Consider the following 115,343-nt stretch of genomic DNA (forward strand, 5'->3'; position numbering starts at 1 on the left):
GCTGAGGTCTAGGCCTTGTTCTTTGGCTTGGGTGATGAGGTTTTGGGCGAGTTGGTGTTCTGTTGTCATGGTGTTATTTTCTCCTGTTGGGGTTGGGAGGGTTTACACCGTTTTCCTGACAGTCCCACCCGGCGTTCATGCACTGACCGGTTTCTGAATCTATTCGCCATTCTGAGCTGCTGAAGTTTGCCTCATAGGGGTCAAGCCCGCAGCATTCCAGCTCGTCCTCATGTACTTTGCAGCTGTTAGAGGGCTGAAGGTAGATGCGCTGGAGACTATAGCCTTTATCGACAAAATTTTTCAGGCTCTTATCCCACTCCAGGTACTCCAGTTCGTGAGGTGATTCTGCCTCTTCGACTACTACGTTACCCCAGTCGTAAACGTATCCCTGCTGGCTCATGACTTGTCTTCCTTTCACTTTCTCCGGCAGATCGGCGCTACTTGGCTGGTAGCTGTCCCGTCCCTGCTGGCAGAAGAAGGCGGCAAGGGGCTAAAGACCCAAAGCTGTGCAACCCCGCAGGGGCAAGGCGGCATCGAAATTTCTGAGGAAAAAAGCGCAGCGCCGAAGAAATTTTGAATACGCCTTGGCCTTTAGGCTTGCACAGCGAAGGTCTAGCCCCTAGCCTCGAATGCCAGCAGGGCCACACAGAGGGTAAGCGGTAACTGAGGTTAGGTGGGATCCTATAAGGAGCCTGCGACGCAATGGGATCCCACCTCTAACCGATGAACTTTGAATCAAAAAAGGCGTTGATCTTAGGTGTGATGCTCTGCATCGCATCTAAGATCAACGCCGGTATCTCCTGAGAGTTATGCTGCTACAAGTTGCGCTACTCGTTGATAAGAAACGTCTAAGGCTTGACCGATTTCTTTCAGAGTCATTCCCTGTTCTTTGAGCAGTTTAGCTGCAAGTCGTGACTTTTCAGCAGCTAGTGCGTTGGACTCCTTTGCTTGTTCGAAGAGCTTATTGGCTTCTTCTCGGATAGCTGCTACATCTTCCGGTAGCTGGATGCGTAAATCAATATTCACGTTCTCCACCGCTACATCAGTGAAGATATTGGCTAGGTCTGCAACTGCATCTTTAGCTTCTGAAAGCTTACGAACCTGTGTGCCTTGGGGGAGGCCTTCAACTTCCAGATGCCAGAAAGCTCCGCTTTTTGTTGCTTGTACGGGGTAAGTTGTAGTGCTCATGATTTATTTCCACCAGTCCTTTCCTAGCTGATGAGCTGCCTGTTTATAGATTGAAAGGGTTGTCAGTTCGTTAATTTCGTTGTGGCGCGGGATGGCGATAGTTTCACCATTGAGGTCATAGACATCATGCCTACCACCTTTACGTTGCTTTTGTTTGAACTCTAGACCAGCTTCCCTTGCAGCTCTGTTGATGTTTTTGATGAGGTCGCGTTTCTTGGTCACGTTATAATTCTACCCCACACTTGAATAATATTTCAAGTGTGGGGTAGAACTTTTTAATTTTTGGATAATCTGCAAAGAAAAAGAACCATTAACAGAAGAAGGGGAGATGCCTTGGAATCCAAGACATCTCCCCGTTCTCTATACCTGCAATCGCGGCTACCACACCGCAACCAGACACACCGGGCACAAACTGCACGCTACAAAACATCAGCGCCAAAGAACGCAAAATAACGAGCAACCTGCGCCACAGCCAGCATATCAGCCACTACCGCACCATACCCTGCCCCCTCTGCACATCAGCACCACGAGAACCAACCAGCTCACGCGCCGCCCCTGCCCCTCGCACCTTCTGCGCCCGCAAAACAGGGTCAACCTGCACCCGCTCCTGCTTCGCAGCCTCAGCCTTACCCTGAACCTGCTTCAACGCACCATCAGCCTTCTCGATCCTAAGCCGCGCATCAGCCGAAACCTGCTCAAGACCAGCCTTCCTAGCCCTCACATCGGCCAATTGCTTATCCCACAAAGACAGCTCTTCATCCGTCTCCTTAGCCCACTTCATCCCCTCATAGGCCTGGGTAGCTCCGTGGTACTTACCCTGAACCTCAGCCTTCACCTGCTCCAGGGCATCACGCTTGGCAGAACGAGAGAAAAAGCCAGCCTCTTCAAGCTCCTGCTCGGCAGACCGTAGCCGCTTGAAATCACTCTGCGCCTGAGCCTCAATGACCCGTTCACGCTCCTGCATCTTCCCCAGAATCTCAGCCTCGGTATTGCCCACCTTAAAAAGCTCCCGCTCGGCCTTACCCAGCTCATCCCAAGCCTCAGTCAATTCAGCCTTGACCCCATTCATCTCATCAACCAAACGGCGGTGCTCTTGCTCAAGCTGCCGGGCCCGCTCATCAGGAGCCTGAGCCTCAACGACCTGACCCTCAGCGGCCCTCCCATCATCCACCAGCGCACCTCTCACCTTATCCTGCTCATCACCCACAGCTTCGGCTACCTGTAGCTCTTCCATTGCTTCCTTACCTTTCTCCTCCAGATTCTCCACCGAATCTGCAATCAAACTAATCTCTTCCTGCTGGCTCTCCAGCAGCATCTGCTCCCGAACCTCGTCCTTAGCGGTCTTGAACTTCTCCACCAGCTTCCTCAGACGTAACTCTTCAGCTTCGGCTACACGCACCTGCTCCAACTGGGTAAACCCAGCCTCCGCCTTGGCCTTATAGCCAGGCATCAACTCACGAGCCTGAGCCAGTTCCTTCTCCATGCCCTCAGCCTTCACGGCCACAGACGAGACCGCGTTCTCCAGGCGCGTCACCAGGCCCCTGTTGATCTGTCGCATCTCTGCATACCCGGTCTCAACCTTGACCCACGGCATACCCTCAACATGAAGCGTCACAGGGGTCTGACTGATATGACCAGGAGTAGCCGCCTGTAGAACACCCACAAAGTCCAGGCCACCGACTGAGATAACAGGCCCTAACTGCTGGGCCCGCACCCACGAGGGCGAACCGATACCATCAGCCCACTGCTTCAAGGCATCAGCAACATCAGCACGCGAGTCGAACCGCTGACCATTCATCACAGCTGCGAACTTATCCCCAGAGGTCTCAACCACCTGCCCCGCTGCCTGCCGCATGGCCGGAATCTGTGCCTCTAGCACCTTGACACGGGCAGAGAGAGCATCGTACTGGAACTGGGCAAGACGACGTCCGTTCTCAAAACCAGTCATCACATTCCGTAGCTTCTGCACCTTAGCCACAGCCTCAGAATGCTTCATGATAAAGGGGTTGCCCGTGGCAATCGCCTGAGTCTGGGCCATCGACACCTCAGCCTTACCCAGATCCTCCATCGTGCGAATAGACATATCCCCTCGCATGACCTGGGAGATAAACCGCTGCTTACGCAAGAGCGTTGACCACATCACCGCATCAAAGGTCTCAGCGGTCACAACCTGAGTAATCCGCACCTGCTGGTTCTGATTACCAGGACGCAAAATACGGCCGTCACGCTGCTTCAAGTCAGCAGGACGCCACGGGGCATCCATATGCACCAGATGTACCAGACGGTCCTGAATGTTAGTACCGGTGCCCATACGAGGGGTAGAACCAATCAGCACAGCCACTTCACCATCACGGCACTGCTGGAAGAGCTTTGCCTTTTTTACCTCAGAATCAGCATCTTGGATGAAGCGAATCTTGTCCGCGGGAATACCGGCAATCACACACTGCTTCTTCAGCTCGTTATACATATCGAAACCACGGTCTTTACCAGGAACACCGTAGTCACAGAAGACCAACTGCAAAGCACCAGGGTTAGGGTGAACCTCATCCGTACCAGGAATCAGGTAGCTACGGTTCTTATTCTTCTCATAGACGTCAGCTAGCACCTTAGCGGTTGCCTCTGCCTTGGTCGGCACTTCCCCCGAGGGGATAGCAGAGGGGTCAATCAGGCGGTAATCAGCTGCTGCCTTACGCCCATCAGAGGTAATGACCAGCGCGTTATCCTCACCCTTGGCAGCACCTCCAGGTAGTTTCTCGTACCGCTCGGCCAAATAGGTGATGTAGACAGCTTGTTCCGGTGACCGCTTCAAGGAAAGAACATGCGGTGCGGCCTCACCCTTTTCGTTAGGCTCAAGCTCAGGACGCTTCAGATAGGACAGATCATCTGCTAGCTTCACATCGGCATAGGTGTGCATCGTTCGAATGAGCTCAGGGATATTAACGAACTTCGAGAACCTGGTATTCATCTTGTAGGAATCACCACCAGCAACGGTGAGCTCTAGCTCCGTGACCGTCTTACCGTAGGTCGCTGCCCACGAATCAAAGTCCTCCAAGCCCTGCTCATGGAGGAGCTCAGGGGCAAGGTAGCGGTTCATCACATAGAGCTCTGCCATACTGTTAGCCACCGGCGTTCCTGTCGCTGCGGTAATGACCCGGTTGCCGTTCGTATCACGCAGATACTCCACCACTGAATGCAGGTTCGTTGCCTTCTTCGAGCCCCCAATAGCGGCACCACGGATAGCAGAGGGAGTCTTCAAATTCTTGAACTCGTGCATTTCATCAACACACAGGTAATCAATGCCGGTCTCTTCAAAAGAGATACCCGCAGGGGAGGGGTTAGCCAGCAACTTCTTAATATCCTGCTCCAGGGCCTCAATGCGTTCCTGTAGCTCCTTGGTAGTCTTGGTGGGCTTACCTGCCTGGGCCGCGCGTTCATTACTCTTGTAGAGAGCTTCGGTCAGCAAATCGACTTCTTTTTGCAGATAGGCCGCCTTACCCTCGTTCGATAGCTCCAGCTTGTTAAAGGCGGCGTGGGTCATAATGACGGCATCCCAGTTATTGGTGGCCACGCGCGCGATGAACTGCTTATGCTTCTCCCCGTTACCAATATCTGATGATGAGGCAGTAAGCAGACGAGCCTGGGGGTACAGTTCTAGCCACTCGCGAGAGAACTGCTCCAGCATGTGGTTAGGCACAAGAATGGCCGGCTTCTTCACCAGGCCTAAGCGCTTCAGCTCCATCGTACCGATGACCATTTCAGCGGTCTTACCGGCACCGACTTCGTGGAAGAGACCAACGCTCGGTTCATTAATCATGCGCGCAATCGCAGTTCGCTGGTGAGCATGCGGGGTAAAGGTCTTGACCAGCCCCGGTAAGGTCAGGGCCTTGCCAGCCTCAGCATAGTTCCGTAGCGCGTAGTTATTATGCCTGTCGTTGTAGGCCCTCGCCAGCATCTGGTGACGCTCGGGGTCTTCCCATACCCACTGCGCGAACCGGTCAGAAATACGTTCGGCCTGGTCATTAGCGTGGGCGGTCGCCTCCGGGTTCAGCTTCTTATCGGTGATAATCTGAATCGGCTTTTTCTCGATAACCGCCTGGAAGAGCTGGGCCGGTGTACGATAGGGCGTTCCGTAGTTATTGGGGTCAGTTCGTGAGCTATTGGTTAGCTCCCACATGCCGCCATGTACTCGGTGCAGGTTAGCCCGCTTATCACCTAGCTCTTCGCGTAGGAATTGCTCGTGTAGCTCATCAGGAATCCAGACAGCACCGGGCTGGACAGTAATATCCGCTGAAGCAATATCCTCGGGAATAACCTGCTCCAGGGCCTTAACATGCTTGGCAAAATGGGGGTTGAGCTCGGCGGCGGCCTGGGCTTCTTTCAGCTTGGCCCGCACATTTCCTGATAGGTACTCTTCGGCAGTCTGATATTGCGGTGCCTCAGCAGGGGAGTTAGGCAGGACATAGATTCGGTCTCCTAGCTCAGAGACAACAGCCTCGGGGGACTCATTCATCAGCTCACCCATGAACTGAACATCAACCTGGCCCTTAACATCAAGCGAAACTGCCAGGGCATCTAGGGCGTTATCCACGTGGGTGACAGGCTTGCGCGGCTCTAGGATACGGCGGTTAAGCAAGTCAGCAGGGGACGCCGTGTTGGTAGCCTGCGAGTAGTTCTCCAAACCAAGTACGAGAGCACCGGCAGGGTCTTTGAGGAAGATACTCATCACCGGGCGTCGGCGCACGCTGGTCTCACCGCTGGCGGTGTAGGTGATTTTGCCACCGTTCAGGGGCCCGTACTTTTCGGTGTGCTCCAGGTAGGTCTCGCGTAGCTGGGTACGTGCGGCCTCCATCGTAGCCTCAGAGACAGAATCAGTAGCTTCTGCCGATAGAAGAGCCTTCGCCTGGTCACGCAAAGACAGCAGGCCCTTTAGCTCCTGCACCTGGGTCTTGGGCACCGACAGGGGCACCTGCTCTTTATCCTGGTAGATAGTGAACGTACCGTCGCCCTGAAGACTAATATGCTGGTCAAGCAGTTGCTCACCGGGCAACAGCAGCGGCATGGCTTCTGAGACCTTAGCCGGGGTAGTAGAGTAGCCGCGTCCAGCTGCAAGAGCCACCTTAGCATCGGCTTCGATAGCTTCAGCTAGGCGCTGGGGCAGGTTCTCGCGCTCCTGAGAGGTAGCTGTAATAGCCTCGCTCATCTGACCAAAGCGATTGGTTTTCAGCACCTTTTCACCCAGCAAGTTCTGGGGATTATCCTCAAAGTAGGCGTTACGGTGGTAGCTCTGCCCGTCCTCGGCGGTGTATTCCTTACTGGTGAGCCAGGCATCAGAAAGCGGGGCCTCACCCTCTACGCGCTTACGGAAAATCAGCAGGTCGGTCATAACTGAGGTGCCCGCATTATCAAAAGCACGCTCAGGAAGACGATAAGCTCCCACTAGGTCAGCCTGGGCATACATAGCCTCACGAGCAGCAGAACCAGCAGCATCAAGGGTTCCCGTTGAGGTAATGAGCGCAACCATACCCCCTGGCTTAGTCAGGTTCAGGGACTTGATGATGAAGTGGTTGTGCATGGAATGACCCGCTGCGTTATGCCGCGGATCATGCAAAACCGTCTGAGAAAAGGGCACATTCCCGATGGCGGCATCAAAATAGCCGTTGGGGATAAAGGACTCCGCAAAGGACTCATTGCGGATGGATGCCTCGGGGTAGAGGTAGGCTGAGATGGCCGCGCTTGTCGGGTCAATCTCAATGCCGGTGACACGGGTATCAGCGGGGGCCTTACTAATAAAGTTGCCGATACCGCTACCAGGTTCTAGGACTTGGCCGCTGGTGAAGCCGTATTCTTTCAGGCCCTTCCATACCGCATTGGTGTAGGTCGGGTCAGTGTAGTGGGCGTAGTTGACCCCTCGGGCGGCTTGCCGGTAGCCCTCTTCACCTAGTAGTTCTTTGAGCTCGAACCGCTCGGGCTCGGTCTCTCGGTTGGCCTCGTTGAAAATTTCGGATAGGCCGCCTGCGCCCCAGCCGGTGTACTGGGCTAGTAGCTGCTTCTCTTCATCGGTTGCAGCCCTATCGCCCCCTTGTAGGGTCTGTAGAGTCTCTAGTGCTGCGACGTTGCGGCGGTAGCGTTCAGCAACGGTGAGAGCCCCAGCTGGGCTGCTCACCGTAGCTTGCTCTACTGATTGTTCTTCAAGGATTCGAGCATCTGCTGAAGCTCCTGCTGCCTCTCCAGATAAGGGGCTGCCTTCTCCTGGTAGGCCAGGTTCGCTGAGCGGATTTCGATGTCCTGCGGTTCCTCCGAGCTCAGGTACTGGCTGTTGATGCTGGTCTTCAAATCGCGCAGGTACTGGTCGTTCCACAGCATCTCGCTCTGAATCTCCCACTCGCTCATCGGCTGAGGCACCTCCTGCTCCCACAGCTCCTGTGGGGGAGTCAAAAGCTCCTGCCGCACTGTTTCCTCCGCCCGCTTCTTGGCCGCTTCCAAACGGCCCACCTTCTGCATGTAGCCCTCGTTCGGGGAATCCTGGCCCGCGTACTGGAACATCAGATCCTGAACCATCAGTTCGGCCTGTTCCTGAATCTGCTGAAAGTGCTCGTCCAGGTTCATTTCCTGCTGCATCTGGGCGTAGGCGCTCGGCGCTAGGGTCTGCCAGTTCTGCCTGGCTATTGTTGCGTAGTTGCTCATCTTGAACCTCCTGGGGGTTTGAGAATAGGAACTCGAAAATATCGAGCTGGCCCTCAATTAGGCCGTGTTTTTTCGCCACGATGTACTCCATGTAGATAGCTGATAGATGCCACCTACTTTAATCGTGGAAAGATATGTTTAATAGAAAGTTATTGATTTACGAAACTGGGCTGGTAGGGCTTAGTTAGTAGGTCTGCGGAACCGTGAGGTTGCCACTGAGCAGGTTGTAGATAAACAGGATGGTGGATACTGAGAAGAAAGTCAGTCCAATGTAGCCCAGCAGGATGCGGCTGTAGCGGTTCCAGCCCAGGAATGGGATGAGGATGTATATCCAGCTCAGGGCCACTGCGGTGTGGTGGAAGGCTAAGAGGAGCCAGCGGAACACGTTTCCGACCCCACGGAAGAAACCAGCTACAGGATTCTGCTTGCGCGGTGCAGGTGCCATCATGGGCTGCTGGTAGTAATACTGCTGCTGAATCGGTGCAGGCATCGGGGCCTGCGGCACCTGCTGCTGAGGGTGGTTTGGAACGGTGTAGTAAATCTGGCTCATCTTAGCCTCCTGGGTGAAAATGTGGTGCTAGCTAGCTGTCCCAGCCTGCAAGGGGCGGGCGCTGAGAATCGGGGGATGTAGGCACAGGTGTGGCAGTCCAGGCTGCCTCTTCTGGTACGCTCTGGGTCGGCTTGGGCTTGCGGTTGATGGTGATAGAGACGAACCGGTTCGAGACTGCTACCTCATCAGCAATTAGGCTCAGGGAGCGAATCGTTTCGCCGTCGCGCTTGCGTTCCTTGGTTACAAGCATGCCGGTGGCCATCACGCGGTCGCCCTTTTGTAGTTCTTCGCTGATGCGCTGAACATAATCATTCTGACGCTCGCTACCCTTGGAGCGCACTTCAACCTCCATGTAGGTGGTGACGCCAGCAACGTAGTCTTTTTCTGCCGCTGACCAGACTCGCGGGGTGTGGGCAACGGTCATGTAGACCACTGCTGCCCCTTCTTTGAAGAATCGCAGGTCGGGGTCGCGGGTGAGGTTGCCGGTGATGGTGAGAGAAATTTGATTGTTCATGGGGTTCTCCAGATATTCAGAATCATGTGACATGACATGATGTGATTACTTGATGGGGACGTCCGCACCAAACTCAAACTCGATAGCCTCAAAGAGGTAATGGCTAATCAGCTCGTTTTGGCTCATGCCCTTCTGTTTTGCCGCATATTTCAGTAGCTCGGCCTGAGACTCAGTGCCTCTGAGGGTGTAGATACCGTACTTGCGCCCTGCCGCCCGCTTTTCAAGACGGGCCTCGGGTGAATCTACGGACTTATCCGCGCCCTGCTCGGGCTCGGATATGCTGCTGCGCGGTGCCTCTGCTGCCTCAATAAAGGCATCCTCATTTTTTGAGGTGGGCCGCTGGCGAAAAGTAGATGCCATTATCGTCCTTCGGTCAGTGTGAGAATTTCTTGGGCGAGTAACTGAATCTCAGCCTTGGCCTTTGAATCAGTACCCTCGGTAACAGCCTTGCCCTCAGCTAATGCAGCCTGATACGCCTTGCGGTGATGAACCACCACATCAGCCAGGGCTGCCTGCGGTGCTGCCTGGGCCAGGTACTCCTTAGACTCCTGTGCCTCAGAGCTCATCACGTGGGTGGATGCTTGCGAAATGACGATGAAAGGAATGAGACGGGGGTTCATATCCTGGGCTTCATCGACCATCTGCATTAAGTCCACGGTTGCATCTAGGTCAGCCTGGGCTGGGCGAGTGGGGATAAGCATGAGGTCAGCAACCACCATCGCTGAACGCAATTCCTTGGAGTCCTTACCTGCGGTATCGACAAGAACCACATCGTAGCTCTCGTTCAACTCCCGCAAGGTTGCTCCCAGGCGGCCCTCTTTGCGGAGGGTCATGATGGAGCCGTGCCCAAGTTCATCCCTATCATCTGCCCAACGCGAGGCAGTGCGGATAGAGGGGTCAGCCTCGACAATGGTGATGCTCTTGCCCTGCTGCTGGAGGGCGGTGGCGAGGTTGACGGTCAGGGTGGACTTGCCCACCCCTCCTTTATGGTTTCCGATAAGTAAGATCATGCCTACAGTCTAACCCCTAACTAATATGATATGCAACCATGTGATATGAAATGATATGAATAATTTTTTTGACCAGCCCTCACCCCGCCTCGAAAAGCAGTGAAAGCACATACCGTAAAATCAGGGTAGACCTCCGACAATCTGCAAGGAAGCACCCAGTGAATATTGCATCACCAGCGTTCACCCGGTGGATAGAGGGCATCGCGCCAGATGCTACCCTCCTGGACATCTGCACCAAGGCAGACCTAAGCCTCTCTACCATCTCAGAACAGCGAAGCGGCAACCGCGTTACACCCAAGACGGTTATCGCCATCGCCAGGGCATACGGTCACAACCCGGTAGGGGAGCTGGGTCACTTTGATGGTTATGAATCACTCAACCAAAGCCAGCTCACCCTTGTTGATGCCGTACCCCTTTACTCGGCCCTGGAACTGTTGCATCAACGCTTCGTGCGAGAAGGTAAAGCACAGGCAGGGGCAGGCTTTGCCCCTCCGGAGGCACAACTCAAACGCTGGTTAGATATGAACCGACGCGCAGTAACCCAAAAAGAGCTGGCCCAGCACCTAGAGATGAAACCCTCCAACTTCTCCCAGCAGGTCAGTGACGGAACACTACCGATCTATCGCATCTTAGAACTAGCTGCTTACCTAAAAACCTCACCGCTACCTGCGCTGGTAGCAACAGGGAATCTCAACTTTGAAGAAGCCTTTGGCCTGAACCGCCAGAAATATTTAGCCGGTCGGCCTGATGTTGAGCTGGTAGACGCCATTGAACAGGCCAATCTCTTCCTGGCGTCTGATGTGAAACTCTTCGTGTCGCCCTAAAAAACTGCTTTTGACCTGGGGCTCCTCTTTTTATGTCCAAAAGTTTCGGAAAATAATAACTATCTCTCTTTCTTATATATAATTGAAGTGCTGGCGGGGTTGACCACCTGGAAAGCGGACACCCGCCAATCTCTCGCGAGAGAACCTCTAAAGGTGCGACCAGAGTGAGAGAGTCTGTGGCAATGTCCCCCACGAACGTATTGCCACAGCTCTTCACCTGGCACTCTTTCCCCCACTCACATACACCACTTTCTGGAGAGAAGCACATGAGCATCACCCACTATCTCGACATCAACACCCTGCTAGGCGACACCTTCGGCCAATGGCTTACCGCCCAGGGGGCTACCTTTGAAAACGCCCAAGACCTCACCGAGGCAACCGTCATTGCACAAGAGTGGGCCACCCCAGCCCCGTATGGCTATCAAAAACCGGTAGCCCGCCGCACCCTCACCGCCAATAACGTCACCATCGACGGTGAACTCTACCCCAGCATCACTTTCACTCTGGGGCTGATGGACTTAATCGACGCGGCTATCACCAAACAGCCTGTAGCCCCTGCATCTGGCTACCCGCTGAACTTTCACTCTGGCCAGTAAGCCCCTGATTCGGGATAACTCGGCCCCTCAATAGACCTCCGCAGTCCCTACCTAGTTCACCTACCAGTGAGCTGAGGGTATCTGTGATGGAAACACCGCCTCTCCACTAGGCGGGAAGAAACAAACAACACGCGAATCACTCGATTCACACATATCTGAAGAAAGGACACCTAAGACGTGTCACGAGCATCCTTTAAGGTAGTAGCCAGCAAGTCTGGCGCCCTGGTTGCAACCGGCCTGGTTGCATCCTCTATTTTTGCCTCCATGCCCGCATCAAACGCGGTCGATACTGGCTCATTTGGCTCAGTTATCAGCGCATCTGAAGCAGAATCCACCACCCGCGAAGTTCCTGTCGATAACTCGGCGCTGCTCGCTGCTGTTGCGGCCGCTAAGGAAGCAGGCCTGAACATCTCAGAAACCCAGGTCAAGACCATCACCACCGGCTCGACCGCTGAGGTTCAGGCGGCGCTGGATACCATCACTGCTGACTCTGAGGCCAAGATTGCTGAGATTACCGCCAAGATTGCCCAGTTCAAGGAAGACAAGGCCGCAGCTGATGCCAAGTTCGAAGCTGAACTGGCTCAGTACCAGAAAGATGATGCCGCTTATCAGGCTGCTGTAGCTGCTAAGGCTGAGGCTGAGAAGATTAACGCTGAACGCCAGGCCGCTTACGAAGCTGAACTGGCCCAGTACAAGGCAGACCTTGCCTCCTACGAGAGCGCACTGGCTCAGTTCAAGACTGACAAGGCAGCCTACGACGCCAAGGTTGCAGCTGCTAAGGCTGCTATCGAAGCTGGTGAATGTGCACCTCCGCGTGTGGCCATGACCTTTGACCTCTCCCGCTCTTTCGATGCCTCTGAGACTGCAACCATGAAAGACCAGGCCAAGCAGATGGTCGAACGTCTTTCCAAGGTTGATGGCGCTGAGGTCTCCTTCTTCACCTTTGCCCGTGACTCTGCTGTGAACTTCCAGGACACCGGCTCCGGCGAAGTTCCCGTTGGCCCCATTACCACCATCGCAGGCAACCAGCCCTCTGCTGTATTCAACGTCAGCACCGATGCTGGTAAGGCCGCTGCTTTAGCCTGGATTGACGGCATCGACAAGCACTCCAAGGACGCCCCCGCAGGCACCACCGGCGATGAATGGAACGGCGTCAACTTCCAGACCCTGGGCACCAACTGGGAAGCTGCCCTGGCCGCTATCGAAAAGCACCAGGCAGAGACCGGCGTTAAGTACGACACCGCCCTGCTGCTGACCGACGGCGCACCCAACACCTACACCGTAGACGGCCAGGTGGGTATTCACTCACCCCTGAACGCCTCCAACGGCTCAGACGAAGCATTCAACGCTGCCAAAGCCGTTGCAGACCGCCTTGAAGCATCCGGCACCGACGTCATCCCCGTGATGATTCGTGATGAGGCCGTCAACAATCCCTCTGACCCCTTCCACTTCTCATCCGATGAAGCCGGTATGCTCAACTACATCAAGGGCATCTCCGGTGTAGCCTCACCCACCGAGGGCCGCGACTACTTTGTCGGTGAGATGAACACCCTCTCAGATTCCATCTACGAAGCCGCCACCGTTGCTGCTGAAAAGTGCATCGTTGAGGACGAACCCCCGGTAGAGCCCACCAAGCCCACCGAACCTACCCCTCCGACTCTGGAAGAAGTTCCCTCAGTACCCACCAAGCCCACTGAGCCTACCCGCGAGACCGTTGAAGCGCCCTCTGTGTCCTACGGCCTGACCAAGCTCTTTGCCCCCATCCCCGTAGTAGAAAAGGTCGCTAAGGACGAGGGCAAGAAGGTCATCGCTGGCGAAACCACCACCCAGACCATCTCTTACGCCACCGGCTACCAGGCACCTGAGTCATTCATCCTGGGCGACCACATCTACTTCACCGAGGACGGCCGCATGCCTGTCTCCGTGAACATGAACGAAGTAGCTGTAACCGACGCTGAGGGTAACAACGTCACCGACCAGTTCACCATCACCTCCGAGGACGGCGTCCACAACGGCAAGGCAGGGCACCAGATTCTTGCTACCGCTAAGGATCCTGGCTCGCTGAAGCTGAACACCACCTACACCCTGCACGTGAACCAGACCAGCCTCTTTGACGGTATCGCAGATACCCTCATCGACTCCGGTTTCGCTATCGTCAATGACGAACTTCAGTTCACCGCTGATAAGACCTACTACGAGCCCAAGATTAACCCCGACAAGACCGTGGTTAACTCAGAGGGCGTAGAGGTCGATAACACCCGTGTACTGCCCGGCCAGGAACTGAACTACCAGCTGACCCTCTCAGCTGCTGACCTTGCAGATACCACCGGCGAAGTGACCAAGCTGGGCAAGTACGATAACTACGATGAGACCAAGTGGGCCCCCACTGGCGAGTTCACCGTCGTTGATTCAGAAGGCAACACCGTTTCTTCTGACCAGTTCACCGCTGAATGGAACCTGGAAACCGGCGAAGTCACCATCTTGGCCAAGAACCCTGCCGAACTGGTCGGTAAGGACTACATCATCACCCTGCATGGCCACGTGAAGAAGGACGCCACCCCCGGCGAGTTCACCAACCAGGCAACCCAGCTGACCAACGAGGATAAGACCCTCACCAAGGTTGTCCGCAACTACGTGCCCGTTATCGCCCCCTCTAAGGTTGATACCTCAGCGACCGATGGCTCCAACATCGAGGGTAAGACCGTGACCGTAGGGGATGTAATCTCCTACAAGCTGGTTGAAGATACCACCAACCTGGAAAACACCGCCGACACCATCAAGGTCTCGGGCATGGTGGATGACTTCGATGAGCGCTACGGCCAGATTGACGCCTCCCAGGTACGTGTCTACCAGGTTCCCGGCGACACCGACACCTCCACCCCCGAGGCAGTATCAGCTGCTGTAAAGCTCGCTTCTGCAAAGGACGTCACCGACTCCTACACCGTCACCAACGGTGAGGTCGAGGGCTTCACTAACGGCGGCGCTGTAGGCATCTCTTCCATGATGAAGACCGATGGCGAAGGCAAGGTTGTTCTGCCGATGGGCTACAAGTACATCCACGTACTGCCCTACACCGTGACCGCAAACGCCGATGGGGACATCCTCAACACTGCATGGCAGGTCACTAACGACCACCGCACCCAGACCGAAACCGTTGCTAACAAGCTCAAGGAAATCAACCCCACCAAGGACGTCGTTATCAACGTTGGTGACAAGGACTCGATTGACGGTACTGAAATTGCTCTGAACACCGTCTTTAACTACGAGCTGAACTCTTCAACTCTGCCTGCTGACCGCGCTGGCCTGACCGAGTCCTGGTCAATTGTTGATGACTGGGACGAGTCAAAGGACGCCTACGAGGGTAACTACAAGGTTATTTCTCAGCACTCATTCGTTGATGAGAACGGCTCCAAGGTCGATGCCGGTGAGGACATCACCCGGTACTTCACCCAGAAGGTAGAGAACGGCGTTGTCACCTACGAGGCAACCGACGCATTCCTTGCGCTGATGTCCTCAGAGGCTAACCGTGCAACTGAGCAGGGCTTTAGCGTCTACATGCAGGTTGAGCGTATCGGCACCGGCGAGGTTGAGAACACCTTTGTGGAGAACTACAACGGTGAGAAGCTGACCTCTAACACCGTGAAGACTTTCACCCCTGAGCCGGTTGTTCCTGTTATTCCTGAGAACCCCGGCACCCCTGATGTGACCACTCCTAGCACTCCTGCTGTGGTCAAGGGTGAGGGCGCTAAGACCGGTGGCCAGGCATCTGTTGCAGGTATTCCTGTTGGTGCTGCCCTGGCCGGTGGTGGTCTTCTGCTGGCTGCTGCCGGTGGCGGTGCTTGGTTCATGCTGCGTCGTAAGGCTAGCTAGCATGGCATAGATTCCCCACCGTATTAGGCGGCGTGGCCCTGGTGCCAAGGTGAGAAGATTTGTACCCTTCTTTGATTGGACTTTCTTGGTATCAGGGCTGGTGCCTCCTTGACGGTGTGGGTAGTCCCCTCGATGATGTCGTGAGTGTTAATTGAGGGGGTTGGCGTTGGCAGAGAGAGATGATGCAGACGCTAGGGCTTGGTGTATGTGCCCTGGTATCTGCGGTGGGCTTTCTCTGCCAACGTCTTGTTTTAAGGGCTATTTTTGTGGTGAAAGGGTAGTGATGATGGGCCAGGTGAAGAAGTCACGTCTTAGGGCTGTGGCGATCCTTGCGGTACTGCTTGTGGCTGTTGTGTCTTTGGTGCTGGGGGCGGTCTTATCCGGTTGGAAGGTAGCCGATGGGCAGGTGGTGGCCCCGTATCAACTGCGGCACCCGGATGCCAGCGGGGAAGTCTTTGAACAGGACGGCCAGGAATATTATGAACCTGCCTATGGGCTGATGGCTGAGCCGGTGGACGGCGTTGGTGCGCTGGCGGCTCCGCAGGTGAAGAATCTGACCCCTACCCCTGTGCAGTGTACCGGTGAGGCGCTGGGGGAGGTGAGGCCTGAGCCCGGTTCGTGGGTGGTGCCGTCCCTGTCTGATGGGGCTGGTGGTGTAGCGAGGGGGTATTTTTCGACTGGCTTGTTTTCGGCTGGTATTCCCTCTGCTCCTGGTGGGTTGCTCTCATCGTTGAGTGCGCTCCTTGGTTCTAAGGGTAAGGCGAGTGTGCTGGCTGGGCATGTGAACCTTGATTATCCTGATGACCGACTCTCTGGGTGGGGTCTGCTGCATTACATTGATAGGTGCGCGCATGTGTATATCACGGATGAGGCAGGTGTGACCCGTGAGTACCAGGTAATTGTTATTGACACTATTGAGCAGGCGCTAACTGAGACTGACCCAGGTCTGTGGGGCTCTGCTGAGGTGACGCCGGATGAGTGGGCCAAGTATGGGACGGATGAGCTGGTGTGGTTGCTGACGTGTTCGGGTGCTTTTGTGGGGGATTCTGGTGTGGGGCAGACGTTTACGTTTCCGTATACGGATAATCTGCGGGTCGGTTTGGTGCCTGTAGGTGGTTAAAAGAAAAGGGGCGTTCTAGGTGATTACTAGGACGCCCTTATGTTTCGCTGGTAGTTTACTGTAAAGTTATATATAAATTTGAAAATAATTATAGGTCATTCGCTCTGTTGGCATAGTGACCTTTTAATTTATATATTGGAGAATTTATGTCGCAAGAAATAATTATTGCTATTTTAGGGTCTTCTGTCGCCACATCAGTAATTAACTGGTTGCTTAATATTGTTAGTGCAGCGGCGAGGGGGAAGTCTCAGCGTTCATTGGATACTTTGCTTGTGCTTGAAGAAGCTGCCCAAAAAATGCAAGACGGTGCAGATGGTGATAGTCCATTAAAACGGAGTCAGGTAGGCTACCTTAATGTATTGATGGCAACAGAATTGTCTCGCCGTATGGTTCCAATTGCTTCAGCCTGGACATATTTGGGAATAGTCGTAGGTTTCTTTGCCCTGGGACTCTATTTCACATTGCTATCAAAATTTGGGGGCGGTATCTCAGGGGGATGGCTTGTTGCTATTTATATATTAATTTTATTATTGGCAATTTTCTTTTTATATTCGACTGAGTACCAGCGCGGGAAGAAGAAGCGAGAAAGGGTTGAGATGGCGCGGAAAATGGTTAAGCAACATCTTAAATCCAGCGCTCCTGGATTGGTTGCACAGGACGATGGGCCAGAGGATGAGGATTTCAAATTTAAAGTGGAAGAGATAATCCCTTACCCTGCGACCTCTACGTGGGAACTTTTAGTTGAGACTAAGCGAGACCTCTTTGTGCTCTGGGGAAATATAAAAAATAAAATCCGTCAATTCTTTACAAATAGGTCTGCTGGAAATTAATAAACATTCATGAAACTAAATGATATAGAGGCTGAATCTCTTGTTTACAGCCTCTATATCTCAGATTTTCACTAATATTTATTGCAACTTTCTTGAAGGTGAAAATAGTGATAAGTCAGGGGTAAAAGGGTATAAAGGAGTGATGCTAATACCCGGGGTGGTACTAGGAATCACCTTAGCTACAACTTCTTCACTCACTTAATGGCTCCAATCAAGAGGGGTAGTCTCGGCAATCAGGTTGTCGCTATAGCGGAACTGAAAATCCCCACCAACATCTGCAACAGACGGCCCCGAACAGGTCAAAAGTGTGATGGTGTAGGAGCCAGTCGACCGGAACACTCTTGCTTGCACCTCGCGTTGTTGCTGCAACTGGCTCTGAAGCTCCCCATTGCCTGGGGCAGCTGCCGCCTTTTGCTCCAGGGTCTCATCAAGCTGTGGGGCCGTATAGAGACTCGTAAGCTGGGAGGCCACCACGTTGCCGTTCTCATCAGCTGTAAAAACTAGGGCGCACTCAGACAGTTCATGCAACTGTCCCCAGGCCGTTAGCTCACCGCCGTCCTCGCTGATAGCTCCCGGTTCAAAATCAACATGGCCTACGAGCAACGAGACACCCTGCGAAGATCCAATTTCCTCTGAATGGCTATAGATAATGCCGTCATTGGTGGTAGCAGATGTAGGTAGCGTGGTACTGGGGATAAAGGATGCTCCGGCGTTGATAGACGGTGCCCACCAGCTCATGGGGGATAGTTGCGGTATCGGGCCTATCTCAGCAGGCGGCTGGCACGTCACGTCCATAAAACTCTGCTGAGGTGCTGGCGCTGAATGGACAGTTTCGGACGGCGCAGGGGCCGCCATCTGGCTCCCAGGCGTGGAGGTCATAAAGAGCGATGCCGCCCCTAGAGCTGAAAGAGCAGACCCAGCTGCAAGTAATCTGGTCATGGTCTTGGCCATTGGGTTCTCCTTAATAGAACTGTGGGGCCCGCACCAGGTGCAGGCCCCACAGGGCTCATGAGCTACAAGCTCAACGTGCGTTTAGGCAGACTTCTTAGCGCGACGGTACTGGAAGATAGCACCAGCCCCCAGCGCGAGAGCTAGCAAGCTGGTGAACCAGCCCGCTACAGCCTTGGTGTTGCTGGTGGTATCAGCAGGTGCCTGAGCCTGCTGCGCTGCGGTGATTGAGGCTGCGCCACCTGCCTTAAAAGTGGTCGCCGGGACGGTGCGCTCGGTAATGGTCTGCTTGCCAGTTGCCGCATCGGTGACGGTCTGGCGCACGGTAGTCTGCCCGGCTGCCGGGTTGGTGACATACTCGGTAGTTACCTGGTGGCCCTCTGCGGTGGTCTGCTGGGTAACGATGGTGGATGCGCCGGTGGTCTCGTCGGTGTTCTGCTCCGTGACGGTGCCGGTCAGTACGATGTTCTGCTCTTCATCAATCTGCGGCGGCGCTACTACCTCGGCTACCGGGGCAGGGGTCTGCTCATTGGTGGCCGGGGTGGTCGGTTCTGCTGCAGGGGTCTCGGTGGCCACCGGTGATGCAGTTTCACTGGGTTCGGGGCTTGGTGCAGGGGCTTCCGGGTTTACGGTCTCAACCGGCACAGGGGTCGGTGAGGGGGCCGGTGATTCAGTTTCGATGGGCTCAACCGGTAGTGAGGGGTCAGCAGGTTCAGCCGGGGTGGTGGGGTCTGCTGGGGCTACAGGTTCAGCCGAATCTGAGGGGGCCGGGGCGGGCTCAGGCTCAACCGGGTCGCTGGGTGGGTCAATCGGTACAACCTCAATCGGGGCGATGGGGTCATCTTCGGTCGCGTCCTCAGTCGGCACGGTCTCTACAGGAATTTCACCTGCAAGGGCAGTTTCCTCAGCGGCGGGGGATACTGAGCTGGCTGCTGCGGTAGGTTCTGCGGTGGTTTCTTCTGCCATTGCTGCGGTGGAAGATAGGCCAGTAACAGCGATTCCTGCCGCTAGTAGCGCGGTGGCGGTCTTTGTATGAGCTGACATAGGTGCCAGACTCCTTCCTATCACATGATGTGATGTGAAATGATTTAATGTCATGACATGGTAAGGAGCCTGCACAGCACTGCAAGCTCTAGCAAAATCCCCTGGGACAGATGCTCGCAGAAACTGAACAGACTCCTTACTGATATATGCACCGCACACCAGCAAACGGCGGGCTACCTACCACACAAATTCACCGAGAGAAAAGAAGAGCCCCCTGGCTACTCGCCAGAGGGCAGTTCTACCTCTTATCTACAGCAGGGCCTAGAACGGGTTCTCGTTAACCTCTGCGCCATCATCAAGAGCGGTTGTCAAACACTCCAGTAGATCCTTGGTCTCTGTATCTCGATAATCAATCCACCACCGGGCAGTGACGATAGCTCGGGCAGGCACAAGGTACTGGTCCTCGAACTCTTCCTCACTCAAGGCGGCGTCTTCACCTCTGACCAGTTCTTCAAAAGCACCCATCAGTAGCTCATCTCGCACAGTCGTAGCCCAAGGCACCTGCTTTGGGGTGCCCTCAAGCTCTGGCAATTCAAGGCGTGCCTGATTCTCCACGGCCTGCTGATAAAGCTGCTCCTTGAACTCCTGTGAGCCCTTTTTCTTGAAGCACTCTGAGCAGTCTTGGGATGCTAGCCACGAGGCAAAACCTTTACGCCTGCCAGCTGCCTTATCTGAGAGGTCTCTCTCTTCGGTATGACCGCACTTGAAGTCAATCGTAAAGACGGTAGGGATAGCCATGTTTGTTCTCCTGGTTCAATGGTTATTATCGTTGGGTCTTGCCGGTCAGCTGAGGTGCTGCCGGTAAGTCTGTAAGGGCCTGGATAGCCTGGGTGAGAGCTGCATCGTCAAGGCCGATATAGCTTTGGGTGGTCGAGATATCTGCATGGCCCAGTAGTTCCTGGACAGCTCTGATGTCTTTGCACCTGGCATAAGTGGTGGTAGCAAACCAGTGCCTGAGCTGGTGGGTAGTAAAACCCTCGCCTAGCAGGGCGCTGATACGTTTACCGATATAGTCAGGGTGCCTGTGCCCTGCGAAGCGTCCAGGGAAGTAATAGCCCTGGGTCTTCATCTCTAGGTAGGGCAGTAGCACCGGGTGAGCTGGTATCGAACGTGTCACCAGCCCTTTACCTTGTACCGTTATCCATCCTTCCCTGTAGTCCTGGGTATGGAGCTTGGCTATTTCAAAGCGTCTTAGCCCTGCATAGGCTGCTAGTAGAAGCATGAAAATATCCTCTGAACATTGGGTGTTATCCAGGCCTTGCTGAAGTGCCGCTGCCGGTATTGGTCGTGCTTTGCCTCGGGGGACTTTGACCGATAGAAGAAGCCGCGCTGGGTTCTCAGGCCGGGTTCCTGTTATTTCTAGGTAGTAGAAGAATCTTCGTACTGTTCCCAGTGCATTCTTTTTGGTGGCTGGTTTCCATCTGGGGTTTGAGAGCCATTCTTGGAGCTGCACTGTAGTGATAGTGGCAGGTGTAGCCTGTGGGTAGGCCTGGGATAGCAGACTGAGCCACCGGGTTCTGGTGTAGACCGTTGACGGTTGTCGACCGGCGGCTAGTAGCCATTGCGTGAATGCCTGGATTGTCGGTGCCCAAGAGGTTGCGTTTTCCATAGTTCTCCTAGTAGCTGTACTAAGGTGTGACTATGGTTATCTGCTTATTCTGGGCGGGTTATTCGTTTCTGAGAGTCAGGTGGTAAGTACGCTTGATCCAGGCGATAGTATTTGATGCCCAGCGCCCATCTGAGGGGGTAGAAGCGAACCTGACGGCGGGCTTATCGGGAAACTTTGGGTGAGTGGCCCGGTAATGCCCGCCTTGTTTTAACTCCACCCTAAAACCGTTGTCTTCGAGTAACCTGGCTAAATCGCGTCCGTTATTCGGCATGGGTATTTTGTGCATGAATCTACCTACGAGGGCTGTCGACAACCAGGCAGATAAGGCCGTAGAGAATGAGGGCTGCTAAGGCCCCAATCAGTAAGCCCAGAATGGCGGCGTCCGCACGGTCAACCAGCCCAGAGAAGCCGTATTTTCCACCAAAATAGGCTCCATTGACACAGCCTAAGAGAGTTAGCCAGAATATTCCGAGGTCGCGTTGCATACGGTTATACATGGTGTACCTGCCTTGCCACCAGCTGGTCAATAAGGTCAGGTCGGTAGCCGCTCCATATTTGTGGCTCTTCACCGGGGACTTCAACGATAGGGGCTTGGAGTAGGCCATGGTCTTTGAGTCGCTGGGCTATTTCTGGTTCGTTTTCCAGCTTGATGAGTCTGTAGTTGATGTTGCGGTCAGTCAGCTTGCGCTTTGTGAGCCTGCACTGATGGCAGTTGGGAGTTGTGTAGAGATTGACTGTAGTCATGAGTATTTACCTTGAAAGGGAGCTGTAAGTGATGAAGAGTAGGCCGATTATAGAGAGAGCGGCAATGGTGATGAGTAGTGCTAAAAGAAACGTGGTGTCCATATTCTAGTGCCTGACTTCTATGTCGAGTTCAGGGTAGTAAATTTCAAGATGCTCAATTTTGTCGTTGATTTCCTGCTGTTTGTTGGAGGATTGTAGGGTGATGATTGGGATTTTGGTGGTTTTTGAGAAACCGTAGATAGTGACCATCGATTATGTCCTTTTGAATGATTCGAACGTAGGCAGCTGATGAGCCTTATTGATCCTCGACTTTGAGGGCACCGATGGCGTACAATTTTTTGAGAAGAAAGGTTGTTTTCAAGACTTGGCTGTAGATTGGGTCTTGTAATCCGGAGGCCGCAGGTTCAAATCCTGCCCCCGCAACCAAGACAAAGACCCAGTTCATTAGAACTGGGTCTTTTTGCTTACCCACTTGTTGGAACCCTGAATGCTTACTCTGGTGAATAATGAGGGCGGAGCGGCGTGCTGAGGGATACTGGGCTAGTCCTTATCGTTTCCGATATTTTTCTGTAAGTAACCAAACCAGCCGAAAAAATTGAGCGCTAGTATGCAGGGTATTACATAGAGAAAGAGCCCTGTCCAGGAGAAAGTTACGTCTTCAGTGCTATTTCTGACTAAGAGATTTATGTTGAACTGGAGTCGTAGGAAGTAGATGAAAAGTCCCAGCGCTAGTCCGAAGAGATTCAAAGGAACAAGATGTTTCCATAGAGGCTTTGTATAGCGAGGTGTATCATTCATCTAAGTCTTCAGCTCCTAGCTATCTAACTGTACACTTTGAGAGTGCTGAATTTCAGCATCCTCACTCGCATTTTACCTCTAGGGAAACTCATGTCTAAATACACACCGCGCCACGCCGCGCCCAAAAATACTGGCAAACGCCGGGCAACGGCTCTTTCACTCACCGCTCTGCTAGCCCTGAGCATGGCCCCGGCCAACGCAACTGACACCGCACCCCTGACTGAAAACAGCCAGGCAGTACAAGAAGCAGAAGCACTCATTCAAGAGGCACTCACCAGTGAGGGTAGCAGCCCCGCAGCTATCTACAACGACGCCCCCGAAGCGCTCACTAGCGTAAACTTCTACGACGCTCCGGCCCAGCTACCCGCCGCTAACGGCGCCCTCATCAAGAAGGAAAACTTCACCTTCAAGGTCGACGCCAACAACGTCATCGCCCACCCCGTAGCCCAGGCCCAGCGGATTATGTATAAGTCCACCGACCACCGGGGTAACCCTGTGGCTGTCACCGGTACCGCACTCACTACCACTAAACGGTGGGCTGGCCCCGGCGAGCGTCCTATCATCGCCATGGCCCCCGGCACCCAGGGCATCGGGGACTCCTGCGCCCCCTCCAACCAGTTCGCAGCGGGAACCGAGTACGAGAGCCTGGTCGTTACCTCCTTGCTGAACGCGGGCTACAACGTCGTCATCACCGACTACATCGGCCTGGGCACTGCTGGCACCCACAGCTACCTCAACCGCGTAGACCAGGGCAATGCGGTGCTGGACGCCGCCCGCGCAGCTACTGCCGCCGACCTCGGCCTGGGTAGCGCTACCTCACCCATCGGCCTCTGGGGCTACTCCCAGGGTGGCGGCGCGGTGGCGTCCGCCGGTGAACTCCAGGCCAGCTACGCCCCCGAGCTCAACCTCAAGGGTATCTATGCCGGCGCCGTCCCGGCTAACCTGCAGGCCGTTACCAGCTTCATCGACGGCGGTCTTTACACCGGTTTCTCCCTGATGGGCGTAGTGGGCCTGGCCGATAGCTACAGCATCGACCTGAGCCACAAGCTCTCAGCCGAAGGCCAGGCAGCCCTTGAAACCGTGCGGGAGCAGTGCACCCTCGACGCCGTGGGAACCTTCGGTTTTAAGAACACCCGCACCCTGACCGCCAGTGGCCAGACCCTGGCCCGTGAAATGACCACCGACCCCCAGGTCTCACAAATCATGGCCCAGAATAACCTGGGCCAGCAGGGCCGCCACCCCCAGGTGCCCATTCTGATTGCTTCATCCTGGGGTGACGACGTGATTCCCTACCGGACCAACCGCCAGCTGGCTGCTGACTACTGCCAGCAAGGCTCCCGCGTCACCTTCTACACTCTGGCCGGTGCGACCCACGTGGCGGGTATCTTTGAGGGTATTCCCCGCGGGCTGATCTTCCTAGACCGTCAGTTTAAGGGTCTTTCCAGCATCAACTCTTGCTGGCAGTTCTAGGGTTTAACCGAGACCGTGTATCTATACCAGTAGGCCCGGGTCACCTTACGGTGGCCCGGGCCTACTGCACGTCTTTTTCGGGTGCCTCTCTCACGGGGAGAGGCTGACTCACGGTATAGGCAACTCCTTTACTCTCTGTTGACTAGATGAGATGGAAAAGAATTAGATACCTGCTGACAGATAGCTGACGACGCCCCAGGGGGAGGTTACGGTAACTCGATACTGAGTCTTAATGACTGCTCCGCTGGTGGTGGCGGTATCGCCGAAAGTAGCTGCCGGCATGCGGGTCATGAAAGACACCACGCTGGCACCGGCCTGACCGTTGGCAATGTTGCTCATGACCTCAATATCCCAGCTCCAGCCGTCGCGGCCGTCTGCGGTGGTGTAGTGGTTGCCGTAGCCCCAGGTGTGCATGGTGTTCTTCGTGACCATAGGAGCTTCTGCAAAACGCAGGTAGTTGTAGAGCTTTGCATAGGTGGTGTCTGCACCCTTGAAGTCGTCGTTGAGGCGAATCATGGGGACGTTTGCACCAACTCCGCGGGTGCCGTTGGAGCTGTAACTTGCACCGCCGTTAGTAAAAATGAAGCGGTCGCTACCGGTAGGAGTGGGGCGATAGACCACATCACCTGCAACGTTTTCGATAGTTACAGAAATGATGGTTCCCTGGCCTACACCATCGATGCCGTTCACTGAGTTGATGTCAGCATCAGGCTTACCGCCTGCCGGGTAGGTCGGAGGCCAGGTGTTGGCGGTTGCGCTTGAGCTAGCGAGGGGGTTGCCTGCCTGAGCTCTGGGTAATGAATTGTCGAAAGTGAATGCTTGCGGCCCGGTAGCGCAGCTACTGGTGGGGTAGACAGCCCACTCAAGTTCTTTAGCTACAGAACCGGTGAAGTTGCCCTGGGAAGGCCAGACATTGGACCAGGGGGCAGAAACAATTTTTCCGTAGGTGCAGTCATCTTCAACTACGGGGGCGGACGCCGCAAAAGCAGGTACAGATGTGCTGGCAAGAATGACGGGGGTTGCCCAGGCTGCTCCGCGTGCCAGGGTGCGACGCTGGATCTGAGGTGTAGTCATGGTAGTTTTCCTCTAGTGGTGGTGCAAGGTTAGGGATGATTCTGTAACAGCTGTTGAAACAACAGTATCACCAAATCATTTATTTGACACGTCCGTGTTTGAATGCTGAAAAAAAGCTTTTCTGGTGCTACACAGAAAAAGCCTAGTCATACCTTTTTTGTCTAGAAATTTTGGGCTAAAAAATTATTTTTGATATCTAGCTAACTTTGTACTTGCCTTTATGAAAGGACGCCTGTGTTTCCATCTCGAGGTGGGCGGAAAGCAAAATAAAAGGCTGGCCGCACCTGGTGGTGCGGCCAGCCTTTGTGTGTGAAGACTAGGGGAGCTTAGGCTGCGTGAGCCCAGTGGCCTGCAAGATCTGCTGCGAGCAAGGTTTGCAGGGTGGGGGTGTACTGGGCGGGGATGCGGCTGAAGCGATAGCCGTCGATGGTCAGGGTGTTGCCCAGGAAAGGAAGATTTGTCAGCTTGGCCTGGTCAAGTGATCGCAGATCAAGTGAAAGGCTGTTGCCAGCCTGGAAGGAGTTCTTGAGAATCAGAACTCGCTCGTTGGTGATAACCAGAAGGGAGTCGCCAAAGCTACCGAGCTTGCCGGTGGCTACATCGACAACTGTCTCGCCGCGCACCATGGAATCAGCCATGTGGAGAGCCTTGTGAAACTTCTTGAGCCCACCGTGGGAAGAGTGCCGCTTAATCGCAGAGCTCAGTGAGGCACTGGTGTAGGTGTCAGTGGCCCAGTTTGCAAAAATCATGGTGCTCTTCCTTTTGTGGCTGGTGAATCGTTTGTGAACTGTACCCAACTATACACATATTTGTCCCCCAAAGGGCAGTGGTACGAAAAAAATTTGTCCCCTATTTCTTGAATCACCTTAAATCACCCCTGTTTGGGCTAGTGAGGCCTTTTTCTGGGAAAATGCTGGGGGATAGTGTTTGATAAAAATTTACCCGTGAAACATCGTGCTAGCTAGAGGGAGAGCTTATGCCAGGTTTTTGGGGGACAAGTCCCTGCGGGCTCTGTCCCCAAGGGGGCATGCCACAATAGATAGCAGTACTACTTCGACCTCAAGGGCTATACACGCACATGAAACCCCTCATTATCGGTATCGCTGGTGGAACCGGCTCAGGCAAAACTACCCTGACTAACTCCCTGCTTGAAAAGTTTGACGGTCAGGTGGGTGTGATTTATCACGACAACTACTACAAGCGCAATGACCACCTCACCTACGAACAGCGCTGCCTGCTGAACTACGATGCGCCCGAAGCCTTCGATAATGATCTTCTGGTGACTCACCTTAAAGCCCTCATCGAGGGGCAGACTATCGAGACCCCTGTCTACGATTTCGCGGATCACAACCGGTCAGATGAGACTCTCATCGTTGAACCCCAGCCCATCATTATCCTCGAAGGCATCCTGATTTTTGCTGAGCCTGAAATTCGCGACCTGTGCGATATCAAGCTCTTTGTAGATACCGACGCCGATGTGCGCATCCTACGCCGCCTGCGCCGTGACGTGATTGAGCGCGGCCGCACCATTGAATCGGTTGAAGCCCAGTACCTCACCACCGTCAAGCCCATGCATGAGCTGCATGTAGAGCCCTCAAAGCGCCATGTAGATATGATTATCCCCGAAGGCGTCAACGTGGTGGCTCTCGATATGCTGTTCCACCGGATTACCGGCCAGATTGGTACCCAGGCCGGTTAGCCCTAGCCGTAAGGCGGGGGACGAACGGTTGCAAGGGGCGTCCTTGCACTTTTAGATACAGATGTGGGGCCCACCTCCTTTGGAGGTGGGCCCCACATCTGTTTAACCCTTGTAGCTGTTTTACTGTTTGCCGACCTTGAGGGCTGCTAGGCGGGCTTCGAGCTCTGACTGGCGGCCGAGTTCTTCAAGGTCGTTGAACTGGGCATCGAGGGAGGACGCCGCGAGCTCCTGCTGGCCGCGCACGCGGGCTTCTTCGCGGCGCACCTTGTCTTCGAAGCGGGAGATTTCGCTGGTGGGGTCCATGACGTCAAAGGCCTTAAGAGCGTCGTTGACCTGGGACTGGGCAGCGGCTGACTTCTGGCGGGCTACGAGTTCATCGCGCTTACGCTTGATTTCGTTCAGCTTCTCCTTCATCTGGGTCAGACCGGTCTTGAGCTGTTCAACCACGGCGGTCTGAGACTCAATCTGGGGCTTGATCGCTGAAGCTTCGTTCTCTGCCTGCATCTGGCGGCCCAGGGCGATTTTGGCCAGGTTATCGAACTTGTCGGCGTTAGCGGTGTCGCCGGCGGCGCGGAACTCGTCGGCCTTGTTGGAGGCTGCCAGGGCCTTAGCACCCCATTCGCCTGCTTCGCGCAGGTCTTCGGCGTGGTCTTCTTCGAGCATGCGCAGGTTGCCGATGGTCTGGGCGACAGCCTGTTCTGCTTCGGCGATGTTGTTGGTGTAGTCGCGCACCATCTGATCGAGCATCTTCTGGGGGTCTTCTGCGGCATCGATCAGGGCGTTGATGTTGGCCTTGGTGAGCTGGGCAATGCGGCTGAAAATGGTCTGCTTAGCCATGAGGGTACCTTTCGGTGGGTGAGGAAAGCATGAGCGGGCTTGCTGTGCCTTCTTTTATTGTGTCAAGGTTCGGGTCAGGTAGTGGCGTGCCACACCTGGTGGTTACTACGTTGTCAGCGAAAACTAAGCCTGTGCACAGGCAGGGGGCTGTGTGCGAGCAAGAGGAGAGAGGCGGACGGACGCCGGTGGGCTAGAAGTTGCCCCCGGCACCTCCGCCGTCGCCCCAGCTGCCTCCACCGCCGAAGCCTCCGCCAAAGGTGCCACCGCCCATACCGCCGCCAAAGCCGCCTGAGCCAAATCCACCTGATCCGAAGCCGCCGCCGGAGCTGTGGTTGCTGCCCCCGAGTAGGGTGCCGAGCAGGATGCCGCCCAGCATGGCTGAGTTGTAGTTACCGCCGCTGGAGTAGCCGTTGCGCTGGTTGAAGCGGTCCACATCGGAGCGGGCGATGCGCTGGGCTTCCCCTGCGAGGCGGATAGCGTCATTGGCGTGGGACAGGGCCGCGATGGGGTCGCTGTGCTGGAGCTGCTGGGCTTCGGTGAGGTGGCGTTCTGCCTCGCGGAGGCGGGTGCGGGCTTCGGCCTTTACGCCGCCTCGTCGTGCCCAGACGTATTCGCTGGCTGACGATACCTGGGCCTGGGCGGACACCAGGGTATGGCCCAGGGTTTCACGGGCGCTGCGCTCTTGTTCGTGGGTTTGGCGCACCGCATCGAGGGCAGTGTCTAGGTCTGAGCGCACCTCATGGAGGCGCTGATTGAGCAGGTAGGGGTCAATCAGGCCCGCAGCACGCTCGGCGCGGATCTGGCCAAGCACCGCCTGAACACCTGCGGCTGCGCCTGAGAGCTGGCTGCTACTGCCTGCCCCTGTGCGGGCTAGCTCCTGGGCCTGGGCAACGTCGCGGTCAGCCAAAATCAAGGCGTTATCGAGTGAGGCTGCCATCTTGCCCAGGTCGGTTTCGGCGTGGTGAATCGATTCCAGGAGGCCCTTGGCCTGGCCCAGGGCTTCTTCACCGGCGCGCAGGGCGAGAATGGCCTGGCTTCGCTGGCTGGTCAGTAACTCTTCGGCCTCAGTAGCTTCTTGGCGAGCAAAGTCGAGGCGGGCCTGGGCTTCGCTGATGTTGTCTGCCACCGCCCCGAAGGCGCTGGGGGAGTAGAGGGTACCGAGACGATCGAGGGACGCCTGGGCGGCAGGAAAGAGCGGGGCTGCTGAGGCTATGCCCTGGTTGAGGGTAGCGAGAGCCTGGGGTGCTGTTTCTTCGAGCTTGCGCAGGTTGGTGAAGTTGGCAACCTGCTCATTGAGGGCCTTCTGAGCGTCTTCGGTGCGGGCCAGAATTTCAGTCAGCCAGGCCCGCTGATCCGCTTCGGTATCGGGGATTTCATCGTCCAGCTGTTTTTGTAGCTGGAAGGAGCGCTGCATGTGGTTCTTAGCCGCCTCAATAGCAGCCAGGAAGGGTTTGACCTCGTCATCGCCGTACTGTAGCCGGGCGAACTCAACCTCCTGCTGGGAGTGGGCGATGGCGTCATCGGTGGCGACCAGCTGGGCACCTGCCCGGGTACGCAGCTCTTCGATAGAGGGCAGGGGCTGGGATGAGCTAGGTTGCCCGCTGCGGCTGCCACCGGTGTTTTTACGCGCGGACGCCCGTGAGCGGCTAAAAGCCCAGGCGCCGCCGCCAGCTACGGCAGCTATCCCAAGGAGCGTTGCGCCACCCACGAGCGGTCCCGAAGCACCTGATACCACTGAACCAGAACCGAGTTCAGACTCGATGCCGGTGACCGCAGCCAGCGCAGCGGCCTCGTAGTCGGAGTTCGCTAGCTCAGGGTAGATGTAATCCTGATAAATCTTTTCCTGCTGACTCGTAGAAAGAACAGAGGTAGAGCCAGCCATAAAGTAGGCCTGGCGGGCTTCAGTGGCAATGACCAGCACCACGTCGTTGGTGCCCATGTTGTTGAGCGTGGCAAAGTCACTGGTCCACTCTGAAGAGGAGCTCGGGCTTTCAAACTGATCGATAGTTACAACAAAGAGGTTGACCTGTTTGTCACTGGCAAGCTGGCTGATGGCGTCCTCTAGCGAGCTTGTATTCCCCAGGGCCGAGGTTGTATCGCTCACCCGAACCCCGGCGTCCAAATCATAAGGGGCTGCCGCAAGAGCGGCGGGTGCAACCCCGAGTGCCAGAGCAGCGGCAAGAAGGGTAGAAGCAACAGGTTTGCGTGACATGGGGTCTCTCTTCTAGCGGTCAGCTGTATTTGAGCTCTATTGTAGCCGCGCTCACCCTTGTTCAGGTTAGCTCCGGTGATGACGTTCACCCTCAGCTCACGGTGAGACTGCTACTTTCTGCGCCCACAGCAAACACACAGGGACGGTTCATCTTCAACACAGACCGTTAGCGCATAGTGGGAGCTAAGAAAACACTGTATGCACCTGAATCCGGTGCATACCCTCAGACCTTATAAAGAAAGCTGCTTGAGATGTCACAGAACTCATGGGAACCTACTCCCGATTCGTCGTCCGCTGATCGCACCGTTCCTATGAATCAGCAGCAGGTAGCGGCTTCTGCCACGGGAGCCTCCAGCCAGGATGATCCCACCGTCGCTTTCGCTGCCCAGCAGGCTCCTGCCGCCGGGGCCTACGCCTACGCAGGCGCTACCTCCGGTGCTGCTTACACCGGTGACTACGCTGCTCCTGCCGGCCACCCCGAACACAACAAGGGCAAGCACGCAACCCGCACCGTCCTAGCAGCAGCTGCTATCGCTGCCCTGGTCGGTGGCGGTATCGGCGGTGGGGTAGTAGCCGCAACTTCCACCGGTTCAGCCTCAAGCATCACAACCGCCAGCTCGGGCACCACCATCGTCAACAACACTGACTCCGTCAACGCTGTGACCGCAGCTGCTGCTAAGGCAACTCCCTCCACTGTGACGATTGCAGCAACCTCATCAAGCGCATCCGGCTCGGGCTCCGGCGTTATTCTCGATGCCGAGGGGCATATCCTCACCAATACCCACGTGGTGACCCTCGACGGGGCAACAGCCAGCGCTTCTATTGAGGTGCAGCTGGCCGATGGTAGCGTCCGCACCGCCACCGTGGTCGGCACCGACCCCACCAGCGACCTGGCCGTCATCAAGCTGGATGATACTAGCGGCCTGAGCCTTACCCCTGCCACTCTGGGAGATTCTGCAGCTCTCAACGTCGGCGACACCACCGTAGCCATCGGTGCACCCCTGGGTCTGTCTAACACCGTAACCACCGGTATCGTCTCCAACCTGGTACGAACCATCGAGGTAGCCTCATCGGCAGCCGATGAATCTACCACCGACTCCGGTAGCGGCACCACTGACCCCTTCGGCAGCTCTCCCTTCCAGTTTGAGATTCCTGGCCAACAGAGCCAGAGCGCCGGTGCAAGTACCACCATCTCAATTAACGTGATTCAGACAGACGCTGCCGTCAACCCGGGCAACTCGGGTGGTGCTCTCATCAACTCTAATGGTGAAGTTATTGGCATTAACGTGGCAATTGCATCCACCGAATCATCAAGCTCTTCGGCTAGTGGCAATATCGGGGTCGGCTTTGCGATTCCCATCAACTATGCCAAGCGAGTAGCCCAGGAAATCATTGCTAACGGTTCAGCCAGCCACGGCCTGCTAGGGGCGACCGTCTCCACCTCACCCGCCAACAACGACTCATCCGAAGCCTTCGGCGACGGCGCCCTGATTCAGGAGGTCACCAGCGGCGGAGCCGCCGAAGCCGCCGGCCTGAAGTCAGGCGATGTTGTCACCGCTGTTGACGGGCGCAGCATCAGCGAAGCAACCGAGCTGACCGCCGCCGTCCGCCAGGCAGCAGCCGGTGACGAAGTGACCCTCACCGTTGAGCGCAACGGCTCAACCCAGCAGGTCACCGTGACCCTGGGAGATGCCGCTAACAGCTAGAGACATCAAAGGCTCTGCAGGCTCACGCTCGCTGTCGACCCTCTTGCCTGGTTCGCTTCGCTCACGAGGCAATTCACGCCAGCCCCGGGCCAACAGCTTCGCGGTGAGTCTGCAGAGCCTACTTTTGTGACTAAATTGCTCCACCTGCAAAGCCGTGCTGGCGCCAGGCCTCAAACACTGCAATTGAGGCGCTGTTAGCCAAGTTGAGGGAGCGACGGCCCGCAACCATGGGAATCTTCACCCGCTGGGTGACATGCGGGTCATTCTGTACCTGCTCGGGTAGGCCTACCGACTCGGGGCCAAACATGAGCACGTCCCCCTCCTGGTAGTCAATATCAGCGAAGTTAGTGGTGGCCGTGGTGGTAAAAGCAAAGATGCGAGCCGGGGCTAGGGCCTCCCAAGCGTCCTCGAGGGTCTCGTGCACGGTCATAACTGCCAGGTCATGGTAGTCGAGGCCAGCCCGGCGCAGGTTAGCGTCCTCAAAGTTAAAACCTAGGGGCTTGACCAGGTGCAGCTCTGCGCCGGTGATAGCTGCAAGGCGAATCGCGTTACCGGTATTGCCGGGAATTTCAGGAGTATAAAAAAGAATCTTGAACACCCCAACAGTTTACGCGCCCGCCGCGAAATAAAAGCGCGATGGGAGCTGTTGAGAGGGTGAAGCAGTCCATAGCCTGCCCCAAGAGCGGGGGAGTATGATGGAAGGCTGAATTGTTTTGACCAATCGCCACGGAAAGGCCAGCGCCCATGCCCCGGGTCTACCTGGACCACGCCGCCACCACCCCCATGCTCCCTCAGGCTATCGACGCCGTGGTGGAGCAGATGAAAATTGGCGGCAACCCCTCGTCCCTGCATTCAGCGGGCCGCTCTGCTCGCGCTACCGTCGAGTACGCCCGCGAACGTATCGCGCGGGTTGCCGGCTGCGACGCCGCCGAGATCATCTTTACCTCCGGTGGTACCGAGGCAGATAACCTAGCGATCAAGGGGCTCTACTGGAAACGCCGCGAAGCCAACCCGGCTGCGACCCGCATTGTTGTTTCGGGCATCGAGCACCACGCCGTGGGCGATGCCGTTGAGTGGCTGCAGGCCCACGAGGGGGCCGAGGTGAGCTGGGTAGCTCCGGACGCCAGCGGTGTAGTCAGCGCCGAAGCGGTTCGGCAGGCGGTGGGCGAGAGCCCTGAGACGGTTGCCCTGGTGACCGTCATGTGGGCCAACAACGAGGTGGGCACCGTGCAGCCCGTCGCAGAAATCGCCGCGGTAGCTGCTGAACTCGGCATTCCCTTTCACACGGATGCCGTCCAGGCCTTTGGCACCCTGCCGGTGAACTTCAAGGAATCCGGCGCCACCACCATGGCCATCTCAGCCCACAAAATTGGCGGGCCCATGGGAATAGGCGCCCTCATCGCCACCCGCAGCGCCCAGCTCATGCCCGTACTCCACGGCGGCGGGCAGGAACGCTCCGTGCGCTCAGGAACCATTGACGCCGCCTCTATCGCGGGCTTTGGCGCAGCAGCTGCCGAAGCAGGGCAAAACCTGCTTACCGAAGCCAACCGTCAGGCCGAGCTGCGGGACCGCCTGATTGAGGGCGTCCTAGCAGCTGTTCCCGAAGCCCAGCTGCGCGGGGCCGCTCCCGAAAGTGCCCAGGACCGAGTAGCCGGCACCTTCAGCCGTCTGCCCGGCAACGCCCACTTTACCTTCCCCGGCTGCGAGGGCGATTCCCTGCTCTTCCTGCTCGATATGGCAGGGGTGGAGTCATCCACCGGCTCAGCCTGTAACGCAGGGGTGCCCCGTCCCTCCCATGTCCTGCTGGCTATGGGGTTGAGCGAGGACGAGGCCCGCGGCGCCCAGCGCTTCACCCTGGGGCACACCAGCACCGAGGACGATGTCACCGCCCTCCTTACTGCCCTCCCCGGCGCCTGGGCTCAAGCCAAAAAAGCAGGTATGGCGGGCCATGCCCCGGACGCCGCTCGCTGGAACTAAACCCGGCTGGGCGAGGGCAGGGCGCGGCAGACCGACCGCTGGGAATGTCGGGTAGGACGGCGGGCCGGGCAGGCACCTGGCCGCGACCCTCTCGGGACTCGCGCGGGGCGCTCGCCCGATTCACGCCAGCCCCGAGCCAGCGGCCAGGGCTGCCTGCCCGCCCCACCGCCCATCAACGTCAACGATTACTGGATATAGGACTTAAAACATGAAAATTCTTGCTGCTATGAGCGGTGGCGTGGACTCGGCCGTTGCCGCCGCCCGCGCCGTTGAGGCTGGCCACGAGGTGGTTGGCGTGCACCTGGCGCTCTCCCGCATGCCCGGCACCCTGCGTACCGGCTCCCGCGGCTGCTGCACTATCGAGGACTCCATGGACGCCCGCCGGGTCTGCGACCAGCTGGGGATCCCCTTCTACGTCTGGGACTTCTCCGAGCGGTTCAAGGAGGATGTGGTCGATGATTTTATCTCCGAGTACGAACACGGCCGCACCCCCAACCCCTGCATGCGCTGCAACGAGAAAATCAAGTTCGCCGCTCTGCTAGAGAAGGCCGTTGCCCTGGGCTTTGACGCGGTCGTCACCGGCCACTACGCCAAGGTCATCACGGACGAAAACGGCAACCGGGAGCTGCACCGCGCTGCCACCTGGGCCAAGGACCAGTCCTATGTTCTGGGTGTGCTGACCCACGAGCAGCTCAAGCACGCCTGGTTCCCCCTGGCCGATACCCCCTCCAAGGACGAGGTGCGCGCCGAGGCCGCCGAACGCGGCTTCTCGGTGGCGAAGAAGCCCGACTCTTACGACATCTGCTTTATTCCCGAGGGCGATACCCGCGAGTGGCTCGAAGAGCACATCGACATGACCGAGGGCGATATCAAGGACACGGACGGACGCGTACTCGGCAAGCACCGCGGATCCCAGGCCTTTACAGTGGGGCAGCGCAAGGGTCTGGCCATTGGGCACCCGGCCCCCGACGGTAAGCCCCGCTTCGTGCTGGAAATCCGCCCCAAGACTAACGAGGTCATCGTGGGCGGTAAGGATCTGCTCGAGATCGACGAGATTCGCGGTATCCGCGAAACCTGGGCCGGTCTGCCTGTAGAAGAAGCTGCCGCCTTCCTGGTCCAAGAGCCCTCAGAAGGCGCCCGTTCAGCGTCCTTTGAGGTCACCGCCCAGGTACGAGCCCACGCAGACCCGGTGCCCTCAACCGCCCACCTGGAATGGGTAGCCGACGACGAAGCCGCTGAGCCCGGTGCCCTGCGCCTGGAAACCGTGGTGCGCCTGCACGAGAAACTGCGCGGTGTGGCTCCTGGCCAGACCATGGTGATTTACCAGGGCACCCGTGTGCTGGGCCAGTCCACTATCGCCCGCGCCTACAGCCTTGACCGGGCTGACATCACCGCTAACTAGGTAAGGTTGTGCAGGCTCGCGCTCGCTGCTGAACCTTTTGAAGCTTCTACACCCGGATAAGTCCACAGGGTGAAATCTGTGGGCTTGCCCCTGCAAACAGCACCTGAGGTTTTTAGACTAAACACATGAACACAACTCCGAAGGCCCACGATGTGCAGGCCCACGCTGACTTTGATACCCGCGCCACCTCGATGACGGGGGTTGACCCGGCAGTATTGGAGGAGCTGTTTACCATGCGTCAGACCATCGACAATATGGACGCAGCCCTGGTACATATTCTTGCTGAGCGGTTCCGCGCAACCCAGCGCGTTGGCCACCTCAAGGCTGAGCATTCTCTGCCGGCTGGGGACCCGGGGCGGGAAGAAGCCCAGATTAAGCGCCTGCGCTCGCTGGCTGAAGCTGCCCATCTTGACCCGGAGTTTGCCGAGAAATTCCTGAACTTCATTATTTCTGAGGTCATAAGGCATCACGAGAAAATTGCGGCTGAGGCCGAACAGAAGTCCTAGCCGCTCAATTTTCAGCCCGCAGCCTACGGCCACCGGTAGGTGGCAGAAAGAGTTCCCTATGCCTGTATCGAGGCCTACTCGCCCTGCCCTGTATTTGCCGACCGATGCCGAAATGCTGGTTGCTCGTAAGGACCTAGAGAGCCCGCTGACCTTTGAGGAGCACCTGACGGTTCGGGCTACCGGCCTGGGCGCCTGGGCAGGGGATGATGTGTTCGATGCGGTGACCCGTGTCCGCGGTGAGCTGGGGGAGCCCCATATTAGTTACCTGCCGGAGCTGGCCGACCGGGGCTACCGGGCAACCCTGCTGGCACGGTCTATCGCGGCCCTGGAAGGGTTGAGCGCGGATGGCACCGCCGCAGGTTGGCGGCTCACGGGTGGCTATGCCGCTGAGGGGGAGGCTGCCAGGTCGTTCCTGGAATCTGATATCAATATCCTGGCGGACGTCGTGGGGAAGGAAAGCGGTGCTGCCCCCGGAACCATTAAGTTGCGTCTGCTGGGGCCGTTGAGCCTAGCTGCCAGTACCTACTTAACCAGTGGCGAGCGCGTCCTCTCAGATCATGGTGCTCGGCGCGATGTTGCCGAGGCTCAGCGGGCTGGTTTTCACGGTGTGGTGAAGCTGCTGCGGCAGGCTGTGCCCGGTGCGCAGGTGCTGGTGCAGGTAGAAGAGCCTCTGCTGGTTGAGGTGGCGGCAGGTCAGTTGCTGACCTCTAGTGGCTACCGTACCCTGCGGGCTGTGCCGCGTCATGAGCTGGTGGCCCTGTTGGGGGCCCTACACGAGGAGCTAGAGGATTTGGGCGCTCAGGTAGTCACCCGTACTGATTATGTGAAGTTACACCCCGAGGTGAGGGCTACGCTTGCTAGCCCCCTGCTATCGATGGCGGGCCAGCCCACCTCAGCGTGGGAGGCACTGGCACCCCATCTAGAAGCTGAGAAGGGGCTTTACCTAGAGGTTGTTGATCCGTTGGTCCGGGTGCCTGCTGGCGATCTGGCCCGGGGGCTGTGGCGCACCTGGTCGGACCTTGGGTTGGGGAAGAAGCTTCTCAACCAGCTGGTGCTGACCGAAACCGGTAGCCTAGCTGCCACTGATCCGCAGCGGGCTACCACGGTGCTGGGGCACCTGACTGAGACAGCCCGTGCCCTGTCTGAAATCGCCCAAGACGCCTAAACCGGCTCACTGCCTAACCCCGGTACACTAGGGGGAGGCCCATTGTGAACCTCACCAGGAGACCCACCGTGAAAGAAACCATTCTTGTAGTTGACGACGACGATGCCCTGTCAGAGATGGTGGGTATCGTGCTGGCGCAAGAGGGCTACGAGACGGTCTTCTGCGACGCCGGTGACCGGGCCTTTGAGGCTTTTGCTACCCACCACCCCGACCTGATTCTGCTGGACTTCATGCTGCCGGGTATGGACGGCATTGAGGTCTGCACCCAGATTCGCGGGGAGTCGGACGTGCCCATCATCATGCTGACCGCTAAGGGCGATACCGAGGACGTGGTCAAGGGGCTAGAGGCTGGTGCCGATGACTACATGACCAAGCCCTTCAAACCCGCTGAGCTGCTGGCCCGCGTCCGCGCCCGTCTGCGCCCGCGTGAAGACCGCCATAACGAACCACTGCGTATCGGTAACCTCACCATTGACCTGGCAGGGCACACTGTGAGCCGCGAGGGTGAAACGATTCAGCTCACCCCTCTCGAATTTGAACTTCTGGCGAACCTGGCCCGCCAGCCCGGCCAGGTCATGACCCGCGAGGCTCTGCTGGGTAATGTGTGGGGCTACGAAAAGACCGTCGATTCCCGCCTGGTCAACGTGCATATTCAGCGTCTGCGCGCCAAGATTGAGCGCGACCCCGAGAACCCCGAGATCGTGCTGACCGTGCGCGGTGTGGGCTACAAGGCCGCGGCAGGCCAGCGCTAAACAGTGGCTGGTACTTCACCTCGCGCGTCCGCTCGGACTACCGCCCCCGCAGGCCCCTCCCGGGCCTACGGGCCCCTGGCCAGCGCCCGCAGGCTCTGGCAGCAGTCCCTACAGTTTCGCGCTGTGGTGGCAGCGGCCGGCCTGCTGCTGGTTGCCTTCGTCTTTGTGGGCTCTTTTATCTCCCACCAGATTGCTAACTCCCTCTTCCGGGGCAACTTAGAGCAGGCCCTCGAAGAGTCGTCGGCCGGTTTCAGTAATGTGCAGACCCTGATCAACGGCTCTGACGCGACCGGCCGCACCGAGATTCAGCGCGATGTCTCGCGTTTCTTGACCGTACTCGAGAGCAGTAGCGCCGATAGCAACCGCAACTGGGTGCTTCTCAAGGACGCGAACGCCACCACCGATGGCTTTATCGTGGAGCAGGCCCAGAGTAGCGAGGTCACGGTCAGCGACGTGCCCCAGGCGCTCGCCCAGAGCGTGAGTGAGGGCACGGGGATTTACTGGCAGTCCTCGAGTATTACCTCAGCGGACGGACGCCGCACCCCGGTTCTGGTGGTCGGCACCAGTATCTCGATACCCCAGAACCCCGACTACTCCCTGTACCTGATTTATGACCTGTCGACCTCGCAGGCGACCGTGCAGTACATCAACCTGGTGGTCTGGGTGGGCTTCGGCGTGCTTCTGGTCGTGGTGCTAACTATCGTGTGGATGATTGCCCGTTTTGTGATCCGTCCGATCAGTTCTACCGCTATCACCGCTGAGAAACTGGCAGCCGGTGACCTGGATCAGCGTGTGCTGGTACGCGGCCAGAACGAGACGGCGCGCCTGGGTATGTCTTTTAACCGTATGGCTGACTCCCTGCAAGACCAGATTTCTCGCCTTGAGAAGCTGTCAACCATGCAGCAGCGCTTTGTCTCTGACGTGTCGCACGAGCTGCGCACCCCGCTCACAACGGTGCGCATGGCAGCCGATATGCTGCACGATAACCGCGATAATATGGAGCCCCTCTACAAACGCTCCACCGAGCTGCTCTATAACCAGGTGGACCGCTTCGACTCCCTACTAGCCGACCTGCTCGAAATATCCCGCTTCGATGCCGGCTCCCAGACCCTCGATACGGTGTCGGTTGATTTTATGGCTGTGCTCGATGAGGTGCTCAAGGCTGTAGAACCCCACCTGATGCGCACCAACACCAGTTTGACCGTGCACACCGACTACACCGAGATTATGGTCGATATGGACCACCGCCGCATTGAGCGGGTGCTGCGCAACCTGCTGTTCAACGCCGTAGAGCACTCCGAGGGGCAACCGATCGACGTGTACGTTGACGCTACCGAAACCACCCTGGGCGTGGCAGTACGCGACCACGGCATTGGCCTGAGCCCCGAAGAAACCGAGCAGGTCTTCAACCGCTTCTGGCGGGCCGACACCTCCCGCAAACGCACCCTGGGCGGCACCGGCCTGGGGCTCTCCATCGCTGCCGAGGACGTCCGCCTGCACCAGGGCACCCTCGAAGCCTGGGGAATCAAGGGGCAGGGAGCCAGCTTCCGCATGACCATCCCCATCGACCAGGACGTGCCCATGGGCCCCTCCCCGGTCTTGCTGAGCGGCGAACCCCTACCCCCGCCGTCCGCTCCGGATACCGGTGCCACCCCGACCGTGAACCCCGACGCCTCAACCCCCTCGGAGCCCACCGTTGAACCCTAACCTTTCCCGCCGGTCAGCTCTCGGCCTCGCCCTCAGCTCTCTTGCGACCCTCACCGCCTGCGCCGCCATTCCCACCGACGGCGAAGTCAACCACTACGCCGACCCTCAGGCTACGGGTAGCACCTCCACCAGCGGCAGCTCACCCGAAGGTCCTGCTCCCGGGGCCCGGCCCACCGAGATCATCGAGGGCTTCTTGCACGCCGGGGTAGGGGTGAAGGACGACTACAGCGTAGCCAGGCTCTACCTGACCGAAGACCTGGCCCAGTCCTGGAAGCCGGACGGGCGCACACTGGTCTACAACTCATCCTTCACCACGGCCTCCGTCAGCGACTCAAGCTACCTGGTCACCGTGCCCACGAGCACCCTGGTTGACGATAAGGGCCTGGCTACCTCCTACACCACAGTGGCCGATACCGAGGTGGAGTTCACCCTGCGCCAGGTCGACGGGGAGTGGCGTATCTCCTCCGCTCCCGATGGAACGGTGCTGAGCAGGAATGAATTCGCGGACGTCTTCAACCCCTTCACCCTCTACTTCTACGACCCCACCTACACCTATGCTGTGCCCGATGTGCGCTGGTTCGCCGAGCGCACCACGGTAGCTACCTCCCTGGTGAGGGTACTCCTTGAAGGGCCGGCCCCCTACCTCACCGGGGCTGTCGTGACCGCTGTACCGGCCGATACCAGCCTGACCCGCAACTCCGTCCCCATCGAAAACGGGGTGGCTGACATCCAGCTCTCCGGGGGTACGTCTCTCACCGCAGCCAGCGCCCTCGAAACCGAGCGCCTACGCACCCAGCTCACCCAGACCCTCACCAACCTTGCCTCGGTCACCACGGTGCAGCTCACCATCAACGACCAGATCGTTGCGGCCCCCACCCTCGAGAACTACCGGGAACCGGCAGTTAACCCCGAAGCCGCCAGCAACATTGTGGGTATCGAAGATAACCGCCTGATTGCCCGGGCAGCCCTGGACGATACCGCCAGCCAGCAGACCATCGTAGAGACCTCGGCCCAGGCCCTCATTACCCTGCCCGCCATGAACTACACCCGTAACTACTACGCCTACACCAACACCGGGCAGAACGAGATTTGGCTGGCTAACTCCAACGGTGCCCGCTCGGTCTACCGGGGCACCCACGTTCTAGGGCCCTGCTTTGACCACCAGAACTGGCTCTGGGTGGGGGAGCAGGACGGCTCTGTTCGGGTTATCGCCGCAGGCCAGGAAGGCAGCGCCGCCCGCGAGGTCACCAGCTGGATTGAGGGGGAGCTCTTGCAGAGCATCTCTATCGCCCGCGACGGTAGCCGGGCCGTACTGGTCACCTCGGCAGCCGACGGAAGCAACTACGGGGCCTGGGTCTCGGCTATCCGCCGGTCGGCAGACGGTACCCCCACCCAGCTCCTTGACCCGGTGCGCTTGGGCGCAGAGATTAACCCGCGCGGGGCTGAATGGGTCAGTGACGTGGAGGTCTTCCTCTGGAATACCGACACCACCCAGACCGAACTGGTCTCCCTGACCGGCGAGAACACCCAGTACGATTCCCTGCAAGGCATTACCCGCATTGTCACCGGCAACGGTATTGACCAGGCAGTTGCGATGACCAAGGACGGCGGGCTGTATATCGTAGCCGGGCTGAGCTGGACCCGCATAGAAAGCAGCCTCAGCGAAATCAACTACGCCGGCTAAGAGAAATGGTCTGGACCACTTATCCCCAGCCCTGGCAGGTAGCCGCCTGACCCTGCCAGGCTGGGGGTATGACGTCCACCCACCCTCTTCTGCCCGATATGCTGACCAGCTGGCGGCAGACCACAGAACTCTTCTTCCCCAGGGTCTGCGCCAGCTGCCAGACCTACGGGCCCAGCATGCTGGCGTCCGCTGCCCTCTGCCCCCTGTGCGACCGGCTGGTGCGCCTGGCCACCCTCAACCTACAGACCATTACCCTGCCCGGCACGCAGCTGTCGGTGGTGTCTGCTGGCCGCTACGAGCACGAGCTGGGGCGCTGCGTCCTGGCCTATAAGGATGCCGGACGCACCGACCTGAGCCCCTACCTCGCCTCGGCCCTGGCCCGGGCTGTGACCTGCCTTCTAGAGCTGAGCGAGAGCGAACTGGAGCCCGACGAGCCCATCTACCTGGTGCCCCTACCCTCCAGCCGGGCCTCGGTGCGCAGGCGGGGCTATGCCCCAGCCCCGCTCCTAGCCCGCGCGGTGCTACCCCTCCTGCTCTACCCGGCACCGGTCAAGGTGGCGGACGCGCTCGCCCAGGTTCCTGCCTGGAAGCGGGGAATGCGCGGTGCCAAAGGTGCCCAAGCCCAGAAAACACTGGGCCTCGAAGAGCGCCACCGGCAGATGCAGGGAAAACTTACCCTGGGCAAGCCTGCCCTGCACCAGCTGGGGCGTTACTACCGTCTAGAGGGGGCCCGCTGTCTGTTGGTTGACGATGTGTTTACCACCGGAGCCTCCCTGAAGGAGGGCCACCGGGTGCTGACCAGCCAGGGAGCCAGAGTGCTGGGTGGGGCAACTATCGCGTATGTTCCCAAGCGGCAGCGGTATAACACAGAGTGAGGTGGCGCACCAAAAATCTTACTCTTTCCTGCGAAATGAACCGTAAAAGCCTTAAAAAAATGACTTAGACCACAAAACGGCGTAGAGTTGCGTTAAGGAATCCACAAGACAGATTCCCCAATACCCGGCAGTCACAGGGTCGGGTATTCACCCCCTGAGAATGGAGGGAATTGTGGAACTCAACATCACCGGCCGCAACGTCAAAGTAAGTGAACGTCTGCAGGAACACGTTGAAAGTAAAATCACCAAGTTCGAAGCTCTAGGTGACAACGTAACCGACATCGAAGTCAAGTTCACCAAGGAAGGCCAAAACGGCCCCGCGGCTATCCGAGTGGAAATCACCGTTATCGGCCGCGGCCCCGTGCTCCGAGCAGAAGCAACCGGTCAAGATAAGTTCGCAGTTTTCGACGAAACCTATGGCAAGCTCCTAGAACGCCTCCGCCGCGCCCGCGACCGTCGCAAAACCCGCCGCGCAGGGGGCAAGCACCCCATCTCGGTCTCAGAAGCCACCGGCTCACTGCCTGTCATCACCGACCAGGTCGCCCTCACCGAAATTCAGACCGAAGACCTACCCGTTGAAGAGGCGGCTTTCGCTGGAGAATACGACCTGCATGAAGAGGCAGATTCACCCATCGAAATCCGTCAGAAGACATTCCCCGCTGATTACCTGACCCCCGAAGAGGCAGTTGACCGCATGGAACTTGTAGGCCATGACTTCTTCCTCTACGTCGACAAGGCAACCGGATCCCCCGCAGCGGTCTACCGCCGCAAGGGCTGGTCCTACGGTGTGATTACCCTGGGAGAGGAATCCGCCTCATAAAATAACCGCAAACTACTTAGGCCCCCTGCTCTTTCTGCCAGCTTCCGGTGGAGAAGAGCAGGGGGTCTTCTTTGTACTCACCCGGTGGTGGGGAGCGTCCTCTTTTGAGGTTTTCCACTAAACGCTCTGCAGTTTCAAGCCCAGAGGTGAACGTTCCCAGCGCACCGGGGGACTAAACTAGAATAGAGTGAGCACGGTGGGCTCACCCTGCCCGCCCCCTATCAAACCAATCAAGGAGCAAACTTCAGTGGCATCTCTCTTGGAAAAGCTACTCCGCAGCGGAGACCAAAAAGTCCTCAAGCAGCTGCGTGCTTACACCGAAGCAGTGAACTCACTCGAAGACAGCTTTGTCGCTATGAGCGACGCCGAGCTACGCGCTGAAACCGACGCCTTCCGTAAGCGCGTTGAGGACGGCGAGTCACTGGACCTTCTGCTCCCCGAAGCTTTTGCTGTGGTCCGCGAAGCCTCAAAACGAACCCTGGGCAAGCGCCACTACGATGTGCAGCTCATGGGCGGCGCCGCCCTGCACCTGGGCAATATTGCCGAAATGAAAACCGGTGAGGGTAAGACCCTGGTCGCCACCGCCCCTGCCTACCTCAATGCCCTCTCCGGTAAGGGCGTGCACGTGGTCACCGTCAACGACTACCTGGCTGAGTACCAGGCTAACCTGATGGGCCGAGTCTTCCGTTTCCTGGGCATGGAATCTGGCGTCATCTTGGCTAACCAGACCCCCGAGGTCCGCCGTAAGCAGTACCAAGCGGACATCACTTACGGAACCAACAACGAATTCGGCTTTGACTATCTGCGCGATAACATGGCCTGGACCAAAGAGGAACAGGTGCAGCGCGGACACAACTTTGCCATCGTCGATGAGGTCGACTCCATCCTGATTGACGAGGCCCGTACTCCGCTGATTATTTCTGGACCCGCCATGGGCGAGGCCAACCGCTGGTACGGCGAATTTGCCCGTATCGCCCGCACTCTGGTGGCCGGTGAAGACTATGAGGTCGATGAAAAGAAGCGCACCGTGGGCGTGCTCGAATCGGGTATCGATAAGGTCGAAGACCACCTGGGCATCGATAACCTCTACGAGTCACAGAACACCCCCCTGATTGGCTTCCTCAACAACGCTATTAAGGCCAAGGAACTCTTCAAGGGCAACAAGGACTACGTCGTCATGAACGGCGAAGTCATGATTGTTGATGAGCACACCGGTCGTATTCTGGCAGGTCGCCGCTACAATGACGGCATCCACCAGGCCATTGAAGCCAAGGAAGAGGTCGAGGTCAAGCCTGAAAATCAGACCATGGCGACCGTGACCCTGCAGAACTATTTCCGCATGTACAACAAGCTCTCGGGCATGACCGGTACCGCTGAGACCGAGGCCGCTGAGTTCATGAACACCTACGAGCTGGGTGTCGTGCCGATTCCGACCAACAAGGAAAAGCAGCGTATCGACCAGCCCGATAAGGTCTACAAGAACGAGATTGCCAAGTTCAACGCGGTGGTCAAAGATATCGAAGAGCGCCACGCTACCGGCCAGCCCGTGCTGGTAGGTACCACCAGCGTTGAGAAGTCTGAGTACCTCTCTAAGCTGCTGTCGAAGGCGGGCGTCCGCCACGAAGTTCTGAACGCTAAGAATAACGCCCGTGAAGCTGCCATCGTTGCCCAGGCTGGCCGTAAGGGTGCCGTCACCGTAGCAACCAACATGGCAGGCCGCGGTACCGATATTATGCTCGGTGGCAACCCCGAGTTTGAGGCCGTTGAGACCATGAAGGCCCTGGGTCTTGACCCCAACGAGAAGCCCGAAGAGTATGAGGCTAAGTGGCCCGAGGTGCTTGCCGCAGCGGAGCAGGCCTCTGCTGCCGAGCACGAAGAGGTTAAAGACCTGGGTGGCCTGTATGTGCTGGGTACCGAGCGTCACGAATCCCGCCGCATCGATAACCAGCTGCGCGGACGTTCGGGCCGCCAGGGCGACCCCGGCGAGTCCCGCTTCTACCTGTCACTTTCTGATGACCTGATGCGTCTCTTCAACGGCCAGGCAGCTGCCCGCCTAATGGCCGGTGCCCCCGACGATACCGCCCTGGAAGCCAAGATTGTTTCCCGCGTCATTGCCAACGCCCAGGGCCAGGTTGAGGCCCGCAACGCTGAGCAGCGCAAAAACGTACTCAAGTATGACGATGTGCTCAACCGCCAGCGCGAGGCCATGTACAAGGACCGCGCCCAGATTCTGGCAGGCGATGATCTCAAGGAACAGATTGAGAAGTTCCGCACCGAGGTTATTACGTCCGCTATCGATGCCCAGGTGGGCGAGGGCCACGCCGAGGACTGGGACTTTGAGAAGCTCTGGGAGAACCTGCGCACCATCTTCCCGGTTACCATTACCCCCGAAGACCTGGCTGAAGAAGCGGGCGACAAGACCAAGGTCACCCGCGACCAGATCGTCAAGGAAGTGCTGGCTGACGCTGAGATGCAGTACACTGAGCGCGAAGAGTCCGTGGGTGAGGAAGCCATGCGCGAGATTGAGCGCCGCGTGGTGCTCTCGGTCATCGGTAAGCGCTGGCCTGAGCACCTCTACGAGATGGACTACCTTAAGGAAGGCATTGGCCTGCGCGCCATGGCCCAGCGTGACCCCCTGGTGGAGTACCAGCGTGAGGGTTATGCCCTCTACCAGAGCATGATGGGCGGTATTCGTGAGGAGACCGTGTCGATGCTCTACAGCGTGGACCTGTCGAAGCAGCGTACCCAGCAGTCGAAGATTCAGCTGAAGATTCCTGCCCAGCCTAAGTTCCTGCAGTACTCAGCTCCCTCTGAGTCCGGTAAGACCGAGGTGCATACCGAGGCAGTGAACAACCGCAGCAATGAGCAGATTTCGATTCTGAACCAGCGTAAGAAGTAGTTCAGCACAAGAAACCGCTCAGACTAAAGGCCTCGAATCCTTGATACAGGATTCGGGGCCTTTGGTCTAGGTTGAAGCGTTTAGCCCGGTCTCGTGAGACCCCGGCTTTAGAGGGTCTTGTCGGTCCCCAGATAGGAAAGGGCGGCCTCGTGCAGGTGGCCGTTGGTGGCTAGGGCGTTGCTGCCGTGGGGGCCGTCCGCTCCTGCCAGGGAGGTGAAGCGTCCGCCTGCTTCGGTCACGATGGGGACCAGGGCGGCCATATCGTAGAGGCCGAGTTCGGGTTCGGCGGCGGCGTCGACGACGCCCTCTGCAACCATCATGTAGGACCAGAAGTCGCCGTAGGCTCGGGTGCGCCAGACGGTGTCGGTCAGGTCGATGAAGTTATCGCGCAGGCCCAAATCGCGCCAGCCGGTGAGGGAAGAGTAGGAGAAGGAGGCGTCCTCGAGCTGGGCGACAGAGGAGACCGAGATACGGGTAGCCTTGGCGAGGGAGCGGCCGGTGTAGGCGCCGGTGCCTTCGGCTGCCCACCAGCGGCGTTGGAGGGCGGGGGCGGAGACGACGCCGACGACGGGCTTGCCGTGGTCAAGCAGGGCTATGAGGGTAGCCCAGACGGGCACACCGCGCACGAAGTTCTTGGTGCCGTCGATGGGGTCGATGACCCACTGGCGGGGGGAAGACCCGGTTTCCCCGAATTCTTCACCCAGCACTGAGTCACGGGTGCGGACGCGGGACAGCTGGGAACGGATGAGCTGCTCGGCTTCGCGGTCGGCGTCGGTGACGGGGGTGAGGTCGGGTTTGGTGTCGACGGCGAAATCGTGGGAGGTGAACTTGGCCAGGGTGAGGCGGTCTACCGCATCAGCCATGATGTGGGCCAGGCGCAGGTCGTCGGTGTAGTTAGTCATGGTCTCGTGTGCCTTGGTGTGTTTAGAGGTCTACGACGCCGAGTTCTTTCTCGGTGTCGCCGGTTTCTTCGTCGACGCGCAGGAGCTTGCGCAGGGAGTCGAGGCGTTCTGGACCAGCGGGGCCGGCCTGGCCCGCTTCGACGTAGGCGGTCAGGCCGCAGTCGGGGGCGGACGCCGAGTGGGTACAGCCCTTAGGGCAGTTGGCTGAGCCCGGGGCAAGGTCGGTGAAGGAGGCGACCAGGGTGTCGGGTTCGACGTGGGCTAGACCGAAGGAACGGATACCGGGGGTGTCGATAATCCAGGTGCCGGGGGCTGACTTCTGGGGCTGGAGGGCCAGGGCTGAGGACGAGGTGTGGCGGCCGCGCCCGGTCACGGCATTCACATGCCCCGTGGCGCGTTCTGCCCCGGTCAGGGCGTTGACCAGGGTTGATTTGCCCACACCGGAGTGGCCCAGGAGCACAGAGACCGAGCCATCGAGATACTCAGAGAGCTGCTCAACGAGGGTGGTGTCGAGCCCCTCGGAGCCTTCCTCGCTGGGGGCGCGGCCGTCCTTGGACTTAGACAGCAAGATGGTGAGCTCAACGTCCCGGTAGTAGTCCAGCAGCCATTGAGGGTGTTTGAGGTCGGTCTTGGTGATGCAGAGAATGGGGGTGAGCCCGGCGTCGAAGGCGGCTGCTAGGGACCGGTCGATAAAGCCGGTGCGGGGCTCGGGGTTTTCTGCGGCGACCACGATAACCAGGTTGTCAGCGTTGGCAACGACGACGCGCTCGACGGGGTCGGTATCGTCGGCGCTGCGGCGTAGCAGGTTGGTGCGCTCTTCGATACGGACGAGACGGGCCAGGGTATCGGGCTTACCGCTGGTGTCCCCCACGAGGGCAACCTTGTCGCCCACCACGATAGGGGAGCGGCGAAGCTCCCGGGCGCGCACGGCGGTGACGACCCGTTCGCTACTCTTGCCCTCATCGAGTATGGCGGTATAGCGGCCCCGGTCTACGGTGATGATGCGGCCAATCTCGGCGTCCTTATGGGCGGGGCGGTCTTTGGTGCGGGGGCGGGAACCCTTCTTATTGGGGCGTACCCGTACATCGCTTTCATCCCAGGAACGGCGCATTAGGCAGCACCTGCCTGCCACTGGTCCAGCATGTTCTGCCAGAGCCCGGTGAAGTTGGGCAGGGTCTTGGAGGTGGTCTCTACGTTTTCAACTACGACACCCGGAACAACCAGCCCCATGACGGCTGCCGCGGTGGCCATACGGTGATCAGCGTAGGTACGCATGAGAGCCCCGTGAACCACGGGTTCGGTAACGCGAATACCGTCTTCGGTTTCTTTAGCCCTACCACCGAGACGGTTGATCTCGGCGGTCAAGGCAGCAAGTCGGTCAGTTTCGTGCCCGCGCAGGTGAGCAATGCCGGAAAGGACGCTGGTCGCCGGCGAGAGAGCGATGAGGGCAGCAACAGTGGGGGCCAGTTCACCGGCCTCGGCCAGGTCGAGTTCAACACCGGGCAGACCGGACGCCGCGCCGCCGGCAGGGCCGGTGACGGTCAGGTTCCCGTCGGCCAGCTCTACCCGGGCCCCAAAGAGGGGCAGAATCTTCCGCCAATGGTCCCCACCCTGGGTAGTGGACTCGGGCCAGCGCGGAACCGTCACCGAGGCCCCGGTGGCTACTGCAGCAACCAGGAAGGGCCCAGCGTTAGAAAGATCGGGCTCAACGGTAACCTCAAAGCCGGGGAAGCCACCGGGGGCAACCGTCCAGGTATCGGTGCCGTTGAAGTCAACGCTAATACCGAGCTCACGCATGGTCTCAACGGTCATCTCAATGTGGGGCATCGAGGGCACCGGGCCACCCTCGTGCCGCAGCACCAGACCCCGCTCAAAACGGCAGGCAGCCAGCAGAAGGGCAGAGACAAACTGGGAAGAACCTGAAGCATCAATGGTCAGTTCGGGCACCTGCACCGAACCGGTAGAAACGACCGTAAAGGGCAGGGAGCCGCGACCGGCGTCCTCGACCTCAACCCCCAGGCCCCGCAGGGCCTCAACCACCGGCAGCATGGGGCGAACCCGCGCATGCTCATCGCCATCGAAATGGAAAGTACCGGGCAGTAGAGCAGCAACCGGGGGCACAAAACGCATCACAGTACCCGCCAATCCCACATCAATGGAGGCCTCACGGGCAACGGTCGCAGAAAAATCTAGGGGGGTCACCCGTAGGTCAGGGCCAAAGGCACTACCGGTTTCAATCTCTTCAAAACGGGCACCCAGAGCAGTCAGTGCGGCCACCATTAGCCGCGAATCGCGCGAATGCAGGGGAGCGTGAATCACCGAGGGGCTATCAGCTAAAGCCGCCAGCAGCAGGTAACGATTGGTGAGCGACTTAGACCCCGGAATCTCCACCCGGGCATGGGCACCGCCGGGCACCGTCACGGTGGGCGCTAGCCAGTCTCCATCGGCAACTAAGGGCTGCTTGGTCGCATCAACCACAAATAAAACCTACTTCGGAATCAGTTATTACGGCGTACTCCCTCCCTATTTTAGGTGGGCGGGGCAGCAAACAAGAAAACCCCGCACCGATATGATGCGGGGTTTATCGAAAGTTCACGGGGTCTTACACCCGGTAGGGGCCAGCTTAGGCGAAGAGGTCCTCAACCTTTTTCTGGGCATCAGAAGCGGCGTCCTGAACATCGGAAGCCAGCTGGTGGGACTTCTTAGCTACCTGATCACCCAGCTTGGAAGCTCGCCAGGCCAGTGAGGGGTTACCATCGGTATCAACAGCTGAGATAGCAATAGCGCCCAGCAGGGAGCCATTGAGCACAGCAGCATTGCGGCGGGCAGTCTTCTCTTCCTTAGTCTCAGCCTCGGTAGCGCGGTACTCAACGTAGGAGTTAATAGCACCGGTAGCCAGCAGGACGCTCGCAGAAAGACGGGGCAGCTTACCCAGAGCAAAAAGGGCACCGGCAGCTACCTGAGAGCCAGCCAAAGCCTGACCCACCAGCTTCTCCTGGCCACGCAGCACAGAAAGCTGAGGGGCAGAAGTCGCAGCCAGGTTAACCACCTTAGCCAGGTGCTTGGACGATTCGGGGTCACGCAGACGGTCAACACCCGAGATAATAAAGCTTGAAGCCAGCAGAGGGCGAGCAAAACGGCGAACCAAAGACATGAGTTCCTCCTTCACGGGGTGCGAGGCCCCTTTGCGATGTATCACAGATACCTAACACTACTAAGCATACATATAGACCGGTGGGTTCAGCCACTTTATTGCACCACCAGCGCAAAATTACTCCGGTTCTGGGGAATAAGTGCCGCTAGCGCTCGTTATATCTGGTGTACTCGGCGCGTAGCTGCGCCCATTGGCAGGTACAGTAAGACAAAAGACCACAGCACACCTGGAGGGAAATGACAGCCACGCCCCCGGCCCCCAGCACTGAACCTGCGCCGACCACCGACGTCCTCGCCCCCGAAGGCAACGAACCCGATGTGCGCTCCCGCGAAACCGACGCCGAGCGCAAAGCCCGTTTTGAACGAGAAGCCCTACTATACGTAGACCAGCTCTACGCCGCCGCCCTGCGCATGGCCCGCAACCCGCAGGACGCCGAAGACCTCGTTCAAGAGGCCTACATGAAAGCCTTCTCTGCCTTCCACCAGTACAAGCCCGGAACCAACCTCAAAGCCTGGCTCTACCGGATCCTCACCAATACCTACATCAACGTCTACCGCAAACGCCAACGCGAGCCCTACCAGGCCAACACCGACACCGTCGAAGACTGGCAGCTAGCCCAGGCCGGAGCCCACGACTCCAAGGGCCTACCTTCTGCGGAAAACGAAGCCCTTGCCCACCTGCCCGACAGCGACATCAAAGAGGCTCTGCAGTCTATCCCCGAAGACTTCCGCATGGCCGTCTACTACTCCGATGTCGAAGGGTTCTCCTACAAAGAGATTTCCGAGATCATGGACACCCCCATCGGTACCGTCATGTCCCGCCTGCACCGCGGCCGCAAACTGCTCAGAGACAAACTCACCGACTACGCCGCCGAACGCGGCATCAAAACCACGACCACCGGCAAGGCCGGCGCCCGCCAAACCGCTAGGGCCTAAGAAAGGAGCCACCAATGACTGCCGTACACAACCCGAGCCCTTCTACCCCCTGCGAAGAGCGCCTGGCCAAAATCTACACCTACATTGACGACCCGCTCAGCTGCCAGGACCTTGAAGAACTCCAAGCCCACCTAGCCGAATGTGAAACCTGCGCCAAGGAATACGACCTAGAGTGCATCATCCGCCAAGCAGTGCGCCGCACCTGCAAGGAAACCGCCCCCGTCGACCTCAAAAGCCGTATCCGTGCCTGCATCGACGATATCCATACCGGAGGGCACCCGGCAGCTAATTAGCCAATAACAAAGGGCCCCTGCTCGCTTCTGCGAGTAGGGGCCCTTGTCGATTGCCTTATGAGTTGGGGCGCTTACCGTGGTTAGCGCTACCCTTACGGCGATCCTTACGCTTGCGACCGCGCTTGCTCATGAGAGCCTCCTTGATCAAGGTGGAGTGCCCGTCAGGATAACGGAGCACAAATGGTCGATAGCACCTTAGAATAGGCACTTCTCACTATTTTCGCATACCTTGGCTAGCTTTGCACACCCCGGGTTTGTCACAGGGGCAGGCACCTGCCAGAGACTTCCTTAAACGGGCTCTGAAATCTGAAGCCAGTTGTACCAGCCGCGGTGCAGGACCAGCCAGGCAATCAGGCCGTAGCCGGACTGACCGGGGCGGCCATCGTTCGCTGCCAGGTCATTGCGCCACTGCTCATGGTGCAGCAGGGGGTTGAAGGTATCAACGTAGACGTGGTTACGGCGGGTCACCACATCGGCGTAGGCTGCCGACAGGTCGGCAATCTTGCGGTTACGCTCAGCATCGAGAGTGGGCGGGGGGCCAACAACCAGAACCTTCACGTTGTTCTGGGAGGCCATATCGACCATGTTCGCCAGGTTCAGGCGGGAGCGGGCGCTGGTGAGGCCCAGGTCGATGTCGAAGGTTGAGGGGGCAATGACCAGGCGGTTCTCGTGGCCCTGGGCAAAGCGACGGCTGGCTTCTTCAAACCAGCGAGCGTTGAGCTGTTCGCTACCCTCACCGGGAGCTGCCAGATTATAGGCAGAGATAGAGGCAGAGGTCTGAGGGGTACGCGCCATAACGCGCCCGAACCACCCGAGGGTGCGGGGGTCCCCGACGCCTGCGAGCAGATCATCGCCAACGGCTACAAGTCGAATTTTTCGCTGATCCACGTGTTTCTTTCTACAAGGTTGAGGGGCGGTAAACCCCGCAACGTTGGTCTCGTTCGTTCTGTACCAGTCTAAACCCTGGAGCCCGCCAGTGCACGGTGGGCGCACCGCAAACGGGCAGTGCCCGGGTCTTGAAGATCAAGACCCGGGCACAAGAGCTGGGCAAAGCCCTAGCTTAGCGGTCGAATACCTCGGAGATGAGGTTATCGAGCTCGCGCTGGTGACGCTTACCGGTACCGGCTGCGGGGGAAGCGGCTGCCGGGCGGGAAATCAGCTTCATGCGGTAGTCAATCTGGGGGAGCAGGTTAACCGCCATGAAGGGCCACTGGCCCTGGTTAGCAGGTTCGTCCTGGGCCCAGACCAGTTCCGCATTGGGGTAGGCAGCAATCTGCTCCTTGATCTCTGCGGACGGCAGGGGGTAGAGCTGCTCGACTCGCACAATTGCGGTGCTCTTATCGCCGCGCTTGGCGCGCTCTGCTTCCAGGTCGTAGTAGAGACGGCCCGAGACGAAGACCAGGCGGGTCACGTCAGCGGGGTTCAGGTTACCCTGGTCCTCGATGACGGGCTTGAAGCTACCGCTGGTGAAGTCTTCAACCGATGAGGCAGCAGCCTTGAGGCGCAGCAGCTGCTTGGGGGTGATAACGATCAGCGGCTTGTGCGGGCGGGAGTGGGCCTGGCGGCGCAGCAGGTGGAAGTGGTTAGCCGGGGTCGAGGGAACAGCAACGGTCATGTTGTTCTCGGCGCACAGCTGCAGGTAACGCTCCATACGGGCTGATGAGTGGTCAGGGCCCTGACCCTCAAAACCGTGGGGGAGCAGCAGCACCAGTGAGGAACGCTGGGCCCACTTCTGCTCTGCTGACGAGATGAACTCATCAACGATGGTCTGGGCGCCGTTGGCGAAGTCGCCGAACTGGGCCTCCCAGAGCACCAGGGAGTCCGGGCGCTCTACGGAGTAGCCGTACTCGAAGCCCATGACGCCGTACTCGGAGAGCAGGGAGTTGTAGATGGAGTACTTACCCTGGGTTTCTGAGAGGTTAGCCAGGGGGTTCCACTCTTCGTCGGTCAGAGAGTCGTGGAGCACGGAGTGGCGCTGGACGAAGGTGCCGCGCTGGACGTCCTGACCGGTCAGGCGCACATCGCGGCCTTCCAGCAGGAGGGAGGCGAAGGCAGCAAGCTCGCCGAAGCCCCAGTTGATGTTGCCCTCGGTTGACATCTTGACGCGCTGTTCAAGCAGCTTCTTGAGCTTCTTGTGCACGGTGAAACCCTCGGGAATTTTGCCGAAGGCCTGGCCAATCTGAGCCAGGGTCTCAGCAGAGATAGCGGTCTCGCCGGCAACGTGAACGGAATCCTCATTCTGCTGTGCAGCAGGGCGCTCGATGTTAGAAACAGCGGCAGCATCTGCGGTGACTAGGGGAGCGGAGGACGACTGGGCCTCGTGGGTCTCGGTGAAAATCTGCTCCAGGCGGGACTGGTAGTCCTTCAGAGCACGCTCGGCCTCGTCCTGGGAGATGTCGCCGCGGCCGACCAGGGCTTCGGTGTAAATCTTGCGGGTTGAGGGCAGTTCCTCAATCTGCTGGTACATCTTGGGCTGGGTCATCGAGGGATCGTCTGCTTCGTTGTGACCGCGGCGGCGGTAGCAGACCAGGTCAATGACGACGTCCTTGTTGAAGGCCTGGCGGTAGGCGAAGGCGATGGAGCCTGCGCGGACGACGGCCTCGGGATCATCGGCATTCACGTGCAGCACGGGAGCTTGAATCATGCGGGCGATGTCAGTGGAGTAGGTTGCGGTGCGACCATCGCGCGGGGTGGTGGTGAAGCCCACCTGGTTGTTGACCACGATGTGTACGGTACCGCCGGTGGTGTAGCCCTCAAGCTTGGACATCTGCAGGGTTTCTAGCACGATGCCCTGGCCAGCGAAGGCTGCGTCGCCGTGAACCAGGATCGGCAGTACGGGGTAGTTGCCGATGCCCTGTTCAGCCAGGGTGTCCTGCTTAGCGCGGACGATACCCTCAAGCACGGTGTTGACGGCTTCCAGATGGGAGGGGTTAGCGGCCAGGTAGACCTGGGTCTGGTTGCCGTTGTGGGAGGTAAAGACTCCCTCTGTGCCCAGGTGGTACTTGACGTCGCCGGAGCCACCGGTCAGGCGGGGATCCATCTGACCCTCGAACTCACGGAAGATCTGGGCGTAGGACTTACCTGCAATATTGGTCAGCACGTTGAGACGACCGCGGTGGGCCATACCGATACCGACCCCATTCAGGCCAGCGTCTGCTGCTTCAGAAATCACCGAGTCAAGCAGAGGAATCAGGGATTCGCCGCCCTCCAGCGAGAAGCGCTTCTGACCCAGATACTTGGTCTGCAGGAAGGTTTCGAAAGCTTCAGCGGCGTTCAGGGTGCCCAGCACACGGAACTGCTCGTCACGGGAGGGCTTGGTGTAGCCGTGCTCCAAACGATCCTGGAACCACTGGCGCTCTTCGGGATTCTCGATGTGCATGTACTCGACACCCAGGGTGCGGGTGTAGGCCTCGCGCAAAAGCTCAAGAATGGTGCGCAGGGGCAGGGATTCTTTTTCGCCAAAACCGCCGGTGGGCCAGTAACGGTCAAGGTCCCAGAGGGTCAAGCCGTAGTTTTCCAGGCGTAGATCGGGGTGGGAGAGCATCTGGTAGCCGATGGGGTTGGTCTGGGCTACTAGGTGGCCGCGTACACGGAAGGCGTGAATGAGCTGCTGGATACGGGCAACCTTGGAAATTTCGGCTTCGGGGTTGACCTGGTTGTCGCGGGCCCAACGGACGGGCTCAAAGGGGATGCGCAGGTCTTCGAAGATCTGGTCGTAGAAGCCATCGCCACCGAGCAGGTAGTGCTCCACAATCTTGAGGAACTCGCCGGAGCCTGCGCCCTGGATAACTCGGTGATCGTAGGTCGAGGTCAGGGTCAGAATCTTGGAGACGCCGTTGCGGGCGATGACCTTTTCTGAGGTGCCGCGGTACTCGGCAGGGTAATCCAGGGCGCCGGCGCCGATAATGGCCGCCTGGCCCTTAGAGAGACGGGGGACGGAGTGGACGGTGCCAATACCGCCGGGATTGGTGAGCGATACGGTGGTGCCGGCGAAGTCTTCAACGCCGAGCTTGCCCTCGCGTCCGCGCTTGACGATGTCGTTGTAGGCTTCCCAGAACTCTGAGAAGGAAAGCTTCTCTGCGCCCTTGATGTTGGGCACAACCAGGTTGCGAGAACCATCGGGGCGGGGTAGGTCAATGGCCAGGCCAAAGTTGACGTGGGCGTGCTGGATAGCGGCGGGCTTGCCCTTGGCGTCCTCACCGTAGCTGACGTTCATGGAGGGGAAAGCAGCAAGGGCACGGATAATGGCGTAGCCGATGATATGGGTGAAGGAGACCTTGCCGCCTCGGGTGCGTGCCAGGTAGCTGTTGATCTCGGTGCGGTTATCGATCAGCAACTTGGCGGGAATGGCGCGGACGGTGGTTGCAGTGGGTACGCTCAGTGACTCATCCATGTTGGTGGCAACCGCCTTGGCGGGGCCGCGCAGGGTGACAATCTGGTCTTCTTGGGGAGCGTCGCTCACGGGTTCTTCCTTCGGGGTAGCGGGCTTGGTCGCTGAGGGGTTGCTTGCCTTGGGTGCTGCCTTCGGAGCGGACTTGGGGTCAGCTTCTGGAGCAGGGGTCTTGGGGGTAGAGGGAACTGGCGCCTTGGAGGGGACTTCACTGGTCGGGGCGGACGCCGCAGCAGGCTCCTTTGCCTGCTGGGTGCTAGGTGCGCTCCCGGTTGTGCCTGCCCACTGGTCAAATAGGGGCCACCATGTCTCGTCGACTGAATTGCGGTCCTGCTCGTACTTTTCAAAGAGCTCTTCGACGAGCCACTCGTTACCCGCGAACTCTTCGGGAACCGTATGTTCTGGCTGGTTTGGCACTTCTCTTACGCCTCTTCCATCTCTTGTGATTGCTGAGTGCCAAAACCGCTTTTGGCACGAGGTGGGCGGGCATCGCACACTACGTTGGGCGCGTGATGTACCGCATATCTTTGTCTAGTTTAGAAGTGTTTTGGGGGTTCGTCCAACGCACTACTTTCTATGACATCTCACGTACGTGCTGTCCGGTATAAATGGGCTCACGTTTCGCAGGTGGTGAAAGGGGGCCCACTGAGTAAACCGCTAGAGATTCGCTAGAATTGACCACTATGGAAGACCCTTCTAGTTGCTGTGCAAGCTCGCAGCCCTCACGAGCGCCTAGGCGCATAGAACCCCTACACCAGACCACGGGCGTCCGTACCCTAGAACAGACGCACCTAGCCCAGCAGGCGGTGAGAGCCTAAACCATGGAATGGCTCCTGCTTCTCATCGGTTTTGCCCTGATTCTGGGTACCGGCTTCTTCGTGTCCGTAGAATTTTCGCTGGTAGCCCTTGATCAGTCCAAGGTCCAGCAAGAAATTGATAGGGGAGACGCCGCAGGCGAACGGGTGCTTGCCTGCCTCAAGTCCCTCTCAACCCAGCTCTCCAGTTGTCAGCTGGGTATCACTATCACCACCCTGCTGACAGGCTACACCCTCGATAGCGGCATCAATGCGTTGGCCGGCGACACTATCGCCTCCTGGGGGCTGGCTCCCTCACTTGCCTCCGCCCTTACCCTTATTTTCTCCATGGGTATAGCCACCCTGCTCTCCATGATTATCGGTGAGCTAGTTCCTAAAAACCTGGCAATCGCCGAACCCTACCGGGTGGCTCGCGTCCTGGCTCCTGGTCAGTTGCTCTTTACCAAGGTCATGGGGCCGATTGTGCGTACCGCCAACGGCTCTGCCAACTGGGTTCTGCACCGCTTCGGCATGGAAGCTAAGGAAGAGCTGTCTGCTGCCCGTTCGCCCGAAGAGCTTTCTTCAATGGTGCGTCGCTCAGCCGACCTGGGCACCCTGGACTCCGATACTGCTCGCTTTGTTGATAAGACCCTCTCCTTCGCTGAGCTAACCGCAGCCGACGTCATGACCCCGCGCCGCAAGGTCATCATGCTCGAAGATACCGCTCCTGTTAGCGATGTCATCGAGCTGGCCCGTACCACCGGCTACTCCCGCTTCCCCCTCTACCGGGAAGACCAGGACAACATCGTGGGGGTTGTGCACGTGAAGAAAGCTGTGGGCCTTCCCCTCGATAAGCGCGACACACTGGAAGCCGGAACGCTCATGGAGGACGTGCTGCAGGTGCCCGAAACTGTGCACCTGGACTCCCTGCTCATGCAGCTACGAGAGGGCGCCCTACAGCTTGCCGTAGTGCTCGACGAATACGGCGGCACGGCCGGCATCACCACCCTTGAAGACCTGGTTGAAGAAATCGTCGGTGAAGTCTCCGACGAACACGACACCAACTCCTTCGACGAACGCCCCCTGCGCGTGGGCAACGGCGACTACATCTTCTCGGGCCTGCTCCGCCCCGACGAGGTCAAGGACTACATCGGTACCCTCGATGTGGATGATGACCCCGCCTACGAAACCATGGGCGGCTTCATGATGGACCACCTGGGCCGAGTTCCCGAAACCGGCGACGTGGTGCCCGTTGAGGGCGGACGCCTGCGCGTAGAAAAGATGGAACAGCGCCGGGTTGACCGCATCCGCTTTATTCCCGAAGCCCTCACCACAGATGACCTCGCCGCTCGAAAGGAGGGGGCCCGATGAACGACTGGGTAGCTATTGCCCTGCTCTTTGTGCTCCTTGCCGGTAATGCCTTTTTCGTGGCCGGTGAGTTCGCCATTATGTCGACCCGCCGCTCCCAGATTGAGCCGCTGGCTGAGACCGGTAATAAGCGCGCGGTCACCGTACTTTATGCGCTGGAGAACGTCTCGCTCATGCTGGCTACCTGCCAGCTGGGTATTACCGTCTGCTCCCTGCTGATTCTGAATGTTTCAGAGCCCGCCCTGCACCACCTAGTGTCTGCACCCCTGGAAAGCTGGGGCATCCCTTACGAGGTGGCTAGCGCTGTAGGCTTTGCATTCGCGCTGATCCTGGTGACCTACCTCCACGTTATCTTCGGCGAGATGGTGCCCAAGAATATGGCGGTATCGCTGGCTGCCCAGGGCGTTGCCCTGTGGATTGCCCCGCCCCTGGTCACGGTCTCGCGGGTGCTCAAGCCCCTGGTGGGCTTCCTCAACTGGATTGCTGACCATACCCTGCGCCTGATGAAGGTGGAACCTAAGGCCGAGGTTGCCTCAACCTTCACCCTTGATGAGCTTCAAAGCATTGTGGCTCAATCAACCGCAGAGGGAACCGTGGACGACGGCTCCGGCGTGCTGTCTGGCGCCCTGGAATTCAGCTCGAAGACCGTTGCTGAGATTATGGTGCCCGGTGACCAGCTGGTTACCATGAACTTCCCCTGTACACCCGCTGAGCTGGAACGGGCTGTTGCCCACACCGGCTACTCCCGCTTCGTGATGAAGGACGAGCAAGACGGCACCTACATGGGCTACCTGCACATCAAGGACGCCCTGGTCTACGAAGCTGACCGCATGGACCAGCCCATTGCCTGGTCTAAGCTACGTCAGATGTCGATCGTCAAGCCCGAAACCGAAATTGATGAGGCTCTTGCCACCATGCAGCGCAATCGGGCCCATGTCTCCCACGTGGTTGACGCCCAAGGGCAGAGTGTTGGCGTGCTCTTCTTGGAAGACATCCTCGAAGAACTGGTCGGTGAAATTAAGGACACCACCCAGGAGCACGTACGCCGCCGCGAGGAGGCCGCTTCAAAGCACAGCGCCGACTAGTTTCCTCTAGCTAGCTACCGGTTTCTGCCGGTGCGCGGACGCCCGCCTCGCCTTTCCTGCCCCGTGGCAGGGAAGGTAGGACGGGCGTCCTTATATTCCTAGCGGGGCGCGGGTGTGATGCGGTGTACGTACTTTTTATTTGCGAACCGTTCGCAGAAAGGAGTAGGCTGGCAGAAGCCCTATCCCTTACTGCGTACCAAAGGACAGCGCCATGCGAAAGATTTTCCCCACCGTCTCACTGCTTGCCATATCGGCGCTGGCCCTCTCTGCTTGCGGGTCAAGCGGGACGAGCGCGTCCTCGTCCTCAAACGACGGAACCCTGCAGGTCGTCACCACCACCGACGTCTATGCCGATGTGGTGGCGGCAGTCGGCGGCGATAAAGTAGAGGTCACCCCGCTCATCGCCTCAACCGCTGTGGACCCCCACTCCTACGAAGCCACCAGCCAGGACCGCCTGACCGTGAAAGACGCTGACCTGGTTGTCGTCAACGGCGGCGGCTACGATACCTTCCTCACCGAAATGGCCGGCACCGATAACCCCGACCAGATTGTGGTGAACGCGGTAGAACTCTCGGGCCTCTTTAGCGCCGACGACCTGGCCCACATGGCAGAAGAGCACAGCACCACCGGTGAAGACCACTCTGACCACGTGCACTCCTACAACGAGCACGTCTGGTACGACCTGGACACCATGAAGAAGGTAGCTAATCAGGTGGCAGCCGACCTGGCTGAGCTCGACCCCGCCAACGCGGACGCCTACACCAGCGCCGCTGCAACCTTCTCCACCGACGCTGACCAGCTACTTGACCGTCTCAAGGCTATCGACACCGAAGAACGTACCTACCTGGCAACCGAGCCGGTCTCGGGCTACATGCTGGAGGACGCCGGTTTCACCGACTCCACCCCGGCAGATTTGACCGCAGCGGTCGATAGCGAAAGCGACATCGCCCCCCTGACCCTGCAGGAAGCCAAGGACGCCCTCACCGGCGGTAGTATCGACCTGCTGGCCTTCAACGAGCAAACCCAGACCGCCCAGACCACCGAAATCTATACCTTCGCCCAGGAAGCCGGAGTTGCCAGCGTCTCCTTCACCGAGACCCTGCCCGAGAACACCGGCTACATGGACTGGATGACCCAGAACATCGACAACCTAGAAAAGGCAGTAGCATAAAGCCTATGGCTCACTCTTCTACCCAGCTCGCCCCCGCCCTTACGGTGACCGGGGGCGGGCTTTCCTTTGGCCACCGTACCCTGTGGCAGGACCTCAACCTCACCGTGGAACAGGGCGAATATTTTGCCGTCCTGGGGCCCAACGGCTCGGGCAAATCGACCTTTATCAAGGTCATTTTGGGTCTGACCCAGCTGAGCGCCGGCAAAATTTCGGTTCTGGGTGCCCCTGCCCGCCTAGGGAACCCCGGCGTCGGCTACATTCCCCAGCAGAAGGCAATTGGTACCGAGATGCCCCTGCGGGCCCGCGATTTTGTGGGACTGGGGGTGGACGGCCACCGCTGGGGCTTCCGCGTGAAGAACCGGGCCTACCGGGAGAAGGTTGATTCCCTGCTCGATGCGGTTGGTGCCAGCGACTACGCTAATGTGCCGGTGGGGCTTCTATCGGGCGGCGAGCAGCAGCGCCTGCGTATCGCCCAGGCCCTTGCCAATGACCCCAAGATTATCCTGGCAGATGAGGCCCTGCTTTCTTTGGACCTCAACCACCAGTACGCCGTCTCTGACCTGATTCACCGCTACAACCGGGAGCACGGGGCTACGGTCGTTTTCGTGACCCACGAAATCAACCCCATTATCGACCATGTAGACCGCCTGCTCTACCTCGCGGGCGGACGCTTCACCGTGGGGTCGGTGGAGCAGGTCATGCGGAGTGAGGTGCTTACCGACCTCTACCAGACTCCGGTATCGGTGATACAGACCAACGGCCGCTACGTGGTGGTGGGCGGCGAGCACGGGGAGCACCACTGCGCCCTGGAAACCGACCACCCCCAGCTACTTGCACCCGTGAAAGGGGTAGATAACCGATGACTTTTGCGGACTTTATGGGCAAGGTCTTTGTCTTTGACCGCTACGGTGAGCTGGTGGCCCTGCTGAGCCAGTCCATTATCGCCGGGGCAATCTTGGGTGTGATCGGTGGCTTTGTAGGGCTCTTTGTGATGCTCCGCCGTCACGCTTTTGCGGTGCACGCCATCGCCGAGATGTCTTTTGCCGGGGCCGCCCTCTTCCTGCTCCTGGGCTATAACGTGGTCACCGGTTCCCTGGTGGGCTCCATTATCTCTGCCCTATTGATTGCCCTGATGGGCGCTCGGGCCCACGAAAACGATTCGATCATCGGTGCCCTGATGCCCTTTGGGCTGGGGCTGGGAATCCTCTTCCTCTCCCTCTACTCGGGCAGGGCAGCTAACAAATTCTCGCTGCTGACCGGTCAGATTGTTTCAGTTGACTCTGCTCAACTGACCTCTATGGTTATCGGCGGGGTAGTGATTATTGCGGCCCTGGCCATCATGTGGCGGCCGCTCATGTTCGCCTCGCTTGACCCGGTGGTTGCCTCAGCCAAGGGGGTACCGCTGAAGGCTCTTTCCATTGCTTTCATGATTGTGCTGGGTATTGCCACCGCCCTATCGGTGCAGGTGGTGGGCTCCCTGCTGGTTCTTGCCCTACTGATTACCCCGGCAGCGGCAGCCCTACAAATCACAGCCTCACCCCTGCGCGCCCTAATTCTTTCAGTGCTCTTTGCAGAAACAGCCATGGTGGGCGGTATTCTTCTGGCCCTGGCAGGCTCCCTGCCGATCAGCCCCTACGTGACCACCCTGTCCTTCCTCATCTTCGTGGTCTGCCGCCTGGTACGAGCCGTCCGCCAGCGCTACTCAGCCTCGGGGCGCGTCCGCTCATCTGAAGCCGCAGCAGCGCCTAGCCTCGCTGGTGGGCAGAGCAGTTAGAGCAGACCCCGGTAATCTCAATGACGTGCTTGACCTCGGTGTAGCCGTTCTTTGCCGCAATCGCCAGGGCTAGCTCTTCAAGCTCGGGAATCTCAAATTCCCGGGCAGCCCCACAGATACGGCAGAGCAGGTGATGGTGGTGGTGCTCAGAGTCGCAGCGGCGGTAGATAGCTTCGCCGTCCTCGGTCTTGAGGGCCTCTACCTCACCGGTGCCCACCATGGACTGCAAGAGACGATAGGTGGTTGCCAACGACACCTTATCGCCGCGCGAAAGCATGAGCTGGTGTAGGTCTTGAGCAGAAATAAAGTCTTCGAGGGTTTCGAGGGTTGCGGTGACTGCCCGGCGCTGTTTAGTGTTGCGAATTTCGGTGGGCTTGCTGGCTGACGACGCTGAGTTGGTGTTCACGGGTCATTCCCTCGTCTAAAATCGGTCTCTCTCTGTGCCTACTGTACACCAGGTTTCCCTGGGCAGAAACGGCCCTCGCGCGGGGCGAAAAACAACGTTTTCAGGTAACAGCGTATGTGTTCAGCAGAAAGAAACCGTCAGCTCCAACTAGTCTGACTGTGGTGGGAGCTACTAGGGTGGTAGGTATGAAACTTACCAAATACACCCACTCCTGCGTCAGGCTCGAAAAGGACGGCGCCGTGCTGGTGATCGACCCCGGAAACTTCTCCGAGGTCGAGCAGGCACTGGACGGGGCCCACCATATTCTGGTCACCCACGTACACCCCGATCACTTCGATGAGGGCAAGGTGGTCGCTTTTCTGCGAGAGAACCCGCAGGTCACCATTCACGCCCCCGCCGCTGTCATTGATACCGTTCTTGCGGCCCTGCCCGAGGCCCTTGCAAAGTCGGTGGAAGCTGATGGGGAGCTGACCCTCTCATCCTTCTCTATCAAAACCTTCGGTGGCAACCACGCTGTCATTCACCCCCTGCTACCGGTGATCGATAACGTGGGCTACCTGATTGACGATAATCTCTTCCACCCGGGGGATTCTTTTGTGGTGCCCCACGGCATTGAGGTGGGCACTCTGCTGGTGCCGATTCATGCTCCCTGGAACAAGATCCAGGAGGTTATTGACTTCATTATCGCTGTGCGCGCTCCGCGGGCCTTCCAGATTCATGATTCACTGCTTGCCGAAAACGGTCGAAACATGATTATTGGCCATGCAACCAACTTTGGTCAGAAGTACGGCACCACCTTTGAGTACCTGGCCCCCGGCCAGTCTGTAGAGATTTAGGAGTAAGCCCATGAGCACTGTTTTTACCAAGATTATTAACCGAGAACTGCCCGGCCGTTTTATCTGGGAGGACGAGCAGGCAGTTGCCTTCTTGACCATCGAGCCCTTCCAGTACGGCCACACTCTGGTGGTTCCCAAGGCTGAGATTGACCACTGGGTTGACCTACCCGAGGAGCTCTCTGCCCACCTCTTTGATGTGGCTCAGAAGGTATCGAAGGGTCTGATGAAGGCTTTTGACCCCACCCGCGTGGGCATGATTATTGCCGGTTTTGATGTGCCCCATACCCATATTCATGTGTGGCCCGCTGTTGACCAGAGCGAGTTCACCTTCGAGCAGGCTAACCGTAACCCCGATGCGGCTGCCATGGATGAGGCTGCTGAAAAGCTGCGGGCAGCCCTGACCGAGCTGGGCTACGGCGACTCGGTAGCTTCCTAGCCCCCTCCGCCAGGTAGGTACCATCTAAATCAGAAAAACCCACCAACTAGGTGGGTTTTTCTGATTTAGATGGTCTTTTCTGGTGTAGTGGCTGAGTGTCTGGGGCGTAGGGGCCGACGGCCTAAAAATAAGTAAAGTGTGTTTGACATAGCTTCGCGCCTGTATGTAAAGTTTATTTCACATCAACTGTAAAGTAACCTTTACATAAGGAGATAGCATGAGCATCGACAAGACCCAAAGCACCTGGGGCCGTTCTCGCTTCGGTGGTAGCCAAGCAACCCTGATACTTGTCAGTATTCTGGGTGCAACTGCACTGGCCCAGCTACTGGCCTGGGGCATTATTGTCATTAGTTCTGAGCAGGTCACCTGGTGGTGGGTGCCGGTTGCCTCGTTAGCTTTTATTCCGGTGTTAGCCGCCACCTTCTGGGTAGTTTTGGTCGACCGAAACACCGTTAAAGGAACCACCCGCAACCCAGAATCCAGCATCGAAAACCACTGGTACGGAAAGGCAGCGGAAACTACCTTTCACCTCATGATTGCAGTGATGGGGCTGGGTGCCGGGGCTTTCGCTATCTTCGACTGGCAGGTATCGCCGTCCCTTCTGCTGGCGTCCGTCACCGTGCTGGCCATGCTGGTCTTCCTTGTGAGCTACCAGGTCTACAAGCGTAAGGGTGCATAGCCCGTGCAGAACCAGCTCAAAGAACTACGCGCTGAGCGGGGCTACTCTCAGCAGCAGCTCGCCGACGTGCTCGGAGTGTCACGCCAGACCGTCATCTCAATTGAAAAAGGACGTTTCGACCCGTCCTTGCCCCTGGCCTTCCAGCTCGCTGAAGTCTTCGGGTGCCGGATCGAGGATATTTTCTTTCCCGATGCACCCGAGAACAACTAGAAGCGAGAAATGACCAGGAAAATCGGAAAAACCCACCAACGAGGTGGGTTTTTCTGATTTAGATGGTACCTAGGGCAAGGGACGGGCGGGCCTAGGCGTTCTTGATAGCCTCCATGGCTTCGCGCAGGGCCTTAGCCACCCGCTTTTCACTGACGGTGTAGGCCGTGCCCAGCTCCTGGGCGAAGAAGCTCACCCGAAGCTCTTCAATCATCCAGCCCACCTGCTCCAGCTCGGGAGTTGGGCTCACGCCACCTGGCAGGGACTGCACAGCCTTATCGTAGGCGTCCTCAAGTTCCTGCACGGTCAGCATGAGCTGGTTATCCCGGTTGACGTTGGGCCCCAGCTTCTCAATGCGCTTGGAGATCGCCTTGAGGTAGCGGGGCAGGTGGTGCAGCTGAACCGCACCGGTCTCGGTGACAAACCCCGGGTAGACCAGGTTCTCCAGCTGGCTCTTCATGTCGCTCATGGCGTGAATGACCGCAAGCGAGGTGGACTTCTTAATGAGCTTCTGCACCTTAGCTGTTTCCGACAGGATATCGGCAACCAGCTTGGTCATCACGAAGACCGTGTCAATGAGATCAGCCCGCACGCTATTGAACAGGGCAGTGTACTCCGCCCTGGTAAAAGGCGGGGTAGCGGGTACCAGCTGGTCAATAGCAGCTACCGTGCAGTCACTAATGAGGGCTTCAATTGACCCGTGGGGGTTTTGCGTAAAGACCAGTTTTTCGCGGTTGTTCAGGTGCTCCGAGACGTAGCGCTCGGGCGAGGGAGTATTAAGTTTGAGCAGGCGAATCACACCCCCGCGCTGGGCCCGGGTAGCTTCAGCCTCGGTGGGGAAGATCCGCACAGCAACGGACGCCCCCTCATCAACCAGGGCCGGGTAGCCTGCCACCGTCTGGGTAGCAATGACGCGCTCGACCTTGCGGGGGAGATCCTGCTCCGGCCAGTCGGTTAGACCTGAAACCTCCCGCACGGCCTTGCTGCCGGGGCCCACCGGGGCGGACGTCTGGGCCCCCTTGGCCCCGGACACGGCGCTACCAGCGGTGCTGGGAGCCGCAGGAGGCACCGACTTGCTACCGACGTCCTTGCCCCCCTTCGCGCCTGCAGCAAGAGCCGCCATCTTGCCCAGGGTCTCGGGGCTAGCGCCCAGAGAAGCTGCCAGGGCAGAGCGAATCTCGGCGTGCAAAAGACCCTGGAGTTCCACTAAATCCTTGCCCTCGCCCAGAATCTTATTCTGGTGGTTGCGCACCTGGAAGGTAAAGCGCAGGTGCTCGGGTACCGCATCCCAGTTGAACTCGGCCGGATCGACCACATGCCCACGCAGGCGGCGCAGCACCAGGGCCAGGGCCTCGGTGAGAGAGTCAGTAGCGGGGGAGTAGTCGGCGTTGAGCTTCTCGACGGCCTGGCGGGCAACGTCCGGTGCCGGAACAAAATTCTTGCGAATCTGCTTGGGCAGGGACTTAATCAGGGCCGTCACCAGTTCCTCCCGCAGACCCGGAATCAGCCACTCAAAAGGAGCCGGTTCAAGCTGCCCTAAGAAGAGCACCGGAACCTGCACCGCGATGCCGTCCGTCTGTGTCTGGGAGGAGCGCACCCCACCAATCTGCACGCTGGGGGCGTACTCGTAGCGCAGGTCAAGGGCCAGCTCCCCGCCGGAGGTGCGGGCAGTCCAGGTGCGGGGGAAGAGGGACTCGTCGTAATCGGCGGCCTCTTCGTCAATCAGGTTTTCGGGGGTGAAATCCAACAGGTGCTCATTGACCCGGCGTTCCTCCTTCCACCAGCGGTCAAAATGGCGTTCAGAGACAACGTGCTCGGGTATGCGGGCGTTGTAGAAGTCGAAGAGGACAGCGTCATCGACCCGCAGGTCGCGGCGGCGCAGACGAGCCTCAAGCTCCTCAACCTCAGCCAGAGCCTTCTGGTTACGGGCAAAGAAGCGGTGGCGGGTCTGCCAATCGCCCTCTACCAGGGCAGACTGAATGAAAATCTCGCGGGCAGCTACCGGGTCAACCCGCCAGTACTGGATACGCCGGTCGGCAATGATGGGCAACCCAAAGAGAGTGACCTTCTCATGGGCCAGCACCGAACCCTGGCGGGCAGACCAGTGAGGGTCAGAATAAGAGTGCTTGAGCAGGGGCCCAGCCAACTCTTCCACCCACTCGGGCTCAATCTGCGCGTTTACGCGCGCCCACAGGCGGGACGTCTCTACCAGCTCAGCAGATACCAGCCAGACCGGGTTCTTCTTAAAGAGGGCAGAGCCGGGGAAAATCGCGAAGCGGGTACCGCGCGCGCCTCGATACTCGTGGCGATTCTGCTCATCCTGCATACCGATATGCGACAGCAGACCTGAGAGCAGTGACTTGTGCACCTCGGTCTCACTGGCAGCCGGGTCAATATCGCGCCCGCCCTCAACCGTAATACCGGCCGACCGGCCAATGTCCCGCAGCTGGGCGAAGAGATCCTGCCACTCCCGAATACGCAGGAAGTTCAGGTACTCCCTGTGGCACATCTTGCGGAACTGACTCGATGACAGCTCGGCCTGCTTCTCATTGATGTACTGCCACAGTAGCAAGAAGGAGGTGAAGTCCGACTTCTCATCCTTATAGCGGGCGTGCAGGGAGTCTGCCTCACCCCGGTGCTCGGCCGGGCGCTCGCGGGGGTCCTGAATGGTCAGGGCAGCCGCCAGCACCATGATTTCCTTGGCAACACCTCGCTTGGAACCCTCCACAATCATGCGGGCTAGGCGGGGGTCAACGGGAAGGGCCGCCATGGCGCGCCCGGCGGCAGTGAGCGGTGAGGACGGACGCCGCCCCCCTCTACCGCGCGCCCCGCGCTTATCGCGGGGGAGGGCGTCCGCCCCATCACGGCCGGGGGTAGCAAGTGCCCCCAGCTCGCGCAGCAGGTTGACGCCGTCGTTGATAGCGCGGGTTTCGGGCGGCTGAACGAAGGGGAACTTCTCAATATCGGCGGGGGACTTAACCACGCCGATAGCGGTCATCTGCAGAATGACCGCGGCCAGATTGGTGCGGAGAATCTCGGGGTCGGTGAACTCGGCCCGGGCCTGGAAGTCCTCTTCGGAGTAGAGGCGGATAGCGATACCGTCAGAGACACGACCACAACGACCCGAACGCTGATTGGCTGAGGCCTGCGAAATACGCTCGATGGGCAGGCGCTGCACCTTGGTCCGCGCGGAGTAGCGCGAGATACGGGCGGTGCCGGTATCGATCACGTACTTAATGCCGGGCACGGTCAGGGAGGTTTCAGCCACGTTGGTTGCCAGCACGATGCGGGGCCGGCCACCGGGTTTGAAAACCCTGTGCTGCTCAGCCATCGACAGGCGGGCGTAGAGGGGCAGCACCTCGTAGTCGGCCAGGCGGCGGGTGGATCGCACCATATCCTCGATAGCGTCGGCCGCGTCGCGGATTTCACGCTCGCCCGAGAAGAAAATCAGAATGTCGCCGGGGGCTTCTTCAGAAAGCTCCCGGATGGCGTCAAGCACGCCCTCAATCGGGTCGCGGTCGTCGTCCTCGAGGCCGTCACCGGCGTCCGCCTCGTCCTCTCCGCCGTCGCCGGTGCGCGGCTCGCTCAGCGGGCGGTAGCGGATCTCGACCGGGTAGGTGCGGCCGGAGACCTCAATGATGGGCGGGGCATCATCGGGTAGGGTTGCCTCGGCGATTTCTTTTTCCTCGGGGCTGAGGGTCTCGTCGACGATGCCGATACCGGGCACGAAGCTGGGGGAGAAGTGGCGGGCAAAGCGCTCGGGGTCGATGGTGGCCGAGGTGATGACGATTTTCAGGTCGGGGCGCTGGGGCATAATGCGCTTGAGGTAGCCCAGGATAAAGTCAATGTTGAGGGAACGCTCGTGAGCCTCGTCAATGATGATGGCCGAGTACTGGCGCAGCAGTCGGTCGTTCTGAATTTCGGCCAGCAGAATACCGTCGGTCATGAGCTTGATAGCGGAGCCTTCGCCCACCTCTGCGGTGAAGCGCACCTGGTAGCCCACCGTTTCGCCGATTGTCTGCCCCAGTTCTTCGGCGATGCGTTCAGCGACCGATCGGGCGGCCAGACGGCGGGGCTGGGTGTGGCCAATCATGCCCTTTTCCGCCAGCCCCAGTTCAAGGAGCATCTTGGGGAGCTGGGTGGTCTTACCCGAGCCTGTTTCACCCGCGACGATGGTGACCTGGTTGTCGCGGATAGCTGCCATGATGTCGTCCCTGCGGGCAGAGACGGGCAGGGCCTCGGGGTAGGTGATTTTTTCGGGAATCAGCGGGGTGTAAGGGCGGCGCTGGTTCGGTTTCTTCCCGCCCTGCTTGCTCCGGGGGGCTGTGCTGCGGCCGCGACGCTGGGAGCGGGCGGGTGCGTCCGCCCCCTCACGAGGGCTGGACGCCTGCTTGCCCCTACCACCGCGCTTTCCGGCGGTCTGGGGCTCGGTGGGCTCGGATGCGCGGATGCCCGCGCCGTGCATAGCAGCGGCGATAGCGGAGAGGGGCTGGGCAGGAGTGCGGGAAGAATCTGAACTAGACATACTGCCCTCTATTTTAGGGCAGAGCCGGCACGAACGGTCAGGTTTCACTGGGCGCGTGAAGCCTATCGACTATAGTCGACAAAAATATCAAAAAAGAGAAGTTTATCGACTATAGTCGATAAACTTTCGGTTCGGTGGTGTGATAAATGGGTTTAAGTCAGCCCACCTATTGAGCTATAACGTCTCGCGTTATAGCCTGGAGCTATGATTCAATCTTTCGCAGATCGAAACACGGAGAAGCTAGCCCAGCGCCAGCGGGTTCCCGTTTTTGACACGCGTATTGAACGAGTTGCTCTAAGAAAACTGAGATTATTGGATGCCGCTACATCACTTAACGACCTGAGAGTGCCCCCGGGTAACCGTCTGGAAGCCCTCAAAGGTGATAGGGCTGGGCAACATAGTATAAGAATTAATGATCAATGGAGAATCTGTTTTACCTGGACTCATGCAGGGCCTGAAGGAGTTGAAATCGTTGATTACCATTAGTTTGCCTCCGGTACACCCCGGGGAGGTTCTCCTCGAAGATTTTATGGAACCCCTTAGCGTGAGCCAGAACCAAGTCGCCCGAGCCATAGGAGTCTCACCACGTCGGATTAACGACATTGTGCATGGTAGGCGAGCAGTAACAGCTGATACAGCGGCCCGGCTGTCTCGTTATTTTGGCACGAGTGCTGAGTTTTGGCTCAATCTACAGGCCCGGTATGAGCTGGATATGCTTGAAGAAACAAAAGCTGAGACTTTGGCAGCTATCGTTCCATTGAACGCTGCCTAGAGACGAGGACGCCCCGCCCTCCTGCCCTGGGGCAGGGGAGCGGGGCGCAGGCGTCCTGACAGAAAATTTAGAGGCTGGCAGCGACGGGGAGGACGAGTTCCATCATGTCGGTGAAAGCGGTCTGACGCTGCTCGGCGGTGGTCTCAACACCCTTGAAGAGGTGGTCTGAGACGGTGAAAACAGAGAGGGCCTGCACACCGGCGGCGGCAGCCACAGCGTAGATACCAGCGGTTTCCATCTCCACAGCCAGCACACCCATCTCGGCCCACTTAGAGGCGTCGGAGAAGTCAGAGCGGTAGAAAACGTCTGAAGACAGCACGTTACCCACGTTGAGGGTCTTGCCCTGGGCCTCGGCCTCCTTGGCCACAGCTGACAGCAGGGGCCAGGACGCGGTGGGGGCAAAGGTGCCGGGGAGCTTGTAGTGGTGCATGAAGTTAGAGTCGGTTGAAGCTGCTGAGGCCACGACCAGGTCGAAAAGGTCAAGGCCCTCAGCCATGCCACCGCAGGTGCCGATACGGATCAGGTTCTTCACGCCAAAGGTGTGAATCAGCTCGTGGGCGTAGAGGCTGGCCGAAGGGATACCCATGCCGGTACCCATGACCGAAATGCGCTGGCCCTTGTAGTCGCCGGTGAAGCCGAACATGTTGCGTACAGTGTTGAACTGTACGACGTTCTCAAGGTAGGTATCGGCAATGAACTTGGCGCGCAGGGGGTCGCCGGGCAGCAGGATGGTTTCGGCAATTTCAGCGCCGTTCGGGGCAATGTGCGGGGTATTGACGGCTTCTGCCATGTCACTCTCATTTCTGGTGCGAAAGGGTGGGGTTTTCGCCCCTAGTCTACCCGGCTTCATATAAGCAACCCTGCTTAGTAGTTTGGTAAGGTGGAAGGGAACGCCGAAAGGAGTAGTCAATGACGAAAGCAATCTATCTCACCCTGGTCGCAGCTTTTGGTGCCTCGATTAGCGGCGTCATCGGCCTGTTGCGGGCCTTCGCGCTCCCAGAGCAAGAACTGACGCCCTATCTTATCGGTATGACGATTGGGGCAGTCACCCTGACTTTCATCAGCCTAGCTGCCCTGCGCTTCCCCGGCCCCGACCTTCATCTGATCTACCGTCGACAGTTTACGGCTCGCCCCTCCTGGGCCTTCCTGCTGGGCGCGGTGTTCGGGCTAGGAATAAGCCTACCCCGCATCGACCCGCAGGACTTTATCTTCGATGCTATCTTCTCTATCATTTTTGCCCTGGTTATCGGCGTGATAGCAGCAGTCTGGGTTGCCTTCCGTCGGCCTGCTCCTGACCTAAACTAGGCACATGGAGCTACGCTACTGGGCACTCACCGACGCCCCTGACCTTTACTCGATTTACCGCACATCATCAGGCCTCGAGCGGCAGATGCCAGCCCTCGCCAGCGAAGAGGACGCCCGGAACCTCATCGAAACCAGCTACCTACCGGCTGAAAACCGGGCTATTTTCTGCCTCAGTGACGAGGGACGGCCCGCAGGGCTCATCGGGCTGAACTTTACGGCCCGCAGCGATACCGGAGCCTGGGACAGGGCCTGGGTCTACTACTGGCTAGCTGACCCCTATCGCGGGCAGGGCTACACAAAAGCGGCTCTCACGGCGGTGTGCGCCTGGGCCCTGGGCGATCCCAACCCCGCACCAACCCTACCTACTCTCGATACCGGCCTGCTGGCGTCCTTACCCTCACCCCGCCTCCGCCGTCTGGAACTGGGCTACCGCGCCAACAACCTCGCGAGCGGAGCCGTTGCCGCCGCTGCCGGGTTCCAGGTTGAAGGGATTGAGCGGGAGAAGTTCCTCTACGCAGGGCAGACCTACGACGCGGTGATAGCCGCTAGGCTCCGCAAGGACGGACGCACCCCGGCTAGCCAGCACCACCACGAGGCAGTTTCCCGCCCCGGCTTCCACCACGTTGAACTCTGGACCGAATCCCTGGCAACAGCCCTACCATCCTGGGCCTGGCTCACCCAGCAACTAGGGTGGACGACCTACCAGGAGTGGCCCGGCGGAATCTCCTGGCAGGCTCATGATGGCTCCTACCTCGTCCTCGAAGAATCCCCCGATACCACCGGCCCCCATAACCGTACCCACGCTGGGCTCAACCACGTGGCCTTCACAGTGCCGTCCGCGGCCTTGCTCGATAAGCTCCGTAGCGAGGTTGCCAGCCACGGCTGGAGTGAACTCTTCGCAGACCGATATCCGCACGCAGGCGGCCCCGACCACTACGCCCTCTACCTCGAAAACAAGCAGGGGTTTGAAGTGGAACTCGTCGCCCCAAACTAACCCGCACTTAGTCTGAAAACCCCGCAACTAGTTGCGGGTAAAACAGAATAAATGCGGGGAAGAAGGCGGACGCCGGGCACAAATAGAAAAGACCTGCCAGCGCTTCGCGCATTCTGGCTCTGCTTATGTTTAGCCGGCTAAAAAGGCCCCACTGGGGCCTTTCTTCACGCCGGGCACAAAAAGAGAAGGTATGCCAGCGCTTCGCGCATTCTGGCATACCTTCTCTTTTTGTGCCCTCGAAAGGATTCGAACCTTCGACACCCAGCTCCGGAAACTGGTGCTCTATCCACTGAGCTACGAGGGCAACACTGAACCTTCACAATAGATAGTGAAACTCAGACCTGATTACTCTATCAGAAACCCCGCCCCACAACACAAACCGATTACAGTAGGAACAAAGACCAGCGCACCGAAGGGCTGAATCAATGACCACATTCACCGGCAACTACGCGGGAACAAGCCACCCATCCCAGACCTTTGACTTCTACCCGCCCAGCGCACCCACCGGTGAACACCACCCCGTGCCCCTACTCATCTACGTCCACGGCGGAGCCTGGCGATTCGGCGATAAATCCTCCTTCCTGCTAGCTGATAACGGTCTACACCGCGTCCGCGAACGCTTCGCCCACGCGGGCTACGCCACCGCCTCCATCAACTACCGGCTCAGCCATGAGGCCCTCTTCCCCGCCCAAATCAACGACCTCAAAACAGCCATCCGCTACTTCAAAACCAGGGCCGAAGACTTCGGAATCGACCCCAACCGTATCGTCCTCGCAGGCGGATCGGCGGGCGGGCACCTGGTCCAGCTAGCCGCCGCCACCGGCCACCTGAACGAGCCCTACCTCGAAGGCCTCTCAGCCAGTGCGCTCGCTGCCCGCACCATCGCAGGTGAGTCGGATTCGTCCGTCCGCTGTGCCGTCTCCATCTACGGGGTCAGCGACCTGCGCACTATCTTCGCCGACCGCGTCGCCTGGGGTTTTGCCTACGACCACCCCGAGGACGACGGTGCCGAATGGCGGCTGCTTGGCTCCACCTACCCTGCCCCGGCAGGCACCCCAGCAGAGGTCAACTGGGCCAAGGCCCACCCCATCGACTACGCCAGAGAGGCAAAGAAAACAGGGGAGCGAACCCACGCCCCGGTCTACTATATCCACGGCAGCGGGGACACCTGTGTGCCTCCCAACCAGTCAGTGCACGCCCACCGGGCCCTCTCCGCAGCCGGAATTCCCACCGAACTCACCCTCATTGGCGGCGCAGAACACTCAGACCCGGCCATCTACGCCAGCGAGAGCACCTGGGAACACATCATTCGCTGGGTGGGTCAACAGCTAACCCTGTAGACTTGACCCTATGACTCCCGAAGAACTCTCAAGTGCAATTGACGGCGCGCTGACCGCAGCGTTTGAAGCCGGTGAACTGACCCTAACCGACGGCGAAACCGCCCCCGCTGTGCGCGTAGAGCGCCCTAAGAACCGCGACCACGGCGACTGGGCCACCAACATCGCCCTGCAGATTTCTAAGAAGGTGGGGAAGAACCCCCGCGAGGTAGCCCAGATCCTGGCTACCCGAATCACCGAGATTGCCGGTGTGGCAAGTGTAGATATCGCTGGCCCCGGCTTCCTCAACATCACTCTGGACGCCGCCGCGGCGGGTGAGCTGGCCAAGACCATCGTTGAGCAGGGCTCAGCTTTTGGTACCAACGAAACCCTGGCCGGCCAGACCATCAACCTGGAGTTCGTTTCCGCTAACCCCACCGGCCCCATCCACCTGGGCGGTACCCGTTGGGCCGCTGTGGGTGACTCCCTGGCCCGTATCTTCATCTCCCAGGGCGCCAAGGTCGTGCGTGAGTACTACTTCAACGACCACGGCAACCAGATTGACCGCTTTGCTCGCTCCCTGCTGGCCCGTGCCAAGGGTGAGGAGGCTCCCGAGGACGGCTACGGTGGCGAGTACATCACCGATATCGCCAACCGGGTGCTTGAGGTTCGCCCCGACGCCCTTGAGGCCGAAGACCCCCAGGAAGTTTTCCGCGCTACCGGTGTTGAATTCATGTTTGAGGACATCAAGGCGTCCCTGCACGACTTCCACGTCGATTTTGATGTCTACTTCCACGAGAATTCCCTCTTTGAAAATGGCAAGGTAGACGAGCTGCTTGAGAAGCTCAAGGAGTCCGAGAACCTCTACTTCAAGGACGGCGCCTGGTGGCTCAAGTCCACCGACTTCGGCGACGACAAGGACCGCGTGGTTATCAAGTCTGACGGCAATGCCGCCTACATCGCCGGTGACATCGCCTACTTCCAGGACAAGACCAAGCGCGAAGAGAACCCCGCTGACTTGGCGATCTACATGCTGGGTGCTGACCACCACGGCTATGTAGCCCGCCTCAAGGCCGCTGCCGCTGCCCTGGGCGATGACCCCAACATGGTTGAGGTCATGATCGGCCAGATGGTTAACCTGGTCAAGGACGGTACGCCCGTGCGTATGTCTAAGCGTGCCGGTACCGTCGTGACCCTGGAAGACCTGGTTGAAATCGTGGGTGTGGATGCAGCCCGTTACTCCCTGACCCGCTACTCGGTTGACTCCAACATCGATATCGACCTGGATTTGCTGACCAAGCAGTCCAACGAGAACCCGGTTTTCTACGTGCAGTACGCTCACGCCCGCACCTGCGCTATTGCCCGCAACGCTGAGGCAGCCGGTGTCACCACCGACTCCGTCGATACCGCCCTGCTGAACTCAGAGGCAGACTCAGCTCTGCTGGCTGCCCTGGGCCAGTTCGCCGGTGCCGTCAAAGAAGCCGCTGACTTCCGTGAGCCCCACCGCGTGGCCCGCTACCTGGAAACCCTGGCCGGTGCCTACCACCGCTGGTACGGTGTCTCCCACGTTGCCCCCAAGGGCGATGAAGAGGTCACCGACCTGCACCGCACCCGTCTGCTGCTGAACAACGCTACCCGCCAGGTATTGGCCAACGGCTTAGGCCTGCTGGGCGTGAGCGCACCGGAGAAGATGTAAATGGGCGCAGAAGCCGCACTGTTCAAGCCCGACTGGCTGAGCTACCCGTCCGCCCCGGCCGACCTTGACCCGGTGATTTGGATGCCCTCCTTCACCCGCTCCGAGAGTGGCGAGCTTGAGGTGGACGGCACCCCCGTCAGCCGTCTGGTTGCTGACTTTGGCACCCCCGAGTACGTCTTTTCTGAGACTACCTTCCGCGCCCGCGCTGCCGAGTTCCGTTCCGCCTTCGAGACGGCTTTTGAGAAGCACGGGGCTGAGGTCTCGGTCTACTACGCCGGGAAGTCCTTCCTGGCGACCGCCGTGGCCAAGTGGGCTGAGGAAGAGGGCCTGTGCCTCGATACCGCCAGCGGCGGTGAGCTGGCTATCGCTATGCGCGCCGGGGTGCCCGGTGCGAAAATCGCCCTGCACGGTAACAACAAGTCGGCGGGCGAGATTGCCCGTGCCCTACGCTACGGGGTAGGACGCCTGGTGGCCGACTCGGTGCCCGAGGTGCAGCTGATTGCGAAGGTAGCAGCCGAGTTGGGCGTCACCGCCCCGGTCATGCTCCGCGTGACCCCGGGCGTCCATGCCTCAACCCACGACTTCATTGCCACCGCCCACGAGGACCAGAAGTTTGGCCAGTCCCTGGCAGCCGGTACAGCACCCCTGGCCGGCCTGCCCCTTGAAGAACTGGCCGAACTGGGTATCACCGCGGACGATGCCTACGCTACCGTGGCTGCTGCCTTGGCCCTGGCCAGCGAGCATATCGACCTGCGGGGCCTGCACTGCCACATCGGCTCCCAGATTTTTGAGGCCGAGGGCTTCGGTAAGGCCGCTGAGAAGGTGCTGACCTACATGCAGCAGCTCAACGAGCGCTTTGGCGTGGTGCTGCCCGAGATTGACCTGGGCGGCGGCTACGGTATCGGCTACACCGAGCAGGACACCCCGCGCGGTTCAGCCGATATCGCCACCGAGCTGGCTGACATGGTATCTAAGACCTGCGCCAACGTGGGTATGGCCATTCCCCACCTCTCCTTTGAGCCGGGCCGCTCCATCTCGGGCCCTTCGGGTATCACCCTTTACACGGTCGGTACCATCAAGGACGTGGCGATTGAGGACGAGAACGGGGACACCCGCGTGCGGCGCTACGTCTCGGTCGACGGTGGTATGAGCGATAACCCCCGCCCGGTGCTTTATGAGTCCGACTACGCCGTAACCCTGGCTAACCGGGCCCCGGCAGGGGAACAGGTCCTGACCCGCGTGGTAGGTAAGCACTGCGAATCCGGCGATATTGTGATTCGCTACTGCTACCTGCCGGCCGACCTGGCAGCGGGAGACATTCTGGCTGTTCCGGCCACCGGCGCCTACAACCACGTTATGGCCTCAAACTATAACTACCTGACCCGCCCGCCGGTCATCGCTACGGCAGAGGGAAAGGAACCGCGCGCTATTATCCGCCGCGAAACCGAAGACGATATGCTGGCCCGCGACCTGGGTCTAGTTTAGGGTTCTTCATCAGGACGCCGCCTGCCAGCTGCCCTGCCTGCGGGCAGGGAGTGGTGGGGCGGCGTCCTGCTATCAACCACTCCGTGAGAAAATAAAGTTCATACTCTGGGTTACGCTGTCTTACCCGCTAGCATGGTGAGCGTACCCCTGAACCTATTTCCCATCTACGTCAGGAGACGCTCTTGGGCAACACCACCATCAAAGTAGCGCTACTGGGCGCCGGTAACGTCGGCTCACAGGTAGCCCGCATGCTCACCGAAGATGCCGAGTCCCTGCAAGACCGCATTGGTGCGCCGGTTGAGCTCATCGGTATTGCCGTGCGCGATACCTCAGCCAAGCGCCACTATGAGGCTGCACCCGAGCTCTACACCACTGATGCCGAGGCACTGATTGACGCTGCCGACGTGGTCATTGAACTGACCGGCGGTATCGAGCCTGCCCGCACCCGCATCCTGCGCGCCCTGACCGCTGGCAAGTCGGTGGTCTCGGGTAACAAAGCCCTGCTGGCTAAGCACGGTGTAGAACTGGCTGCTGCCGCGGCTAAGAGCGGGGCCCAGCTCTCCTACGAGGCAGCGGTTGCCGGTGCTATCCCCATCCTGCGCCCCCTGCGCGACTCTCTGGCCGGTGACCAGATCACCCGCGTGCTGGGTATCATGAACGGCACCACCAACTACATCCTGGATCAGATGGATACCACCGGCGCCCAGTTCACCGACGCCCTGGCCGAGGCCCAGCGCCTGGGCTACGCCGAAGCGGACCCCACCGCCGATATCGAGGGCCACGACGCCGCCTCTAAGGCCGCAATCGTTGCCTCCCTTGCCTTCCACTCTGACTTCACTATCGACGACGTTCACTGCGAGGGCATTACTTCCATCACCGCCGACGACGTGGCGGCAGCCGCTGCCGACGGCTACGTCATCAAGCTCCTGGCGGTCTGCGAAAAGGACGGCGAGGGTGTCAACATCCGCGTAAACCCCACCCTGGTGCCCCGCACCCACCCGCTGGCGTCCGTCCACGGTGCTTTCAACGCTGTCTTCGTACAGGCTGAAAACGCCGGTGAGCTCATGTTCTACGGCCCCGGTGCAGGCGGCGCCCCCACCGCCTCTGCGGTACTGGGTGACTTCGTTTCCCTGGCCCGCCGCCTGGTGCTCGGTGGCCCCGGCATCCCCGAGTCCTCTTTTGCCCAGCTGGCTGCCACCCCCATGAACGACGTTGTCTCCCGCTACTCTGTGGGTATCGTTGTGGAAGACAAGCTGGGTGTTCTGGCCAACATCGCCCGTATCTTTGCCGAGCACGGAGTCTCTATCGAGACCATGCGCCAGGCTAAGGGCACCGGCGACGGCACCAGCGCCTCCATCCGTATTGTCACCCACCGCGCCACCGACGCTAACCTGCGCAAGACCATGGCCGTGGTAGACGCCCTCGATACCGTCCGCGACATCACCTCCGTTATCCGTGTAGAAGGCTAAACACCGATTCTTATGTCACTTCCCATGATCGACGGCTCAGACGAGCCTTTCGTCCAGCCCGATGTAATCCCCGTTGGTGCGCGCGTGACCGTCAAGGTCCCGGCCTCTTCAGCCAATCTTGGCCCCGGCTATGACTCTCTCGGTCTGGCCCTGGCCCACTATGATGACCTGACGGTCACCCGCGTACCCGGGGTGGGGGAGTTGACCTTCGACCTCACCGGTGAGGGGGCGGACGAGGTTCCGCAGGACGCCAGCCACCTGGTCATCAAGGCCATGGTGACTGCCTGGAAGGCAGTGGGGCTTTTTGAGCTGCCCTCCCTGCATGTTCAGGCCCATAACCGCATCCCGCATTCTCGCGGTATGGGGTCATCCGCTTCAGCCATCGTGGCCGGCGTGACCGCAGCGAACGGCCTGCTCCCCGCCGAGCTCCAGCTTGATGACGAGGCCGTACTACAGATTTGTTCGGGCATGGAAGGCCACCCCGACAATGTGGCCCCCTCCCTCTACGGCCACGTTGTGATCTCCTACGGGGACGACTCGGGCTGGCACTCCCTGCCCGTACCGGCCCACGAGAACGTACTGCCGGTCATCGCAATTCCTGACTACGAGGTGCCGACCAAGGTAGCCCGCGGCCTCATCCCCGAGACCGTTCCCCACCGGGAAGCCGCCGCCAACTCCGGTCGTGCGGCCCTGCTGACCCAGGCACTGGCGTCCTACCCCGACTACCTGCTGCCCGCAACCAGCGACCTGCTGCACCAGTCCTACCGCGCCGTTGCCATGAAGCCCTCGGCAGCCTTGGTCAAGTACCTGCGCGGCAAGGGTTTTGCCGCGGTGATCTCGGGGGCAGGCCCCACCGTCATGGCCCTGGCTAACGGGGCGGACGAACGCGCCCGAGTTCGCGAAGCCATTGAGGCCTTCGCCACCGAAAGCGAGCCTAATCAGCACGAGAGTCGGGCTGTAAGCTGGCGGGTGCTCGATATCGATATCGACACTAAAGGTGTTATGCTTACTTATGAGGAAACCGCCTAGCGCGCTCCAGCACTATTTGTGCCCGGGCTCGCCTGTGTTGGCCTCATCCCACGGTTTGCCAGGTCTGTAGAAGCCTCAGCAGGTTCAACCGTTCATTTACGTCTTTCACTGAACTAGTGGGGGCGTTCCCTTACCGGGTATCCCGTCAGCTACCGTTTGGTGCAGCCGGGTACCCGAACCCGGGTCACCTGATACTCTCGCTTTCCCAGCGACAGCGTCACCTGACCCCTGAAACTATCACTCGCCCGCTCTGGGCATGGCGCATCTGTTGCGCCAGAACAACCCGCGAAATCAACGACATTTCGAGAGAAGGAATCTTCGTGGCAGAAAACACCGACCTGACCGCAGGTACGGAGGCCGCAGCAGCGGCTGAGCAGAAGTCCCCCAGCCTGAGCACCCTCAAACTTGCTCAGCTCCAGTCCCTGGCCTCCCAGCTAGGTATTACCGGCGCCCGCCGCATGCGTAAATCAGACCTGGTTGAGGCCATTTCAGCCCACCAGCGTGGCTCAGCTGTAGCCGACCGTCCTGCTGAAACCGCAGATCAGGCAGAGAAGCCTAAGCGCACCCGTACCCGCAAGACCGCAGCTGAGAAGGCTGCCGAAGTAGAAGCTCCCGCCGAGGCCCAGCCTGAGGCAGAGAAGCCTAAGCGCACCCGTACCCGTAAGACCGCAGCCGAGAAGGCTGCCGAAGCAGAGCAGCCCAAGGGGCAGGACACCGCCGAAGCTACTGACGCACCTGCTGAAGCTACTTCTGAGAAGCCCGCTACCAAGCGTCGCGGTAACCGCCGCGCCACCAGCTCAACCGTAGCTGCTGAGGCCCAGAAGGAAACCAAGCCCGATACCTCAGCCCTTGAGGCGGTTGAAGCTGCCCTTGACGGCCTAGAATCCCAGAAGGCTGCCCGCAACGAGCAGAACGAGGGCGAAGAGGGCGCCAAGCGCACCCGTACCCGCACCCGTACCGACCGTCGCCGCAAGAACGAGGGCGAGAACGTCGATTCTGCCGAGCAGAACGACACCTCCGCTGAGAACGGCGAGAAGAACGAGCGTTTTGAGCGCAAGAACCGTCGCGACCGCAACGACCGCGATAACCGTCAGGACCGCGGCGATAAGCAGGATCGCGACAACCGCGACCGCGGCGGCAAGAACGACCGCCAGAACAACAACGGCCCCGACGAAGACCGCCGTAACAACCGCAAGAACCGCCGCGACCGTCAGGCAGAGCGCCGCGAACGCCGTAACAACCGCCGTGACGACTACGAGCCCGAGATTAGCGAAGACGACGTACTGATTCCCGTCGCCGGTGTACTCGACGTCCTCGATAACTACGCTTTCGTGCGTACCTCCGGCTACCTGCCCGGCACCAACGACGTTTACGTTTCCCTGGCCCAGGTCAAGCGTTACGGCCTGCGCAAGGGTGATGCTGTGGTCGGTACCATCCGCGCCCCCCGCGAAGGCGATAACAACAACCGCCAGAAGTTCAACGCCCTGGTACAGCTGACCTCGATCAATGGCCTGACCCCCGAAGAGTCCAAGGGCCGCCGCGAGTTTAACAAGCTCACCCCGCTCTACCCCAAGGAGCGCCTGCGTCTGGAGACCGACCCCAAGAAGCTCGGTACCCGCGTCATCGACCTGATTGCCCCCATCGGCAAGGGCCAGCGCGGCCTGATTGTGGCACCTCCCAAGGCCGGTAAGACCCTGATGCTGCAGTCCATCGCCAACGCGATTACCACCAACAACCCCGAGGTTCACCTCATGATGGTTCTGGTGGACGAACGCCCCGAAGAAGTCACCGACATGCAGCGTACCGTCAACGGTGAGGTTATCGCCTCCACCTTTGACCGCCCGGCAGATGACCACACCACCGTGGCCGAGCTCGCTATCGAGCGAGCCAAGCGCCTGGTGGAGCAGGGCCGCGACGTCGTCGTCCTGCTGGACTCCATGACTCGCCTGGGCCGTGCCTACAACCTGGCAGCGCCCGCTTCAGGCCGCATCCTCTCCGGTGGTGTAGACGCAGCTGCCCTCTACCCGCCCAAGAAGTTCTTCGGTGCTGCCCGCAACATCGAAGAAGGCGGCTCACTGACCATTCTGGCGACCGCCCTGGTCGAGACCGGCTCCAAGATGGACGAGGTCATCTTCGAAGAATTCAAGGGCACCGGCAACATGGAACTGCGCCTTTCCCGCCAGCTGGCAGACAAGCGTATCTTCCCCGCCATCGACCTCAACGCGTCCTCAACCCGCCGTGAAGAGGCCCTGCTCTCACCCGACGAGGTCAAGATTATGTGGCGCCTGCGCCGCGTGCTGGCCGGCATGGACCAGGAACAGTCCCTGTCTGTTCTGCTCTCCAAGCTGCGTGAGACCCAGTCCAACGTCGAATTCCTGCTCACCGTTGCTAAGAGCGGCCTGGGCCACGGCGAATAAGGAAAGGACATCACCGTGATTGAATCTATCCAGGGTCTGCTCGACGAGCACGCAGACCTCCAGAAGCAGCTGGCTGACCCCGCCGTCCACGCTGACCAGGGCAAGGCCCGTAAGCTGGGTCGCCGCTACTCAGAGCTTAACGGCATCGTTGAAGCCTACAACCGCGTCAACACCCTGCGCGACGACATCGAAGCTGCCCGCGAGATGGCTGCCGAAGACCCCGACTTTGCTGACGAGGTCAAGGAGCTTGAAGCCCAGCTACCCGAGGCAGAAGAGAAGCTGCGCCGGCTGCTGATTCCCCGTGATCCGGACGACGGCCGCAACGTTATTCTCGAAGTCAAGGGTGGCGAAGGCGGCGACGAGGCTTCCCTCTTTGCCGCTGACCTGCTGCGCATGTACACCCGCTACGCCGAGTCTAAGGGCTGGAAGACCGAAATGATTTCCTCCCAGACCACCGACGTGGGCGGCTACAAGGACGCCCAGGTAGCTATCAAGGGCACCTCGAATGACCCCGCTGAGGGCGTCTGGGCCCACCTCAAGTACGAGGGTGGCGTGCACCGCGTGCAGCGTGTTCCGGCGACCGAGTCCCAGGGCCGTATCCACACCTCAGCGGCCGGTGTGCTGGTCTTCCCCGAGGTCGATGAGCCCGAGGAAATCGAGATCAACCAGAACGACCTGAAGATTGACGTCTACCGTTCATCAGGCCCCGGCGGTCAGTCGGTGAACACCACCGACTCCGCTGTGCGTATTACCCACCTGCCTACCGGCATCGTGGTTGCTATGCAGAACGAGAAGTCACAGATTCAGAACCGTGAAGCTGCTATGCGCGTGCTCCGTGCCCGCCTGCTTGCCTGGCAGCAGGAGCAGATTGACGCCGAGAACGCCGAGAAGCGCCACTCCCAGGTGCGCACCATGGACCGTTCTGAGCGCATCCGCACCTACAACTTCCCCGAAAACCGTATTGCCGACCACCGCACCGGCTACAAGGCCTACAACCTGGATGCCGTACTCAACGGCGACCTTGAGGCTGTTGTGCAGTCCGCTATCGAGATGGACGAGGCTGCCCGCCTTGAGAAGCTCGGTCAGGAAGACAAGTAAGCGTGGCTGATTTTAGCCTGGAGCCCGGCGAAGAGCTTGATTCAGCCCTTCGCCGGGCTGCGCTCTATCTTGGCGCAGCCGGTATCGACTCGGCTGCGGTGGACGCGCAGCTTCTTGCCGCTTACCTGCTGGAGAAGGACGCCGGTGAGCCGGTATCGCGGGGGCGTGTTCAGTCCCTGGCCCTGCTGGGGCATCCGGTACCTGAGGGCTTTGCCCGTCTGGTGACCCTGCGCGGTGAGCGTCTACCGCTTCAGCACCTGACCGGCCAGGCCCATTTCCGAGGCCTGACCCTGTCAGTGGGGCCGGGGGTTTTTGTGCCCCGACCCGAGACCGAGCTACTGGTGGAGCATGCCCTCACCGCTTACCGGGGCATGGCTGAGGCCCTGCCCTCCCAGCCCCTGGTGGTTGACCTGTGTACCGGGTCAGGTGCCATTGCAGCTGCCCTCGCTACCGAGCTAGCCGCCGATGAGCAGGTGCCGAACCCGCGCGTCCTTGCCGTTGAACTCTCGACCGACGCGGCTGCCTGGGCTGAGCGTAACCTGGGCCCCGCCGGGGTGGAACTGGTAGCGGGCGATGCCCGCACGGCCCTGCCCGGGTACGAGGGAACCGTGACCCTGGTGGCTTCAAACCCGCCCTATATCCCTGCCGGGGCAATTCCTAAAGACCCAGAGGTTCGCGACCACGACCCGGCCCTGGCCCTCTACGGCGGGGGAGAGGACGGCATGGAGTTACCTACCGCCATCGCAGCCCGGGCCTACGCTCTCCTAGCTCCCGGTGGCTACCTGATTATGGAGCACGCCGAAACCCAGCGGGAACTCATGCGTCAGGCCCTTGCCGCCGCCGGCTTTGAAGGTATCGAATCTATTGACGACTTTGCAGGTAAACCCCGTCACACCGCAGGCTATAAACCGCTACCAGGCACCTAAGAATGTGAAAGAATAATGAGCGTGAAAGCAACCATTGTTAGTGCAACCGACCCCACGACCCTGGGCGACGCCATCGCGACCGCCAACTCGGCAATCGGCGCAGCCAAGACCATCGTGATCCCTACCGATACCGTATACGGTATCGCTACCGATGCCTTCTCCGTTGAGGGCGTTGGGAACCTGCTTGCCGCTAAGGGCCGTACCCGGCAGATGCCCCCGCCGGTACTCATTTACGACCAGTCTGTGTTACCGGGTTTGGCCGACGAAATTTCTGATGACGCCCGCGCCCTGGCTACCGAGTTCTGGCCCGGTGCTCTCACCCTGATTTTCTATTCTCAGCCCTCCCTGAACTGGGACCTGGGCGAGACCCAGGGCACCGTTGCCCTGCGTGTGCCTAACGACCCGGTTGCTATTGAGCTTCTGAAAAACCTGGGCCCTCTGGCTGTTTCTTCAGCTAATAAGACTGGGCGCCCGGCAGCTACGACCGCCCAGGAAGCCATGACCCAGCTGGGCAACGATGTTGAGGTGATTTTCGACGGCGGCCCCCGCCCCGAAAACCGCCCTGAGGGCTTTGAAGCCAAGGACGCCCTTCCTTCGACCATCGTGGACTGCACCTCTGACCGCCTGGTCGTGGTGCGCGAGGGTGCAATTTCAGTAGAGCGCCTGCGCGAGGTCGTGCCCGGTGTGCTAACTCGCGCCGAATTTGAGGCCCAGGAGAAGGCCCGCCGCGAGGCACCAGAAGCTCCTCTAGTCGCTGCAACGGAGGCGGTGGAAGACACCGAGTTCTCACCGCGTCATATGGACGAATCTGCTGCTGATGAGGTGGAGGATACTCCCGGGCGCCAGGCTGCTGCACCCGCTGCCGGATCGCTCGCTGCGGGTCTGGTAGGCGGCGCTAGCGGTACCGCCGCAGTCGACCAACGCCGCACAGCAAGCGCTCACTCGCCTGAGACCCGCGTGGTGAAGGACGATACTAAGCCCTACTCGGTAGCTGATGCCCGTTCGCTGGTATTCGGCACCCAGAAAGAAGCCCCCGCCGAGCCACTAATCGAAGCGGATGGCGAGGGCAACGAAACTCCTACCGTCTAGTTTTCAAACTTGCGGTCCTGCCTGGTGCCTAGCGCGCTGTGGGCGGTGCGAAGCACCTCGCTCACCCGTGCTTGGGGTACCAGGCCATTTTTTTGAGCCCATGAATCGTCGATATCCTGGCCGAACCACATCACCTCAACCCGGCGGACGGGCCCGGTTAGACGGTCCCCCAGGAGCTCAGAGACCCTGTAACCGGTGGCGACCAGGGCCCGGCAGAGGGGGAGCGGTAGGTGTAGGGGGCGGCGGCGTCCTGCGTCAATAAGGACGGACTCGGTGGTTGCCCCTTCCCAGGGCTGCATTACGATGGCGGGCAGAGGGCCGGCGAAACTGGCTACCCGGTAGACGAATTCTGCCAGGGCGTAGTTGGAGGAGACCGGGGTACGCCGCGGGGTGCGCCCGGCGACGGACGCCAGCGGGGAGGACGCAATTTTTGCGAAAGCCTCGGTGGTGCGGCGGCCTCGGCCCTGCACACTGGTGGCTCGAACGATACAGATTTCAACCGCGTGGTCCCCTGCCACAGCAACGGGGGAGTGAGAAGGAGCAGCCGGGAATTCTGATGCTTCAGATCCGGGAGCCTGCCCCTGAGCCGCTGTTTCTTCGATAAAGGACCGCAGAGCCAGAAGCACCTCTTCGCCCAGGGCCTTTGAGAAAGAGTAGGCAGAGAAAGGCTGTGTTTCTTCGCTCGGAGTGAGCGTAGGAACAGGCCCAAGCACAGCTGCCGAGCTGAGGTGAATCACCCTGCTGACACCGGTGCGCTGGGCAGCAATTGCAATGACCGCAGGCAACAGGGCATTAGCGCCTAGCAGGGGAGCTAGGTCTTCCTGGTCAGGGGCAGCCAGGCCCGAAGCGTTGATGACAACCTCGCACCCGGCAAAAGATTCAGCGAGAGTATCAATAATGCCGTCTAGCTGCCGGGCTTCGCGAATGAGCTGGTTGGCTTCGGCTGTGCGCGTGAGCAGGCGGGGAGCCTCAACCGCATCGACCTGGACGCCTTCGGCAGCTAGCCGGGCTACAATCGATGAACCCACAAACCCGCTTGCCCCAATTACTTTCCATGTGGCCTGAGCCATGCCTTTACTCCGTCCGTACGGTGGTTACCGGTGGGCCGTCTGTGCCCCTACCCCCTAGGGTGACATAGGCCGGAGCAAAAAACACGTAGGGCAGGCCACAAAGGGCTAAGGTTTGGGCTTCTGGCCGCCTGCGCTGGGATAATCCACAGGTGAGTTCGCTAAACTTAGATAGAGTTGCGTGCTTTGTGCCCTGAAATTGGGGTAAGCACGCCTTTGCAGGTGGCCTCACCCCACGAAAGGACCTGTTTGCCCATGGTATCTGCCCCGACACCCCAGGTGCGCCCCCAGGAGCGCATTGTTGCTGTAGTGGTGACCTATAACCGCCGTGAGCTGCTTGAACAGACCCTAGCCGGGATAGAGGCGGGGGAGCTGACTCCCGATACGGTCATCATCGTCAATAATGCTTCTACCGACGGTACCGAAGAGTACCTGGGCAGCTATCGGAGTTCACTGGCTACCGACATAGTGCACCTGCCGCAGAACGTGGGCGGCGCAGGCGGCTTCACCGTGGGCATTGACCGGGCCCTGAATCGGCATGCGGCAGACCTGGTCTGGGTCATGGATGACGACACGGAACCTACCGAAAATACCCTCTCTGAGGCCTACCGGGCTTGGGCTGACTATTCCCCGGTGCGGGCAGAGCGCCCGGCCGTCGTGGCCTCTAAGGTGGTGTGGACCAACGGCCAGGACCACCCCATGAACACCATGCGTACCATGTTCGCCGCGGGCCCTGACCGTACCGCGCGGGCAGCCGCTGTGGGTGCCCGCCCTATCCGCTCGGCGTCCTTTGTGTCAATCCTGATGGACGCTGCCGCCATGCGAGCCACCGACCTGCCCCTGGCGGACTTCTTTATCTGGAACGACGACTTCGAATACACCACCCGCCTGATTCACCACAGCAACGGTATTGCTACTGAGAGGTCGGTAGCCCGTCACCACACCAAGACATTTGGCACCACAGATGCAAAACCCGGCCCCCGTTTCTACAACGATGTACGCAATAAGCTCTGGGTTTTTTGTGCCCGTCGCACCCTAACTCCGCTGGAGAAGCTGCTCTACGGCGGTTCGACGGCCCGCCTGTGGGTCAGCACCCTGCTGCGCACCGATGAGAAGAAGACCTACACCGGCTACTTCCTCAAGGGGTTTCAGGACGCCGCCGCCGGCTATCGCTCTAATAGCGAGGTGCTGGACGGCGTATACCAGCTTGAAACCCCCCAGCTGGCCCAGCGTATCAAAGCAAACTACGGGAGAGACCCCAAGTTCTCTGTCTTGATGAGCGTTTATGCCGGGGATCAGCCCGAGCACCTGCGCCTGGCCCTAGCCTCGAATACCGAGGGCCAAACTCTGCGCCCCAACCAGCTGGTGCTGGTGCAGGACGGCCCCGTGGGCGCTGAGCTTTCTCAGGTTATCGCTGATTTTGAAGAGCAGAGTTCCCTGCCGGTAACCGTGGTTCGTCTTGAAGATAATCATGGCCTGGCTGCCGCCCTGCACGAGGGGCTGGGATACTGTATGTACGATATAGTTGCCCGAGCAGACTCAGACGATGTTTCTGCTCCTGAACGCTTTGCCCAACAGATACCTCTGGTCGCTCAGGGCCACTTTGACGTGCTGGGCAGCGCCATGTACGAATTTACGGACGACCCCGCCCGCCCCGAGGCCGAACGGAAGGCCGTGACCGGGGCGAGAGCTATCCGAGAGATGCTACCGAAGCGCAACCCCATGCTGCACCCCACTGTGGTCTTCCGCAAGAGCGCTGTAGAGGCTGTTGGCAGCTACGTTGAGGTTCCGGGAGCCGAAGATTACTGGCTCTGGGCCCGCATGAGTCGAGCCGGGTTCGTCCTGGGCAACCTGAGCCAGCCCCTGGTAAGCTACCGGGTGGCCACCGCCTACACACGACGCGGGGGGATGGATGCCCTGCGCAAGGACCTCCAGGTCCAGCGCAGGCTCTATACCGGGGGAGTGCTGAGCCCTGTCCGCTTCGCCCAGAACCTAGCCATACGCGGTGTTTACCGCCTAGCACCAGAAGAACTGCGCACCCGGGCCTTTAGGGCCATGACCGGCCGAACCCCGCAGGGGAAGAAAGAGAAGGGCAGCAATGTCTAAAGAACCGTCCCCGCAGACCACCTCTATTCCCATTCTGACCTCGAGCACCGAGCGGAAAACCTGGTGGAAGTACGTGCAGATGGGGCTAGACTCCCTAGCCTGGCTGATAGCCCTACCCGCTGCCTTTGTTTTGCGCTACGGCATGGATCTGAGCCAGATCGATGCAGGCGGGCTCACCATGGTTGCCCTGGTGATGGTCGCCCTGCAAATCGGTGGTGGCCTGATGATGGGTCTCTACCGCGGAGTCCACAGCTACGGCACCCTGCAAGAGGGAAGCAAGCTCTACCCCCTGATATTAGCTAACACCATCATTATGCAGATACTGCTGATGGTATCGTCTCGAGCCTTTGGCGTGCCCCGCTCGGTGGTGCTGATTGCCTTCCCCATCGCTGTTTTGCTGATGATGGGCTTCCGCTACAGCAAGCGAATCTATGAGGAAAAGACCAACCGCCCCAGCGGTAAAGATGTGCAGCGGGTGATTGTTTACGGGGCAGGTTTTCTAGGCCGCAACCTGATTTCAACCCTGATGACCGACCCCAAGGCCAAGTACCTGCCGGTAGCGATTGTCGATGACGATCGCTCGGTCCGCAATGCCCGTATCCACTCGGTCAAGGTTGAGGGAACCAGCGCTGACTTAGCAGCCCTCGTGAAGCACCACCAGGCTACTAAGGTTCTCATTGCAATTGGTGAGGAAATCCCTGAACGACGTCTGGTCCGCATCGCCCAGAGCATGAAAGAACTGGGTGTAGAGACCATACGTATCAACTCTGCCGTTCCCGACATGGGCCAGGCCCGTCGCCGCAGCGAAGAGAACAATGAGCGGGAGCTTCTTGAGAAGATTCGCGGCACAATTGACTACAAGATCGACCATGACCTGATTCGCAGCTACGTGCAGGGCCGACGGGTACTTGTGACCGGTGCAGGCGGGTCGATTGGCTCTGAGCTCTGCCGCCAGATTAATGCCTATCAGCCGGCTGAGCTTATGATGCTCGACCGTGATGAGTCCCTGCTTATGGATACCCGGTATTCTCTGACCGGCCTATCAAGCCTGGATGATCCCAGTGTAATTTTGGCGGACGTGCGGGATTTTGAGGCCCTAGAGGCGGTCTTTGCTGAACGTCAACCTGAGGTTGTATTTCATGCTGCCGCCCTTAAGCATGTCTCTGCCCTTGAGGCTTACCCTAAGGAAGCCTACAAAACCAATACTCTGGGTACCGCTAACGTACTAAAGGCTTCAGCTCAGGTTGATGTTCAGGTTTTTGTGAATATCTCGACCGATAAGGCTGCCGACCCCACCACTGCCCTGGGGCAGTCCAAGCGCAGCGCGGAAATGCTGACGAGCTGGTACGGCGAGCAGACCGGGCGTACCTATGTCTCGGTGCGCTTCGGCAATGTTTTTGGCTCTCGCGGTTCTATTAAGCCCCTCTTTACCAAGCAGATCCTGGACGGCGGCCCCCTGACCGTGACCGACCGGAACGCCACCCGCTACTTCATGCTGATTCCGGACGCCTGCCTGCTGGTCATGCTGGCCGGGGCAATCGGACGCAGCGGCGAGGTAATGGTGCTCGATATGGGCGAGCCGGTCAAGATTCTCAAGGTGGCCGAACATATGCGCAGCCTCTATGAGCGCTTCGACGTGGCTATCGAGGTTATTGGCCTGCGTGCGGGCGAAAAGCGCGACGAGGTGCTTTTTGGCCAGGACGAAGTACACCAGCGCAGCGAAGAGAACGAAAATATCATGAGGGCTCAAGCTCCCAGGCTTAATCCCGCTGACCTTGACTACGCCCGCTGGCTTGAAAACTACCGCAGCCACCGCGGGTACGAGCGCACCGAGCACCGGGGGCAGGAGGCCTAATGACTACCTCAGAACTTCTGGCCCTGCTTCTGGTGCCCACCGTTGTCGGCCTGGTCGCCGGTCTGCTCTTACCCTTCGCCGTGCGTCCGCTCCTGCATCGCTGGAACCTGGTCGACATCCCCACCGCACGGTCTTCGCACAGCTCCCCGGTCTTCCGAGGCATGGGGCTGGCAACCGCACTTGCAGCGGTGCTGGCCTACCTGGTTGCCCTCATCGACGGGCAGATTTTTACTGATCGGTCTATTGCCCTCTTCGTGCTCTTTGGCATGGTGGCATCGGGTGCTCTGGGCTGGCTGGAGGACTACCGAGGGGTCTCTATCAAGGTTCGCTTTGGCGCCCAGCTACTTATTGGCGCTATCGTCACCCTAGGAATGACCCTGATGCTGGGTACCTCCATCTTCTGGATTCCCCTGGGTGTCTTCGCGATTGCCGCCTACATCAACGTGGTGAACTTTATGGACGGCATTAACGGCATCTCGGGTCTTCACGGCTTTGCCGTGGGTGGGGCTTATTCCTACGCGGGCTGGGTCAATCAAATGCCCTGGCTACTTGCCGGGGGAGCGGCTGTGGCTGCGGCCTACCTGGCCTTCCTGCCCTGGAACGTGCGTACCGGTAAGAACGTTTTCCTGGGGGATGCCGGTTCCTACTTCCTGGGGGGAGCTATCGCTTCTATGGCGGTAGGTGCTTTCCTTTCGGGGGTTTACGTGGAATATATTCTTGCCCCCCTGCTGGTCTACCTGGCAGATACCGGGACCACACTACTGCGCCGAATCGTGCGGGGTGAACAGTGGTACAAACCCCATCGCACCCATGCCTATCAGCGGTTGACGGACGTCGGTTTCAGCCACCTGGGTAGCGCGGCCCTTGTGACGCTTACTACTTTTGTGGTGACCGCTGTGACAGTGATGGCCCTGCCCTTTGAAACCCAGAACGCTGTTTGGTCTGCCCTGTTAGTTGTGCTTATCTTGGCACTTTACATCTTTTTGCCGACCTTGCTCGGGAAGGTGCGTCAGAAAAATGGGGCCTAAGCCGCTGGGCATCAACGAGATGCCCTGGTTAAAAATCTTCCGGTCTGTCTCGCTGGCTTTGGCTATCTTGGCCCTAGTCGGTACGATAGTTGGTGTACTTATCGCAGGTAAACCGGCTGCGGGTGGGTTCCTTACGGGGCTTGCCCTGGTTTATCTCAGTTTCGCGGTCGGAATCATGGTTGTGATACCGGCTGAGAAGAAGTCGATGAAAGCGGCGGCAGCGGCTCTAGCGGCCATGTATCCGTTCAAGATTATGGTTTTCACCGGCCTCTTAGTGTTCGCCCCTATACCGCAGGATTTTCGTAACGGCTGGCTTCTCACTGGAGCCGTCCTGGCACTGGTGGCCCAGCTTGTCATTGAAACGAAAATTATCTCGAAACAGAGAATCCTCTATTTCGATTCGGTAGGATGAAACTAGGCAAAGGAGCATACACCCGTGGGCAACACCGACGATAAGTGGTACAAGCAAGATAAGCAGTTACGCTCTGCCGGCGACCTGGTTGCCGGTGGCGGAACAGCCGGGGCCTTTATGACACTTCTGTACGTCATGATAGGCATTGGTATCTGGAGTTTGGTAGGCTATGGTCTGGACCACTTACTAGGTACAACCTGGATTGCTTGGGTAGGCGGATTCGTTGGCGCCTTTGGTGGTATCTACCTGGTATTTATCCACATGCAGCAGCGTAAATAAGACCAACTGAAACCGGTTGGCACACACATACTTTTGATTCTTTAAACCTCTGAGGTTGCTGGAGCCAGCGGCCAACACGAAGCAATGAAAGGACTTGCCTTGATTTCAAACGGGCTAGTTGTCGCAGCGGGAGAGCAGCAGGGCTACGTTCCGCCCACTATCGATGATATGCACCTGCCTGCCATCTTCACGATCGGTGATTTTGAGTTCAGCAAGCAGATGCTTCTGGTCATCCTGTCGGTGGTCATCGTTGCTGGCTTCTTCCTTTTCGCTGCCCGCAAGCGTGCCATGGTTCCCTCACGCACCCAGTTCGTGGGCGAAATGGGGTACGGCCTGGTCCGTAACAGCCTGGGCAAGGAACTGATTGGCGCCCACCACTACAAGCCTTTCGTTCCCCTGCTCTTCACCGCCTTCTTCTTCATCCTGGTCAACAACCTCTACGGTTCAATTCCCGTTGTCCAGTTGCCCACCATGTCTCACGTAGGTTCTGCCTACGCCCTGGCAGGTATCGCCTACCTGACCTGGGTTGGTGTTGGTATCAAGCGCAAGGGCCTGGGGAAGTTCTTCAAGGACATGACCATGCCCTCCGGCGTTCCTTGGCCTGTTTACATCATCTTGATTCCGATTGAGTTCATGTCAAACATGCTCATCCGCCCCGCAACCCACGCCCTGCGTCTTTTCGCTACCATGTTCGGCGGCCACCTGGCGATTATGGTTGCAGCATCCCTTACCCAGTACCTGATTGTTGAAGCAGGCGGAATCGCCGCTATCGCATCGGTCGGTTCAGGCGCCCTGGGTCTCTTCCTCTACTTCCTGGAACTCATGATTCAGGTTATCCAGGCCTACGTCTTCACCCTGCTCCTTGCGGTCTACCTGCAGGGCTCGGTCTCAGAAGGCCACTAAAAATATAGGTTTTCTCCGTTGGGTACACCGGCGGACGAGAAAAGCAACCCGCTTTAGCGGGGAGTGTCCACATCAAAACTCTGCCCCTTACATAACACACAAACCGCAAGGGGCACTGTGAAAGGAAACAAACATCATGGAACTCACCGGTTCACTTACCGCAGTTGGTTACGGTCTGTCAGCTATCGGCGGTGGCATCGGCGTAGGTCTGATCTTCGCAGCCTACATGACCTCTGTTGCCCGTCAGCCCGAGTCACAGCGCACCCTGCAGCCCATGCTCTTCCTGGGCTTCGCACTGGTTGAAGCACTGGCAGTTCTCGGCCTGGTTCTTGCGTTTATCAAGTAATTTTTGGCCCCGCCAAAAGATTGACCAAACTATAGAACAGGAAAACCCCCTATGTCTCACTTAATGGCAGCAGCAGAGGGCGCGAACCCTCTGATCCCCAATGTCTGGGAAATCGCCATTACCGCCATCGGGTTCCTGCTCCTCCTCTTCATCGTCACCAAGTACGTTGTCCCGGCATTCGAAAAGATTTACCAGGACCGTAAAGAAGCAATTGAGGGTGGTCTAGCCAAGGCTGAAAAGGCTCAGGCAGAGGCCGCGGCAGCACGCGAAGAGTACGGCCAGCAGCTCGAAAGCGCTCGTCTGGAAGCTCAGAAGATTCGCGAAGAAGCACGCGCCGAAGGCGACGCCATCGTGGCAGAAGCTAAGGAGCGCGCAAACGCTGAGGCCGCTCGCATCACCGAAAACGCCCAGAAGACCATCGAGGCAGAACGTGCAGCTGCCGCAGCATCACTTCGTACTGAAGTTGGCGCTCTGGCAACCTCACTGGCTGGCAAGATTGTGGGCGAATCCCTCAACGATGATGAGCGATCCGCACGTGTAGTCGATCGTTTTCTTGCTGACCTTGACGCGCAGCAGCAGGCAGGTGCAGCCCGCTAATGTCAGCAGTATCGACTGAATCACTGAACAAGGTGGAACAGGTTCTGGTGGCCCAGCCTACCGATAACCCGACCCACCTCGCAGAAGAGCTCTTCGCTGTTGTCGACGCTATCGACAGCAACGGTGGGTTCCGGCGAGGTCTAACCGATCCTTCCCGCGAAGCAGCGCAGCGAGCAGGCATCGCCCGCTCCGTTCTGGGCGGCAAGATTTCCGACGCCGCTCTGGCTATTGTTTCTGCAGCAGCAGAAGCCCGCTGGAGTGAAGAACGCGATCTGGCTGATGCCCTCGAAACAACCGCTGTTACCTCAGTAGCGCTTTCTGCTGAACAGCGCGGAGGTATCGATGCACTAGAGCAGACCGTCAACGAACTGCTGACCTTCATCAACACCGTTGATGCCTCAGCAGAAGCACAGACTGCTCTTGCCGATACCAGGGCAAGCAAGGAAGCACTCAAGAAGCTGGCTGTCAGCCTCGGTGGCCGTGTAGCCACCGCTGAAGGCAAGCTTCTGCTAGAACGAGTTGCCACTGCGGCCCGCGGAACCACCGCAGCCCGTCTGGCTAACGAGTTCGTAGAAATCATCGTCAAGCGTCAAAACCGTTGGATCGCACGAGTCACCTCAGCAACCGCGCTGACTGCAGAGCAGATTGCAAAGCTGCAGGGGTCACTCAACAAGACCTACGGCAAGGAGCTGAAGCTCGACATCACCGTAGACCCCGCACTTCTGGGCGGTCTGCGCGTGCAGGTAGGGGACGAAGTCATCGATGGCTCACTGTCTACCCGACTGTCAGAACTCAGCCGCGCTTTCGCATAGGCGATTTACACAGTCGAGACCTCGACGGTGATTTAGAAGATACACAGACGACATCGGGCAAGCCTAAAGGCACAGCCCGAGCACGTCACACAAGTTTCGGTGGGCCTGCCGCCAGTCGGCAGGCACACCAACAAATTAGGAGAGCAGGGACATAAGATGGCCGATTTGACCATCAACGCCGATGATGTCCGTAACGCGCTGAACGAATTCGCAGCGTCTTACGAACCCGGCAATGCAGAGCGCGTAGAGGTGGGTCGTGTTGCATCAGCATCCGACGGCATCGCACGCGTTGAGGGCCTTCCCTCAGTAATGGCTAACGAGCTGCTTCGCTTCGAAGACGGCACCCTTGGCCTGGCACAGAACCTCGACACTCGTGACATCGGTGTCATCATCCTCGGTGACTTCACCGGCATTGAAGAAGGCCAAGAAGTTCACCGTACCGGCGAGGTTCTCTCAGTACCCGTAGGCGACGCCTACCTGGGCCGCGTGGTTGACCCCCTGGGCAACCCCATCGACGACCTGGGCGACATTGAAGCAGAAGGCCGCCGCGCCCTCGAACTTCAGGCTCCCGGCGTTACCCAGCGTAAGTCAGTTCACGAGCCCCTCCAGACCGGTCTCAAGGCAATCGACGCCATGATTCCGATCGGCCGTGGCCAGCGTCAGCTGATTATTGGTGACCGCCAGACCGGTAAGACCGCTATCGCGGTTGACACCATCCTGAACCAGAAGGACAACTGGGCAACCGGTGACCCCAACAAGCAGGTTCGCTGTGTCTACGTTGCTATTGGTCAGAAGGCATCAACCATCGCAGCAGTACGCGAAACCCTCAAGCAGCAGGGCGCTCTGGAATACACCACCATCGTGGCTTCCCCCGCATCTGACGCAGCAGGCTTCAAGTACCTGGCTCCCTACACCGGTAGCGCCATTGGCCAGCACTGGATGTACGGCGGCAAGCACGTCCTCATCATCTTCGATGACCTCTCAAAGCAGGCAGAAGCCTACCGTGCGGTATCACTGTTGCTTCGTCGTCCTCCGGGCCGCGAAGCATACCCCGGCGACGTCTTCTACCTCCACTCCCGCCTGCTCGAGCGCTGTGCAAAGCTCTCTGACGAGCTGGGTGCAGGTTCAATGACCGGCTTCCCGATCATTGAAACCAAGGCAAACGACGTTTCAGCCTTCATCCCCACCAACGTCATCTCCATCACCGACGGCCAGATCTTCCTGCAGTCAGACCTCTTCAACGCTAACCAGCGTCCCGCGGTCGACGTAGGTATCTCCGTCTCCCGCGTTGGTGGTGCGGCACAGACCAAGGCGATGAAGAAGGTCTCCGGTACCCTCAAGCTCGACCTTGCACAGTACCGCGCCATGGAAGCCTTCGCAATGTTCGCTTCCGACCTGGACGACGCTTCAAAGGCCCAGCTGACCCGCGGTGCTCGCCTCACCGAGCTGCTGCGTCAGCCCCAGTACACCCCCTACGCAGTTGAGGACCAGGTTGTTTCAATCTGGGCAGGCACCAACGGCTACCTCGATGACCTCGAAGTTTCAGACGTTCTGCGTTTTGAATCAGAGTTCCTCGACCACCTGCGCCGCTCCACCTCAGTACTGCAGGACATCGCAGCATCAGGCAAGCTCGAAGACGAAACCGCAGCAGCTCTCAAGACTGCCATCGTTGACTTCAAGCAGGGTTTCCGCTCCGAAGGCACCAGCCACCTCGTTGAGGCCGGCCACGAAGAGCACAAGCCCCTGTCAGACAGCGAAGTATCACAGGAAACCATCGGTTAGCGATTTTCCTAGCACGTGAGACGCCCCTCCAACAGAACCTGGGGGAGGGGCCCTCACCCTAGGAGTGAAAGGAATCTCTATGGGAGCCCAGATTAGGGTTTACCGCCAAAAGATTACTTCAACATCGTCTATGAAGAAGATCTTCAAGGCGATGGAGATGATCGCAACCTCACGCATTAACAAGGCACGTAAGAGCGCAGAGGCCGCTAGCCCCTACGCAAATGCGCTGACTAAGGCTGTCACTGCCATCGCGACCCAGCACCACATTGAGCACCCCCTGCTTAACGCACGCTCAAAGGCTAAGACCGGTCGCTCCGCAGTACTCGTCCTCACCAGCGACCGCGGCCTTGCGGGTTCATACTCCTCATCCGTCCTCAAAAAAACCGAGGGTCTTATTGAGAAGCTCCGCGGTGAGGGACGTGAAGTCAAGCTCTACCTCATCGGTCGCAAGGCAAAGTCCTACTTTGACTTCCGCGAACGCGAATACGAGCAGGCATGGGAAGGCAACACCGACAACCCCAACGTCGAGATGGCCGTTGCAGCACGCGACGCCATCCTGGCAGCCTACGAAAACGGTGACGTCGATGACCTCCACATCATCTACACCGAATTCGTCTCCATGGTCAGCCAGGAAACCCGCGTCCTGCGCCTGCTCCCCATCGAGGTAGCAGACGCACGCGAACTCGGTGAAGAAATCCTGCCCGGCGAACGTCTCGAAGACGACCAGTTCCAGCAGAACTCAGTCTTTGAATTCGAGCCCAGCCCCCAGGAAGTTCTCGACGAGTTGCTACCCCGCTACATCGCCTCCCGCATCTATGCGTGCCTGCTAGAAGCAGCGGCCTCCGAACTGGCGTCCCGCCAGCGCGCGATGAAGTCCGCAGGTGATAACGCTGACGAGCTCATCAAGAAGTACACCCGCCTGATGAACAACGCTCGCCAGGCAGAAATTACTCAGGAGCTCAGCGAAATTGTTGGCGGCGCCGACGCACTCGCCTCCTAATCCACCAGACAACTTTCCACTCTCTACATAGGTAAGTGAGAACAATGACTGCCACTCTGAACGAATCGGCTACCGCGCCGGCTCAGGGCGCAACCGGTCGCATTGCTCGCGTTATCGGCCCTGTCGTTGACGTTGAGTTCCCTGCCGGCCAGGTACCTGACATCTACAACGCGCTGACCGCTGATCTGACCCTCAACGGCACCACCCGTAAGATCACCTTCGAGACTGCCCAGCACCTCGGTGACTCACTGGTACGCGCAATCTCCCTACAGCAGACCGACGGCCTCGTCCGCGGCCAGGCTGTAGTTGACACCGGCGCTCCCATCTCCGTCCCCGTAGGCGACGGCGTCAAGGGCCACATCTTCAACGTCCTCGGTGACGCCCTCGACGTCTCCAACGACGAAATCAAGGCCGACACCTACTGGCCCATCCACCGCGCTGCCCCCGGCTTCGCAGACCTCGAAGGTTCGACCGAGATGCTGGAAACCGGCATCAAGTCCATCGACCTTCTGACCCCCTATATCAAGGGCGGTAAGATCGGTCTCTTCGGTGGTGCAGGCGTTGGTAAGACCGTTCTGATCCAGGAAATGATTACCCGCGTTGCCCGTAACTTCGGTGGTACCTCAGTATTCACTGGCGTTGGCGAGCGTACCCGTGAAGGTAACGACCTCTGGGTTGAAATGGAAGAAGCTGGCGTTCTGAAGGACACCGCTCTCGTGTTCGGCCAGATGGACGAACCGCCGGGAACCCGTCTGCGCGTTGCGCTGACCGGCCTGACCATGGCGGAATACTTCCGTGACGTTCAGAACCAGGACGTTCTGCTCTTCATCGACAACATCTTCCGCTTCACCCAGGCAGGTTCTGAGGTTTCAACCCTGCTCGGCCGCATGCCGTCCGCTGTGGGCTACCAGCCCAACCTGGCCGACGAAATGGGTCTGCTGCAGGAGCGCATTACCTCAACCCGTGGTCACTCCATCACCTCCATGCAGGCAATTTACGTTCCTGCGGATGACTACACCGACCCCGCACCTGCAACCACCTTCGCCCACCTGGATGCAACCACCGAGCTCTCCCGTGAGATTGCTTCACGTGGTCTGTACCCCGCGATTGATCCCCTGTCCTCCACCTCCCGAATCCTGGACCCCCAGTACATCGGTCAGGAGCACTATGACACCGCAATCCAGGTCAAGGCTATCCTGCAGGAAAACAAGGAACTTCAGGACATCATCGCCATCCTCGGTGTTGACGAACTCTCTGAAGAGCAGAAGGTCGTTGTTTCACGTGCCCGCCGCATCGAGCAGTTCCTCTCACAGAACACCTACACTGCAAAGCAGTTCACCGGTGTCGAGGGTTCAACCGTGCCGATCAAGGACACCATCGAATCCTTCCAGATGATCTGCCGCGGCGATGTTGACCACATCCCCGAGCAGGCCTTCTACAACATCGGTGGTATGGACGACGTCATGCGCCGTTACGAGGAAATCAAGGCACAGTCTGGAGCCAAGTAATCATGGCACTGAAAGTTGAAGTCGTTTCCCGTGAACGAGTCGTGTGGGTTGGCGAAGCCAAGTACGTGCGCGCACGCACTGTCGATGGCGACCTGGGCATCATGCCCGGTCACATCCCCACCATGGCCCTTCTCGCTGAAGACGGTGAGCTTCTGATTGAGGCAACCAGCGGTGAGAAGAAGACCACCCGCCTGCACGAAGGTTTCTTGACCGTCTCTAACGATCGAGTCACCATCGCAGCTAAGCACGCACAGATCTAACCAGATTACTGTGACGAAAGGACGCCGCCCTTCCCCAGAGATGGGGGAGGGCGGCGTCCTTGTTTTTTCTTGTCTTAGAAGAGGCGGGATTCTACGTCATCTACTCCGCGCATGGCATCGTAGTCGAGAGCAACACAGCGGATGCCACGGCCTTCTGCCAGCGTGCGGGCCTGGGGCTTGATGCGCTGGGCAGCAAAGACACCCTGAACCGGTGCTAGCAGGGGGTCGCGGTTGAGGAGCTCTAGGTAGCGGGTGAGCTGTTCTACACCGTCGATATCGCCCACACGCTTGAGCTCGACAGCCACAGAGACGCCCCCGGCGTCCTTGGCCAAAATATCCACCGGGCCGATTGCCGTGGGGTACTCGCGGCGCACCAGGCGGTAGCCCGCACCAAGAAGCTCAATCTGTTCAGCCAACAGGCGCTGTAAGTCGGCCTCAACGCCGTCCTTAATAAGGCCCGGGTCAATACCCAGGTCGTGGCTGAGTTCCCCGTGGGTGCCGAAGACGCGAATGACTAGCTTGTCGTCGCTCTTGGCGGCTTGCACGGTCCACAGCTCGCTCACATCGGGGTCAAGATCCTCGGCTACCGAGGTGCCCTCGAACTCTTCGCGAGGGGAAATATGCAGACGGCAGGGCGGGCTCATCCAGTTCAGGGGCTTGTAGGAGCCGCCGTCGGAGTGAATCAGCACCGAGCCGTCATTCTTGATCATGAGCAGGCGGGTAGCACGGGGTAGATGGGCATTGAGACGGCCCATGTAGTCTACGGAACAATCAGCTATAACTAAACGCACCGTACCACTCTAACAGGTGGCTTGGGCGGGCACACCGGTGCATGAAAGAATGGGGGAATGCCTCGTCGTTCTTCATCTAAGCCCCGCCGCCCCAACTCTAACTCCGGGGCCGCCCCCAGCAAGTGGCATAAAGCCCGCCCCGCTGGGCGCGATATTTCCCGTATCCTTGACCCTGCCCCGCGAGTGGAGCGGGCCCAAGACGGGGACTGGTATGTGCAGTACATCCCTTCTATCAATGCTCTGAAAACCTATAAGTGCCCCGAATGTGAACGGCCTATCCAGCCCGGGGTAGCGCACCTGGTGGTCTGGCAGCAGGACCACATGTTTGGTGCTCAGCGGGCTATCGAGGAACGCCGCCACTGGCACGAGCGGTGCTGGGCAACCCGTAGATTCTGGTAGAACCCGGCGGGTTGCACCAGACCTAGGGCGCGTGAGAAGCGCAGAAAAACCCGGTAGCGGCGACTGCACAAAGGCAGGGTGCTACCGGGGTAAGGAAAGCAGATGGTTCGTTAGAGCTGGTCCTGGCGGGGCACGAGTACCTCGTTGACTAGAATCAGCAGGGAGGCTGCGACGGGAATCGCGATGAGGGCACCGAGAACACCCCAGAGGGAGCCACCGGCAACCACCGCGATGATGGCTACAGCACCGGGCACGGCCACTGCCCTGCTCATGATGCGGGGGGAGATGAAGTAGGCCTCAATCTGCAGGTAAATCAGGTAGGGGATAAGGAAGAAGAGGGCGGTCTGCCAGCTATCGATGAGCGAGACAACCGAGACCAGGACGGCGGCACTGACGCCACCGACTAGGGGAATGAAGGCCAGGAGCAGGACGAAGAGCATAAGCAGCTGGGCGAAGGGCACACCCACAATCAGCATGATGATGGCTGCGCAGGTGGCGTTACAGATCGCCACGAGAGCCTGGCCCATGACGTACTGGCCAACAGAGCTGGTGATTTTTTCGGTGAGGTAGCCGACGCGTTCACGCTTGGAGGCAGGGGCCAGGCGGATGAACCAGGCCTTGATGGTGGGTAGGGAGGCGAGCACGTAGATGGAGAGGAAGAGCACGATAATCGTGCCGGTGGTGATTTCCGCCAGGGTGGAGCCCGCGTTCATGAGGGAGTTCATAAAGCCGCTCACCACAGAGGTGTCTGAGGTGACCTGTTCAAAGAACTTCTCTACCTCGGCATCTACCGCTGATCGGATGTGGTAACGCTCATCGAGACCTGAGAAAAGATCTGAGTTGAGGAAGTTCTCAAACTGCTGGGGGAAGCCGGTGATGAAGGAAACTGCCTGGCGGGCGATGATGGGTACTATCCAGAAGATGAGGGCGGCAGCTACCGCAACGAAGAAGAGGAAGACGACGGTGACGCCTGCCCCGCGCGGAAGGCCCCACTGTTCAAGTTTGCGTACAGCCGGGTCTAGCCCCAGACCGATGAACACTGCGCCGGTCAGCCAACCGGCTAAGGCACCAATGTTGAGCACGAAGTACATGCCCATCCAGGCCAGGCCCACACCGACGGCCAGCATGAAACCAAAGTAGATTGGGTTGCTGATGTAGCGTCCCTTGCCGGGGGCGAGGGCGTGGGTTTCTGGGGGAGCGGGGGCGGCGCCGTCCTTATTCTCTTTGAGGTGGGCCGGTTCTTCGGGCACCTGGAGGCGGTGGCGGGGCCGGGCACCCGGTATAGCAGGTAGCGCGAACTTGTTGTTCTGTGACTGCCTGGTGCCGCTTTCTTCGGTGTTGGCCGGGGAATCTGGTTGCGCGGACGCCTGTGCGCGGTTAGTGCGGGCGGTCAGAGACCGCAGGAGGCGGGAGGGAGAAAAGGATGAGGGCATGCTGGCTACTCGGGTAGGGGTGTAGTTACTGTGTTCAACCTTATCGTGATTCTGCCCTGGGCTAGAACTAGGGCAGGGGTGCCCGCTTACCGGCTGAGCTTTGGCACCATAGACAGTAGAGATATTTGTCGCTGTGAAAGGAAGGCCAATGGCCGGGATTGACGATCAGAACCTACCCGCTTCGGTACGAAACGCCCTGGACCTGGGGGCTGCGGGGTCGGCAGGTTCCAGCGCTGAGCCTGCTGAGGAGAGCTCCGCTGCCAGCTGGCGACTCGATGTGACCGATGTAGCCCAGTTCCAGCAGCTGGTGCAGGAGTCCAACCGGGGCGCCGTGATTTTTGCCCTGTGGGCACCCCACTCACCGGCGTCGGTCCAGATGCTGGAGCAGGTCGAGGCCCTGGTGAACTCTGCCGGCGGCAATCTGCTGCTGGCTGCCGTTGATATCACCAAGACCCCCGAGATCGGGCAGGCCTTCCAGATTCAGGGCGTACCTGCGGCCGTGGCTGTGCTCGCTGGCCGCCCGGCCCCGCTCTTCAACGGTCCCGTTGAGCCCCAGGCTTTGACTGAGGTACTGGGCCAGGTGCTGCAGCTCGCCGCCCAGCAGGGCCTACCCGGTGGGTTCGAACCTGTACTGTCAGAGGCTGAGAAGCCCCTGCCGCCCCTGCACCGGGAAGCTATCGAGGCGCTGGACCGGGGCGATTACCAGGGAGCGGAAGCCGCCTACACCCGCGCGCTCAACGAGAACCCGGGCGATACGGACGCTAAAATCGGCCTGGCTCAGGTGCACCTGCTCCACCGCGTCTCAACTCTGAACCTGGCAGAAGAACGCCAAAAAGCTGCCGCCGACGCTACCGACGTACAGGCCCAGCTCAACGTTGCCGACCTAGATGTAGCTGGCGGGCATGTGGAAGACGCCTTCAACCGTCTTATCGCCCTCTTCAAGGCTGTGGACGCGGAGACTAAAACCACGGTGCGCGAACGCCTGCTGGAACTTTTCGAGGTTGTAGGCTCAGCCGACCCCCGCGTCACAAAGGCCCGCTCAGCCCTGATGATGGCTCTTTTTTAAGGAATCACCCTAGCGGGGGAGGGAAAAGCCCGTGATGCTGGCTACAGTGGAGATATGGCACACGAGAACCTTCCCCCGCAGAATAAACCTTACGACCAAACCCGCAACCGGCCTGAAGAGGCACCCAGCAGCGGCTTGACTGAGCCGGTTTCAGCGCCGGTAGAAGCTGAAGTGGCAGAGGCCAGCAGGGGCAGCGCAGCCCTGGAGATCACCAACCTGGTGAAGGTCTTTGGCCAGCAGGCCGCGGTAGACGGAGTCAACCTCACCGTGCCCCGAGGCTCCTTCTACGGGCTGGTAGGACGCAACGGCGCAGGTAAGACCACCACCCTCTCCATGGCAACGGGCCTGCTCAAGCCCACCGCCGGGCAGGTACTGGTGGGCGGTCTGGACGTCTGGGCCAACCCCCTAGATGCTAAACGCCGGGTGGGCGTGCTGCCTGACGGCGTCCGCCTCTTCGACAAGCTCACCGGCGAGCAGCTCCTCACCTACGCCGGCCGCCTGCACGGGCTCGATAAGGCAACCGTGGCTGAGCGAACCCGCGACCTGCTCACGGCTATGGACCTGACCGGGGCCGCCGGCCGCAAGGTCGCCGACTACTCAGCCGGTATGACTAAGAAAATAGCCCTGGCCTGCGCCATGATCCACGCACCCTCTCTGCTGGTGCTCGATGAGCCCTTTGAGGCGGTGGACCCGGTCTCTGCCTCGAACATCCAGGATATTCTCAAGGCCTATGTGGCAGGCGGCGGAACCGTCATTATCTCCTCCCACGTCATGGACCTGGTTCAGCGCCTGTGCGACCACGTTGCCATTATGAACGCCGGCCGTATTCTGGCCTCTGGCACCGTGGAAGAGGTGCGCGGCGGCGTATCGCTAGAAGAACGATTTGTTGAACTGGTGGGCGGACGCGTTGTATCGGAGGGAATCTCATGGTTGCAGTCCTCCTAAAACTCAAACTCGACCACTTCCTCGCTATCTTCCGTAACGGGAACGCCTGGGCTATCGTGGGCCTGGTCTTTGGCCTGCTCTACGGGCTCGGCGCCCTGGTGGCCGTGGCCGGTATAGGTTTCACCCTGCAAAACCCTGCCGACTCCCTACTGATTCTGGGGCTGGCCGGTGGCCTGCTGACCCTGGCCTGGTGGCTGATACCCCTGGTCGCAGCCGGTGCCGACCCCACCCTTGACCCGGAGCGCCTCGCCCCCTACCCCATTACCGTCCGCCAGCTCATGGGCGGCCAAGCCCTGGGGGCGCTGATTGGGGTGCCCGGTGCGCTGACGGTACTAGCCGTCCTGGCTCTGATAACCTCCAACTTCTACTCGCTAGCGGCTACCCTGGCTTTCATCCCGGCAGGTTTACTGGGCCTTGCCCTTGCCATTCTGGGCGGACGCCTGACCGCGGTGGCTTCTATACCCGTCCGCTCGCGACGCTCAGTGAGTAACGCCCTCACCCTTCTCGCCTTTGCGGCCCTGATCTTTGCCGGGCCCCTGATGCTGGCTATGATCACGGGAATCACCAGCAACACCGAGCAGCTCCGGCAGATTCTCGGCTACCTGCAGTGGACTCCTGTAGCCTCAGCCTGGGCCATTGCCCCGCAGGTAGGAGCAGGCCACTACGGCCTCGCTCTAGCTCTTACCGCGCTCACCTTGGTTTACTGTGCCCTAGCCTGGTTCATCTGGCAGTTCTTTGCGGCTAAAACCATGGCCAGCGTGGGAGATTCCGCCGGAGTTCAGGACGAAGGCAAAACCCTGGCCCAGGGTAACCTCGGGCTTCTCGGGCGCTTCCCGGCCACCGTGCGCGGGGCGATTGCCGCCCGTACCCTCGATATGATGCTCCGGGATTCCCGGGCCAACCTCAACGTGCTCATGATGCCGCTCATGTATATCTTGATGGTTTTTATCTCGGGAAGCTTTATCGTCTCAGCGAACGGGGTAGAGGAAGAGATGACGAACCCCATGGCCTTCGTCATGGCGGTCGCCTTCATACCGGCGATGGCAGGCTACTCCCAGTCTGCCCTGGCTTCTTTTGAAGGGTCGGCCTTCTCCCTGCACGCCCTCTCACCTCTGCGCGGCATTGACGACAGGCTGGGGCGGGCCTACGGCATGATGCTGCTCTACCTGCCCATGATTGTGCTGGGCACCCTGGCTTTTGCCTTCCTGACCGGTCACGCTGCCTGGGCCCTGCCCTTGCTGGTGAGCGCCCTGGGAACCTACTTTATCGCCAACGGCATGGCCAACTACCTCGACACCGTCTTCAACGCACCCGTGGTACCACCGGGAACCAGCCCCTGGAAGACCCCGGAACAGCCAGACGGTATGGCTAAGACCATGGCACGGGGCCTTATCATCTTTATCCCTATGGCTCTCTCCCTGCCGTCCCTCATCGGTATGGGGGCCACGGCTATTACCGGTAGCATGCTCTGGTTCTGGTTGGGTGCCGCCGTCACTGCCCTGATTGGGGTAGCGGCCTTCTACCTGGGCGTCCGCGCTGGAGCTAAAAACTACGAACGGCACGTAGCAGACATGTACCAGCGAGTAGCCCGCTACAGCTAACCGCACCTCAACCTGCTAGAAGCAGGTAACCCCACCAGCGGCGTCCGGCCCCTGCCCCACAGCAGGAGCCGGACGCCGTCTTGACGGGGGCACTACACTGGTAGACAAGACCAACTGCTTTGAGATAAAGGAGACCCGGCATGTCATCAATTCCCGGCATCGAAGACCCCTTCCCCGAAACTGCCCACTCCGGCGGCACCGCCCTGCTGGAACGCGAAGAAGTCCAGAACGTCGAACCCGGCGACCACGAACGCTTCGCCCACTACGTGCGCAAAGAAAAAATCATGGAGTCCGCCCTCACCGGCAAGCCCGTGCGCGCCCTCTGCGGCAAAAAGTGGACCCCCGGCCGCGACCCCGAAAAGTTCCCCGTCTGCCCCGAATGCAAGGAAATCTACGAGGGCCTTGCACCCGGCGACAACGACGAAAACTAACACACCATCACGCGCTCAGAACCACCTCTAAGGAAACACACATGACCTCACCCCAAACCTCGCGCCGTACCCTGGCCACAGCCGGCCTTTGGGCAGCACCCGTCGTCGCGTCCTCAGCCCTTGTGCCTGCCTATGCCGCTAGCACCAGCGTCATTACCCCTACTCTGACTGTACGCTGGGGGCTCTTCTCCCAGGTCGCTATCGAGGATGCCAGCGCCGGCTACAACACCAAGGTCGGCGTAGCCTCAACCTTCGGCGGTACCAGCAACACCAGCGGTGACGTGCAGTTTGACGACTCCACCGGCCTCATTACGGACGGCGCAACCGGCCTGGTTGCCAACGGTGAGGGTACCTTCACTCCCGGCGGTAGCCTGGGCGGCTTCAACTCCGGTACCTACGGCGGTACCGGCCTCTGGTTCTCCAGCCCCGAGGACGCTACCGGCGCACCCGTAGCGGGCACCGCCGTCCTGGCCGCTGGGGCCTCCTTCCGCCTGGACTATGTGGTCACCTTCCCCGATGGCTGGGACCCTTTCCCCATCGATAGCGTCCGCGATGGCGAAACCCGCCACCTGGTCAAGCAGAGCGGCGGTAGCGCCGTGACCGCCACCGGCGTCAACAGCGCTGAGATGACCGCCACCTACGGCACCCAGGTCACAGCCGGCCAGCAGCAGACCGTCAGCGTCACCTACACCACCAACGAGGCCATTACCCTGACCTCCGACGGCTCCAGTGCCTCGGCCCTTGCCCAGCTACTGTTGAGCCAGGCTCCCGCCTACTTCACCAGCAATCCCGAAGCTGACTTTGAGGTCGTCCTCACCGTGGTGTCCGGTGCCATCGTTATTAGCGCTACCGACGGTCGAAACGAAACCATCAATCTAGCCGGTCAGAGACTGAGCAACCTGCTACCTGCCCTGCCCGTGGCCTAGCTAACCTGACCTATCGAGAGATGACTCATAGCCCCATTCGCTCCCGAATGGGGCTAAACTTTTGTGGTGCCCAAAAACTTTGAGGGCAAAAACAGAGGGAAGGGAAGATACGAGATGAACGACAGCCAGTTACCGCTCTTTGGCGAAGGTTCCAACCCGCCCCTGCCACCGGCCTACCCCGACCGCGCCGCCTGGGGAACCGCGCCTAAGCTCCGCGCCTGGCAGGCCGAGGCCATGACCAAGTATTTCACCGAGAACCCCCGCGACTTCATGGCCGTGGCAACCCCCGGTGCAGGTAAAACCACCTTCGCGCTCACCGTCGCCAAGGAACTCTTCAACCGCGGCACCATCAACCGCATGACCGTGGTTGCCCCCACCGACCACCTCAAACGCCAGTGGGCCGATGCTGCCGCCCGGGTTGGCATCTCCATCGACCCCAACTTCAAAAACTCCGACGGCACCATGGGACGCGGCTACCAGGGCGTTGCCCTCACCTACGCCCAGGTTGCCAACAAGCCCATGCTGCACCGGGCCCGCACTGAAAACGGCCGCACCCTGGTCATCATGGACGAAATCCACCACGCCGGTGACTCCCTCTCCTGGGGCGACGGCCTGCGCGAAGCCTTCGAACCGGCCACCCGCCGCCTGGCCCTGACCGGTACCCCCTTCCGCTCCGACACCGCTGCTATTCCCTTCGTCCAGTACGAGGAGGACGCCGACGGCATCCGCCGCTCAAAGTCCGACTACTCCTACGGCTACGGCCCGGCCCTCAAAGACCACGTCGTGCGCCCCGTCATCTTCATGGCCTACTCCGGTCAGATGCGCTGGCGCACCTCCGCTGGCGAAGAAATGGCAGCCAACCTGGGGGAGGGCTTTACCAAGGACGTCACCGCCCAGGCCTGGCGCACCGCCCTCAACCCCGACGGCGAATGGATCCCCACCGTGCTGGCCGCCGCCGACAAACGCCTGACCGAAGTGCGCCGCACCGTCCCCGACGCCGGCGGCCTGGTCATCGCAACCGACCACGCCGACGCCCGCGCCTACGCCAAACAGCTCCAAAAAATTACCGGCGAAAAACCCGCCCTGATTCTCTCCGACGACAAAGAAGCCTCCAACAACATTGAAGAGTTCTCAGCGGGCATGGCTCGCTGGATGGTCGCCGTCCGCATGGTATCTGAAGGCGTGGACGTTCCCCGCCTGGCCGTTGGCGTCTACGCCACCTCCACCTCCACCCCCCTCTTCTTCGCCCAGGCTATCGGACGCTTCGTGCGCTCGCGAAAGCGCGGCGAAACCGCTTCGGTCTTCTTGCCCTCCGTGCCCCAGCTCATGATGCTGGCCAACGAGATGGAAACTGAACGCGATCATGCCCTGGACCGCAAGGGAGCTACCGACGAGGTGGTCGACCCCCTCAACGAGGGCTTGGATGACCACCTGATTGAAGAAGCCAACAAGGAAGAAGTCGCCAGCGACCAGCTCACCCGCGGCAAATTCGAGGCCATCGGCTCCCAGGCCTCCTTCCACGGCGTCCTCTTCGACGGCGCCGAATTCTCCACCGGCGGCCTGGAAATCGGTTCCGACGAAGAACAAGACTTCCTCGGCATCCCCGGCCTGCTCGACGCCGACCAGGTAGGCACCCTGCTCCGCGCCCGCCAAAAAGACCACGCCTCCCGGCGACCGGCGTCCGCTGCTCCTCAGGTCGTTGACCACCGCCAGCTCAAAGACCTGCGGAACAAGCTGGCTAAAAATGTTGCCGCCTGGGCAGCCCGCACCGGCAAACCCCACGGCTCTATCCACAACGAACTACGCCGAATCTGCGGCGGGCCCGCCGTCGCCCAGGCCTCAGCAGAACAGCTCCAGGCCCGCCTGGACAAGCTACAGGACTGGTTCGTGGGGCGTAAGTAGGTACTCTGCAGGACGACGATTGAGACCGGTGGTTGTGGTGCCAGCAGGCACCCTTAAACGCCAGCCCCGAGCCAGCCTGCTGGCACCACAACCACCGACCACCATAGACCTAATCCCGAGCCAGCCTGCTGGCACCACAACCACCGGCCGCCGTAGACCCAACCATGTGCCAGCCTGCTAGCACCACAAGCACAGCCACTAGAACATCAAATTTCCTGGGCTACAGCACCTCGGTGACCGTTACCCCGGCGTCCTCAAGCTCATCGCTCACCTCATCGAGGGCATCCTCATCAACCGGGGCCGTCAAATCAAGCAGCACGCGGGTCTCATAACCGGCATCCACCGCATCCAGGGCCGTGGCCTTGACGCAGTAATCGGTGGCGATTCCTACCACATCAACATCGGTGATATCGCGCTCAGCTAGCCAGTCATCGAGAGACAGCTTAGGGGTATCATCCTTGACCGGGGCACCGGCCTCGCGCTCGCCGGTCATCACAGAATCCTCGGGAGCCAGCAGCCCCTCAAAGCCCGAGTAGGCGGCCTCAAACTCGCCCTTACGGAAGTAGGCCTCGATGTAGTCGGTATCGAGATCCTCGTGCAGCTCGGCACCGTGGCTCTCGGCCTTGCAATGCACCGGCCAGGAGTCCTTGAAATCGGGGTTCTCGGAGAAGTGGGTGCCGGGGTCAACGTGCCAGTCCTGGGTGGCAACAATCGCCTCGTAGTCCCCGTGATGGTTCTCTACAAACTCGCTAATGAGGGCAGCAACCTCGGCGCCACGCTCGGTAGCGAGTGAGCCACCGGCGCAAAAATCGTTCTGAACATCAACAATAATGAGTGCTTTGGACATCGTGTGATCCTTCGTTTTAGGAGATAAATTCTGTGGGAATGACCGGGTCACCGGGGGAGAGGCGGGTTGCTGCAACCGGTAGTTCGGCGAGAGAACGGGCATGACGCTCGGCCGCGCGGCGTACACCCTCAGCCCCGGTAAAGCCGGGCTGGATCTGCCCGTTCACCACCAGGTCTACCATGAGGGGCCGGTCGTTGGAGTCAGCAGGAGCCTCGATATCAAGACCAACCACCTCTGCGGTAGCGGTACCTGCGGTATCAAGGCGTCGAACGGCGGTTTTCTTGCCGCCCACAGAGGCTTTACCCGAAGACGCCTTAGCTACAGGCTCCATGACTCCCTGCGAGTTCTCGCGCAAGACCACCTTGTAGACCATGGACGAGGTGGGAACCCCGGAGCCCGTGACCAGCTTGGTGCCCACCCCGTAGGCGTTGACGGGGGCAGCGGCGAGTGAGGCGATAGCGTACTCGTCCAGGTCACTGGTGACGGTAATCTTGGTGCCGGTGTTTCCCAGCGCATCGAGCTGCTCGCGCACCTTCTGGGCCTGGGCTACCAGGTCGCCAGAATCAAGGCGGACGGCGCCCAGCTCCTTTCCTGCCAGCTCAACGGCCAGGTTCACTGCCTTTTCAACATCGTAGGTGTCGACCAGCAGGGTAGTGCCCACCCCCAGAGAGGCTAGCTGGGCTTCAAAAGCCTGGCGCTCGGAGTCGTGCAACAGAGTGAAGGCGTGGGCGCTGGTGCCGACGGTGTGAAGCCCGTAGCGGCGGCCTGCCTCAAGGTTCGAGGTAGCGGTAAACCCGGCAATGACGGCGGCGCGGGCAGCAGAGACAGCAGCCTGCTCATGGGCTCGGCGGGAGCCCATCTCAAGGCAGGGGCGCTTGCCCGCTGCAACCGTCATGCGGGAGGCAGCGGTAGCGACGGCAGAGTCAAAGTTAAGGATGGAGAGAATAAAGGTCTCTAACAGGCAGGCCTCTGCAAAGGACGCCTCAACCTGCAAGACGGGGGAGTGGGGGAAGAAAACCTCACCCTCGGCATAGCCCCGGATAGAACCGGAAAAACGGAAGTTAGCAAGGTAATCCAAGGTCTGTTCGTTGATCACCTTACGGGAGGCTAAAAACTCCAGCTCTTCGGTGTCAAAGCGGAAGTTCTCTAGCCCCTCAAGCAACCTGCCGGTGCCTGCCAAGACGCCGTAGCGGCGTCCGCCCGAAAGCCTGCGGGTGAAAACCTCGAAGACGGTGCGCCGGTGGGCAGCACCTGAGGCTAGGGCAGCCTGCACCATGGTCAGCTCGTAGTGGTCGGTGAGGAGGGAAGTTTTTTGAGTCACGGGTATAACTTTATCCTTTGACCGCGCCTAAGCCCAGCCCCACCGCCGCGGTCCTGCTTGCCCCGAAAGTGAACGAGCTAGGGTGCAGCGAAAGAAGAGCCCTATGATAGATAAGGTACAAATGACCTAAGGAGTACACCCTATGCCTTCGGCTGCCTCAGCCACCGACACCCTGGCAGATCTTGAGCTTGATCTAGCCCTAGACGAGAGCACCCAGCTCAACCTGCCCTGGGCGGTCATTGTCTGGGACGACCCGGTTAACCTGATGAGCTTCGTGACCTATGTGCTGCGCACCCAGTTTGGCTACAGCACGGAAAAAGCCCATCAGCTCATGATGCAGGTACACACCGAAGGTAAGGCCACTGTCTTTAGTGGCTCCAAAGAAGAGGCCGAACGGCACACCACCGCCCTGCACACCTGGGGACTGTGGGCAACCATCGAGCAGGCAGGTGCATAGTCTTATGGCTGAACCTTTTACCCCAACCTCCCGTGGCATTACCGCCCGCTTCACCCCTGAAGAGGTACAGGTGCTTACCCGCCTGTTTGAGGACGTCGCCCTGGCACTGGAGCCGGAAGAAGACCCCAACGCCGACCCCCTGGCGGCCCTGGTGGGTATCTCTGAGACCGCCAGTGTGCCCAGTGACCCCGCTGTTGCCCGCATGCTGCCGGTGGCGAGCGACGACCCGGAAGTTGCCGACGAATACCGCCGCTTCACCGACCTTTCCCTACGCCGGGCCAAAATCGAACACCTCACCCAGGCATCCATGGACCTGCAGTCCGGGGTTGTGCGGCTAGATACCGAGCGGGCCAATAGCTGGGCCGCTGCCCTCAACGACGTGCGTCTAACCCTGGGCACCCGTTTAGGGATTAACAGCGCTGAGGACGCCGACCGCATCGGCGAACACACCGACTGGGGCAGCGTAGAGAGCACCGAAGACTACATGGCCCTGCTCTACAACTTCGTCACCTGGCTGCAAGAAAGCCTCATGCAGAGCCTCCTGCTGGGCCTGGACGAGGCCGGGGCGGGGCCGTCCGCACCGTAAATCATCTTTCGTGACCGATTATGACGCCCCGCGCGGGCGCCGGGGCGTGATAGTCCACTCAAAAGCCGGTCGCTACGATGGGCGCCCTACAGTTTTCTTCAACCTTTAGCTAATGTCAGGTGTGTAATGAGCGAAACCAACCCGAAACTCGTAACCCCCTGGGGTAGTCAGGTGCTTGCCGAACCCACCGCAAGTGCCCCCATTGGCGTATTCGATTCGGGAGTGGGCGGCTTGACCGTTGCCCGCGCCATCATGGACCAGCTACCGCACGAGTCGGTGATTTACGTCGGCGACACCGCCCACGGCCCCTACGGCCCCCTGACCATCGCCCAGGTGCGAGCCCACGCCCTGCGCATTATGGACGAGCTGGTGGACTCCGGGGTCAAGCTCCTGGTGATTGCCTGCAACACAGCTTCGGCTGCTGTGCTGAGGGACGCCCGTGAACGCTACACCCGCAAGTACGGTATTCAGGTGGTTGAGGTCATCCAGCCTGCCGCCCGCAGAGCGGTGGCGGCAACCCGCAATCGCAAGATTGGCGTCATCGCCACCGAAGCTACCGTGACCTCCCGCGCCTATGAGGACACCTTCTCGGTCATGAGTGACCTCGAAATCTACTCTGTGGCCTGCCCTCGCTTCGTGGAGTTCGTGGAAAAGGGCATCACTAGCGGCCCCGAACTGCTCCAGACCGCCGAAGAATACCTGGCTTCGCTCAAGGCCGCCGGGGTCGATACCCTGGTGTTGGGCTGCACCCACTACCCCCTGCTTACCGGTGTCATCTCCTACATTATGGGCGACGACGTTACCCTCGTGTCGTCCTCAGAAGAGTCAGCCAAGGACGTCTATAAGGCCCTACTGCGAGCCGGCTTAGAACGCCCCGCAGCCCTGCCCCCCTCCCACGAATTCCTCGCCACCGGCGAAACCGAAACCTTCGAGCACCTGGCTCGCCGTTTCCTGGGGCCTGAAGTTGCCAAAGTGCGCCACACCAACTCGGTGGCAGAACGATTCCCCACCGGCTCCCTAGCCGTCCTTCCTCCCCACCTCCTCGCTCCAGAAGCAACCACCCCACGCATCACCATCACCACAGATACCCCCTAAGCACAGACACACAGAAGAAGGAAGACCACTCATGCGATTGACGGTCATAGGCTGTACAGGTTCCTTCCCCGGACCCAACGCAGCGGCCAGCTGCTACATGGTCTCAACCATTGACGACCTGGGCAAGACCTGGCGCATCATCGTTGATATGGGCAACGGAGCCCTGGGAACCCTTCAGTCCCACATCAACCTCGAAGATATCGACGCCATACTTATTTCCCATCTGCACCCCGACCACTGCATCGACCTTTCTGGCCTACACGTGGCGGTCAAATGGAATCCCAATGGCTGGTCTAAGGGACCCATCCCCCTCTACGGCCCCAGCGATATCCACCAGTACCTGGTCAACACCCACGGTCTACCTCTGGAACCGGGCATGCACACCGAGTTCGAGTTCCACGAATGGAATAACCACGCCGAAGTCAAAATTGGCCCCTTCACGGTGACCCCGCACGTGGTCGTCCACCCCACCAAAGAGCCCTACGCCCTACGCATCGAGTGCGAAACCAGTGAAGGTAAGACCGTGCTGACCTACTCGGGTGACACCGACTCCTGCATCGGCCTGATTGAAGCTGCCCGCGGCGCCGACCTCTTCCTCTGCGAAGCGGCCTACCAGGAGGGCCGTGATGACGCCCTGCGCGGCATCCACCTGACCGGCAAACGTGCCGGTGAAGCGGCAGCCGAGGCAGGCGTCCGCAATCTACTGCTCACCCACCTGCCCATCTGGAACGACCCCGCTATTGCCCTGGCCGAAGCCAAGAGCGTTTTTGACGGGCCGATATCGGTGGCTGAGGCCTCGGCAACCTACCGGGTCAACCCCCGCCGTAGCCCCGAGGAATATGCCAGCAACCCGCAGACCACCACCCTGAACGTCATTAGCCGCCACCAGGGGAGCTAGTTACCGCCCCTGCCCACAAGTAGCCAACGCAGACAACACGGGTGCAGAAAAGCGCCCGTGTTTTTGTGCGCCCCGGGCAACAGACGCTAGGCTGAAACCATGACAGAAAACATGGCAGCACCCACCCTACGCGGCGACGGCCGCACTCCCGACCAGCTCCGCCCCATCACCGTCACCCGCGGCTGGTCAAAGAACGCCGAAGGCTCGGCCCTGATTGAATTCGGCAACACCCGGGTGCTCTGCACCGCCTCACTGACCGAGGGCGTGCCCCGCTGGCTCAAGGGCCAGGGCACCGGCTGGGTCACCGCAGAATACGCCATGCTACCGCGCGCCACCAACACCCGTAACTCCCGTGAGTCGGTCAAGGGCAAGATTGGCGGCCGCACCCACGAAATTTCTCGACTGATTGGCCGCTCCCTGCGCGCCGTCATCGACACCGCTGAGCTGGGCGAGAACACCATCGTGCTCGACTGCGATGTGCTCCAGGCGGACGGCGGCACCCGCACCGCCGCTATCACCGGCGCCTACATTGCCCTGGCCGACGCCATCAAGTGGGCCCAGACCCAGGGCATTATCCCGGCCAAGGCTAAGCCCCTCACCGGCTCTGTTGCCGCAATTTCTGTGGGCATCATCGACGGCGTTCCCATGCTTGATCTGCCCTACGAAGAAGATGTGCGCGCCGAGACCGATATGAACGTGGTCGTCACCGGCGAAGGCAAGTTCGTTGAGGTTCAGGGAACCGCAGAGGGCGCTCCCTTCGACCGCGACGAACTGAACTCCCTGCTCGACTTGGCCCTGCACGGCACCGCGCAGCTAGCCCAGATCCAGCGCGAAGCCCTGGAGGACTAATGCCCGCCAAAATCGTTCTTGCCACCCACAACCAGGGGAAGCTGCGCGAGTTCCGCGAGATGCTGCGCGGCGCTATCGAGGGGCTGGACGTTGACACCGAGGTGATCGACGCCGGTGCAGCAGGTGCCCCCGACGTGGTTGAAGACGGCGTTACTTTTGCCCAGAACTCCCTCTTGAAGGCCCGCGCGGTAGCTGCGGCTACCGGCCTGATTGCCATTGCCGACGACTCTGGCCTGTCGGTCGACGTGCTGGGCGGTGCCCCCGGTATTTTCAGCGCCCGCTGGGCCGGCCGGCACGGAGACGATGAAGCTAACCTCAACCTGCTCCTAGCGCAGCTTTCAGACATCGCCGATGAACACCGCCGCGCCCGCTTCGTCTGCGCCGCCTCGATGGTTACCCCCGAAGGTGTAGAGGCCGTGGAAGAGGGGGAGCTTGCCGGAACCCTGCTGCGCGAGCCCCGCGGTGAGGGCGGGTTCGGCTATGACCCGATCCTGGCAGCCGACGGTTTCACCGGCGAATACGCTGGCCTCTCCTGCGCCCAGGTGCCTGCCGATGTCAAGAATGCCATCAGCCACCGGAGCCAGGCTCTAGCCAAGCTTCTTCCCCACCTACAGGCCGCCCTGGCCCAGTAACAATCCCTGTACGAGGTACCCTATGGCAGCGCACCTTACACTCATTGAACAGATGAAGGCTCTTCCCGTGGTCACGGCGGTGATGGAGCAAGCCGGTTTGAACATTCCCCGCGACCGCTGGGACGTCCGGACCACCGGCTCTGCCCACATCATCGTCAACATGGGGGCGGAGCTGAGTGTGCGTATCGCCAAAACCCAGCAGACCGGGCATCTGGTAGCCCGCCGCACCGAGATTCTGCGGCGGCTACCCCAGGACCTTCCCTTTGCGGTACCCCGACCCATCACCCGGGTTATCACCCGGAACGGCTTCACCGCTGTAGGGCTAACCTGGATTAAGGGGGAGCCTCGCCTGCAGGGATCGGCCCCGCCCAAGCAGCTTGCCACCCTGGTCAAAGCTATCCACTCGGTAGATTTCAGCGGCTACGGGCCCTACCTCGACATGGTGCACGAGCACTGGGGCGGACGCGATAACTGGGAGGTACTCTTGCGCGAGCAGGTCGTACCTCAGCTGCTCACCGGCGCCCAGAAGGTAGCCCACGCAGCCATAGACCGGGTACTGGCCCTGGAACCTGCCTCACCGGTTCTCGTCCACGGCGACCTAGCCGGCCACAATATTCTCTGGAACGGCGACAAACTGGTCGGCGTTATCGACTGGGACCACGCCTCTGTAGGGGACGCGGCCGTTGACCACGCAGCCCTGGGTAACTTCTACGGCTGGGATTCCCTCTCTAAAGCGCTCGATGAAACCCAGCTGGAACGCGCCAAAATAGTGGCCCGCCTGCTACCGCTGCAGTCCCTGGCCTACACCATGCGCAATGGCATGGGCGGAGCTATCCAACGCCTGGCCGTGGAACGCGCTGACGAATGGTACCTGGACCACCGCACCGAGGTGCTTGCAGCTTAGGAACCCTAGCGAAAGAAGGGCAGGCAGGCTCACGCTCACTGCCGACCCTCTCGCTGGTTCGCTAGCGCTCACAAGCGATTCACGCCAGCCCCGCAGCCAGCAGTTTCGCTGCGAGCCTGCCTGCCCTTACCTACACCCCAAGCTGCTTGAACCAGGCTACCTCAACCAGGTTCAGGGCTTCTGCGGCGTCGGTAGCAGGGGCGAGGTCTGCCGGGAACGCAGTGTCGCCCCAGAGCGCTCCGAGCAGGGAGCCGACCAGAGCCCCGATTGAATCTGAATCGCCGGTGACTGCAATTGCCGCGCCCAGGGTCTCCCTCACTGCCTGCTGCTGGTTCAGCTTCTCCGCAGCGACGTCCGCCTCTGCCCGCAGGGCTAGGAAGAGGGCGTAGCCGAGCACATCGGGGGCTACCAGGAGTTCGCCGAAGTGGGGGCGGGCGTCCGCCACCTGCGCCTCTTGCTGAGCCAGGCGGACGGCGGTGCCCAGCGCCGTGCGGGTGAGTGCGGTATCGCCGGGTAGGGCCTGGCTTTGCTCCACTGTGCCCAGCCAGTTCAGCACCTGCTGGGTGCAGGCTTCAAGCACATCGGGGCGGGGAGCCTGCGCGGCACTCTGGCTGGCGCTACCCAGCAGGTAGCGAGTTAG

General features: G+C 59.6%; 106 protein-coding genes and 1 tRNA gene (1 of these 107 running past the window's edge). 69 read left to right on the forward strand and 38 right to left on the reverse strand.

Going from position 1 to position 115,343, the window contains the following annotated elements; all coding sequences use genetic code 11:
* Positions 1–73 precede the first annotated feature (73 nt).
* From L7A20_RS08840 to L7A20_RS08880, 9 genes are all read right to left on the reverse strand, one after another.
* Positions 74–400 carry a hypothetical protein gene (locus L7A20_RS08840; RefSeq protein WP_237223119.1) on the reverse strand — a complete coding sequence of 109 codons (327 nt, stop codon included), beginning with the start codon at positions 398–400 and terminating at the stop codon, positions 74–76.
* Positions 401–807: 407 nt separating this feature from the next.
* A complete protein-coding gene (locus tag L7A20_RS08845; RefSeq protein WP_237223120.1) occupies positions 808–1,188 on the reverse strand; it encodes a hypothetical protein in 381 nt (126 codons plus the stop codon).
* A gap of 3 nt (positions 1,189–1,191) precedes the next feature.
* Positions 1,192–1,410, reverse strand: coding sequence for a hypothetical protein (locus L7A20_RS08850; RefSeq protein ID WP_237223121.1), 219 nt, complete (start codon positions 1,408–1,410; stop codon positions 1,192–1,194).
* A 265-nt stretch (positions 1,411–1,675) separates the two neighbouring features.
* Positions 1,676–7,351: a helicase-related protein gene (locus L7A20_RS08855; protein WP_237223122.1), complete on the reverse strand. Its 5,676-nt coding sequence runs from the start codon at positions 7,349–7,351 to the stop codon at positions 1,676–1,678.
* A gap of 11 nt (positions 7,352–7,362) precedes the next feature.
* Positions 7,363–7,872 (reverse strand): TnpV protein, encoded by a 510-nt coding sequence (locus tag L7A20_RS08860; protein WP_237223123.1) that lies wholly within the window; start codon positions 7,870–7,872, stop codon positions 7,363–7,365.
* Positions 7,873–8,056: 184 nt separating this feature from the next.
* Positions 8,057–8,422 carry a hypothetical protein gene (locus L7A20_RS08865; RefSeq protein WP_237223124.1) on the reverse strand — a complete coding sequence of 122 codons (366 nt, stop codon included), beginning with the start codon at positions 8,420–8,422 and terminating at the stop codon, positions 8,057–8,059.
* 31 nt (positions 8,423–8,453) lie between these two features.
* Positions 8,454–8,936, reverse strand: coding sequence for a single-stranded DNA-binding protein (locus tag L7A20_RS08870; RefSeq protein WP_237223125.1), 483 nt, complete (start codon positions 8,934–8,936; stop codon positions 8,454–8,456).
* A gap of 45 nt (positions 8,937–8,981) precedes the next feature.
* Entirely contained in the window at positions 8,982–9,296 is a 315-nt protein-coding gene (locus L7A20_RS08875) for a hypothetical protein (protein WP_237223126.1), read from the reverse strand.
* Positions 9,296–9,946 carry a ParA family protein gene (locus tag L7A20_RS08880; RefSeq protein ID WP_272879220.1) on the reverse strand — a complete coding sequence of 217 codons (651 nt, stop codon included), beginning with the start codon at positions 9,944–9,946 and terminating at the stop codon, positions 9,296–9,298. The genes L7A20_RS08875 and L7A20_RS08880 overlap by 1 nt, the downstream gene beginning before the upstream one ends.
* Before the next feature lie 158 nt (positions 9,947–10,104).
* Here L7A20_RS08880 and L7A20_RS08885 point away from each other — a divergent pair, with 158 nt between their 5' ends.
* From L7A20_RS08885 to L7A20_RS08905, 5 genes are all read left to right on the forward strand, one after another.
* Complete coding sequence (locus tag L7A20_RS08885) at positions 10,105–10,770, forward strand: hypothetical protein (RefSeq protein ID WP_237223128.1); 666 nt, start codon at positions 10,105–10,107, stop codon at positions 10,768–10,770.
* A gap of 266 nt (positions 10,771–11,036) precedes the next feature.
* Positions 11,037–11,366 carry a hypothetical protein gene (locus L7A20_RS08890; RefSeq protein ID WP_237187389.1) on the forward strand — a complete coding sequence of 110 codons (330 nt, stop codon included), beginning with the start codon at positions 11,037–11,039 and terminating at the stop codon, positions 11,364–11,366.
* Positions 11,367–11,543: 177 nt separating this feature from the next.
* A complete protein-coding gene (locus tag L7A20_RS08895) occupies positions 11,544–15,236 on the forward strand; it encodes an LPXTG cell wall anchor domain-containing protein (protein WP_237223129.1) in 3,693 nt (1,230 codons plus the stop codon).
* A gap of 205 nt (positions 15,237–15,441) precedes the next feature.
* Complete coding sequence (locus L7A20_RS08900; protein ID WP_237223130.1) at positions 15,442–16,356, forward strand: hypothetical protein; 915 nt, start codon at positions 15,442–15,444, stop codon at positions 16,354–16,356.
* 146 nt (positions 16,357–16,502) lie between these two features.
* Positions 16,503–17,186 (forward strand): hypothetical protein, encoded by a 684-nt coding sequence (locus L7A20_RS08905; RefSeq protein ID WP_237223131.1) that lies wholly within the window; start codon positions 16,503–16,505, stop codon positions 17,184–17,186.
* Positions 17,187–17,384: 198 nt separating this feature from the next.
* On the opposite strand, the gene L7A20_RS08910 is transcribed toward L7A20_RS08905, so the two are convergent.
* The 7 genes from L7A20_RS08910 to L7A20_RS08940 form a co-directional block, all read right to left on the reverse strand.
* Entirely contained in the window at positions 17,385–18,137 is a 753-nt protein-coding gene (locus L7A20_RS08910; RefSeq protein ID WP_237223132.1) for a hypothetical protein, read from the reverse strand.
* A gap of 81 nt (positions 18,138–18,218) precedes the next feature.
* A complete protein-coding gene (locus L7A20_RS08915; protein ID WP_237223133.1) occupies positions 18,219–19,178 on the reverse strand; it encodes a hypothetical protein in 960 nt (319 codons plus the stop codon).
* A 261-nt stretch (positions 19,179–19,439) separates the two neighbouring features.
* Positions 19,440–19,916: a hypothetical protein gene (locus tag L7A20_RS08920; protein ID WP_237223134.1), complete on the reverse strand. Its 477-nt coding sequence runs from the start codon at positions 19,914–19,916 to the stop codon at positions 19,440–19,442.
* A gap of 25 nt (positions 19,917–19,941) precedes the next feature.
* Positions 19,942–20,787 (reverse strand): tyrosine-type recombinase/integrase, encoded by an 846-nt coding sequence (locus L7A20_RS12000; protein ID WP_272879221.1) that lies wholly within the window; start codon positions 20,785–20,787, stop codon positions 19,942–19,944.
* 290 nt (positions 20,788–21,077) lie between these two features.
* Positions 21,078–21,272, reverse strand: coding sequence for a hypothetical protein (locus L7A20_RS08930; RefSeq protein ID WP_237223136.1), 195 nt, complete (start codon positions 21,270–21,272; stop codon positions 21,078–21,080).
* 4 nt (positions 21,273–21,276) lie between these two features.
* Positions 21,277–21,531, reverse strand: a complete 255-nt coding sequence (locus L7A20_RS08935; RefSeq protein ID WP_237223137.1) for a glutaredoxin domain-containing protein — start codon at positions 21,529–21,531, stop codon at positions 21,277–21,279.
* A 295-nt stretch (positions 21,532–21,826) separates the two neighbouring features.
* Entirely contained in the window at positions 21,827–21,976 is a 150-nt protein-coding gene (locus L7A20_RS08940; protein WP_237223138.1) for a hypothetical protein, read from the reverse strand.
* Between the two features lie 443 nt (positions 21,977–22,419).
* Between L7A20_RS08940 and L7A20_RS08945 the strand changes: the two genes are divergently transcribed.
* The gene (locus L7A20_RS08945) at positions 22,420–23,799 is read left to right on the forward strand and encodes a lipase family protein (protein WP_237223139.1); all 1,380 of its coding nucleotides are present in this window, start codon (positions 22,420–22,422) and stop codon (positions 23,797–23,799) included.
* A gap of 162 nt (positions 23,800–23,961) precedes the next feature.
* Here L7A20_RS08945 and L7A20_RS08950 read toward each other — a convergent pair whose 3' ends face one another.
* Positions 23,962–24,873: a hypothetical protein gene (locus L7A20_RS08950; RefSeq protein ID WP_237223140.1), complete on the reverse strand. Its 912-nt coding sequence runs from the start codon at positions 24,871–24,873 to the stop codon at positions 23,962–23,964.
* Between the two features lie 326 nt (positions 24,874–25,199).
* Positions 25,200–25,622: a hypothetical protein gene (locus L7A20_RS08955; RefSeq protein ID WP_237223141.1), complete on the reverse strand. Its 423-nt coding sequence runs from the start codon at positions 25,620–25,622 to the stop codon at positions 25,200–25,202.
* A 329-nt stretch (positions 25,623–25,951) separates the two neighbouring features.
* On the opposite strand from L7A20_RS08955, the gene udk reads away from it, so the two are divergent.
* Positions 25,952–26,572, forward strand: a complete 621-nt coding sequence (gene udk, locus L7A20_RS08960) for a uridine kinase (protein WP_237199807.1) — start codon at positions 25,952–25,954, stop codon at positions 26,570–26,572.
* 120 nt (positions 26,573–26,692) lie between these two features.
* Here udk and L7A20_RS08965 read toward each other — a convergent pair whose 3' ends face one another.
* Both L7A20_RS08965 and L7A20_RS08970 read right to left on the reverse strand, forming a co-directional pair.
* A complete protein-coding gene (locus tag L7A20_RS08965; protein ID WP_237223142.1) occupies positions 26,693–27,409 on the reverse strand; it encodes a PspA/IM30 family protein in 717 nt (238 codons plus the stop codon).
* A 190-nt stretch (positions 27,410–27,599) separates the two neighbouring features.
* Complete coding sequence (locus tag L7A20_RS08970) at positions 27,600–29,621, reverse strand: TPM domain-containing protein (RefSeq protein ID WP_237223143.1); 2,022 nt, start codon at positions 29,619–29,621, stop codon at positions 27,600–27,602.
* 251 nt (positions 29,622–29,872) lie between these two features.
* Between L7A20_RS08970 and L7A20_RS08975 the strand changes: the two genes are divergently transcribed.
* Positions 29,873–31,327 carry a S1C family serine protease gene (locus L7A20_RS08975; RefSeq protein ID WP_237223144.1) on the forward strand — a complete coding sequence of 485 codons (1,455 nt, stop codon included), beginning with the start codon at positions 29,873–29,875 and terminating at the stop codon, positions 31,325–31,327.
* A gap of 130 nt (positions 31,328–31,457) precedes the next feature.
* Here the strand turns inward: L7A20_RS08975 and L7A20_RS08980 are convergent, their stop codons facing one another.
* Positions 31,458–31,925, reverse strand: a complete 468-nt coding sequence (locus tag L7A20_RS08980) for a tRNA (cytidine(34)-2'-O)-methyltransferase (RefSeq protein WP_237223145.1) — start codon at positions 31,923–31,925, stop codon at positions 31,458–31,460.
* A gap of 146 nt (positions 31,926–32,071) precedes the next feature.
* On the opposite strand from L7A20_RS08980, the gene L7A20_RS08985 reads away from it, so the two are divergent.
* From L7A20_RS08985 to secA, 10 genes are all read left to right on the forward strand, one after another.
* Positions 32,072–33,304, forward strand: coding sequence for a cysteine desulfurase family protein (locus tag L7A20_RS08985; RefSeq protein ID WP_237223146.1), 1,233 nt, complete (start codon positions 32,072–32,074; stop codon positions 33,302–33,304).
* 208 nt (positions 33,305–33,512) lie between these two features.
* Positions 33,513–34,706 (forward strand): tRNA 2-thiouridine(34) synthase MnmA, encoded by a 1,194-nt coding sequence (gene mnmA / locus L7A20_RS08990; protein WP_237223147.1) that lies wholly within the window; start codon positions 33,513–33,515, stop codon positions 34,704–34,706.
* 125 nt (positions 34,707–34,831) lie between these two features.
* Positions 34,832–35,212: a chorismate mutase gene (locus L7A20_RS08995; protein ID WP_237194402.1), complete on the forward strand. Its 381-nt coding sequence runs from the start codon at positions 34,832–34,834 to the stop codon at positions 35,210–35,212.
* Between the two features lie 58 nt (positions 35,213–35,270).
* A complete protein-coding gene (locus tag L7A20_RS09000) occupies positions 35,271–36,377 on the forward strand; it encodes a hypothetical protein (RefSeq protein WP_237223148.1) in 1,107 nt (368 codons plus the stop codon).
* Between the two features lie 68 nt (positions 36,378–36,445).
* Positions 36,446–37,129, forward strand: coding sequence for an MtrAB system response regulator MtrA (gene mtrA / locus L7A20_RS09005; protein ID WP_237223149.1), 684 nt, complete (start codon positions 36,446–36,448; stop codon positions 37,127–37,129).
* 3 nt (positions 37,130–37,132) lie between these two features.
* A complete protein-coding gene (gene mtrB / locus L7A20_RS09010) occupies positions 37,133–38,836 on the forward strand; it encodes an MtrAB system histidine kinase MtrB (RefSeq protein WP_237206324.1) in 1,704 nt (567 codons plus the stop codon).
* Complete coding sequence (locus tag L7A20_RS09015) at positions 38,826–40,520, forward strand: GerMN domain-containing protein (protein ID WP_237223150.1); 1,695 nt, start codon at positions 38,826–38,828, stop codon at positions 40,518–40,520. Before mtrB ends, L7A20_RS09015 begins: the two co-directional genes overlap by 11 nt.
* Positions 40,521–40,588: 68 nt before the next feature.
* Positions 40,589–41,395: a ComF family protein gene (locus tag L7A20_RS09020; RefSeq protein ID WP_237223151.1), complete on the forward strand. Its 807-nt coding sequence runs from the start codon at positions 40,589–40,591 to the stop codon at positions 41,393–41,395.
* 172 nt (positions 41,396–41,567) lie between these two features.
* Entirely contained in the window at positions 41,568–42,215 is a 648-nt protein-coding gene (gene hpf, locus L7A20_RS09025; RefSeq protein ID WP_237223152.1) for a ribosome hibernation-promoting factor, HPF/YfiA family, read from the forward strand.
* Between the two features lie 247 nt (positions 42,216–42,462).
* Positions 42,463–45,114, forward strand: a complete 2,652-nt coding sequence (gene secA / locus L7A20_RS09030) for a preprotein translocase subunit SecA (RefSeq protein ID WP_237223153.1) — start codon at positions 42,463–42,465, stop codon at positions 45,112–45,114.
* Positions 45,115–45,221: 107 nt separating this feature from the next.
* On the opposite strand, the gene hisN is transcribed toward secA, so the two are convergent.
* The 4 genes from hisN to L7A20_RS09050 form a co-directional block, all read right to left on the reverse strand.
* Positions 45,222–46,016 carry a histidinol-phosphatase gene (gene hisN / locus L7A20_RS09035; protein ID WP_237223154.1) on the reverse strand — a complete coding sequence of 265 codons (795 nt, stop codon included), beginning with the start codon at positions 46,014–46,016 and terminating at the stop codon, positions 45,222–45,224.
* 22 nt (positions 46,017–46,038) lie between these two features.
* A complete protein-coding gene (gene rsgA / locus L7A20_RS09040) occupies positions 46,039–47,127 on the reverse strand; it encodes a ribosome small subunit-dependent GTPase A (RefSeq protein ID WP_237185833.1) in 1,089 nt (362 codons plus the stop codon).
* Positions 47,127–48,494 (reverse strand): 3-phosphoshikimate 1-carboxyvinyltransferase, encoded by a 1,368-nt coding sequence (gene aroA / locus L7A20_RS09045; RefSeq protein ID WP_237223155.1) that lies wholly within the window; start codon positions 48,492–48,494, stop codon positions 47,127–47,129. The genes rsgA and aroA overlap by 1 nt, the downstream gene beginning before the upstream one ends.
* 145 nt (positions 48,495–48,639) lie before the next feature.
* Complete coding sequence (locus tag L7A20_RS09050; RefSeq protein WP_237185834.1) at positions 48,640–49,170, reverse strand: DoxX family membrane protein; 531 nt, start codon at positions 49,168–49,170, stop codon at positions 48,640–48,642.
* Between the two features lie 236 nt (positions 49,171–49,406).
* On the opposite strand from L7A20_RS09050, the gene L7A20_RS09055 reads away from it, so the two are divergent.
* Positions 49,407–50,105 (forward strand): sigma-70 family RNA polymerase sigma factor, encoded by a 699-nt coding sequence (locus L7A20_RS09055; protein ID WP_237185835.1) that lies wholly within the window; start codon positions 49,407–49,409, stop codon positions 50,103–50,105.
* Between the two features lie 14 nt (positions 50,106–50,119).
* Positions 50,120–50,398 carry a mycothiol system anti-sigma-R factor gene (gene rsrA, locus L7A20_RS09060; protein WP_237185836.1) on the forward strand — a complete coding sequence of 93 codons (279 nt, stop codon included), beginning with the start codon at positions 50,120–50,122 and terminating at the stop codon, positions 50,396–50,398.
* Between the two features lie 55 nt (positions 50,399–50,453).
* Here rsrA and L7A20_RS12120 read toward each other — a convergent pair whose 3' ends face one another.
* The 3 genes from L7A20_RS12120 to L7A20_RS09070 all read right to left on the reverse strand — a co-directional run bounded on the left by L7A20_RS12120 (position 50,454) and on the right by L7A20_RS09070 (position 55,205).
* Positions 50,454–50,528 (reverse strand): 50S ribosomal protein bL37, encoded by a 75-nt coding sequence (locus tag L7A20_RS12120; protein ID WP_371300742.1) that lies wholly within the window; start codon positions 50,526–50,528, stop codon positions 50,454–50,456.
* Between the two features lie 158 nt (positions 50,529–50,686).
* Positions 50,687–51,286, reverse strand: a complete 600-nt coding sequence (locus L7A20_RS09065) for a GDSL-type esterase/lipase family protein (RefSeq protein WP_135011505.1) — start codon at positions 51,284–51,286, stop codon at positions 50,687–50,689.
* A 172-nt stretch (positions 51,287–51,458) separates the two neighbouring features.
* On the reverse strand, positions 51,459–55,205 hold the full coding sequence (locus L7A20_RS09070) for a multifunctional oxoglutarate decarboxylase/oxoglutarate dehydrogenase thiamine pyrophosphate-binding subunit/dihydrolipoyllysine-residue succinyltransferase subunit (protein WP_237223156.1): 3,747 nt from the start codon (positions 55,203–55,205) through the stop codon (positions 51,459–51,461).
* 404 nt (positions 55,206–55,609) lie between these two features.
* On the opposite strand from L7A20_RS09070, the gene L7A20_RS09075 reads away from it, so the two are divergent.
* The 5 genes from L7A20_RS09075 to L7A20_RS09095 all read left to right on the forward strand — a co-directional run bounded on the left by L7A20_RS09075 (position 55,610) and on the right by L7A20_RS09095 (position 60,980).
* On the forward strand, positions 55,610–56,953 hold the full coding sequence (locus L7A20_RS09075; RefSeq protein WP_237223157.1) for a hemolysin family protein: 1,344 nt from the start codon (positions 55,610–55,612) through the stop codon (positions 56,951–56,953).
* On the forward strand, positions 56,950–58,035 hold the full coding sequence (locus tag L7A20_RS09080) for a hemolysin family protein (protein WP_237223158.1): 1,086 nt from the start codon (positions 56,950–56,952) through the stop codon (positions 58,033–58,035). Before L7A20_RS09075 ends, L7A20_RS09080 begins: the two co-directional genes overlap by 4 nt.
* Before the next feature lie 211 nt (positions 58,036–58,246).
* On the forward strand, positions 58,247–59,206 hold the full coding sequence (locus tag L7A20_RS09085) for a metal ABC transporter solute-binding protein, Zn/Mn family (protein ID WP_237209854.1): 960 nt from the start codon (positions 58,247–58,249) through the stop codon (positions 59,204–59,206).
* Positions 59,207–59,211: 5 nt separating this feature from the next.
* Complete coding sequence (locus L7A20_RS09090) at positions 59,212–60,069, forward strand: metal ABC transporter ATP-binding protein (RefSeq protein WP_237199485.1); 858 nt, start codon at positions 59,212–59,214, stop codon at positions 60,067–60,069.
* Positions 60,066–60,980, forward strand: a complete 915-nt coding sequence (locus tag L7A20_RS09095; protein ID WP_237223159.1) for a metal ABC transporter permease — start codon at positions 60,066–60,068, stop codon at positions 60,978–60,980. The genes L7A20_RS09090 and L7A20_RS09095 overlap by 4 nt, the downstream gene beginning before the upstream one ends.
* On the opposite strand, the gene L7A20_RS09100 is transcribed toward L7A20_RS09095, so the two are convergent.
* Complete coding sequence (locus tag L7A20_RS09100; protein WP_237223160.1) at positions 60,952–61,386, reverse strand: Fur family transcriptional regulator; 435 nt, start codon at positions 61,384–61,386, stop codon at positions 60,952–60,954. The genes L7A20_RS09095 and L7A20_RS09100 overlap by 29 nt on opposite strands.
* A 185-nt stretch (positions 61,387–61,571) precedes the next feature.
* On the opposite strand from L7A20_RS09100, the gene L7A20_RS09105 reads away from it, so the two are divergent.
* The 4 genes from L7A20_RS09105 (at position 61,572) to L7A20_RS09120 (ending at position 63,547) form a co-directional block, all read left to right on the forward strand.
* Positions 61,572–62,222 (forward strand): MBL fold metallo-hydrolase, encoded by a 651-nt coding sequence (locus tag L7A20_RS09105; protein WP_237223161.1) that lies wholly within the window; start codon positions 61,572–61,574, stop codon positions 62,220–62,222.
* Between the two features lie 10 nt (positions 62,223–62,232).
* A complete protein-coding gene (locus L7A20_RS09110; RefSeq protein ID WP_185174443.1) occupies positions 62,233–62,658 on the forward strand; it encodes an HIT family protein in 426 nt (141 codons plus the stop codon).
* A gap of 217 nt (positions 62,659–62,875) precedes the next feature.
* Positions 62,876–63,337: a hypothetical protein gene (locus L7A20_RS09115; RefSeq protein ID WP_237206336.1), complete on the forward strand. Its 462-nt coding sequence runs from the start codon at positions 62,876–62,878 to the stop codon at positions 63,335–63,337.
* A gap of 3 nt (positions 63,338–63,340) precedes the next feature.
* Complete coding sequence (locus L7A20_RS09120) at positions 63,341–63,547, forward strand: helix-turn-helix transcriptional regulator (RefSeq protein WP_237206337.1); 207 nt, start codon at positions 63,341–63,343, stop codon at positions 63,545–63,547.
* Between the two features lie 91 nt (positions 63,548–63,638).
* On the opposite strand, the gene hrpA is transcribed toward L7A20_RS09120, so the two are convergent.
* Positions 63,639–68,069 carry an ATP-dependent RNA helicase HrpA gene (gene hrpA, locus L7A20_RS09125; protein ID WP_237223162.1) on the reverse strand — a complete coding sequence of 1,477 codons (4,431 nt, stop codon included), beginning with the start codon at positions 68,067–68,069 and terminating at the stop codon, positions 63,639–63,641.
* Between the two features lie 204 nt (positions 68,070–68,273).
* Between hrpA and L7A20_RS09130 the strand changes: the two genes are divergently transcribed.
* Positions 68,274–68,555 carry a type II toxin-antitoxin system RelE/ParE family toxin gene (locus L7A20_RS09130; protein WP_237185849.1) on the forward strand — a complete coding sequence of 94 codons (282 nt, stop codon included), beginning with the start codon at positions 68,274–68,276 and terminating at the stop codon, positions 68,553–68,555.
* Positions 68,515–68,841 carry a HigA family addiction module antitoxin gene (locus tag L7A20_RS09135; RefSeq protein WP_237223163.1) on the forward strand — a complete coding sequence of 109 codons (327 nt, stop codon included), beginning with the start codon at positions 68,515–68,517 and terminating at the stop codon, positions 68,839–68,841. Before L7A20_RS09130 ends, L7A20_RS09135 begins: the two co-directional genes overlap by 41 nt.
* A 67-nt stretch (positions 68,842–68,908) precedes the next feature.
* Here L7A20_RS09135 and deoD read toward each other — a convergent pair whose 3' ends face one another.
* The gene (gene deoD, locus L7A20_RS09140) at positions 68,909–69,631 is read right to left on the reverse strand and encodes a purine-nucleoside phosphorylase (RefSeq protein ID WP_237185850.1); all 723 of its coding nucleotides are present in this window, start codon (positions 69,629–69,631) and stop codon (positions 68,909–68,911) included.
* A gap of 119 nt (positions 69,632–69,750) precedes the next feature.
* Here deoD and L7A20_RS09145 point away from each other — a divergent pair, with 119 nt between their 5' ends.
* Complete coding sequence (locus L7A20_RS09145; protein WP_237223164.1) at positions 69,751–70,146, forward strand: hypothetical protein; 396 nt, start codon at positions 69,751–69,753, stop codon at positions 70,144–70,146.
* A 4-nt stretch (positions 70,147–70,150) separates the two neighbouring features.
* Positions 70,151–71,140 (forward strand): GNAT family N-acetyltransferase, encoded by a 990-nt coding sequence (locus L7A20_RS12050; protein WP_336603572.1) that lies wholly within the window; start codon positions 70,151–70,153, stop codon positions 71,138–71,140.
* A gap of 231 nt (positions 71,141–71,371) precedes the next feature.
* Here L7A20_RS12050 and L7A20_RS09160 read toward each other — a convergent pair.
* Positions 71,372–71,444 (reverse strand) — tRNA-Arg (locus tag L7A20_RS09160).
* 121 nt (positions 71,445–71,565) lie between these two features.
* Between L7A20_RS09160 and L7A20_RS09165 the strand changes: the two genes are divergently transcribed.
* The 9 genes from L7A20_RS09165 (at position 71,566) to L7A20_RS09205 (ending at position 83,665) form a co-directional block, all read left to right on the forward strand.
* Entirely contained in the window at positions 71,566–72,480 is a 915-nt protein-coding gene (locus L7A20_RS09165) for an alpha/beta hydrolase (RefSeq protein ID WP_237223165.1), read from the forward strand.
* 10 nt (positions 72,481–72,490) lie between these two features.
* On the forward strand, positions 72,491–74,152 hold the full coding sequence (gene argS, locus L7A20_RS09170; protein WP_237223166.1) for an arginine--tRNA ligase: 1,662 nt from the start codon (positions 72,491–72,493) through the stop codon (positions 74,150–74,152).
* A complete protein-coding gene (lysA, locus tag L7A20_RS09175; protein ID WP_237223168.1) occupies positions 74,153–75,637 on the forward strand; it encodes a diaminopimelate decarboxylase in 1,485 nt (494 codons plus the stop codon).
* A gap of 182 nt (positions 75,638–75,819) precedes the next feature.
* Positions 75,820–77,106, forward strand: coding sequence for a homoserine dehydrogenase (locus L7A20_RS09180; protein ID WP_272879222.1), 1,287 nt, complete (start codon positions 75,820–75,822; stop codon positions 77,104–77,106).
* Positions 77,107–77,118: 12 nt separating this feature from the next.
* Positions 77,119–78,135, forward strand: coding sequence for a homoserine kinase (gene thrB, locus L7A20_RS09185; protein WP_237223169.1), 1,017 nt, complete (start codon positions 77,119–77,121; stop codon positions 78,133–78,135).
* Positions 78,136–78,455: 320 nt separating this feature from the next.
* Positions 78,456–80,552 carry a transcription termination factor Rho gene (rho, locus tag L7A20_RS09190; RefSeq protein WP_237223171.1) on the forward strand — a complete coding sequence of 699 codons (2,097 nt, stop codon included), beginning with the start codon at positions 78,456–78,458 and terminating at the stop codon, positions 80,550–80,552.
* 15 nt (positions 80,553–80,567) lie between these two features.
* Positions 80,568–81,650, forward strand: a complete 1,083-nt coding sequence (prfA, locus tag L7A20_RS09195; RefSeq protein WP_135011527.1) for a peptide chain release factor 1 — start codon at positions 80,568–80,570, stop codon at positions 81,648–81,650.
* Positions 81,651–81,652: 2 nt separating this feature from the next.
* Positions 81,653–82,576: a peptide chain release factor N(5)-glutamine methyltransferase gene (prmC, locus tag L7A20_RS09200; RefSeq protein ID WP_237223173.1), complete on the forward strand. Its 924-nt coding sequence runs from the start codon at positions 81,653–81,655 to the stop codon at positions 82,574–82,576.
* Positions 82,577–82,591: 15 nt separating this feature from the next.
* Positions 82,592–83,665: an L-threonylcarbamoyladenylate synthase gene (locus L7A20_RS09205; RefSeq protein WP_237223175.1), complete on the forward strand. Its 1,074-nt coding sequence runs from the start codon at positions 82,592–82,594 to the stop codon at positions 83,663–83,665.
* Here L7A20_RS09205 and L7A20_RS09210 read toward each other — a convergent pair.
* The gene (locus L7A20_RS09210) at positions 83,662–84,735 is read right to left on the reverse strand and encodes an NAD-dependent epimerase/dehydratase family protein (protein WP_237223177.1); all 1,074 of its coding nucleotides are present in this window, start codon (positions 84,733–84,735) and stop codon (positions 83,662–83,664) included. The two genes, L7A20_RS09205 and L7A20_RS09210, sit on opposite strands and share 4 nt — an antisense overlap.
* 252 nt (positions 84,736–84,987) lie before the next feature.
* Between L7A20_RS09210 and L7A20_RS09215 the strand changes: the two genes are divergently transcribed.
* From L7A20_RS09215 to L7A20_RS09275, 13 genes are all read left to right on the forward strand, one after another.
* Complete coding sequence (locus tag L7A20_RS09215) at positions 84,988–86,838, forward strand: glycosyltransferase (RefSeq protein WP_237223348.1); 1,851 nt, start codon at positions 84,988–84,990, stop codon at positions 86,836–86,838.
* The gene (locus tag L7A20_RS09220) at positions 86,831–88,693 is read left to right on the forward strand and encodes a nucleoside-diphosphate sugar epimerase/dehydratase (RefSeq protein WP_237223179.1); all 1,863 of its coding nucleotides are present in this window, start codon (positions 86,831–86,833) and stop codon (positions 88,691–88,693) included. Before L7A20_RS09215 ends, L7A20_RS09220 begins: the two co-directional genes overlap by 8 nt.
* Positions 88,693–89,721, forward strand: coding sequence for an MraY family glycosyltransferase (locus tag L7A20_RS09225; RefSeq protein ID WP_237223181.1), 1,029 nt, complete (start codon positions 88,693–88,695; stop codon positions 89,719–89,721). The genes L7A20_RS09220 and L7A20_RS09225 overlap by 1 nt, the downstream gene beginning before the upstream one ends.
* Positions 89,711–90,133, forward strand: coding sequence for a hypothetical protein (locus tag L7A20_RS09230; protein ID WP_185174457.1), 423 nt, complete (start codon positions 89,711–89,713; stop codon positions 90,131–90,133). The genes L7A20_RS09225 and L7A20_RS09230 overlap by 11 nt, the downstream gene beginning before the upstream one ends.
* Positions 90,134–90,157: 24 nt before the next feature.
* Positions 90,158–90,412, forward strand: a complete 255-nt coding sequence (locus L7A20_RS09235) for a hypothetical protein (RefSeq protein WP_185174458.1) — start codon at positions 90,158–90,160, stop codon at positions 90,410–90,412.
* 99 nt (positions 90,413–90,511) lie between these two features.
* The gene (atpB, locus tag L7A20_RS09240; protein ID WP_237209107.1) at positions 90,512–91,315 is read left to right on the forward strand and encodes a F0F1 ATP synthase subunit A; all 804 of its coding nucleotides are present in this window, start codon (positions 90,512–90,514) and stop codon (positions 91,313–91,315) included.
* A 136-nt stretch (positions 91,316–91,451) separates the two neighbouring features.
* Positions 91,452–91,661 carry an ATP synthase F0 subunit C gene (gene atpE / locus L7A20_RS09245; RefSeq protein WP_135011536.1) on the forward strand — a complete coding sequence of 70 codons (210 nt, stop codon included), beginning with the start codon at positions 91,452–91,454 and terminating at the stop codon, positions 91,659–91,661.
* 51 nt (positions 91,662–91,712) lie between these two features.
* Positions 91,713–92,258 carry a F0F1 ATP synthase subunit B gene (locus L7A20_RS09250; RefSeq protein WP_135011537.1) on the forward strand — a complete coding sequence of 182 codons (546 nt, stop codon included), beginning with the start codon at positions 91,713–91,715 and terminating at the stop codon, positions 92,256–92,258.
* The gene (locus tag L7A20_RS09255; RefSeq protein WP_237199507.1) at positions 92,258–93,070 is read left to right on the forward strand and encodes a F0F1 ATP synthase subunit delta; all 813 of its coding nucleotides are present in this window, start codon (positions 92,258–92,260) and stop codon (positions 93,068–93,070) included. Before L7A20_RS09250 ends, L7A20_RS09255 begins: the two co-directional genes overlap by 1 nt.
* A 156-nt stretch (positions 93,071–93,226) precedes the next feature.
* Positions 93,227–94,852, forward strand: a complete 1,626-nt coding sequence (atpA, locus tag L7A20_RS09260; protein ID WP_237223183.1) for a F0F1 ATP synthase subunit alpha — start codon at positions 93,227–93,229, stop codon at positions 94,850–94,852.
* 79 nt (positions 94,853–94,931) lie between these two features.
* The gene (locus L7A20_RS09265) at positions 94,932–95,852 is read left to right on the forward strand and encodes a F0F1 ATP synthase subunit gamma (RefSeq protein ID WP_237199509.1); all 921 of its coding nucleotides are present in this window, start codon (positions 94,932–94,934) and stop codon (positions 95,850–95,852) included.
* Positions 95,853–95,896: 44 nt separating this feature from the next.
* On the forward strand, positions 95,897–97,360 hold the full coding sequence (atpD, locus tag L7A20_RS09270; protein WP_185174462.1) for a F0F1 ATP synthase subunit beta: 1,464 nt from the start codon (positions 95,897–95,899) through the stop codon (positions 97,358–97,360).
* 2 nt (positions 97,361–97,362) lie between these two features.
* Complete coding sequence (locus L7A20_RS09275; RefSeq protein WP_135011542.1) at positions 97,363–97,620, forward strand: F0F1 ATP synthase subunit epsilon; 258 nt, start codon at positions 97,363–97,365, stop codon at positions 97,618–97,620.
* Between the two features lie 74 nt (positions 97,621–97,694).
* Here the strand turns inward: L7A20_RS09275 and nucS are convergent, their stop codons facing one another.
* On the reverse strand, positions 97,695–98,411 hold the full coding sequence (gene nucS / locus L7A20_RS09280; RefSeq protein ID WP_237223184.1) for an endonuclease NucS: 717 nt from the start codon (positions 98,409–98,411) through the stop codon (positions 97,695–97,697).
* A 57-nt stretch (positions 98,412–98,468) separates the two neighbouring features.
* On the opposite strand from nucS, the gene L7A20_RS09285 reads away from it, so the two are divergent.
* Entirely contained in the window at positions 98,469–98,810 is a 342-nt protein-coding gene (locus L7A20_RS09285) for an ATP/GTP-binding protein (protein WP_237223186.1), read from the forward strand.
* Between the two features lie 110 nt (positions 98,811–98,920).
* Here L7A20_RS09285 and L7A20_RS09290 read toward each other — a convergent pair whose 3' ends face one another.
* The gene (locus tag L7A20_RS09290) at positions 98,921–100,243 is read right to left on the reverse strand and encodes an AI-2E family transporter (protein WP_237223188.1); all 1,323 of its coding nucleotides are present in this window, start codon (positions 100,241–100,243) and stop codon (positions 98,921–98,923) included.
* A 148-nt stretch (positions 100,244–100,391) separates the two neighbouring features.
* On the opposite strand from L7A20_RS09290, the gene L7A20_RS09295 reads away from it, so the two are divergent.
* The 6 genes from L7A20_RS09295 (at position 100,392) to L7A20_RS09320 (ending at position 107,114) form a co-directional block, all read left to right on the forward strand.
* Positions 100,392–101,309: a co-chaperone YbbN gene (locus tag L7A20_RS09295; RefSeq protein ID WP_237223190.1), complete on the forward strand. Its 918-nt coding sequence runs from the start codon at positions 100,392–100,394 to the stop codon at positions 101,307–101,309.
* A gap of 54 nt (positions 101,310–101,363) precedes the next feature.
* Positions 101,364–102,254 carry an ABC transporter ATP-binding protein gene (locus L7A20_RS09300; protein WP_237223191.1) on the forward strand — a complete coding sequence of 297 codons (891 nt, stop codon included), beginning with the start codon at positions 101,364–101,366 and terminating at the stop codon, positions 102,252–102,254.
* Positions 102,236–103,855, forward strand: coding sequence for a hypothetical protein (locus L7A20_RS09305; protein ID WP_237223194.1), 1,620 nt, complete (start codon positions 102,236–102,238; stop codon positions 103,853–103,855). The genes L7A20_RS09300 and L7A20_RS09305 overlap by 19 nt, the downstream gene beginning before the upstream one ends.
* A 140-nt stretch (positions 103,856–103,995) precedes the next feature.
* Positions 103,996–104,286, forward strand: coding sequence for a DUF3039 domain-containing protein (locus tag L7A20_RS09310; RefSeq protein ID WP_135013381.1), 291 nt, complete (start codon positions 103,996–103,998; stop codon positions 104,284–104,286).
* Between the two features lie 41 nt (positions 104,287–104,327).
* Positions 104,328–105,212, forward strand: a complete 885-nt coding sequence (locus L7A20_RS09315) for a hypothetical protein (protein ID WP_237223195.1) — start codon at positions 104,328–104,330, stop codon at positions 105,210–105,212.
* Between the two features lie 114 nt (positions 105,213–105,326).
* The gene (locus tag L7A20_RS09320) at positions 105,327–107,114 is read left to right on the forward strand and encodes a DEAD/DEAH box helicase (protein WP_237223197.1); all 1,788 of its coding nucleotides are present in this window, start codon (positions 105,327–105,329) and stop codon (positions 107,112–107,114) included.
* 220 nt (positions 107,115–107,334) lie between these two features.
* On the opposite strand, the gene L7A20_RS09325 is transcribed toward L7A20_RS09320, so the two are convergent.
* Entirely contained in the window at positions 107,335–107,961 is a 627-nt protein-coding gene (locus L7A20_RS09325) for an isochorismatase family protein (RefSeq protein ID WP_237223199.1), read from the reverse strand.
* Positions 107,962–107,977: 16 nt separating this feature from the next.
* A complete protein-coding gene (locus tag L7A20_RS09330) occupies positions 107,978–109,282 on the reverse strand; it encodes a nicotinate phosphoribosyltransferase (protein ID WP_272879223.1) in 1,305 nt (434 codons plus the stop codon).
* 142 nt (positions 109,283–109,424) lie between these two features.
* Here L7A20_RS09330 and clpS point away from each other — a divergent pair, with 142 nt between their 5' ends.
* The 7 genes from clpS to L7A20_RS09365 all read left to right on the forward strand — a co-directional run bounded on the left by clpS (position 109,425) and on the right by L7A20_RS09365 (position 114,703).
* Positions 109,425–109,739, forward strand: coding sequence for an ATP-dependent Clp protease adapter ClpS (gene clpS, locus L7A20_RS09335; protein WP_135013391.1), 315 nt, complete (start codon positions 109,425–109,427; stop codon positions 109,737–109,739).
* A 4-nt stretch (positions 109,740–109,743) separates the two neighbouring features.
* Positions 109,744–110,325: a DUF2017 domain-containing protein gene (locus tag L7A20_RS09340; RefSeq protein WP_237223201.1), complete on the forward strand. Its 582-nt coding sequence runs from the start codon at positions 109,744–109,746 to the stop codon at positions 110,323–110,325.
* A gap of 126 nt (positions 110,326–110,451) precedes the next feature.
* Positions 110,452–111,420, forward strand: a complete 969-nt coding sequence (murI, locus tag L7A20_RS09345; RefSeq protein ID WP_237223203.1) for a glutamate racemase — start codon at positions 110,452–110,454, stop codon at positions 111,418–111,420.
* Positions 111,421–111,451: 31 nt separating this feature from the next.
* Positions 111,452–112,318: an MBL fold metallo-hydrolase gene (locus L7A20_RS09350; RefSeq protein ID WP_237223205.1), complete on the forward strand. Its 867-nt coding sequence runs from the start codon at positions 111,452–111,454 to the stop codon at positions 112,316–112,318.
* A 111-nt stretch (positions 112,319–112,429) separates the two neighbouring features.
* Positions 112,430–113,167, forward strand: a complete 738-nt coding sequence (gene rph / locus L7A20_RS09355; RefSeq protein WP_237223207.1) for a ribonuclease PH — start codon at positions 112,430–112,432, stop codon at positions 113,165–113,167.
* Positions 113,167–113,799 carry an RdgB/HAM1 family non-canonical purine NTP pyrophosphatase gene (gene rdgB / locus L7A20_RS09360; protein ID WP_237223209.1) on the forward strand — a complete coding sequence of 211 codons (633 nt, stop codon included), beginning with the start codon at positions 113,167–113,169 and terminating at the stop codon, positions 113,797–113,799. Before rph ends, rdgB begins: the two co-directional genes overlap by 1 nt.
* A 22-nt stretch (positions 113,800–113,821) precedes the next feature.
* Positions 113,822–114,703 carry a phosphotransferase gene (locus L7A20_RS09365; protein ID WP_237223211.1) on the forward strand — a complete coding sequence of 294 codons (882 nt, stop codon included), beginning with the start codon at positions 113,822–113,824 and terminating at the stop codon, positions 114,701–114,703.
* Between the two features lie 130 nt (positions 114,704–114,833).
* On the opposite strand, the gene L7A20_RS09370 is transcribed toward L7A20_RS09365, so the two are convergent.
* Positions 114,834–115,343, reverse strand: the 3' end of a protein-coding gene (locus L7A20_RS09370) for an ADP-ribosylglycohydrolase family protein (protein WP_237223213.1). Its footprint extends 636 nt past the window's final position; only the last 510 of its 1,146 coding nucleotides appear in the window; the start codon falls outside the window, past its right edge; it ends in the stop codon at positions 114,834–114,836.

The organism is Rothia nasimurium, assembly GCF_928381415.1.
In the GTDB taxonomy this organism is placed as follows: Bacteria; Actinomycetota; Actinomycetes; order Actinomycetales; family Micrococcaceae; genus Rothia; species Rothia nasimurium_H.

Coding starts and splice junctions, on each gene's coding strand:
- L7A20_RS08840 (WP_237223119.1), bottom strand. CDS start 400: ATGAGCCAGCAGGGATACGTTTACGACTGGGGTAACGTAGTAGTCGAA.
- L7A20_RS08845 (WP_237223120.1), bottom strand. CDS start 1,188: ATGAGCACTACAACTTACCCCGTACAAGCAACAAAAAGCGGAGCTTTC.
- L7A20_RS08860 (WP_237223123.1), bottom strand. CDS start 7,872: ATGAGCAACTACGCAACAATAGCCAGGCAGAACTGGCAGACCCTAGCG.
- L7A20_RS08865 (WP_237223124.1), bottom strand. CDS start 8,422: ATGAGCCAGATTTACTACACCGTTCCAAACCACCCTCAGCAGCAGGTG.
- L7A20_RS08870 (WP_237223125.1), bottom strand. CDS start 8,936: ATGAACAATCAAATTTCTCTCACCATCACCGGCAACCTCACCCGCGAC.
- L7A20_RS08875 (WP_237223126.1), bottom strand. CDS start 9,296: ATGGCATCTACTTTTCGCCAGCGGCCCACCTCAAAAAATGAGGATGCC.
- L7A20_RS08880 (WP_272879220.1), bottom strand. CDS start 9,946: ATGATCTTACTTATCGGAAACCATAAAGGAGGGGTGGGCAAGTCCACC.
- L7A20_RS08890 (WP_237187389.1), top strand. CDS start 11,037: ATGAGCATCACCCACTATCTCGACATCAACACCCTGCTAGGCGACACC.
- L7A20_RS08900 (WP_237223130.1), top strand. CDS start 15,442: ATGTGCCCTGGTATCTGCGGTGGGCTTTCTCTGCCAACGTCTTGTTTT.
- L7A20_RS08905 (WP_237223131.1), top strand. CDS start 16,503: ATGTCGCAAGAAATAATTATTGCTATTTTAGGGTCTTCTGTCGCCACA.
- L7A20_RS08910 (WP_237223132.1), bottom strand. CDS start 18,137: ATGGCCAAGACCATGACCAGATTACTTGCAGCTGGGTCTGCTCTTTCA.
- L7A20_RS08915 (WP_237223133.1), bottom strand. CDS start 19,178: ATGTCAGCTCATACAAAGACCGCCACCGCGCTACTAGCGGCAGGAATC.
- L7A20_RS08920 (WP_237223134.1), bottom strand. CDS start 19,916: ATGGCTATCCCTACCGTCTTTACGATTGACTTCAAGTGCGGTCATACC.
- L7A20_RS12000 (WP_272879221.1), bottom strand. CDS start 20,787: ATGGAAAACGCAACCTCTTGGGCACCGACAATCCAGGCATTCACGCAA.
- L7A20_RS08930 (WP_237223136.1), bottom strand. CDS start 21,272: ATGCAACGCGACCTCGGAATATTCTGGCTAACTCTCTTAGGCTGTGTC.
- L7A20_RS08935 (WP_237223137.1), bottom strand. CDS start 21,531: ATGACTACAGTCAATCTCTACACAACTCCCAACTGCCATCAGTGCAGG.
- L7A20_RS08940 (WP_237223138.1), bottom strand. CDS start 21,976: ATGAACTGGGTCTTTGTCTTGGTTGCGGGGGCAGGATTTGAACCTGCG.
- L7A20_RS08945 (WP_237223139.1), top strand. CDS start 22,420: ATGTCTAAATACACACCGCGCCACGCCGCGCCCAAAAATACTGGCAAA.
- L7A20_RS08950 (WP_237223140.1), bottom strand. CDS start 24,873: ATGACTACACCTCAGATCCAGCGTCGCACCCTGGCACGCGGAGCAGCC.
- L7A20_RS08955 (WP_237223141.1), bottom strand. CDS start 25,622: ATGATTTTTGCAAACTGGGCCACTGACACCTACACCAGTGCCTCACTG.
- udk (WP_237199807.1), top strand. CDS start 25,952: ATGAAACCCCTCATTATCGGTATCGCTGGTGGAACCGGCTCAGGCAAA.
- L7A20_RS08965 (WP_237223142.1), bottom strand. CDS start 27,409: ATGGCTAAGCAGACCATTTTCAGCCGCATTGCCCAGCTCACCAAGGCC.
- L7A20_RS08970 (WP_237223143.1), bottom strand. CDS start 29,621: ATGTCACGCAAACCTGTTGCTTCTACCCTTCTTGCCGCTGCTCTGGCA.
- L7A20_RS08975 (WP_237223144.1), top strand. CDS start 29,873: ATGTCACAGAACTCATGGGAACCTACTCCCGATTCGTCGTCCGCTGAT.
- L7A20_RS08985 (WP_237223146.1), top strand. CDS start 32,072: ATGCCCCGGGTCTACCTGGACCACGCCGCCACCACCCCCATGCTCCCT.
- mnmA (WP_237223147.1), top strand. CDS start 33,513: ATGAAAATTCTTGCTGCTATGAGCGGTGGCGTGGACTCGGCCGTTGCC.
- L7A20_RS08995 (WP_237194402.1), top strand. CDS start 34,832: ATGAACACAACTCCGAAGGCCCACGATGTGCAGGCCCACGCTGACTTT.
- L7A20_RS09000 (WP_237223148.1), top strand. CDS start 35,271: ATGCCTGTATCGAGGCCTACTCGCCCTGCCCTGTATTTGCCGACCGAT.
- L7A20_RS09020 (WP_237223151.1), top strand. CDS start 40,589: ATGACGTCCACCCACCCTCTTCTGCCCGATATGCTGACCAGCTGGCGG.
- hisN (WP_237223154.1), bottom strand. CDS start 46,016: ATGACTAACTACACCGACGACCTGCGCCTGGCCCACATCATGGCTGAT.
- rsgA (WP_237185833.1), bottom strand. CDS start 47,127: ATGCGCCGTTCCTGGGATGAAAGCGATGTACGGGTACGCCCCAATAAG.
- L7A20_RS09050 (WP_237185834.1), bottom strand. CDS start 49,170: ATGTCTTTGGTTCGCCGTTTTGCTCGCCCTCTGCTGGCTTCAAGCTTT.
- L7A20_RS09055 (WP_237185835.1), top strand. CDS start 49,407: ATGACAGCCACGCCCCCGGCCCCCAGCACTGAACCTGCGCCGACCACC.
- rsrA (WP_237185836.1), top strand. CDS start 50,120: ATGACTGCCGTACACAACCCGAGCCCTTCTACCCCCTGCGAAGAGCGC.
- L7A20_RS09075 (WP_237223157.1), top strand. CDS start 55,610: ATGGAATGGCTCCTGCTTCTCATCGGTTTTGCCCTGATTCTGGGTACC.
- L7A20_RS09080 (WP_237223158.1), top strand. CDS start 56,950: ATGAACGACTGGGTAGCTATTGCCCTGCTCTTTGTGCTCCTTGCCGGT.
- L7A20_RS09085 (WP_237209854.1), top strand. CDS start 58,247: ATGCGAAAGATTTTCCCCACCGTCTCACTGCTTGCCATATCGGCGCTG.
- L7A20_RS09090 (WP_237199485.1), top strand. CDS start 59,212: ATGGCTCACTCTTCTACCCAGCTCGCCCCCGCCCTTACGGTGACCGGG.
- L7A20_RS09095 (WP_237223159.1), top strand. CDS start 60,066: ATGACTTTTGCGGACTTTATGGGCAAGGTCTTTGTCTTTGACCGCTAC.
- L7A20_RS09105 (WP_237223161.1), top strand. CDS start 61,572: ATGAAACTTACCAAATACACCCACTCCTGCGTCAGGCTCGAAAAGGAC.
- L7A20_RS09110 (WP_185174443.1), top strand. CDS start 62,233: ATGAGCACTGTTTTTACCAAGATTATTAACCGAGAACTGCCCGGCCGT.
- L7A20_RS09115 (WP_237206336.1), top strand. CDS start 62,876: ATGAGCATCGACAAGACCCAAAGCACCTGGGGCCGTTCTCGCTTCGGT.
- hrpA (WP_237223162.1), bottom strand. CDS start 68,069: ATGTCTAGTTCAGATTCTTCCCGCACTCCTGCCCAGCCCCTCTCCGCT.
- L7A20_RS09130 (WP_237185849.1), top strand. CDS start 68,274: ATGATTCAATCTTTCGCAGATCGAAACACGGAGAAGCTAGCCCAGCGC.
- L7A20_RS09135 (WP_237223163.1), top strand. CDS start 68,515: ATGCAGGGCCTGAAGGAGTTGAAATCGTTGATTACCATTAGTTTGCCT.
- deoD (WP_237185850.1), bottom strand. CDS start 69,631: ATGGCAGAAGCCGTCAATACCCCGCACATTGCCCCGAACGGCGCTGAA.
- L7A20_RS09145 (WP_237223164.1), top strand. CDS start 69,751: ATGACGAAAGCAATCTATCTCACCCTGGTCGCAGCTTTTGGTGCCTCG.
- L7A20_RS12050 (WP_336603572.1), top strand. CDS start 70,151: ATGGAGCTACGCTACTGGGCACTCACCGACGCCCCTGACCTTTACTCG.
- L7A20_RS09165 (WP_237223165.1), top strand. CDS start 71,566: ATGACCACATTCACCGGCAACTACGCGGGAACAAGCCACCCATCCCAG.
- argS (WP_237223166.1), top strand. CDS start 72,491: ATGACTCCCGAAGAACTCTCAAGTGCAATTGACGGCGCGCTGACCGCA.
- lysA (WP_237223168.1), top strand. CDS start 74,153: ATGGGCGCAGAAGCCGCACTGTTCAAGCCCGACTGGCTGAGCTACCCG.
- thrB (WP_237223169.1), top strand. CDS start 77,119: ATGTCACTTCCCATGATCGACGGCTCAGACGAGCCTTTCGTCCAGCCC.
- L7A20_RS09205 (WP_237223175.1), top strand. CDS start 82,592: ATGAGCGTGAAAGCAACCATTGTTAGTGCAACCGACCCCACGACCCTG.
- L7A20_RS09210 (WP_237223177.1), bottom strand. CDS start 84,735: ATGGCTCAGGCCACATGGAAAGTAATTGGGGCAAGCGGGTTTGTGGGT.
- L7A20_RS09215 (WP_237223348.1), top strand. CDS start 84,988: ATGGTATCTGCCCCGACACCCCAGGTGCGCCCCCAGGAGCGCATTGTT.
- L7A20_RS09220 (WP_237223179.1), top strand. CDS start 86,831: ATGTCTAAAGAACCGTCCCCGCAGACCACCTCTATTCCCATTCTGACC.
- L7A20_RS09225 (WP_237223181.1), top strand. CDS start 88,693: ATGACTACCTCAGAACTTCTGGCCCTGCTTCTGGTGCCCACCGTTGTC.
- L7A20_RS09230 (WP_185174457.1), top strand. CDS start 89,711: ATGGGGCCTAAGCCGCTGGGCATCAACGAGATGCCCTGGTTAAAAATC.
- atpE (WP_135011536.1), top strand. CDS start 91,452: ATGGAACTCACCGGTTCACTTACCGCAGTTGGTTACGGTCTGTCAGCT.
- L7A20_RS09250 (WP_135011537.1), top strand. CDS start 91,713: ATGTCTCACTTAATGGCAGCAGCAGAGGGCGCGAACCCTCTGATCCCC.
- L7A20_RS09255 (WP_237199507.1), top strand. CDS start 92,258: ATGTCAGCAGTATCGACTGAATCACTGAACAAGGTGGAACAGGTTCTG.
- atpA (WP_237223183.1), top strand. CDS start 93,227: ATGGCCGATTTGACCATCAACGCCGATGATGTCCGTAACGCGCTGAAC.
- L7A20_RS09265 (WP_237199509.1), top strand. CDS start 94,932: ATGGGAGCCCAGATTAGGGTTTACCGCCAAAAGATTACTTCAACATCG.
- atpD (WP_185174462.1), top strand. CDS start 95,897: ATGACTGCCACTCTGAACGAATCGGCTACCGCGCCGGCTCAGGGCGCA.
- L7A20_RS09275 (WP_135011542.1), top strand. CDS start 97,363: ATGGCACTGAAAGTTGAAGTCGTTTCCCGTGAACGAGTCGTGTGGGTT.
- L7A20_RS09285 (WP_237223186.1), top strand. CDS start 98,469: ATGCCTCGTCGTTCTTCATCTAAGCCCCGCCGCCCCAACTCTAACTCC.
- L7A20_RS09290 (WP_237223188.1), bottom strand. CDS start 100,243: ATGCCCTCATCCTTTTCTCCCTCCCGCCTCCTGCGGTCTCTGACCGCC.
- L7A20_RS09295 (WP_237223190.1), top strand. CDS start 100,392: ATGGCCGGGATTGACGATCAGAACCTACCCGCTTCGGTACGAAACGCC.
- L7A20_RS09300 (WP_237223191.1), top strand. CDS start 101,364: ATGGCACACGAGAACCTTCCCCCGCAGAATAAACCTTACGACCAAACC.
- L7A20_RS09305 (WP_237223194.1), top strand. CDS start 102,236: ATGGTTGCAGTCCTCCTAAAACTCAAACTCGACCACTTCCTCGCTATC.
- L7A20_RS09310 (WP_135013381.1), top strand. CDS start 103,996: ATGTCATCAATTCCCGGCATCGAAGACCCCTTCCCCGAAACTGCCCAC.
- L7A20_RS09315 (WP_237223195.1), top strand. CDS start 104,328: ATGACCTCACCCCAAACCTCGCGCCGTACCCTGGCCACAGCCGGCCTT.
- L7A20_RS09320 (WP_237223197.1), top strand. CDS start 105,327: ATGAACGACAGCCAGTTACCGCTCTTTGGCGAAGGTTCCAACCCGCCC.
- L7A20_RS09325 (WP_237223199.1), bottom strand. CDS start 107,961: ATGTCCAAAGCACTCATTATTGTTGATGTTCAGAACGATTTTTGCGCC.
- clpS (WP_135013391.1), top strand. CDS start 109,425: ATGCCTTCGGCTGCCTCAGCCACCGACACCCTGGCAGATCTTGAGCTT.
- L7A20_RS09340 (WP_237223201.1), top strand. CDS start 109,744: ATGGCTGAACCTTTTACCCCAACCTCCCGTGGCATTACCGCCCGCTTC.
- murI (WP_237223203.1), top strand. CDS start 110,452: ATGAGCGAAACCAACCCGAAACTCGTAACCCCCTGGGGTAGTCAGGTG.
- L7A20_RS09350 (WP_237223205.1), top strand. CDS start 111,452: ATGCGATTGACGGTCATAGGCTGTACAGGTTCCTTCCCCGGACCCAAC.
- rph (WP_237223207.1), top strand. CDS start 112,430: ATGGCAGCACCCACCCTACGCGGCGACGGCCGCACTCCCGACCAGCTC.
- rdgB (WP_237223209.1), top strand. CDS start 113,167: ATGCCCGCCAAAATCGTTCTTGCCACCCACAACCAGGGGAAGCTGCGC.
- L7A20_RS09365 (WP_237223211.1), top strand. CDS start 113,822: ATGGCAGCGCACCTTACACTCATTGAACAGATGAAGGCTCTTCCCGTG.